The organism is Actinomadura sp. 6K520 (genome assembly GCF_004349245.1).
Classification (GTDB): Bacteria; Actinomycetota; Actinomycetes; order Streptosporangiales; family Streptosporangiaceae; genus Spirillospora.
This window is the reverse complement of sequence record NZ_SMLC01000002.1, coordinates 1-114075: the sequence shown is the minus strand read 5'-3', so window position 1 is coordinate 114075 and position 114075 is coordinate 1. Positions and strand designations below refer to the sequence as shown.

Here is a 114075-nt window from a genome sequence, read left to right as displayed (position 1 = left end):
GATCCCCTTCACGCTGAAGATCCCCGCCGACGCGACGCCCGGCGAGCACATCGGCGGCATCGTCGCGCTGCACACGGCCGTCGAGAGCGTCCAGCGGAGCGGCGGCGCCCGCGTCGGGATCCGGCGGGCCGTCGGCGCCCGCGTGTACCTGCGGGTGACCGGCCCGCTGACGCCCGGCATGCGCGCCGACGGCCTCGGCGTCGCCCGCACCGAACCCCTCGTGCCGTTCGTGCGGAGCGGGCGCGGGACCGTCCGCTACACCATCGTCAACACCGGCAACCAGCGGATCTCCCCGACCGCCCGCGTCCGGGCCACCGGCGTGTTCGGCCGCGAGGTGAAGCGGTGGCCCGACCGGCGCATCCCGGAGATCCTGCCCGGGGAGCGCACCGAGATCACGCTGCCCTGGAACGGCCCTCCCGCCCTGGACAGGGTCACCGTCCGGGTGGAGCTGACCGCCGCCGGCGGCATCGACGTCCGGGCCCAGACCCGGTTCACGGCGGTGCCCTGGCCCGCGCTGCTCGTCCTCGCGGGCACCGTGTTCGTGCTGTGGTCCGTCCTGCCGCGGCTGATCCGCCGCTGGCGGGAGCGGGCGGGCCTGACCTCCGGTGAGACGGGGGTGTTCATGTGAGGGCCCGGTCGATCACCGTCCTGCTGGCCGCCGCCCTGGTCGTCCAGCCGCCCCTGTCCGCCCGGCCGGCGGCGGCCGCCGCCCCGGCCCGCGCGGCGGAGCCCGGGGTGAGCGCCGAGCCCGGCGCCGCCGCCGCGGGCACGACCGCCCGGGTCCGCGGCGGCTCCTGGACGCCGGGCGCGACCGTGCAGGTCCAGATCTGCGGGGCGAACGCGGTGCACGGCTCGGCCGACTGCGACACCGAGCGGGGCGTCACCGCGATGGTCGCCCCCGCCGGGACGTTCGAGGCGGGCCTCACCGTCGGCGCGCCCCCCGCGGCGTGCCCCTGCGTCGTCCGTGTCACCACCCTGCCGGGCGGGACGGGCCCGGCCGCCACCGCGACGGCGCCGTTCACCGTCGAGGGGCATCCCGTCGAGCGGATCGTCCGGGACGTCGTGCCCGTCCGCGCGGACGTGGTCGGCCTGGAGGTCGTCGGCGGCGGGGACCGCGCCGAGCTGTTCGGCGGCAGGCCGCGGCGGACCCTGGTGCTCCGCATCCGCAACTCGGGCGCCGAACCCATCGAGAACACCCCGCTGGTGGTCGGCTGGGGCGCCGAGGACACCCCCGACAGCCCGCTGGACGCGCCGCGCACCGGCACCCTGCAGCCGGGCCGGACCGCGACGTACCGGATTCCGGTGGTGCTGCCGCCGGCGGCCTTCGGCCAGTTCGTGGTCGGCGGGCGGTACGCCGGGTCCGTCCCGTTCGAGACGACGTTCAGCGCCTACCCCTGGGGGCTGATCGGGGCCAACGCGCTCGCCGCGCTGCTGCTGCTGTTCGGCATCCGGCTGGCGCTCGGCCGCTGGGCGGCGGCGCGGCGGCGGAAGCGCCGCGGCGCGTCGGCGTCCCCCGCCCACCACCCGGTGGCCCCGCGCGCCGCCCCGGGCGTGGAGCTCACCGACGTGCTCGGCTACCTGGACTCGGTGGCGCCGTCGCCGAGCGGGGCGTACGTGGTCGACCGCGCCGAGCTGATCGGCTACCTGGAACGGCGCACCGGCGAGGTCCTCGAACCCGTCGACGCCGAGGCGCTGGACCGGTTCCTCGCCCCGCCGAGGGGAGAGGCGGTATGACCGTTCCGCTCCCGCCGGTCCCCCGGCACGCCGCCGCCCGCACCGCGGGGCCGGTGCTCCTTGCCGCGGCCGGGCCGCCGGCGGGCGGGACCGTGCTGCTGCTCACCGACGCGCTCGGCGGCGTGGTGAAGGTCCCCGGCGACGTGGTGACCTACATGGCGCTCACGGGCCTCGTGCTCGCCTGCGCGGGACTCTTCCCGCTGCTCTGGACGGCCGGGCGGCGGCGCCCGCACCGCGCGGCGGCGGCCTGCGGCGCGACGGCCGGGCTCGCCGTCGCGCTGGCGGGGCTCGTCCCGGCCGTCCCGGTCTTCGCCACCGCGCTGCTGGCCGCCGGGGTCCTCGCGGGGCCGCTGCTCGCCGTGCCGAGGGCGTGCGCCGCCCGGTCGTCCGGCGGGCCCGCGCGCGGGCAGGCCGCCGCGCTCGCCGGCCTGGCCGCGGCCGCCTGGCTCACGGTGCTCCGGTCCGCCGATCCCGGGTCGGCGCTGCTGATCGCGGGCGGCTGCGCCGCCGCGCTCGCCGCGGCGGCCGCCCTCCTCGCCCGCGAGGCGCCCGGGGAGTCCGGCCGGTCCGTCGGGCGGGTGCGGGACATGATCGGCGTCCGCGAGGTCAAGGCGTCCCTTCCGGTGTACCTGCTCGTCGGCTGGGTGGCGGGGTCCTCGCTCATGGGCGGGCTGCACCTGCTCACCTTCCGCTGGGATCTGATCGGGGAGGAACCCGTCCGGCACCTGGCGTGGGCGCTGCTCCCGGCGGTCGCGCTCGCCGTGCTCGGGCGCCGGGCGGCCGGTACGGCGCAGACCGTCCCCTGGCTGCTGCTCGCGGGCGCCGCCGCGCCGATCCTGATGGCGAGCGCGCCCGGCCCGGGCACGCTCGCGGCCGGGTTCGCCGTCGCCCTGCCCGCCGCGGGCCTGGCCGTCGCCGCCCTCGACACCACCGTGCTCCGGCCGCTGCCAGAACCGCGCCGTCTGGCGGCGGCCGGCCTCACCGGGATCGCGGCGGCGGGCGGCGGGCTCGCCGGTTTCGGCTGCGCGGCGGCCCTGCGCGCGGTGCTCGCCGAGGGGTCCGCGCTGACGCTGACGGCGCTGCCGCCGATCGTCGGTGCGCTGCTGGCGCTGCGCGTGCGCGGCCCCGGGAGCGCGCAGCCGCCGCCGTTCCTCGACGTCCGGGACCTGGCGGTCCCGCGCGGCCCGGCCCGGCTGCGCCGGATCGGGCTGCGGATGGCGGCGGGCGAGATCGTCGCGCTGTCCGGCCCCGGCGCGGGCACGCTCGCCGCCGCCCTGGCCGGGCGGACGCCGTGCAAGGGCGGGATCGTGCTGGGCGGCGCCGACCTGACCGCGCTCGACGCCTACCAGCGCATGGCGCTGGGGCTGTGCCACCACGCGGGCCCCGAGCCGCGCGCCCCCGGAGAGTCGCCGGTCGCGGTGGGGCTGGCCGCGCACGCCCGCGCGATGGGCCACGCCGACCCCGGCGCCGCCGCGCACTCCGTCCTGGACGTCTTCCCCTCGCTCCGCAAGCTCGCGGGCGAACCCGCGGGAGCGCTCACCGCCGCGCCGAAGGGACTGCTCTCGCTCGCCGAGGCGCTGCTCACCCGGCCCCGGCTCCTGCTGGTGGACGGCATCGCGGGCGGCCCGTGCGCCACCGCCGTGCACGCCGTGCTGCGCCGGCTCGCCGCCACCGGCACCGCCGTGGTCATCGCCGGACCCGCCACGCCGGAGATCCTCGCGCTCGTCCACCGCGCCTACGCCGTCGAGCCCGGCCGCATCGCCGAGATCCCCGTCCCGGCGGCCGGCGAGCCGCGCCCGCCGGCCGTGGCCCGCAGCACCGGAGGTTCCGTCACGTGATCCCCATCGCGCTCGCCGCGCTGGCGCTGTCCCCGCTCGCCTCCGCCGGGACGGTGGCGGCCCCGCCCGAGCTGCACGTCAGCCGCTCCGCCGACCTCACCGCCGGCGAGACGATCATCGTCTCCGGGGCCGGGTTCCGGCCCGGGCTGAAGGCGGTCGCCGTCGGGCTGTGCCGGGAGGGCTACACCAACGGGCTCAAGGACTGCGACCTCGGCGGCGGCGCCACCTTCGTCAACGTCGACGCGCACGGCAAGCTGCCGGAGGTCCGGTTGAAGGCCCGTCCGGAGTTCGGCGGCATCGACTGCATGACCCGGCAGTGCGTCATCGGCGCCGGGCCCCTGCCGGGCACCGTGCCGGACGCCGTCTACGACACCAACACCGCGATCGTCCGCGTGGGCTTCAAGGGGTCGTCGTTCAAGGGCGGTTCCGCCGTGCACACCTCCCCGGTGCCCGCCGCCGGGGCCGGGCCGGGCACCGGAGGCCCCTCGACGCCGCTCTGGGCCGCGACCGTCGCGCTGCTCGTCCTCGCCGGGGGAGTCGTCACCGTCGTCCAACGCCGCAGCAGATAGGCGGCAGCCAACCAGAAGGAGCAAACGCCGTGACCGGAATCAGTATTTTTCGAGGGGGGGCGACCCCCCACGCCCCCCGGACCGGCTTCGCCGGACTTGTGAGACGTGCCGGCGCCGTGGTCGCACTAGCCGGGGCATGCGTCCTGGCGGTCGCGCTGCCCGCGCTGGCCGCACCGAAGATCAATGCCAGCAAGACCACGGGTGTGAAGGCCGGAGACACGATCACCGTCCAGGTGACCGGCATGAGCCCCAACGAGACCTTCGTGACGCTCGGCCAGTGCAAGCCCGGCCCCAAGCTCCCCAACGACTGCGCCGCGCAGGGCACCGGGGGAGCGATCCTCGGCGCCACCGACGCCGATGGCAACTTCGTGACCAAGGACGGCTCCACGGACGCCAAGATCAAGCTCGTCGCCGAGGCGGGCGGCGCCGACTGCGCCGCCAAGGCCGGCGCCTGCGTCATCGCCGTCACCGCGCCGGGCAACCAGGGGCCGAACACCGCCGAGATCCCGCTCACCTTCGGCGGCGGTGGCGGTGGCGGCTGCGGTGGGCGCCAAGGCGGTCGACCCCGATACCGCCTGGTACCGGTCGTTGGCCAAGCCGTCGTGGCAGCCGCCGGCGTGGGCGTTCGGGGTCGTGTGGACGCCGCTCTACGCGTCGATCGCGTGGGCGAGCGGGCGTGCGCTGGTGAGGTCGCAGGGGCGTGAGCACTGTGCCTTGGCCGCCAGCCTGGGGGTCAACCTGGCACTGAACGCCGCGTGGAATGTCTTGTTCTTCCGTCGGCGCAGCACGGCCGCGGGAGTCGTGGGCACGGTTCTGCTGGACGTGAGCAACGCCGAGCTGATCAGGCGCACGGCCCGTGCCGACGCCGTCGCGGGCGCCGTGCTGGTGCCGTACGCGGCGTGGTGCGCGTTCGCCACCGCGCTGAACAGCGATATCGCCTACCGCAACCGCCGCGCCCGCCGGTGATGAGCACGTCGATCATGCTGTTCACCCGTGATCTCCGGGTCCGGGACAATCCCGCTCTGGCCGCCGCCTGCGAGGCCGGCCGTGTCGTTCCGGCGTTCGTCCTCGACAGGGCGATCCTGGACGGTCCGTTCGGCGTGCCCAACCGCGTCCGGTTCCTCCTGGACAGCCTGGCGGACCTGCGGAAATCGCTGCGCGAGCTGGGCGGCGACCTGGTGGTGGTGCGCGGCGACCCGGTCGCGGAGGTCGCGCGGCTGGCCGAGAGGACGCACGCCGCGTCGCTGTTCGTCGCCGACGAGCGGTCGGCGTTCGCCACCCGGCGCCTCGCCGGCCTCCGGCAGATCGGCCTGGACATCTCGCTGCATCCCGGCATCACGGTCGTCCCGCCGGGTGAGCTCACGCCCGCCAGCGGCGACCACTACCGGGTGTTCACCCCGTACTGGCGGGCCTGGGAGGCGGCCCGGTGGCGTCCGGTCGCGGACGTGCCCGAGGCGGTCCGCCTGCCGTCCGGCGTCAACGCGGGCCCGCTGCCGCGGCTCGCCGAACTGACGCCGGGCTCGCCGTCGCCGGACCTCGCGCCCGGCGGCGAGCGGAAGGGGCGGGAACGCCTCGCGGCGTGGCTCCGGCGGGACGCGGCGGCGTACGAGGACGTCCACGACGATCTCGCCGCCGACCGGACGTCCCGGCTCAGCCCGTACCTGAAGTTCGGCTGCGTCTCGCCGCGGGAACTGGCGCAGACCGGGCCGGACGCGTTCCGCCGCCAGCTCGCGTGGCGCGACTTCCACCACCAGGTCGCCGCGGCGTTCCCGGCGCTGCCCAGGGACGACTACCGGCCGCGCGACCGGCGCTGGAACGACGACGAGGACGCCCTCGCCGCGTGGTGCGACGGCATGACCGGCGTCCCGATCGTGGACGCGGGCATGCGCCAGTTGCACCGCGAGGGCTTCATGCACAACCGCGCACGGCTCATCACCGCATCGTTCCTGACCCGCGACCTCGGGATCGACTGGCGGGACGGCCTGCGCCACTTCGGCGACTGGCTCACCGACGGCGACATCGCCGACAACGCGGGGAACTGGCAGTGGGTGGCGGGCACCGGGAACAGCACCCGGCCGGACCAGGTCATGAACCCGCTCCGGCAGGCGTCCCGGTTCGACCCGCGCGGCGATTACGTCCGCAGATACGTGCCCGAACTCGCCGGCATCGAGGGTTCGCGCGTCCACCGCCCGTGGGCCCTGCCCGCGTCCCAGCGACGCACCCTCGACTACCCACAGCCCATCCTCCTCCCCGAATGACCGCCGGGCCTGACGTGGCATCGGTGGCACATGGTTCAGCGCAGGGTGCGGAAGAATTCCCGGATCACGGACGTGACCAGGCCGGGAACCTCCAATGCGGCGAAGTGCCCGCCCTCGTCGTGCTCCGTCCATGCCGTGATCTCGTTGTCGCGTTCGGCGAAGCGCCGCACGGTCGCGTCCCCTGGGAACACCGCCACTCCCGTCGGCACCGCCGACTTCGAGACCGGCTTGCCCCAGATGTCGGCCGACTCCCGGTAGAGGCGTATCGCCGACCCCGCGGTTCCGGTCAGCCAGAAGATGCTCACGTTGGTCAGGACGGCGTCGCGGTCGATCGCGTCCACCTTGCCGCCGTGGTCGTCGTAATGGTCGGCGTACCAGGCCAGCTGCCCCGCAGGAGAGTCGGCCAGGGCATACGCGAGGGTTTGCGGACGGGTGCTCTGCACCACCCCATAGCCCGAGTACTCCTCCCAGCCGGCCATCAGCGCCAGCCGGGCCTGGTCGGCCTGGGACAGCCCTTCCAGCTCCGCCGGATCCCCTGACGGCAATGTCATATGTGCGTTGACGTGCACGCCCACAACGTTGTCCGGCGCCGTGCGTCCGAGTTCGGGTGCCAGCACCGAGCCGATGTCGTTGCCCTGCGCGCCATAACGCTCGTACCCCAGGCGCCGCATCAGCTCTGCCCAGGCGCGGGCGATGCGCGCCAGCCCCCAGCCGGGTTCGCGCGTGGGGCCGGAGAACCCGAAACCCGGAACGGACGGTGCGACCACGTGGAACGCGTCCGCCGGGTCGCCGCCGTGTGCGCGCGGGTCCGTCAGCGGGCCCACCATCGCGCTGAAGTCGGCGAACGTGCTCGGCCAGCCGTGCGTGAGGATCAGCGGCAACGCGTCCGGCTCCGGCGAGCGGACGTGCAGGAAATGCACCCGCTGCCCGTCGATCTCGGTGGTGAACTGCGGAAATCCGTTCAGCCTGGTCTCGTGGCGCCGCCAGTCGTACTCGGTGCGCCAGTGTTCGGCCAGCTCCTGCACCCGATCCAGCGGCACCCCGAACGACCAGCCCACGCCCGGCAGCTGGTCGGGCCAGCGGGTACGGGCCAGCCGGTCACGCAGATCGTCCAGGTCGCGCTGCGGGATCTCGATGCGGAACGGGCGGATCTCGGTGATGTCCATGCCCGGCACGCTAGAGACGGAAGCGGCCAGAAGATGTCCGCAATACGGCCGAGCCACAGGTGATGCCGAGGTCGCGTGGACGGGCGGGTGGTCTCAGTGGCCGGGGGTCGTGCTCGTGGCGGCCGGGGTCGCCAGCTGGTCTCCGGTGAACGAGTAGGGCGGCCACGGGCCGAGGAAGCGCACCTGGACGGCGGGATGGCCTTCCTGCAGTTCGGAGAGGATGAACCCCAGGTTCTCGACATCGTCGTCGTGCACCAGCAGGGCCAGGGAGAGCACCTCGATCTCCTCGGGACGGCGCGTCGCGCGGCGGCGGTCGGCCAGGTCCTCGGCGACGGCGCCCAGCCGGCGGCGGGCGTCGGCGTGCAGCTGGTCGGCGAAGGAGTCGGCCGCGGCCCGGCGCTTGGCGTCCAGCTGCTTGGCCAGCAGGCGCCGCAGGCCGAGCGAGCTGTTCCGCATGCGCTCTTCGATCTCCTGGACGGAGCCGTCGTCGGTCGGCACGGCCGTGGAGTCCAGCGTGATCTCGACGCGGTACTCGGCGCGGCCGCGCAACCTGGCGAGGCGGTCGTGGAGGTCGTCGCGGCTCTCCCGCAGCCAGGCGCGCAGGCGGCTCTCGGCGTCGCCGTCCTCGCCGGGGGCGACCAGCACGTTGAAGGTCATGGGCAGCACGCCGCCCGCCGCGCGGCGCATGCCCTCGACCGCCTCGTCGTGGGTGCGGATCCAGCGGCGGACGTCGTCGTCCGGCCCCTGGTAGGGCCGCGCCGGGGCCGCGTGGACCAGGGCGGCCAGCCCGCAGTCGGCGGCCCGGACCAGCCGCAGCGGCGCGCCGTCGAGTCCCTCGCCCGGGGGTTCGGCGCCGGCCCCGGGGTCGGCGAGGAGCGCGTACACGTACAGGGCTTCGCCGCTCAACGCCGCTCACCCCCGCCCTCGATCTCCTCGGCCCAGCGTTCGGGGTTGGCCAGGCGGTCCACGACCTCGTCGACGACCTCGTCCAGGCCGCGGTGCAGGTCCGCCACGGAGGCGGTGATGCCGTGCTCGGCCTTGATCTCCTCCATGGCCTCGTCCAGCTCCAGCAGGGCGTCGCCCAGGCGGTTCAGCTCCTCGGTGCTGAGGTCGCCGCCCTCCATCCGGCGCACGGCCTGCCGTTCCAGCGCTTCCTGGATCACTTCGACCAGGGTGACCACGAGGGTGAGAACACCGTTCTTGAGGCTGCTCTCGTCAACGGTGATGGCCATGAGGCTCCTTCCCAGCGGCGGTGCGGGCGGACGGCGCCAGAAGCCGCGCCCAGCGCGGCCCCTCCGCGGTGGCCAGCACGAGGTGCTCGCCCGCCGCGTCCACGACCAGGCGGTCCAGGCCGGTCGTGGGCGTGGTCCCGGGTTCGAGCCGCACGTCGCGGATCCGGGCGGTGTCCAGGGTCACGGCCGGGCGAGCGTCGGTCGGCGACTTCCAGGTCAGGCGGCCGTTCTCCAGCCGGGCCCGGCCGCCGCGCCACATGGCGCCGTCCCGGCGCGGTTCGTGGTACCACATGTGGGCCTCGCATTCGGGGCCGCCGTCGTCCGCGATCAGGGGGCGCGGCTCGTGGGACCGGACGTGTGGTGCCAGGCGGCGCAGGGTCTCGTCGAACTTCTCTGGGTTCGCGGCGGAGAGGAGGGCGCCGTCCCCGCCGGTCAGCTCCACGCGCACCCGCAGGCGCTCCTCGCCGCCGACCGTCCGCTCACTCTGCAGGCGGGTGGCGTCGACGTCCTCCAGCCGGGCCTCCCAGAGCACCTCGCGCGGCTCGCGCCGGTGGACCAGGATGCGCCGGTCGGTGAGGAAGAGGGTGCCGGGCCGCCAGACGTGGGACATGCCGCGTTCGTCGTAATGGCCGCCGAACGACCGGATGACCACCCGCTCGTCCTCTTCGAGTTCGGGTGCGGCGGCGGTGGCGCGCTCCGCCCAGGCGCGCGTGTCGGCGTCCCACTGCTCCAGCAGCCCGTACTCCAGCATGGTCTCCATACCGGCGATCGCCGCGCGCAGGTTGACCCCGATGAGCGGGATGTCGGCGACCGCGATGATGAGGTCCAGGTGGAGCACCGCGCCCTTGTTCAGCACGACCTCCAGCAGGTCGTCCAGGGTGACCTGCGGGTCGCGCGTCGGGCGCAGCGGCGCGGACATCGGGGATTCAGCCGGCATCGCCGTCCCGCGGCTTCTTCTTGGCCGAAGAGCCGTTCCGCGCGGCCTCGGTCAGCGCCTTGGCGCTGCGCCAGCCGCACCACGGGCAGTACTCCTCCAGCAACTGCCGTATGGGAGCCCGCTTCCCGCAGTCGGGGCAGGTCTCCTTCGGGTCCTCGGTCTCCTTCCAGGCGGCCGTCTCCACGTTCGTCCCGGAGGGGAACTCCAGGCCGTAGCGCGCGGCGGTCTCGAACGACGCCAGTGCCGCCCGCAACCGGATCCCGAGCAGCTCCACACCCGCCACCGACACCATGATGTCGGCGTTGATCACCAGGCCCTTGTCCAGCAGGACCTCGACCACGTGGGCCAGGCCGCCGTCACCGGAGCGCTGCGGCTCCATCGGGCGCCGAGTGCCGACCGGGCGCCCGGTCATGTCCCGTGCGGTCACGGTCGATCCGGTACTGCGGCGCTCGATCGAAGCGGGACGGACGACATCGCCGCCCTGCCCGGAGGAGCGCGTTTCGGTCGGCTGCCTGTCCTGGGCCATCATGTCCTCGTCCGGTGTACTGGCTCGTCGCACGCAGAGGTTCCACGCCAACGCGAACGTAGGGACACATATCCACTGATCTACCGATCAATCATCCGCTCTTGATAGGGACGTGCCGTAAGCCGGTACCGCCATGTCCCACGCGGGGCCACTCGAACCGAGTATCAACGCCGTCAGCCGCGCGTCCCACTCGTGCATCGAGCCGAACTCGGAACGCCACGCGAGGGCGGGCTTGGTGAACTCGTGCAGCCGATGCTCGAACGTCGTGCCGATCGCGCCGTGCACCTGGTGGGCGTTGCGCACCACGACCGATGCCGCGTGGCCGGTCACGGAACGGGCCGCGGCGACCGCGAACTCCAGCGAGTCGAGATCCGGGCCAGGGGAGGCCGCTTCGAGCACCGCGGCGTCGGTCGCGGCCATGGCGAGGGCGCACTCGCTCGCCGCTTCGGCGATGAGGTGCTGGACGGCTTGGAACCGTGTGATGGGCCGGCCGAACTGCCGCCTCTCGGAGGCGTGCCGGAGGCACAGTTCGACGATGCGGTCCATGGCGCCCGTGATCTGGACGGTCCGGGCCAGCGCACCGCGCAGCGAGTACTCGCGCACCACGTCGTCACCGATCTCCACGCCCGCCAGCGACTCCACGGCGACCCGCACGGTGTCGCGCGGCTGACCGGCCAGGTCATGGGACGGTTCGATCGCCGCCGCCGACGCCGGGACGTCGGCGGCCTTCCAGGCTCCCTGTTCGCCCCAGATCACCACGATCGCGTCCGCCGAGGCCGCCCAGGGGACCCGTTCGGCGCTTCCGTCCTGATCGAGCAGGCAGCCCGTGCGCAGCGCGCCCGAGCCCGGCAGGCCGGCGCGGTCGAGCAGCCATCCGGCGAGCAGGTCGTGCTCGGCCAGCGGTACCGGCGCCGCGGCCCCGGCCGCCGCGCGGAGCAGCGCCGCGGCCTCGACCCACCCGGCCGCGGCTTCCTCGCCGGAGGTGAGCCGGGTGAGCCCCAGCTCCTCAAGGGTCCTCCACAGGTCGCGGTCAACGCTGACCTGAAGCGTTGCCGCGGGCCGCGTGTCGCGCCAGTCGGTGAACACGTCGCGGAACAGCCGCTCCAGGTCGCCGTCGACCCGCATGATCTCGCTCATCACCGCAACCCCAATCCCCTGGCGATGACACCGTGCAGGATCTCGTTGGTCCCCCCGCGGATCGTGAACCCCGGGCGGGCGAGGAGCGCGGCGCCGGCCGCGTCCCGTACGGACGCCGGAACGTCCGCCCCGCCGAGGAACATGGCCGCGTACTCGGCCACGTCCCCCTCGGTCCTGGTTCCGAGCGCCTTGACGACCGCGGCGGCGACATCGGCGCGTTCGCCTCGTTCGAGCGCGCCCGCGACCGCGAGCGACATCCGGTGCAGTCCCGCGATCCTGGCGACGAACCGGCCCAGCCGCGGATCGGCCGGGAGCTGCCCGCGGCGCATCGCCTCCGTCAGGTCCTCAAGGAGCAGGTACGTGGACAGGAAGCGCTCCGGTCCGCTGCGCTCGAATCCGAGCTCGGAGGTCACCTGGTGCCACCCGTCCCCGATGGCGCCGAGGACCCTCCCGTCGGGGACGAAGACATCGCCCAGGAACACCTCGTTGAAATGGTGCCCGCCGTCCATCGAGACGATGGGCCGGATCTCCACGCCGGGCGACCGGAGGTCGACGATGAACTGGCTGAGCCCGGCGTGGCGGTCACCGGCGTCGACCGGTGCGGTGCGGGCCAGGGCGATCATGTGGTCGGCGCGGTGGGCGTTGGTCGTCCAGACCTTGGTGCCGGTGACCGTCCAGCCGCCCTCGGTGCGCACCGCCCTCGTGCCGACACTGGCGAGGTCGGACCCCGACTCCGGCTCACTCATGCCGATCGCGAACAGCACCTCGCCGCGGGCGATGCCGGGCAGGAACTCCCTCTTCTGCTCCTCGGTGCCGAACCTCAGGAGTGAGGGCGCCACCTGCCGGTCGGCGAACCAGTGCGCGGTGACGGGTGCTCCGGCGGCGAGCAGTTCCTCGGTGACGACGAAACGTTCGAGGAACGTACGGCCGTGCCCGCCGTACTCGACGGGAATCGTCATGCCGAGCCAGCCCTGGCCGGCGAGTCTGCGGGTGAACCCGATGTCCCACGCGCTCATCCACGAGTCGACGGCCGGCGTGAACCCGCCGGTCTCCAGCTCGTGCCGGACGAACGAGCGTACGCGGGCGCGCAGTGCCCGCAGCCGCTCGTCCTCCACGGTCGGCGGCAGGACGGGCCGACCGACATCTGTCCTGCCGACATCCGGCCTGCCGGCATCCGTCCCGCCGTCATCGCCGAGGCGATCCTCGCTCTGCATCGGTGCCGACTCCTTGTCCGCGCCTGCGATCCGGACCAGCGGGGGGCGCGCTCCCGTCGTCCGCAGATTCTGCACGAGGGCGGCGTCCGCCATGCCACCGCCCTCGGGGCACGTTCACCTCGAATCCGCGAGCGCGAGGGCGACACGCGGTTCGGGGCCCGGGTGGCGCCGGGGCGTGTGGTGCTGGTGGACGGGCTCGCGCCCATCAGCGGGTGACGCGAGACAGTGGCACGCGGTGCGGCGGCGGTAGTAGTACGCCATCGCCGCGCCGGCCAGGAGGGGGCCCCAGAGGCTGAGGGGCACGAAGGCCACGATGACCAGGAGGTCTATCTCGCCGCCGGCGATGGTGCCCGCGAAGTAGACGGTCAGCAGGGCGAGCATGACCGAGACCGTGAGTGCCGCGAAGGTCGGTACGGCTACCGGGATGGGACGGCCGTGCAGGGCGGGCACCCACCTTGGCCATACCTCGCCCCAGGGGCGGATGAGGCCGCGGGTCAGGATCGCGCCGCCCTCCGACGCGAAGCCGAGCAGGATGCCGGTGAGCCAGATTCCCCAGCCGGCGCCTTCGGGGAACGCGATCGGCCACGGGGTGAACCAGGTGAGGCGGGCCAGGCCGTAGGGCAGCGGCATGAGCGCGGCGATGATCGTGAGCTTGCGTCCCCAGCGGGCGGCGGACTCCGGGTGGGTCCACGCCGCGCCGGGACGGCCGCAGGCGGCGCAGCGGCCGTGGTTCACCCGGTAGGACGTCACCGTCAGGGCGAGCCAGACCAGGCAGCCGGCCACGGACAGCAGCGTCCAGTGGGCTCCCTTCATCACCATGATGGTGCCGGCCAGCAGGAGGCCGGCCGTCAGCGGAGTGCCCACCATCGCCGAGGTGCCCTTGATGCCGAGCCGGAAGGCCCGTGCCAGCAGGGCCGCGATCAGGGCCGGCGGGCCGGCGAACGCGAGGGCGTAGGCCAGGGCGAGCAGCGGCATGTGTCCCGAAACCGCCAGGCAGAGCCCGGCGAAGCCTGCGGCGATGGCCACGAGTGCCCAGCGCAGGGACCTGGAACGTCGCCGGGTGCGCAGGCCGAGCGTGACGGCGATGCCGCCGGTGCCGATCAGCAGCAGCCACTCCGGGGGGAACTCGAAGGCCAGCGGGGGGCTGCCGGCGTCGCCTCCGCCGAGGAGGTACGCCGATGGCCGCAGGGTCCACCACAGGCCGAGCGCGGTGGTCGTCGCCGACCAGCACGTCGCGAGCAGGGTCGTCCATCGGTGCGCGTTCAAGGTGCCTCCCAAACCGTGGATCCCCATCGTCCGGCGAGGGTCGGCGCCCGCACATCACCCATGGGAACCAGGAGCACCGGTCGCGGGAGGGAGGCACGGGGCAGCCGGCGGCGCCGGTCGCGGGGCGGTCTCGTGCTCGACACCGCGTCTTGCCGATTTGGATTTCTGTACGCCCACTCCTGGACGACGGGAAGTCGCTACGATTCCCCAGGGAGTGATCAATCAGTGCGCATTCTGCTCGTTTCAGACAATTACCCGCCAAACCGGGACGGCGTCGCGACTTCCGTGGCATCCCTGGCCGCGGGGCTGCGCGAGTCGGGCCACGACGTGGCGGTAATCGCTCCCCGCACCCGGACGCCGATACCTACCCGCGGGTATCCCACCTACCTGGCCCCGTCCTTTGCTACGGGGCAGGGGGGATTCAGGTTCGGCTGGATTTCCCCGAAGACCCTCGAACGGCTGGTCGAGCTTCACAAACCGGACGTGGTCCACATCCACACGCTGGGTTCGCTGGGCCTGCTCGCGGCGCGGCTGTGCCGGCGGACGGGTTTGAAATCCGTGCTCACCTGGCACACGGATCTGCTGGCCTATCGGGACGCCTATCCGATTCTCAAGCTGGGCATTCCCATCATGTACGCGGGCGGCCTGCTGCCGGACAACGCGGGTGGAGTCGCGAAGGTACTGGGACGGGCGGGCTTGGCGGCGCTGGCCGGAGTCGATGTCGCGCCCCACCACCGGCAGATGCTGTCGAGTGTTGCGACCCTTTTCGACCGGATAATCGTGCCGTCACCGAAAACCGCGTCCGCCCTGCGGGAGATGTCGCCTTCCTGTGTACCTTGCGTCATTCCCAGTGCGCCCGTCCGGCATGGACCGCTGGCCCCCGCGTCGGCACGGCGACTGCGGGAGATGCGGCAGTCCATCCATTCTGGGGATGCAGTTCTCGCGTACGTGGGCCGCCTTTCTTCGGAGAAGAACCTGGATACGCTTCTCCAGGCGATGGCACATCAGGTCCTGCCGGCCGTCCCGGCCGCCAGGCTGAACATCATCGGAGACGGCCAACGGAAGAAGTACGAGCGTATGGCCGAGGCGCTCGGCATCTCGCACGCCGTGGCGTTCGCGGGGCCCGCGCCGCCGGAGCTCGTCAACCACCTGCTCGGCCCGAGCAAGGTACTCGCCCACCCGTCGCTGACCGAAACGCAGGGGATGGTCATCGCCGAAGCGGCGCTGGAGGGCATTCCGGCGGTCGTCCTGGACGGCGCACTCGACGGTTTCGTGGTCAAGAACGACCAGACCGGATATGCCGCCGACTCGGAAAAGTGCTTCGGTGCCGCTCTGGTCCGGCTCCTGGAATGCCCGGACACCCGGCACCGGCTGGGTTCCAACGCGAAACGCCAGGCCACCGAATACACTCCGGCGCAATACGCCGCACGGGTGGCCGGCGTCTACGACGAACTCACATTCCCGCAGTGACGTCCGGCCCGGTCTTGCGCTCCGCAGAGTGGGCCGAGTAATGTTCGACCTCCCCTCGGAGGCACAGGAAGAATGGTATGCGCATCACGCTGAGGCAGCCCGCCGACAACGGGCCGCCCAATCCCGTCAAACCCTTCGCGGTGGACGCCACGGTCGGTGAGTCGGAAGACGGCCAGATACTGCGCATCCTGCTCACCGAGGTGGCGGACCTCACCAAGGCGATGCGCGAAATGCTCATGACGGCCGACCGGTTCATCAACTTCGCGGGCCTCATCGCGGTCGGGGCGCTGACCATCGGGCTCATCAAGCATGACGAGGGAAAGAACTGGCTGGCGCTCGTCTTCGCCCCCTATGGAATCGCCCTCGCCTTCGGATACCTGATTCAGATTTACACCGAGGTGGAGAAGCGCGCCGGTTACAAGCGCTTTCTCGAAGCCCGCGTCAACTCGCTGGTGGGCCGGCCGGTCCTGCTGGAGTCGCAGATCAATTCGCGGGTGGAGCGTAACCGCAAGAGTGTGATCGGCATGCAGGTACTGAACGCGATGGGATTCTTCGGCCTGATCGCGCTGAGCGCCAAGGAGACCGTTCAGCGGTATGGCGACGAGGGGCCGGAGATCCGCGGGCTGCATCTGCTCAATCTCAATACGCTCAATATCGCGCTCCTGGCGTTCTCCGTGTTCGTCCTGGGCCTTGCGCTCCGGGAGAACATGCAGGCGAGCGGCAAGGCGTACCGGCAAGCGGCCGCCCTCCAGGGGAACCACGCACCTCCGCCGCCGTGACGGTCCTGCCCAGGGCGGCCGGATGCTCGCGGTGAACGTCGTCTCGGAGTCCGCCCTCACCGTGGCCGGTCACGGCGTGCATTCCGCGTACCTGGAGCAGGTCACCATGCTCCGCCGGGTGGCCGAGGTGACCGTCAACCTGCCGCGCCGCGCCGACGTCCAGCACGCGCACACCGTCGGCCCCTACGCCGCCGGTCTGCTGATGGCGGGCCGGCGCCGCATCGTCACCGCCCACCTGACCGCCGATTCGGTGGTCGGCAGCCTCCGCGCTCACCGGCACTGGAAATGCGCGTTCACGCGATACCTGCGCGCGTTCTACAACGGGGCGGACACCGTTCTGGCCGTGAGTTCGGCGGTACGCGCCGAACTCAGGGACATGGGGGTCGAGCGGCCGATCCGGGTCGTCCCGAACACGGTCGACGTCGCGGCCATCAGGGCGAACGCGGATTCGTCCGAGGAGTCTCGCAAGAGGCTGGGCGTGCCGCAGGGCCGATTCATGGTCGTCGGGGTCGGCCAAGTTCAGCCCCGAAAAGGCATCGCCGCGTTCGTCGAATGCGCTCGGGCCCTTCCAGACGTCCTGTTCCGCTGGGTGGGGGGCGTCATCTTCGGTCCGCTGGCGGACCACCGAGCCGAGATGCATCGGCTCATGCGCGACGCACCCCCCAATCTCCTCTTCACGGGCCCGCTTCCACGATCGGCCGTCCTGTCCCACGTGGCCGCCGCGGACCTCTTCTTCCTTCCCGCTCTGCAGGAGAACTGCCCGATGGCCGTCCTGGAGGCGGCGGCGCTGCGGAAACCGATACTGCTGCGCGCCCTCCCCCAGTATGAGGACCAGTTCGGAGACGCATGTCTCTATGGCGACGACCTGGACTTCCCCGCCCTGATCGATCGGCTGAGCAGCGACCGCGGCCTGCTCACCCGGCTTTCCCTACGCGCGGGGGAACTCGCGGCGAAGTTCGATTCCAAGGCCAACGTCGAGCGGCTCCTGGACATCTACAACGCCGTATAAGGAGCCTCCCTGGTATGTCCTAACGGCGCAGGGCCTTCGTGCGGGCCGTCTCCAGGAAGACCCGTACCTCTTCGATGCGCAGGGCGTAGGCGGTCAGGCCGAAGATGACGCCGCCGACCGCGCAGCCTGCGAAGAGGGCGAGGAGCGCGGCGGCGGTTCCGCCGGTGAAGCCGCCCAGCAGCCAGGCCACCGCGCCGCCCGCCGCGGCGCCCGGGAGTGCCGCCAGGTGGAGCAGGAGGAGGGAGCGGAAGACGCGGCGGCCGTCCAGTCCGTGGAGGCGCTTCCGCAGGATCTGGCCCGCGATCAGGAAGCCGACCACGTAGTAGAGGCCGTGGCCGATCGGCAGGTAGATGACGATGTGCTCCGGCGGTGCCAGGTACAGGACCAGGAAGCCCGAGATCCCGTGGATGGCGACGGGGGCGAGGGCGATGAGCCCGGGGGTGCGGGTGTCGCCCAGGGAGTAGAAGACCCGCAGCATCATCTGGAACAGCGTGAAGGGGATGAGCGACACCGCGAACATCATGAGCACATAGCCGATGACGTGCGCGTCGTCCACCGAGGCGCTGCCGCGGGCGTACAGGACGACCGACATCGGCACCGCGAAGACCACCATCGCGACGGACGCGGGGACCAGCAGGACGGCCGCCAGCCGGACTCCGCGGGAGAAGTCCAGCCGGACCAGGTCCTTGCGCCCGTCCGCGACGTGCCGGCTCATCTTCGGCAGCAGCGCCGTGATCACCGAGACCGCGATGATGGCGTACGGCAGCTGGAAGATGACGAAGGCGTTCTTGTAGGCGGTGATGCCCGCCCCGGTCTCCAGCCCCGCCTCCGCCACCCGGGCGCCGGCGCGGGTCGCGACGTTCGTGCTGACCAGCAGGCTGATCTGCGCGACGACGGCGTACACCATCATCCAGCCCGCGTTCCGCATCGCCTCACCGAAGCCCGATCCGCGCAGGCCGAGACGGGGACGCCAGCGGAACCCGGCGCGCCACAGCGACCACGCCAGGATGAGGGCCTGGAGCAACTGGCCGGCGGTCGCGCCGAGCCCGAGGAGCGCGACCTGGCCGTCGGTGATGTCGCCGGGGGTGCGGCCGGGTCCGGCGATCCACAGGAACAGCACGGCCGTCGCGATGATCGTGAGGTTGTTGACGACCGGCGCCCACATCGGCGCGCCGAACCGCTCGCGGCTGTTCAGCATCGAGCTGACGACGCCGCTCGCCCCGATGAAGAAGATCTGCAGCAGCAGGAAGCGCGCCAGGGTGACGGCGACGTCGCGCTGGTTGCCCGTCCACCCGCCCGCGTAGACGGTGATGAGGAACTGCGCGCCGAGGACCGCGACGAACGTGATGGCGGCCAGGGCGAGCAGCGTCACCGTCATGAACCGCTGCTCGGTCGCCACCCCGCCGTCCGGGTCCTGCTCCCGCCGCTTCACGAGGAACGGCACGAAGACGCTCGCCAGCAGGCCGCCGATGAGCAGGTCGTACACCACGAACGGCACCATGTTGGCCGTCTGGTAGGCGTCACCGAGGAGCCCGGTGCCGAGCGCGGCGACGATCGCCGCCGTCCGGATGAAGCCCGTCGCGCGGGACGCGACCGTCCCGATCGCCATGATGACGCTGGAGCGGGCCAGGGACGGCGGCGCCGCGTGGGCGGCACCGCCGATCTCCTCGCCCTCCTCGCCGGGGCGGTCGGCGGTCCCGAGGTCGCCGAAGTCGCTCGGGTCGTGCCGCACCTCCAGGCCGCGCTCCGGGCGGGACGGCGGTTCCCGCCGCTCGATGGCGTCCAGGACGTCGCCGGGCATGACGACGCGGCCGGTGTAGCCGCCCGCCATCTCCTCGTCCCGGAGATGTCCGGCCTCGGTGGGATCGGGCTCCGCGGCAGAGTCGCGCCTCACCATGGGCTCCTCGGGGATCGCGGTCACGGCTGCGACGGTGACGATCCCACAAGAAGCGGACAGGTCGGAAATCGAGCCCGACAGTGGTCCAGGTCAGGCGGCCACGGACACGCCGCTACCCCTCCGGCGACGCCGCAGACCATCCGGCGCCCGGGGCTGCCCGCGCGGCACGCGGACCATGGTCATGCCGCGAAGGCGGGCATCTGCAGTTCGCGGCGCCGCCGCGCCCCGCGCAGCTCGACGGCACGACCCCCGGCGCCTACCGCCGGGCGTTCCGCGCCGGACGTCCGTGAGCGGCGCGGTCACCCGGGCGCCCGTCAGGACGCGGCGTCCCTGTCAGGAGGCCGGTGTCCGGGCGAGCGGGCGGCGGTGGCCGCGGCGGGTGCCTTGCTCGCCCTGCTCGGCGGAGAGCTCCGGCGGGGCTAGGCGGACCTCGATGCGCCCGCCCTGGATCCGCGTCTCGTAGTGCGGCTGCGGGCTGCTGGCCGGGCCGCGTTCGATGCCGCCGTCGGCGAAGCGGAAGATGCTGCCGTGCCAGGGGCAGGTGACGCAGTCGTCCTCGACCGAGCCCTCGCCCAGCGGGCCGCCCATGTGGCTGCAGGTGGCGGCCATGGCGTAGATCGTCGCGCCCTTCCGGTACAGCAGGACGTCCACGCCGTCCGCCTCCGCCGTGCGGTGCTCGCCGTCGGCCAGCTCGCCCTCCGCGAGGACGGGCGTCCACTCCTCCGGTTCGTGCTCCCAGGCGGTGCGGTTGACGTTGACGCCGTTGGCGAACGACAGGTGGCCGCCGAGGTAGCCGCCGACCGCCATCAGCCCCAGTCCCGCGAACCCGAGGGCCTTGCCCTTTCCGCGCCTGCCGCGGGCACGCGCGACGGCCGACGCCGCGTACAGGGACAGGGCCGCGCTGTTGGCCGCGGCGTGCACGAGCCCGACCCGCCGGTCCGCGCCGAGGGTGTCGGACCAGTCGTTGAAGCCGCTGAGGGCGGTGGGCAGGGCGGTGACCAGGCCGACCTTCACCAGCAGGTCGGCGGCCGGTTCGGACTCGCGGCCGCCCATGAGGTCCAGCAGCGCGGACATGCTCCAGGCGCCGATCGGCACGTCCGTGAGCGGGGGATGCAGCGGATGACCGACCTTGGCCCCGCTCAGCAGGTTGCGGACGATGCGCGGCCGGACGGCGCGCTGGGCCACCTTGGCCAGCGGCTTGGCGTATCCGTCGAGCGCCTCCGCCTCCTCCACCCGGCGCATCGTCCTGTGCGGCATGTTCATGTGCGGGCCTCCCTGTAGCCACGACTCCACTCGTCCGCTCCCTATCCCCGGAACGCGACGAGAAACCCGGAGACCGGCTCTCACCAGGGCATTCGCACTTGACGAGATGCCATCTCGCATTGTATAAATCGTGGACCCTGGTGCGAGGAGAGCGCAAATGAAACCTGACTCGACGCCCCCGTCACCGACGGCCACCGCGGAACGCGACGGCTCAGGGGCCGCGATGCTCGCGGTGGACGGTCTCGCGAAGTCCTATCCGAACAAGAAGGGCGCCGTCCGGGCGATCGAGCAGGTCTCGTTCACGCTCCATGAGGGGGAGTTCGTCTCGATCGTCGGTCCCTCCGGATGCGGCAAGACGACCCTGCTGAGCTGCATCGCCGGCCTCCTCCCGCCCACCGGCGGCACCGTGACGCTCGGCGGCGATGCCGTCACCGGGCCGCCGCCCGGCCTGTCGGTCGTCTTCCAGGACTACAGCAGGTCGCTGTTCCCCTGGCTGAGCGTGGAGAGCAACGTCGGCCTGCCCATGAAGTCGGAGCGGGCCTCGCGCGCGGAGATCAAGCGCGACGTGGCGCGGCTGCTGACCCAGGTCGGCCTCGACCCGTCCGTCGGAGGCCGCTACCCCTGGCAGCTTTCGGGCGGCATGCAGCAGCGCGTGGCGATCGCCCGCGCGCTGATCTCGCATCCGAAAGTACTGCTCATGGACGAGCCTTTCGCGTCGGTGGACGCGCAGACCCGTACCGGGCTCGAAGACCTTCTCCTGCGGGTCTGGGAGGAGTACAACAAGACGATTCTCTTCGTCACCCACGACATCGACGAAGCGGTCTACCTTTCCGACCGGATCGTCGTGCTGTCCAAGAGCCCGTCCAGTGTCGTCGCCGAACTCGAAGTGCCGCTGCCCCGGCCGCGCGACCAGTTCGCCACCAAGGAGAACCCGATCTACGCCCAGCTTCGGGCGGAGGTCTTCCGCCTGGTCATGAAGGACATGCCGGCCGCCTAGCACCGGCGGAGCATACATTTCCGACCGCGGAGACAACTCCGGCGGATATGTCACCCGTGCATTCATTTCACGGGTTGAGAAAGCAACCCGAAATCGACGCGTGACGCCCGGCCGGGTGTCACAGGAACACCCGGCCCGGCGTCCGCAAGTGTGCCTTCCTCCGGCCGGCGGCCATGCCGTCGGCCGTTGTCGTCGTGCACTTTGCATTCGACCGCCGAAAAAAGTCTTCCGCATTTTCCGGCGCCGGCGACCTTGACTTCAGTGAGACGTGCGCCATACCGTCACCCGCAACGCCATTACGTCCTCCGAGATGGACGTGGCCCTGAAGCAGAGCTGGAGTCGGCGTGCCCCCTTCCCTTCCGGCTGGACGGTAGCGATGTCCTCCACGTCCACGCAGACCCTCGACAAAGCCCCCGGCAGAGCCCGGGCCGCGGTCGGCGCACCCGCCGGGCCGCTGGCTCGGGCCCTGCGGTCACCGCTGGCGCTCGGCGCGCTCGGCGTCGGCATCCTGGTCGCGCTGTGGCAGGCCGCCTGCAGCCTCGACCTCGTGGCGCGCGAATCCCTGCCGACGCCGGGGACGGTGGCGCTGCGGATCAAGGACCTGGCGGTGAGCTCGGACTTCCGGCTCCAGGTCCTCGACACCGTCTACACCTGGTTCCTGTCGATGGCGCTCACCAGCGCCGTCGCCGTCCCGCTCGGGATCGTGCTCGGCACGGTCGCCGCCCTCTACCGCCCGACGGTCACCGTGGTGCACGCGCTGCGATCGGTGCCCGCCACGGTGTTCATCCCGGCGTCGGTGCTGCTCTTCGGGCTCGGGCTGAGCATGAAGCTCGCGCTGACGGTCTTCGCGATCTTCGGCCCGATCCTGCTCAACACGGTGTACGGCGTCCACAACACCGAGCCGCAGCTGCTCACCGTCGCGCGCAGCATGCGCTGGAGCCGGTTCCAGACGCTGCGCCGCGTGGTGCTGCCCTCGGCGCTGCCGTCCATCGTCACCGGCATCCGGGTGGCCAGCGGCATCGCCCTGATCGTGATCGTCAGTGTCGAGCTGCTCGGCGCGAGCTACGGCATCGGCACGGTGATCGTCAAGTACCAGGGCATCCCGCGGCCCGACTTCGTGTACGCCGGGATCATCCTCGCGGGCGTGCTCGGCTGGCTGCTCTACACCACGCTCGCCGCCATCGAGCGGCGCAGCCTGCCGTGGACGCGGCGGGCCACGGACGCGGGGGGACGGTCATGACCGAGACGACGAGCACCGCACGGGCCGAGCGGGGCACCGCGAGCCGCGGCCGGCCCCCGCTGCCGGGCCTGGCCGAAGCGGCGTCCGCGGCGGGGACGGCGCTGGGCCGCGCGATCGCCTACTCCTGGATGGTCGTGCTGCTGCTGATCGCGTGGGAGGTGGGGTCCCGGCTGTACCAGTCGCCGTACTTCCCCACCTTCACCGAGTCCGCCGGCGCGTTCTTCACCAACTGGTTCACCACCGACGCCTCGCGCGGCTTCGTCACCGAGCAGTTCACCACCGACCTGGGCTCCAGCATGGCGCGGGCCGGGCAGGGCTGGCTGATCTCGGTGGTCGCCGGCCTCTGCGCGGGCATCGCGCTCGGCGTCTCGGCGCGGGCCGCGGCGGTGTGCAACCCGCTGATCCGGTTCGGGATGTCGATCCCGGCGACGGCGCTGCTCCCGCTCGCCGTGGTCTTCTTCGGCGTCACCGACGAGATGAACGTCTCGCTGATCGTCATCGGCACGGTGTTCCCGATCCTGATCAACACGATGGACGGGGTCCAGGGCATCGACCGCACCGTCATCATGACGGCGCGCAGCATGCGGATGGGCAGGGTCCGCTACTTCTGCACGGTGCTGCTGCCCGGCGCCAGCCCGCAGATCATCAGCGGGCTGCGGGTGAGCCTCGGCATCGGGCTCATCCTGATGGTCGTCTCGGAGCTCTTCGCGGCGACCAACGGCATCGGCTACTACATCGTGCTCGCCTCCCGCCAGTTCCGTTACGTCGACATGTGGAGCGGTGTGCTGCTGATCGCGGTGATCGGCCTGCTCCTGAACGTCGCGTTCGCGCTCGTCGAGGCCCGCGTCCTCCGGTGGCACCGGGAGTCGCGCAAGCGAGCCGACTCGGCGTGAACCCCCCATCGCCGCGCCGGCGCCACGACGCCGGCCCGGCCCGCTTCGATCCTTGAGGAGTTGGCATGTCAACGAAGGAATCCGCGTCGTCGCCCCGCACCGGGAACCGTCCGCACCGGCGCTCCGGGAAGTCGTTCCTGATCGCCGTGGGGGCGGTCACCGCGCTGCTCACCGCCGCGTGCGGGTCGCCGGGCTCGGCGGGTGACGGCGGCGGCGCCGAGACCGGCGTCAGCAAGCTGAAGGTCACCACGCTGAGCCTGTGCAACGAGATCTCGGTCCTGTGGGCGCAGAAGAAGGGCGTCTTCGAGAAGAACGGGCTGCAGGTCGAGCTGGTGAAGGCCGGCGGCGGCGCGGCGGGACTGGCCGCCGTGCAGGGCAAGTCGGCGGACCTCGCGTTCACCAACCCGTTCTCGACGATGCTCGCGATGAACAGCGGCATCGACCTCCGGTGGGTGGCGACGGCGTACGGCACGCCGAAGAAGGGGGAGACCCCCTCGAACGCGGTGCTCGTGAAGGAGGACTCGCCGATCAAGAACGGCAAGGACCTCCACGGCAAGACCGTCGCGGTCAACGAGCTCGGCGGGATCAACCAGATCATCGTCCAGCAGTTCGTGACGGACGCGGGCGGCGACCCGGCGAAGGTCAAGTTCGTCGCGCTGCCGTTCGGCGAGCTGGCGTCGGCGGTGGCGTCCGGCAAGGTCGACGCCTCGCAGGCGCCCGAGCAGTACTCGAACACCCCGGGGGTCAAGAGCCTCGGCGACCCGTACATGGAGGTCGGCAAGGACCGGTGGCTGGTCTTCGCCGGCTACGTCGGGACCGCCGACTTCGTGGAGAAGAACGAGGAGTCGATGAAGAAGTTCCTGGCGTCCCTGAAGGAGTCCAACACCGCGGTCAACGACCCGGCCAACAAGGACGAGAAGTACCGGATCGAGGCCGAGCACTGCGGGCAGGACGCCAAGAAGCTGGCCACGGACCCGGAGAACCCGTACTTCGCGGACGTCCCGATGGACGCCATGAAGCAGATGGCGCAGATCCTCGTCGACCAGGGCCAGACCGAGAAGCTTCCGGACGTGGAGAAGCTCGTGCCGGAGTACTCCCGGAGCTGATGGGCTCATCGCGATGGGACGGGGCTCCGGCGCCGGAACGGGCGTGACCGGGACGGGCGGGGGGCCGCCGGACGGCGCGTCCCCCGTCATCCAGTCGGTGCAGCGCGCCGCGACGGTCCTTGGCGCGTTCACGGTGGGCCGCCCGCGCCTCACCCTCAACGAGCTCACCGCGCGGCTCGGTGTCAGCAAGCCGACCGCGCACCGCTACACCAAGGCGCTGCGCACCGCCAACCTGCTGCGTTTCGACGCGGCGACGGGCCTGTACTCGCTCGGGCCGCAGATCCTCACGCTGGCGGCGGCGGTGCGGTCCGGCCACCCGATCATCAGCGCCTCCGGTCCGTTCCTGAAGGCGCTGGTGCACGAGGTGAACGAGACGGTGGTGCTGAGCGTGTGGGACGGCGAGGGGCCCATCGTGGTGCGGGTCGACGACAACGCCAACCGGCTGGTGCGGATCAGCATCCGGGCGGGTTCCCGGCTGTCGCTCGAATCCGCGCAGGGCCGGCTGTTCTGCGCGTTCCTGGACCCCGCGGCCGTCCCGGGCCTGGCCGGGCGGCTGCGCAGGTCACGCGAGCTGCGCGCCGAACTGGCGGACATCCGGGCAAGGAACCTCGCGACGAACACGCCGCAGGCTACGGGCGTGCGGACGCTCGCGGCGCCGGTCTTCCAGGACTCGTGCATCACGGCGGCCATCGCGGTCGTCGGCACCACCGTCACGATCCCGCCGGACTGCGACTCGCCCATGGCGAAGGCGCTCGTGCGTGTCGCGGGCGGCCTGACCCGGGAACTCGGCAGCACGGGCGGGTGAGCCGGCCTCCCCCGTCCGCCACCTCTACGAACAGGAGCCTTCCACCATGAGCGCAGACCTCGCGCTGCACAACGCGGAACTCGTGACGCCGAAGGGCCGCGTGCACGCGGGTGTGGCGGTGCGCGACGGCAAGATCATCGCGATCGGCCGGGACGCCGACCTGCCCGCCGCGGACGAGACGATCGACTGCGGCGGCCGCCCGGTGCTGCCGGGCATCGTCGACCCGCACGTCCACCTGGGCGGCGGTGTGCCGTACGAGGAGCTGTGCGAGACCGAGTCGGTCTCGGCGGCGATCGGCGGCATCACCACCCTGCTGCAGTACAAGCGCAGCGCCACCTCGCTGCTCGACACGTTCGAGAAGGAACGGGACATCGCGGAGGCGCACAGCTCGTTCGACACCGCGTTCCACTTCATCCTCAACTCGATGGCCCAGATCGAGGAGATCCCCCAGTACGCCGAGCGGTTCGGCGTGCGGAGCTACAAGTTCTACATGGGCGGTTACCCGGAGGGTAATCCCATCGGCCTGGTGACCGTGTCCGACGCCGACCTCTACGAGGCCATGGCCCGCATCCGCGAACTCGGGCCGTACGCGCGGTGCATGGTGCACTGCGAGGACGACTCCCTCGTGGAGCACCTCACCGAACGGGTCAAGGCGAGCGGCCGCGCCGACCTGGCCGCCTACACCGACTCGCGGCCGGGCTTCGTCGAGGAGCAGGACATCCTGCGCGCGATCTGGCTGGCCGAGCTGCAGAAGTCCCCGCTGTACATCCCGCACACCACGATCGGCGCCGGGATCGACGCCGCCCGCGAGGCCCGCGAGCGCGGCGCGGACGTCGTGCTGGAGACCTGCCCGCACTACCTGGCCCTCACCATCGACGACCGGCGGCTCGCCGAGCAGGGCGCGGGCGTCGGGAAGGTCGCGCCGGCGCTGCGGGGCGAGGAGGACCGGCTGCGGCTGTGGGACGGCCTCCGCGACGGAAGCATCCGGACGATCGGTTCCGACCACGTCCCGCTGGTGAAGACCGGCGCCGCGCTGTGGGAGGAGAAGCCGGGCTTCGCCGGGCTCGCGACGATGCTGCCCGTCGTGCTGACCGAGGGCGTGCTGAAGGGCCGCATCGAGTTGGAGCACGTCGCCGCCGCGATGGCGGAGAACCCGGCCCGCATCTTCGGCCTCTACCCGCGCAAGGGCGCGATCGCCGTCGGCGGCGACGCCGACTTCGTCGTGGTCGACCTCGACACCGAGCGCGTCGTGGGCCCGGACGTCACCCGCAGCAAGTACACCAGCGCGTTCGAGGGGATGGCGCTGAAGGGCTGGCCGGCGCTGACGATCAGGCGCGGCGAGGTCCAGTTGCGCGACGGCGAGGTGTCGGTGCGCCCGGGATCGGGCCGGGTGCTGCGCCCGTGACGAGGAGCCGCGACGAACAGCCCAGACGAGCCGTACGGAGGAAGCCATGCCGCTTGACGTGACACTCGACCCGGCCGACGTCGGCCTGCTGGTCATCGACCTGCAGAACGGGTTCTGCCACCCGGAGGGGTCCCGCGGGCGCGCGTTCGGGGCGGACAGCGTGGCCAAGCCGCGCGAGATGGTCCCGCACGCGCTGAGCCTGGCCGAACGCTGCCGCGCCGCCGGGATCCCGGTCTGGTTCACGCGGCAGGTGCACTTCCCCGGCGACCGCGGCCGGGCGCGGCGCCGCATCCCGTCGCACCTGGACCGGCGCGGCGTGCGGCTCGACCTCTGCCACCAGGGCACCTGGGACGCGGAACTGCTGGACGAGGTGAAGGAGCACGTCCGCAGCGAGGACGAGGTCATCGTCAAGCACCGCGCCAGCGGCTTCTACAACACGAGGCTGGAGAGCGTGCTGCGGATGAGCGGCGTGCAGGTCCTGGTCGTGGCGGGCACGACGACGAGCTTCTGCGTCGACTCCACCATCCGTGACGCGTACGCACGCGACTTCGACGTCGTGGTCCCGGCGGAGTGCGTCGCCGACACCGACGACGCCGCCCACGCGGCGGTCCTCGCGAGCACCGACCGCTTCCACGGCGTGGTCACCACGGCGGACGAACTGATGGCCGCGCTGCGACCGGGCGCCGGACGATGAGTCGATCGCGGCGGACGGAACTCGACGTCAACGGCGCCGTGGTCGAGGTCGACGCGCGGCCCGGCGAGCCGCTGCTCTCGGTGCTGCGCGGCGGGCTGGGGCTGCGCGGCGCCAAGGAGGCGTGCGGGCGCGGCGAGTGCGGGGCGTGCACGGTCCTGCTCGACGGCGTCCCGGTGATGTCGTGCGTGCTCATGGTCGAGGAGGCCGAGCACGCCCGGATCACGACCGTGGAGGGACTCGCGGACGAGCACCGCGAGCTGCGGCGCGCGTTCGCCGAGACGGGCGGGTTCCAGTGCGGGTTCTGCACGCCCGGGCAGATCGTCCGGGCGGGTGCCCTGCTCGACGAGGCCGCGCGGCTCAGCGACGAGGAACTCCGGGTCGCGATGTCGGGGAACATCTGCCGCTGCACCGGCTACACGCAGATCATCGGCGCGATCCGCCGGGCGGCCGCGCATCGGGAGACGGCGCACCGGGAGACAGCGCACCGGGAGACAGCGTGACCTCCCCGCCGGTCCCGCGGGTCGTGGGCACCAGCGTGCCGCCCAAGAACTGGGACGAGCGGACCTCCGGCACCGACGCCTACGCCGGTGACCTCGCCCCGCCCGGCACGCTGACCGCACATGTCCTGCGCTCGCCGCACCCGTACGCGCGGATCGTCTCCCTGGACACCGCGCGGGCGCGCCGGATGCCCGGGGTGCACGCCGTGATCACCGCCGCGGACTTCCCGGTGGACACCCCCTACATCCACGCGGAAGGGGCGCACTCGGACCGCCATCCGCTCGCCCGCGACGTCGTCCGCTTCGTCGGTGAGGAGGTCGCCGCGGTCGCCGCGGAGACCGCGGAGCAGGCCAGGGCCGCCGCCGAAGCGATCGTGGCGCGGTACCGCCGTCCCCTCCGGCGGCCACCGCTGACGTTGGACGCCGCCCTGAAGCGGCGTTCCCTCCGGCTGCACCGCCGCCCGTCCGGCGAGCACAACGTGTCGGTGCACGACACGGGGCAGTGGGGCGACCCCGGGACCGGCCGCGACGCCGCGACGGTGTCGGTGGAGGGAACGTTCCACTACCCGCGGGTCTCGCACGCCTGCATGGAGCCGAACACCACGCTCGCCCACTGGCACGCCGACACCGGAACCCTCGAACTGTGGACCTCGACGCAGGCCCCGTGGTTCGTGACGACCGAGGTCGCCCACGTGCTCGGGCTCGACCCCGCGCGGGTGATCTGCCGGGACGTCGCCGTGGGCGGCGGGTTCGGGTCCAAGTCGAAGGTGTGCGAGCACGAGGCGCTCGCCGCGGCGCTGTCCATCGCCGCGGGCAGGCCCGTCCGGCTGGCGTACACGCGCGAGGAGGAGTTCGCCGCCACCAAGCCGCGGCACGCCTTCCGGGTGCGGCTCCGCTCGGCCGCCGACGACGGCGGCAGGCTCCGCGCCCTCGACGCCCGGCTCGACGTCGACAACGGCGCCTACAACCACTACGGACCGTCGATCATGAAGGTCGGGATCAAGACGCTCGGCTCGATCTACCGGCCGGAGGGTGTCGCCTGGGACGCCCGGCTGATCGACACTGCGCTGCCGCCCGGCGGGCAGTTCCGCGGCTACGGCAGCCCGCAGGTCGCGTTCGCGATGGAGTCGCAGGCCGACGAGCTGGCCGAGCGGCTCGGCATCGACCCGATCGACTTCCGGCTCCGCAACGCCAACGAGCCGGGCACCACGACGCTGTCCGGCGCCCGGCTGGGCTCCGCGCGGCTGGCCGAGTGCCTGGCCGCGGTCCGCGACGCGATCGGCTGGGACGAGAAGCGCCGCGACCGCCGTCCGCTGCGCGGGGTGGGCGTCGCGTGCGGGATGCACGGCAGCGGCTCGTACGCGCACGGCGGCTCCAACCGGTCCGACGCCGCCGTCGACCTGTTCGAGGACGGCCGGGCGCGGGTGCGGTTCGGCGGCGCCGACGCGGGCACCGGCCAGCGCACGATCCTCGCGCAGATCGCCGCGGAGGAACTCGGCGTGGACGTCGACGACGTGGACGTCCTGATGGCCGACGGGGAGCTGACCCCGTTCGACATGGGCGCCTGGTCGTCGCGCGGCACGCACATGGGCGGCCACGCCGTGCGGAAGGCCGCCGCGGAACTCGCCGAGACCGTGCGCGGGCTGGCGGCGGAGAAGCTCGGCTCGGCCGACGTCAGGCTGGCCGGCGGGCGAGCGCACGCCGCGGACGCGGACATCGCGCTCGGCGACCTGGTCGCGCTCAGCCCGGACGCACGCGACGGGATGCTCAGCCACGAGACGTCCTATGTCGACCCGCGGATGGAGACCTTCGGTGGCGGCAACCCCCGCCCGAACGTCTCGGCCAGCTACACCTTCGCGGCCCACGCGGTCGAGGTCGAGGTGGACGAAGTGACCGGCCGGGTCCGCGTCCTGGACTACGTCGCGGCCCACGACATCGGCCGGGCGATCAACCCGGCGATGGCCGAGGGCCAGGTGATCGGCGGGGTCGCGCAGGGGCTCGGCGCCGCGCTCGGCGAGGAGCTCGGCTACGAGTCCGGCCGCACCGTCAACCCGGCCTACATCAACTACGCCCTGCCCAGGGCTGCCGACCTGCCGCCGGTCCGGGTCGTGCTGATCGAGGGGGACGAGGAGGCAGGGCCGTACGACGCCAAGAGCGTCGGCGAGATGCCGATCGTGCCGCCCGCCCCCGCGGTCGCGAACGCGGTATACGACGCGATCGGCGTGCGCATCCGCGACCTGCCGATCACCCCGGACAAGGTGCTGCGCGCCCTGGCCGAGCGCGACGGCCGTCCCGCCCGCAGGTACCGGATCGCCGCGCGGCCGTCGCGGTGGTGGATCGAGCTGCTGCGGCGGGCGTACCCGTTCGGCGTGCACTGGACGCTCCACCGGTTCGGCACCCGGCTTGCCCGCCGCGTCCCGGTACGGGAGATCGAGTCGGTGGAACGGCCCGCCGACACCGCCGAGGCCGTGGCGCTGACCGGCGAGGGCGGCACCGCCGTGGGCGGCAACACCGACCTCGCCCCGCAGCGGCAGCAGCGCCTGATCGCACCGACGACCCTGGTGCGGCTCAGCGCCGTCCCTGCCCTGCGGACGATCACCGACCGCGACGACGGCGCCCTCGACATCGGCGCCGCGGTCACCCTGGACGCCCTCGCGGCCACGACCCGCGGCCGGTTCGACGCGGTCGCCGACGCCGTCGCGTCGATCGCGTCCACCCAGATCCGGGCGGTCGCCACCGTCGGCGGCAACCTCGTGCAGGCCAAGCGCTGCTGGTTCTTCCGCAACGGCTTCGACTGCTACAAGCGCGGCGGCGCCGCGTGCCCGTGCTACGCCGTCCAGGGCGACCACCGCTTCTACCACGCGGCGATCGGCGGGCACCGCTGCCAGGCGGTGACGCCGTCCGACCTCGGCACCGTGTTCACCGCACTGGACGCCCGGGTGCTGCTCTCCGGCCCCGCCGGGGACCGGACGGTCACGATCGGCGACTTCTACACCGGGCCGGGGGAAACGTGCCTGCGGCCCGGCGAAATCGTCACGGCGGTACGCGTCCCGGCCTCCGCGCGGGAACGCCGCTGCGTGTTCGACAAGCTCCAGCTGTGGTCGGGGGACTTCGCCGTCGTGTCGGTCGCGCTGTCGGCCACCGTCACCGCCGGCCGCTGGGACGACACCCGCGTCGTCCTCGGCGCGGTGGCCCCCACACCGTGGCGGGCCCGCGCCACGGAGGCGGGATGCGACGGCGCCCGCTTCGACCCCGCCCGGTTCCGCGCGCTCCTCGACGGCGAGCTGGCAAGGCACGGCCACCCGCTCGCGGGCAACGACTGGAAGCTCGACGCGGCGCTCGGCATGGCGGTACGGGCGGCCGGACGGTTGGAAGGAGACCAGTGAGCAACGAGCGTCCACCGGGCCGGGACCCGGCCGCGACCCTGCGCACCGCGCTCGGCGCGGCGGGCATCCAGGTCGTGGCGAGCCTCCCCGACTCGTGGCTGTCCCCTCTCCTCACGGCCCTCGACGCCGATCCGCGGATCCGGCACGTCAAGGTCACCAGGGAGGACGACGCGCTGGGCATCGCCGCCGGGGCGGCGCTCGCGGGCGGGCTCGGCGCCGTCGTCTGCCAGAACGCGGGCCTGCTCGTCGGCGCGAACGCCCTCGCCGGGTACGTCCACCTGCACGAACTGCCGCTGCTGGTGCTGGCCGCGCAGCGCGGGGACGTCGACGACGGCTTCTACTACCAGGCGTACAAGGGACGCGTCGTGCCGCCCGTGCTGGACGCGATCGGCGTGCCGTACCACCGCGTGCGCGGCGGCGCCGACCCGCGCCTGGTCACCGCCGCGGCCGGCCAGGCCCGGCTGCACCGGCGGCCCGTCGTCCTGCTGCTGGACCGCGAGTCCCTGCTCGGGGAGGACGCCCGATGAGACGGTCGACGCTCGCCCGGATCGTGGCCGGGGTCCTCGCCGAGGACGACATCGTCATCTGCTCGCTGGGGTCGGCCGGGCGGGCCTGGCGGGAGGTGTCCGCGCCCAACCTCACCTACTTCGCGTCCGACCCGATGGGCATGGCGCCGTCGCTCGCGCTCGGCTTCGCCCTGTCCCGCCCCGAGGACCGGGTGGTCCTCATCGAGGGGGACGGCGACCTGGCGATGAACCTCGGCGTCCTCGCCGCGATCGCGGGCGCGGCCCCGCCGAACCTGCGCATGGTCGTCTTCGCGAACGGCCGGTACGAGACCGGCGGCGGGCAGGCGCTCGCCGGCCGCCTCGACCTGGGCGCCGCCGCCCGCGCCTGCGGCTGGGAGCGCGTCGAGTCGCCCCCGCCCCGCGCGGACGAGCCGGACGTCGCCGCCGCCGTCCGGCGGATGTACGACGCCGGAGGACCGGCCATGGTCGTCCAGCCGGTGGAGTCCGAGGCGTCCCCCTACCCCCAGGCGGGCCGCTGGTCGCAGGTGGACGACAAGGCGGTCTTCCAGCGAAGGCTGGCCGCACGCGACGAACCCGGAGGTCGAACTTGAGCACGGCGAACGGCACGAAGAACACGCCAAGCACGGGCAGGACGCTCATCCGCGGCGGTCACGTCTTCGACGTGGCATCCGAGTTCGGGGTGCGCGACATCCTGGTGGAGGACGGCGTCATCGTCCGCGTCGGGCCCGGCATCGACGCGCCCGGCGCGGAGGTCGTGGACGCCTCGGGACGCATCGTGATTCCGGGGCTGGTCAACGCCCACACGCACTCCAACCAGACCATCGAGCGGGGCCTGTGCGACGACCTGCCGCTCGACACCTGGATGGTGCTCGCCAGCTACGGCGGGGCGGGCGCCCGGCTCAGCCCCCGCGAGCTGTACGTGTCGGCCATGCTCGGCGCGATCCAGATGCTGCGCAACGGGACGACGAGCGTCCTCGACTGCGCCCGCGCCGACCACGAGTGGATGGGCGAGGGGCTCGACGCCATCACCCGGGCCTACGCCGATGCCGGCATGCGCGCCAACGTCGCCGCCCAGTACAGCGACCTGGACTTCTTCTCGTCGCTGCCCCTGGACCTCGTGGACGGGACCGAGCACCTCGTCCGGCCGCCCCGCGCCAAGCCCGACGAGGTGCTCGGCGAGGTCCTCGGCTACATCGACCGCTGGCACGGCGAGAACCCGCGCATCACCCCGATGCTCGGGCCGTCCTCGCTGCCGCGCTGCTCGACCGGCCTGTTCACCGCCAGCGCGGACACCGCGCGGGAGCGCGGGCTGCGGCTGCAGACGCACCTGCTGTCCGCCAAGTCGCAGGTCTACGTGGCCGCGGCCCGCTACGGCACCTCGACGGTCGAGTTCCTCGAACGCATCGGCTGCCTGGGCCCGTGGGCGTCGTTCGCCCACGCCATCTGGCTCGACGACGACGAGATCGCCAGGTTCGCCGCGTCCGAGGCGGTCGCCGTCCACAACCCGGTCAGCAACCTCAAGCTGGGCGCCGGGGTGGCCCCGGTCCCGGCGCTGCTGCGCGCCGGCGCGGCGGTGGCGCTGGGCTCGGACGGCGCCAGCAGCAACGACGGCCAGAACATGTGGGAAACGATCAAGATGGCGGCGCTGCTGCCCCGGGCGCACGAGGAGCGGGCGTCCTGGCCGGGCGCGCTGTCCGTCCTCGGCATGTGCTGGGACGGCGGCGCCCGCGCCATGGGGGTCCCGCTGGGACGCGTCGCCCCGGGGCACCGCGCGGACCTCGTCCTGCTGCGCACGAGCGAGGTGTTCGTGGCGCCCAAGGAGCAGGTCGCCTACCAGCTCGCGTACGCCGACATGAACCATGCCGTCGACACCGTCCTGGTCGACGGGGCGCCGGTGGTACGGGACGGCGAGCTCCTCCACATCAACGTCGACGCCATCCTCGCCGAGGCGGCGGAGCTGGCCGCCCGCGTCTGGGAGGGGCTGCCGGACCGCCTCACGAACTACGAGCGGACGGCGCCCCTGCTCCAGCGGCTGGAGGACGAGGTGCGCCGCCGCCCGTGGTCGCGGGCCACCGGCCGGTAGGACGGCCTGACCAACGGCTCGGCCGGGCGGGTCAGCCGGTCAGGAGGTGCTCGCGGCCGAACATGGCCGCGGTCTCCCGGGCGGTGGGGGTGCCCGCGTCGAGGTCGGCGCCGGCGTCGCGGAGAACCGTCACGACGTCGTCGGCGCCCTTGAACAGCGCGCCGGCGATGGCGGACTGGTTCCGCCCGTTGCGCACGTCCGGGTCCGCGCCGCGGGCGAGGAGGGCGCGCACCGTTCCGGCGTGGCCGTGGTAGGACGCGAGCATGAGCAGCGTGTTCCCGTTCGCGTCGGCCGCGTCGACGGGGAGCCCGTGGTCGACGAACTCGGCGAGCTGCCGGGTGTCGCCCTCGCGGGCGAGGTCCATGGCCAGGGCTACGATGCGCTCGGTCTGCTCAGGCGTCAATGCGGTGTCGTTCATGGTGAAACCTCCTGATCGCCTCGTCCCCGGCGTGGAGCACGCCGGGGACGAGGTGTGCGAGGGTGCGCGGCTCAGCGGTCGCCGGCCGCCAGGGCCTCGATCGCCTTGCGGACGCCCTCGCCGTAGGCGGGGTCGGCCTGAGTGCAGTTGGCGATGTGCCGCTCGACGGTCGCCTGCGAGGCGCCGTCGATCGCGCGGGCGGTGTTCTCGAACAGGACCTGCTGCTGCTCGGGGCTCATGTTCCGGAACAGGATGCCGGGCTGCTCGAAGTAGTTGTCGTCGTCCGCGCGGAAGTCGAACCGGTCGGCGACGGCGCCCACGGCCTGGCTCGGCTCGCGGTAGCCGGGCTGCTCCTGCCAGCGTCCGTAGGAGTTCGGCTCGATGCCCGGGGTGGCGCCCTGGTTGCCGTCGACGCGCATGGCGCCGTCGCGGTGGTAGGAGTTCACCGGGCTCCGCGGCTGGTTGACCGGGATCTGGTGGTGGTTCACGCCGAGGCGGTACCGCTGGGCGTCACCGTAGGAGAACAGCCGGCCCTGCAGCATCTTGTCGGGCGAGAAGCCGATACCGGGAACCACGTTGGCCGGGGTGAAGGCGACCTGCTCCACGTCGGCGAAGTAGTTGTCGGGGTTGCGGTTCAGCTCCCACTCGCCGACCTCGATCAGCGGGTAGTCCTTCTTCGACCAGACCTTGGTGAGGTCGAAGGGGTGGAAGCGGTAGCCGTCGGCCTCGGCCTCCGGCATGACCTGGACGTACAGCTTCCACTTGGGGAATTCGCCCCGCTCGATCGCCTCGAAGAGGTCGCGCTGGTGGGACTCGCGGTCCTTGCCGATGAGCGCCTCGGCCTCGGCGTCGGTGAGGTTCTTGATGCCCTGCTGGGTGCGGTGGTGGAACTTCACCCAGAACCGCTCGCCCGCGGCGTTGACGAGGCTGTAGGTGTGCGACCCGAAGCCGTGCATGTGCCGGTAGGACGCGGGGATGCCGCGGTCCGACATCACGATCGTGACCTGGTGCAGCGCCTCGGGCAGGTTGGTCCAGAAGTCCCAGTTGTTCTCCGGGTCTCGCATGTTGGTACGCGGGTCGCGCTTCACCGCGTGGTTGAGGTCCGGGAACTTCAGCGGGTCGCGGAAGAAGAACACCGGGGTGTTGTTGCCGACGAGGTCCCAGTTGCCCTCCTCGGTGTAGAACTTCAGCGCGAAGCCGCGGATGTCGCGCTCGGCGTCGGCCGCGCCGCGCTCACCGGCGACGGTGGAGAAGCGGGCGAACATCTCCGTCCGCTTGCCGACCTCGGAGAAGATCTTCGCGCCGGTGTAGCGCGTGATGTCGTTGGTGACGGTGAAGGTGCCGAACGCGCCCGACCCCTTCGCGTGCATCCGGCGCTCCGGGATGACCTCGCGGTCGAAGTGGGCGAGCTTCTCCAGGAACCAGACGTCCTGCAGGAGCATCGGGCCGCGCGGGCCCGCGGTGACCGAGTTCTGGTTGTCGGGGACCGGTGCACCGGCGACCGTGGTCAGTGGCTTCTGGTTGTGCTCGGGCAAAGCTCGCTCCTGGTAAGTCGTGCGTGGGGTGCTCGCGACGGTGGCCCGACCCTATCCGCTTTTCTTGAATCATTCAATTAAATGAAGTATGCGTCTCATCGGGGACGGGCCTGGAAGGCGGCCACCTCGGACTCGTAGGCGGTGGCGGCCCGCTCTCGCTCGCCCCAGCTGCGGCGGGCGAGGGAGACCAGGCCGGAGGGCTTGGCCAGGAGGGTGTAGGCCGCGTCCTCGGCTGCCCGCGCGAGGTCGTCCGGCGGGCGGAGGACGGCGGTGTCCAGATCCGCGGCGGGAATCCGCTCGGCGGTCAGCAGAACCCGGCTCGCCATCGCGGGCGGGAGCAGGCGGCTGAGGACGGCGTGGCCGACCGTCACGCCCACGTCCAGTTCGGGCAGTTCCAGCCAGGCGTCCGAGGCGATGAGCGGGACGTCGGCGGCGGCCAGCAGGAGGGCTCCGGCGCCGATCGCCGGGCCCTGCGCCGCGACGACCACCGGGGCCGGGCAGCGCAGGACGGCGGTCAGCGCGGCGGCACCGACGGTGAGGCCGCCGGCGGTCGCGTCCGCGCCGCGGTCGTGTCCCGCGCTGAAGACGTGCCCGGCCGCGTCGACCAGGAGGCACTCGTCCGGGCGCATGGCGGCGCAGGTCTCGGTGAGCCACCGGTAGGCGGCCATGTCGAGTGCGTTGACCGGCGGGCGGTCCAGCGTCGCCCGGACGAGCCGTCCCTCGCGTCGTGTCCGCATCAGGCGCGCATCAGTAGGAGCGGGGGAGGGCCAGGCGCTTGTGCGCGACGTGGTTCAGCAGCATCTCGGAGCTGACCGGGGCGATCCGGAAGAGGCGCACCAGGCCGTGCAGGGTGGCCAGGCCGTACTCGCGGGACATGCCGTTGCCGCCGAGGGTCTGCATGGCGGCGTCGAGCGCGGCCGAGGCGGCTTCGGAGGCGGTCAGCTTCGCCATGGCCGCCGCCACCCCGCCGGTCTCGCCGCGGTCGAACGCGCGGGCCGCGGAGGTCGTGAGCAGGCGGGACGCGGTGAGTGCCGTCTCGGCGCGGGCCAGCGGGTGGGAGACGGCCTGGTGCGCGCCGATGGGAACGCTCCAGACGGTCCGCTCGCGGGCGTAGCCGGCGGCGATGTCGATCGCGTACCTGGCGATGCCGTTCAGGAGGGCGGCGCTGATGATGCGCTCGGGGTTGAGGCCCGCGTAGAGGACGGCCATGCCGGCGTCGGGCCCGACGATCGCGGAGTCGCCCACGCGGACATCGTCGTAGAACACGCTGTACTGGCGCTCGGGGGACAGGATCTCGACCTCGATGGGGCTCTTGGCGAGGCCGGGCGCGTCGGTCGGGACGATGAAGACCTTCAGCTCGTCCTCGGCGCGGGCGACGGTGAGGAGCGCGTCGGCGTTGTCGACGTGGGAGACGTAGTACTTCTGGCCTGACAGCACCCAGGCGTCCCCGTCGCGGCGTGCGCGCATGCGCAGGTTGTGGGTGTTCGATCCGGCGTCGGGTTCGGTGATGGCGAAGCCGAGGACGCGGGAGCCGTCCGCCAGGCCCGGCAGCCACTCGGCCTTCTGCGCGGGCGTGCCGAAGCCGTCGAGCATGGTCGCGCATACGGCGGGGGAGAGCGCGACGAGCATGAGCGGCAGCCCCGCCTCGGCGATCGCCTCGGCGACCACGGCCAGGGCCTCGACGCCCGCGCCGGCCCCGCCGTACTCCTCCGGGATCCCGGCGCCGAGGGCGCCGACGCCGCCCAGGGCGCGCCAGAGGTCGCGGGCGTTGTCCCCCGCGTCCGACGAGCGGACGTAGTACTCGTGCCCGAAGTCGCGGCAGGTCCGCAGGACGGTCTCGCGCAGCTCGGACAGCTCCGCCGGGGTCTCGGGTGTCGGCCGCACGCCGGCCTCCTCGTTCGATGGTCTGACTTGCTCGGTTCACCCTGCACAGCGCCGGAATCCGATGTCCGGCATGTTACTTTGGTGTAAAAGACTGATGTATTACAGTCTAGTTCACGCCCGACCACCGGTCGAGCCAGCCGCCACGCACCGGCCCCCGATCCGGGGCACGGAGCCGCGGCCCCGCGGAGGAGCACCTCGGAACAGCCGCCGAGATCCCTTGCGAGCAGGGCCTTCACGACATGCGACCCATGCCGGGGGCCCTGCCGAGCAGGGTGCGGGGCGGGCGTCACCGCAACCCGCCGCACCCCCTCCGCGCCCCGGCCTGAGCAACCCTCTCCCGTCCGGACCAGCGAGAACAGCTTCATCGGGGACTTGTCCTGACACGACCCCATCCTGCAAACTCTGACGTATTCACTCCCTGGTTTGGCTGGGGGTGCCTGCATCGCCCGACCAAGGCGATCATCGAGGAGACACCAATGAGAGCAGCCATGCGTCGCCACGCGGCCATCGCGGTAATGACCGCTCTGGCCGTTTCCGTGACGGCCTGCGGGTCGTCCGGATCGGATACATCAGATGGATCTGGCGACACCTACACCATCGGCGTCGTGAACTCCACGACCGGTGCGCTCGGCGCGGTCGGTCAGCAAGAGGCCAAGGGCATGAAGCTGGCCGTGGAGGAGATCAACGCCGCCGGCGGCGTGAAAGGCCGCAAGCTCAAGCTGGAGGAGGTGGACGACCAGGGCTCGGTGAACCTGACCACCGCCGGGTTCAAGAAGCTCGCCACCGAGACCAAGGTGCCGGTCGTGCTCGGGCCGGGCATCTCCGCGAACGCCAAGGCGGTGGCCCCGCTCGCCGACCAGTACGGCGTCACGCAGATCCTCCTCGTCGCGCAGCCCGAGGTCGCCAACGGCACCAAGCACGTCTTCGAGGTGCCGCTGCCGGGCAAGGCCAACTCCGAGGCCATGGTCAACTACGCCAAGGAGCAGGGCGCCAAGAGCGCCGCGATCATCTGGGCGAACAACCCGTACGGCCAGGCGGGCAACACCGACGTCACCAACGCCGCCAAGGCCGCCGGGATCGACATCGTCAACTCCGAGGGCTTCGACCCGGGCAAGTTCGACTTCACCGCGCAGGCGGGCAAGGCGGCCGCCGCGGACCCCGACGCGATCTTCCTCTACGGCGCCGGCGGGTCCAGCGACGCCCTGGTGCTGAAGAACGTCGCCGCGACGGGCTACGAGGGCCTCGTCGTCGGCGACCTGGCGTACTCCTCCGACTTCATCCCGGAGACCGCGGGAGGCAACGCGGCCGACAAGGTCGTCTCGCTGACGGCGGTCGACTACGGCAACCCCGACGAGAAGACGAAGAAGTTCCTCGACGCCTACAAGGCCAAGTTCGGCGAGGCCCCCTCGGTGCTGAGCACCTACGCCTACGTGGCGGTGCAGCTGACCGCCGCGGCCATCGAGAAGGCCCCCGAGTACACGGGCGAGGAGCTCTCCAAGGCGATCGAGTCGCTGAACTTCGAGAGCATCGTCGGCAAGCTGGCCTACACCGCCGAGTGGCGCGGCGGCCCGAACGCCGACGCCTTCAAGCCGGTCACGTTCAAGGACGGCGAGTACGCGGTCCCGGACCAGGGCTGACCTCGACCAGCAGATGACGGTGGCCGGGCCGGGCAACGGCCCGGCCACCGCCCTCGCCCCTAAGGAATCCGCCCGTGCGCATCATCGACCTCCTCGTCTCCGGTCTCACGCTCGGCGCCATCTACGCGCTCGTCGCCCTCGGCTTCCATCTCGTCTACCGCATGACGGGGGTGCTCGACTTCGCCCAGGGCGACAAGGTGATCATCGGTGGCCTGCTCGGCCTGACCCTGGTCAGGCAGGGCCTGGACACGATCCTGCTCGTCGCCCTGCTCGTGCTGATCGCCGGGCTGCTGCTCGGCATCGCCTACGACGCGCTCGTGATCCTGCCGACGCAGAACAACGGGCATATCGCGACGATCGCCGCGACCGTCGGGATCATGCTCGTGTTCGCCAACGGCGGCCACCTCGTCTGGGGACCGGACGGCAAGCCGTTCCCGCCCGTCCACCGCGGCGTGCTGGAGATCGGCGAGATGCGGATCGGCTACCAGGACCTGCTGATCTGGGCGGTGGTCATCGCCGTCGCGGTCGCTCTCGCGCTGCTGCTCGGCCGGTCCCGGGTCGGCCGCGGCATGGTCGCCGCGGCGACCGACCCGCTCGCCGCCCAGGCCGTCGGCATCAACGTCTCGCGGATGCGCGCCATCGCGTTCGCGCTGGCCTTCGGGCTGGCCGCGCTCGCCGGGGTGCTGGTCGCGCCGATCACCCTCGCCGGCGGGACGCTCGGTACCGCGCTCACCCTGAAGGGCTTCACCGGCGCGGTGCTCGGCGGGCTCGCCAGCACGCGGGGCGTCATCGTGGGCGCCGTGCTGCTCGGCGTGATCGAGAGCGAGCTCGCCGCGGTCATCCCGAACAGCTACGTCGACCCGATCGTGCTGATCGCCCTGATCATCGTCCTGCTAGTGATGCCGAACGGCCTGTTCGGCCTGAGGAGGCAGCGCCTTGCCTGACAAAGCCTTCGCCCTCCGGGCCGGGCGGCACCTGGGCCCCACCGTGGTCGCCGCCGTCATCCTGCTCGGCTACGCGTTCACCAACCCGGGCGCCACCGACCTGGCACTCGGCGTGAACATCGGCGTCGCGGCGATCGCCGCGGTCGGGCTGACCCTGACCATCGGCGGCGCGGGGCAGCTCGCGCTCGGCCAGGCCGGCTTCATGGCCATCGGCGCGTACGGGACGTCCTACCTGATGCTCGACCGGGAGATGGCGTTCCTGCCCGCGCTGGTCCTCGGCGTCGTGCTGGCGCTGGTCATCGGCGTGCTCGTCGGGTACATCGCGCTGCGGCTGCACGGCCACTACCTCGCGATGGCGACGCTGGCCGTCGGTACCGGCATCCACGCGTTCCTGATGCTGCCGGGCCCGCTCGGCGGCGCGAACGGGTACGCGCCGATCCCGTTCCCGGAGATCTTCGGGTACAAGCTCCTGGACCCGCGCGACCAGTACCTGCTGGTCGCGGTCACGCTGATCCTCGTGCTGCTCGGGTCGCGGTGGCTGCTGGCCGCCCGGATGGGCCGGGAACTGGCGGCGCTGCGGGACGACGAGGTCGCCGCGCGGGCGGTCGGGGTGAACATCACCGCGCGCAAGGTGCAGATCTTCGCGGTCTCCGCCGCGATCGGCGCGCTGGCGGGCGGCGTCAACGCCCCGCTGCAGACCGCCATCGACCCGTCGCTGTTCTCCACGGCGATCTCGATCCAGCTGTTCGTCATGGTGATCCTCGGCGGTCTCGGCAACATCTACGGCGCGGTGTTCGGCGCGGCGCTGGTGACCTGGCTGATCGCGGAGGTGCCCGGCAGCGGCTCCTGGGCGCTGACCGTGCTCGGGGTGGTGGTGGTCGTGTTCATGGCCGTGCTGCCGGACGGGCTGTCGGGCGTGGCCCGGATCGGCCGCGCGCTGCTGGCCCGGGTCGCGCGGCGCGGGCCCGGCTCGGGGGCGACGATCACGGAGGTGTCGAAGTGAGGACTCCGGGAACCGCGGAGGCGCGCGGCGTCACCCAGCGCTTCGGCGGGCTGACGGCCGTCTCGGACGTGAGCTTCACCGCCGCCAGGGGCGAGATCCACGGGATCATCGGCCCGAACGGCGCCGGGAAGACGACGCTGCTGAACGTGCTGAGCGGGCTGCAGCGTCCGTCCGGCGGCTCGGTGCTCATCGGCGGCGAGGACGTGACGCGCTGGCCGAGCCACCGGCTGGTGAAGCGGGCGCGGCTGGTGCGGACGTTCCAGACCGTCCGGCTGTTCGGCAGCATGTCGGTCCGGGAGAACCTGATGGTCGCGGCGCGGACGACGGCCGCCCCGGCGCAGGCCAGGGAGCGGGTCGAGGAGGTGCTCGGCCGGCTGTCGCTGGACGGGCTGGCCGGCGAGCCGGGCGCGGCACTGTCGTACGGGCTGCAGCGGCGGGTGGAGCTCGCCCGGGTGATGGTGGCCGACCCGGCGGTGGTCCTGCTGGACGAGCCCGCCGCCGGGCTCAGCCCGCAGGAGCGCGGCGACCTCGCGGACATGCTGCGCGAGATGCGCGACTCGGGGGTCACGGTCATCCTCGTCGAGCACCACATGGACCTCGTGCACGCGGTCTGCCAGAACTGCACGGTGCTCGACTTCGGGAAGGTCATCGCCCGCGGCACGCCGGACGAGGTCACCCAGGACCCCGCCGTCCTGGAGGCGTACCTGGGCGGCCGGCACCACCGGGCGGCGGACGTCGGCGCCCCCGTTCCCACGGGCGAGGAGGACTGATGGCACAGGCGCAGGACGGCCCGCTGCTCGAACTGCGCGGCGTCGTCTACCGGTACGGGGCGATCAGCGCGCTGAAGGGCGTGGACCTGCACGTGCGCCGCGGCGAGGCGGTCTGCGTCATCGGGCCGAACGGCGCGGGCAAGACGACGCTCGCGCGGCTGGCGGGCGGTCTGTACCGCCCGGCCGGGGGCACGGTCCGGGTGAACGGCGAGCCGATGCCGCGCCAGCCGCACGAGGCGGTCGCGCGGGGCATCGGCAGCGTCCTGGAGGGCCGGCACCTGTTCGTGGAGCAGACCGTCCAGACGAACCTGGAGCTCGGCTGCTACCACGGCAAGGTGCCGAAGGCGGTGGTCGAGGAGCGCCTGGAGAAGGTCATGGACCTGTTCCCGGTGCTGCGCAAGCGCGCCGGCCAGGAGACGTCGACGATGTCCGGCGGGGAGCAGCAGATGGTCGCGGTGGGCCGCGCGCTGATGGCCGAGCCGGAGATCCTGATCCTGGACGAGCCGTCCATGGGCCTCTCCCCCAAGATCACCGGCGAGGTGTTCGACGCACTCGCGGCGCTGCGCAAGGGCGGGCTGTCGATCCTGCTCATCGAGCAGAACGCGCCGCTCGCCTTCGAGCTGGCCGACCGCGGGTACCTGCTGCGGCAGGGCGAGGTGGTGGTCGAGGGGAACATCGAGGAGCTGACCAGGGACGAAGTGGTCCGTTCCGCCTACCTGGGGGCGTGATGGGCGCGGGGACCGGGGCTCCCCTCTCGGGCGGCCCCCTCCACGCCGATCTTGAGCGGCTCTACGGCATCGCGCTGGCGGAGGCGAGCCTGCCGGGCGCGCTCTACCAGGGCGACCCGCCGGGCGACACCTCATCGCCCGCCCCCGCCGCGCCGGTCAGGCAGGATTCCGACCCGGCCGACCCGGTCGACCCGGTCAAGGAGGTCGAGCGGGCGCTGGAGCGCATCGCCGCCACCGACGGGGAGATCCGGGCCTGGGCGCTCGTGGACGCCGACGGCGCCCGCGCCGAGGCGGAACGGAACGGCGGCCGCGGGCCGCTGCGGGGGCTTCCGGTCGGGGTGAAGGACCTCATCGACGTGGCCGGGCTGCCGACCGCCGCCGGGTCCCGGCACCTCGGCGGCCCGGGGCGGCGCGTCCCGGCCGCCGACGCCGGCTGCGTCGCGCGGCTCCGCGCGGCCGGGGCGGTGATCGTCGGCAAGACCGCGACGCACGAGTACGCGTTCGGCGGCACCACGCCGCCGACCCGCAACCCGCGCGACACCGCGCGGATCCCGGGCGGTTCGTCCGGCGGTTCGGCGGCGGCCGTCGCCGCCGGGCACGTGCGGCTCGCCCTCGGCAGCGACACCGCCGGATCGGTGCGGATCCCGTCGGCCTACTGCGGGACGGCCGGGTTCGTCCCGTCCCCCGGGCGGCTCCCCGGCGACGGCGTGCTGCCGCTCGCCTGGTCGCTGGACCGGGTGGGGCTGATCGCCGCGACCGCCGGCGACATCGCGCTGGCGGCGGCCGCCCTGGGGATCACCTCCCCGGCGGGCGGCGCGGCCCGTCCCGCCGGGTTCCGGGGGCTGCGGGTCGGCGTGCCGGCGGGCACGCTGGACGAGCCCATCGACCCCGACATCGGCGCGGCGGTCGAGCGGGCCCTGGCCACCGTCCGCGACCTGGGCGGCGAGGTCGTCGACGTGGAGATCCCGCACGGCTGGGCCGCCGTCACCGCGGGCATGACGATCATCCTCGGGGAGTGCCTCGACCACCACCGCGAGCGGCGCGGGCCCGGCGGCGACGAACTGTTCGGCGCCGACGTGCGCGCCATGCTCGACCTCGCGGCGGAGGTCCCCGCCGGTGCCTACGTGCGGGCGCAGCGGGTGCGGCACCTCCTGCGCGGCGAAGCGCTGGCGGCGCTGTCCGGCGTCGACCTCCTCGCGATGCCCACGATGCCCTGCGTCGCGCCCCCGGCGGACGCCGTCACCGACGGGATGGTCCCGGTCGGCGGAACGGAGGTGACCATGGCCGCCGCGCATCTGCGGTACAACGTCCTGGCGAACCTGGCCGCGCTCCCCTGCGGGACGCAGCCGCTCGGCACCGACCGGAACGGCCTCCCGATCGGACTGCAGTGGGTCGCCGCTCCCGGCCGTGACGAAACGCTGGTCAGCGCGATGACGACGTTCGCCCCGAGCACGAGCGCACCGACCACGTCCCAGGCCCATGTCCGCTAGCAACCGCGTCATCGACTCCCTCCGGCTCGATGACACGTTCCTCGACGAAGAGCACCGCGCGCTGCGGGGCGTCCTGCGCCGGTTCGTGCGGGATTACGTCGTCCCGCGCGCACCCGAGTGGGAGGCGGAGCTGCGGGTCCCGGACGAGGTGTTCACCGAGTTGGGCGCGCTGGGCTTCCTCGGCCTGTCGTTCCCGGCCGAGCACGGCGGGGGCGGCGCGGGGACGCGCGGCGCGGTCGTCTTCAACGAGGAGCTGGGGCGCTCCACGTTCGGGGGCGTGGCCACCTCGATCTCGGTGCACACCGACTACTCCGCGCTCCACGTGTCCCGCGCGGGCGACGACGAGCAGCGGCGCCGGTTCCTCCCCGACATCCTGTCCGGCCGGAGGATCTGCGCGCTCGCCGTCACCGAGCCCGACGCGAGCTCCGACCTGACACGGCTCACCGTCCGCGCACGCAGGGACGGGGACGCCTACGTCCTCGACGGCCGCAAGACGTTCATCACGAACGCGAACATCGCCGGCCTGTTCTTCGTCGTCGCCCGGACCGGCGAGCCGGGACGGCACGGCCTCTCGCTGTTCGTCGTGGAACGCGGCACGCCCGGCCTCGGCAACGGCCGGACGTTCGAGAAGACCGGCTGGCGCTCGTCCGACACCGGTGAGCTGGTGTTCGACGGCTGCCGCGTCCCCGCGCGCAACCGCCTGGGCGAGGAGGGGGAGGGCTTCCGCTGGATGATGCGGGGCCTCGACCACGAGCGGATCGGCCTGGCCGCGCAGGCCGTCGGCCTGGGCGAGGCCGCCCTCGCCGAGACGGCCGCCTGGCTGCACACGCGGCCCGCCTACGGCGGGAAGCTCTGGGACCTCCAGGCCCTCCGGCACGAGATGGCCCGGCTGACGGCGCGCCTGGCATCGGCCAAGACCCTGCTCTACCACACCGCCGCGCTGGCGGACTCCGGCCAGGACCCCCGCACGCACGCGGCGGTGCTGAAGTCCTCGGTGCCGGAGATCGTCAACGAGCTGGCGTACAAGTGCGTCCAGTTCAACGGCGGGAACGGGTTCGTCCAGGGATCGGCGGTCGAGCGGATCGCCCGGGACGCCCGCTTCCTCGCCATCGGCGGCGGGTCGACCGAGGTCATGCTCGACGAGATCGCCCGGCTGCTGTGAGGCCGCCGCCCGCCACCGGCCGGTCCTCAGCGCCGCCAGAACTCGAAGGACGCGCCGTAGCGGGAGCGAAGTCCGAGCCGGGCGCCCTCGGCGGTCTCGACGATGCCGGTCGAGACGCCGTGGTCCCCGCCGGCAAGCCGCGCCGCGAGCACGTCGAGATCGTCCATCGCGCAGCCCGCGACGACCCGCGGACAGGCGTGCGGCGGCCGGGGCGTCGCGGGGACGACGTGCTGGAGGAACTCCAGCCGGGCGTTGCGGGACGCCGGTCCGCGGGCGATGACCGCGTCGAAGCCGTCACCGGGCGCCAGCCCGAGCAGCCGCTCCACCGCGGGGCCGTCGAAACGGTCGTCGAAGTAGATGCGCCCGCCGAGGACGTCTTCCACGAACGCCCGCGCTCCCGGCAGGTCGGCGGTGGCGAACACGACGGCGTTGACCTCGCTGACGTCCACCTCGGGCCGCTCCCCGAGCACGCACCGCGTCCGGCCCTCCCGGTACTGGACGAACGCGTGGCGCAGGCCCGAGCGCGTCTGGTCGAGCAGCCGCTCCCTGACCGGGTACTCGGTGCCGGGCAGGAGGTAGTCGACGGGATCGCTGACGAACGTCCAACCCTGCTCGCCGATCGCGGCCTCGGTGGCGTCCGGGTCGCGCAGGTAGAAGTCGAGTGCGTAAGGTCCGGGGCGGTCGGGGACCCCGGCGGCATCGGGACGCGGCAGGCCGGGGACGTCCACGAGCCTGATCCACCCGCCCTTGCTCCCGCGCTTGCCGAGCAGCACCGACTCCGCGGGCGGCGCCGGCAGGTCCCACAGCCGCTGCCACAGCGCGGGCTCCCGGACGGGCCCCCGCTCGATGACCTCGAAGCCCATCGCGGCCACGTAGAGGTCGAGCAGCGGACCGGTGCCGGCCACCGGCAGGACCACGATGTCGATACCGTCGAACACTTCCCCGACCCCCAGCACCGCCGCTTCGCAACCGGAACCGGCACGATAAAGTCTGATGTATCGCCGTTCACGGTATCAAAGCCACCGGATCGGAACGTGGGCGAGGACACCTCGCACCGTAACGGGCTTGCGAGCCGACCTTCGGTAAGGTGTCGGAGGTTTCCTCTGCCGCACCCGCCAGGGCGGATACCGCCGGCCGGACCCGCGCCTCCGGCCTATGCGCCCCCCGCCGACGACCACGGCACCGAATGATGTCTGATGTATGCTCAATCATGCTGTGAGTCCCGGTGGCGCGGAGTTCCCGACTCAAGAACCAGCACCTCGAAGCCAGACCAGGGGGACAGCGACGTGTCCAGCACCAAAGACAACAGCTCCGGCCGATCCGGCACGGGGACGGCGACCGCGCTGCCGGTCAGCCGGCTGCGCCCGGCCTACCAGCAGGTCGCCGACCAGCTGCGCGAGCTGATCCTGGACGGCTCCCTGGCCCCCGGCGACCGCCTCCCCCCGGAGGGCGAGATCGGCGGCAACTTCGGGGTGAGCCGCAGCACGGTCCGCGAGGCGCTGCGCGTGCTGGCCTCGCAGGGCCTGGTGAAGACGGTCCGCGGCACCACCGGCGGCACGTTCGTCTCGCACATCGACCCCGACCAGATCAGCGACTTCCTGGAGGCCGGCATCGGGCTGATGTCGGGCTCGGCGGCGCTGCCGCTGTCGGCGATCCTGGAGGCCCGCGAGCTGCTGGAGGTCCCCGCCACCGCCATCGCGGCCGAGCGGCGCGAGCAGCGCCACCTGGACGCGCTGCACGCCGCGATGGAGCGCGAGAAGCGCTCCCGGGGCCGCAGCATGAAGTTCCAGGAGCACCGGCACTTCCACGGGATCATCATGGAGGCGACCGGGAACGGGCTGCTCACGATGATGACGCAGCCGGTCTTCCACGTCCTGCGGACGCGGTTCCTGAACGCCGACTCCCCCGCCGAGTTCTGGGCCCAGGTCGACGACCAGCACGGCCGGATCACCGACCTGCTCGAAGCCGGCGACGGCCAGGCCGCCTCCGCCGCGATGCGCGACCACCTCCGCTACATCCGCGACGCCTACCACGAGGACTGATCGACGAGTCCCGGTCGGTCGGGCGCGGCCCCCGGAGCCGCACCCGACCGAGTCCCTGTGGCTGTTACGCCCAGGACGGGGGGCGGTTCTCTCGGTAGGCGCGGAAGCCTTCCTGGCCGTCGGAGTCCGGTGGGGTGGTGTAGGAGACGAACTCCTCAATCTCGGGGACCACCGCCTCCGCGAGGGGGAGTGCCTCGACCGCGGCGAACTGGCGCTTCATCGCGGCCATGCAGGCGCGCGACTGCCCGGCCAGACGGCCGGCGAGTTCGGCCACGGCGGTGTCCAGCTCGTCCGCCGGGACGGATTCGAGGGCGATGCCGAGTTCGACGGCCTCGGCGGCGGGAATCCATCGTCCGGTGAGGAAGATCTCCCTGGCCCGCTGCCGGCCGACGATGCGGGGCAGCCGCGCGGTGGAGCCGCCCGCGGGGATGACGCCGAACTCGGCGTGCGCGTCGGCGATGCGCGCGGAGTCCGCGATCAGCACCAGGTCGCACGCCAGCAGCAGCTCGAAGCCGCCGGCGCGGGCGAGGCCGTTGACGGCGGCGATCACCGGCATCGGCAGGCTCTCCAGGCGCAGGGTGAGCGCGGCGAGCCGCTTGGCGACGCGTTCCCACACGGCGGGGTCGGCGAACGCCTCGTCCAGCAGGGCGAGGTCGAGGCCGACGCTGAACGCGCGGCCCGTCCCGCCGATGACGAGGACGCGGACGTCAGGGTCGGCCTCGGCCGCGTCGATGGCGGCCTCCAGGTCGTCGAACACCCGCGCGGTCAGGCTGTTCATCGACTCGGGGCGGGTGAACGTGATGCGCGCCACGCGGTCCGCCACCTCAAGGCTCATGGTCTCCAGCGTCGGCACGGCTCCGCCCTCCAGCCGGGCGAGAACACCGCCCGGTATATATCTGATGTATCAACTGGGATGAGTATCCGCAGGACCATCTAGCCAGTCAACTCCACCGCAACCCCACCCCAGGGGTGACAGGTGGCGGATTCTGGGCTAAAAATCGGACATATACGATGCAGTATCCGATCGCGATCAGGCAGGTGAAGCCGTGACCGAGGCCGGCACGTTCCCAGCGGGCCCGACACCGACCGTCCTCGACGAGATCCAGCGGCGCGTGCTGTGGCTCGCGACGCGCATCGTGGACGCCGCGAACCGTGAGCGCGACACCGGCGACGGGCTCAAGGTCGGCGGCCACCAGGCGTCCAGCGCCTCGCTGGTCACCGCGCTGACCGCGCTGTGGTTCGCGCACCTCGACCCGGCGGACCGCGTGGCGGTCAAGCCGCACGCCTCGCCCGCCTTCCACGCCGTCCAGTACCTGCTCGGCGGGCTCGACCGCGGGTACCTGACGCGGCTGCGGGCGCGCGGCGGCCTCCAGTCGTACCCGAGCCGGACGAAGGACCCCGACGCCGTCGACTTCTCCACGGGCTCGGTCGGCCTCGGCGCCGCCGCGCCGCTGTTCGCGTCGCTCACCCGCCGGTACGTCGACGCCCATTTCGGCGCGCGGCCGGCCTCCCGGTTCATCGCGCTGATCGGGGACGCGGAACTGGACGAGGGCAACGTCTGGGAGGCCGTGGCCGAACCCGCGGCGGCCGGGCTGGGCAACGTCGTCTGGCTGGTGGACTTCAACCGCCAGTCCCTCGACCGGATCGTGCCGGGCGTCCGCATCGGGCAGTGGCGCGGGCACTTCGCCGCGGCCGGCTGGCACGTGGTGGAGATCAAGTACGGCCGCCGCCTCCAGGCCGCCTTCGCGCGCCCCGGCGGCGAGCACCTGCGGTCGTGGATCGACGCGATGCCCAACGAGCAGTACCAGTCGCTGTTCGGGCTGGAGGGGCCCGAACTGCGCGAACGCTTCCTGGACGGCGCGCCGCCGGAGGTCGGCGAGTTCGCCGCGGACGTGCCCGACGCGGAGCTGGGGCCGCTGGTCACCGACCTGGGCGGCCATGACGTGGAGGCCGTGCTGGACGCGCTCGCCCAATGCGACGCCGTCCGCGACAAGCCGAGCGTGATCTTCGCCTACACGGTGAAGGGCTGGGGGCTCCCGCTCGCGGGCGGTGCCCGCAACCACGCGGCGCTGCTCACCGGCGACCAGATCGACGAGCTGCGGACCCGGACGGGCCTCACCCCCGAGACCGAATGGGACCGGCTCGACCCGGACTCCCCGGCGGGCATCTGGGCGGAGAAGCGGCGTGAGCACCTGAAGCGGCCGCCGCGTCCCGAACGCCCGCGGATCGCGGTGCCCGACGCCACGGGAGTGCGGACGGCGAAGCCCACCTCGACGCAGGAGGTCTTCGGCCGGGTGCTCACCGACCTGGCCAGGGACCGTGAGCTCGCCCCGTACCTGGTCACGACGGCCCCGGACGTCGCCACCTCCACCAACCTCGCCGGGTTCATCAACAAGACCGGCGTGTTCTCCCCGGACCGCCGCCGGACCTGGTCGCAGGACGGCCCGCTGCGCTGGACGGAGGACCCGGCCGGCCAGTACATCCCGCTCGGCATCTCGGAGATGAACCTGTTCCTGCTGCTCGGGCAGCTCGGCCTGGCGTGGGACCTGTCGGACCAGCCGCTGCTGCCCGTCGGCACGGTGTACGACCCGTTCGTCCTGCGCGGGCTGGACGCCTTCCTGTACGGGGCGTACTCGGGGTCGCGGTTCGTCGTGGCGGGCACTCCGTCGGGCATCTCCCTCGCCCCGGAGGGCGGCGCGCACCAGTCGTCCATCACGGTGTCGGTCGGGATCGAACTGCCGGACGTCACGTTCGTCGAGCCCGCCTACGGCGCGGCGCTGGACTGGCTGCTGTGCGACGCGCTCGGCCGGATCGCCGCCGACCCCGGCGGGGCGGACGACGACGAGGGCGCGTACTACTTCCGGCTGACGACCCGGCCGATCGACCAGGCGCCGTTCGCGGCGGCGCGGGCACGGCTCGGCGACGCGGAGCTCCGGGCGCAGGCGCTCGCGGGCGCCTACCGCCTCCGGGACGCCCACCACGCCCGGTCGGCGCTGCGGGACGAGGGCGCGCCGGTCGTGCACCTCGCGGCGTCGGGCGCGGTCATGCCGGAGGTCCTGGAGGCGGCCGAGGAGCTCGGCGACGAGGGCGTCGCCGCCCATGTCGTGGACGTCACGTCCGCCGGCCGGCTCTACCGCGCGTGGCAGGGCGGCCTGCGGCAGGGCGTGCGCACGGCGACGGCGCGGCCGGGGCCGGGCGCGCTGCGCGCCGCGTTCGCCGAGCGGGCGCCGGTCGTGACCGTCCAGGACGCGGCCTCGCACGCGCTGTCGTGGCTCGGTTCCGCGCTGGGCGTGCCCGCGGTCCCGCTGGGCGTGGACGAGTTCGGGCAGTCGGGGAGCGTCCGGGACCTGTACGAGCTGCACGACCTGCGCCCCGGCGCGATCGTCAACGCCGCGTTGGCCGCACTTCACCTCGCGGACGCCTGACCGCAAACCTCTGATGTTTCGCGGAACCGCACCCTGACCGCCGATGGCCGCGGCCGGCGCGGCCGGCGCCGCAAAAGTGCAGGTGCAGCCCATAATGGGACTCGATCGCGCGGCCGCCCCGGCTTGGACATCGACCGTGACCTTGCTCTAGAATCAATATGTCTGACTTTAACGACTCCCAGTATGATGCGAGAGGACGGCCATGACGCTCAAGGACGGGTGGAACGGGCGGTTCTACGAGGACTTCGAGGTGGGCGACGTCTACCGGCATCCCCTCGGGCGCACGGTCACCGAGAGCGACAACACCTGGTTCACGCTGCTGACGATGAACACGAACCAGATGCACTTCAACGGCGAGTACGCCGCGAAGTCCGAGTTCGGCAAGCCGCTGGTCGTGTCCACCCTCACCGTCGCGATCGCCGTCGGGCAGAGCGTCATCGACACCACGCAGAACGCGTTCGCCAACCTCGGCTGGGAGGACATCAACCTCCCGCACCCCGTCTTCGCCGGGGACACGCTGTTCAGCGAGTCGATCGTGCTGGACAAGCGCGAGTCGTCGAGCCGCCCGCACGCCGGCATCGTCACCATCCGCACCCGCACCCTGAACCAGCACGGCGACGAGGTCTGCACGTTCCGCCGCACCTTCTACGTCTACAGGCGGGGCGCCGAGCCGCTGAACGACCTGTTCCCGGAGGCGAAGAAGCCGCTCACCCTCGACACCGAGGACGAGCGCGGATGAGAATCACCTTCGCGCCCTGGGGGGAGACGCTCGCGGAGCTGACCGACGCGGCCCGCCGCGCCGAGGCGGGCGGCGCCGAGGTCATCTGGGTGCCCGAGCTGCACCGCAGCGCCACGGTCGCCGCGGCGGCGCTCGCCGCCGCGACCGGGCGGGCGCGGATCGGCACCGGGATCGCGCTGGCGTTCACCCGCAGCCCCATGATCACCGCGCTGGAGGCGCTGGACCTGGACGACCTGTCCGAGGGGCGGTTCATCCTCGGCCTCGGGTCCGGCGTGCAGCGGCTCAACGAGGACTGGCACAACGTGCCGTTCGGCAAGCCCGTCCGGCACATGCGCGAGGTCGTCCGCAACGTCCGCCACTTCTGGGAGACGTGCACCACCGGCGAGCCGATCGACCTGCCGGGCGAGGAGGAGCCGATGCGGATCCGCGGCTACCAGCGCCCGTTCGCCGTCCGCCGCACCGGCATCCCCGTCCACCTCGCCGCGATGGGCCCGGCCATGACCCGGCTCGCCGGGGAGATCGGCGACGGCTGGATCAGCCACGAGCTGTGCTCGCCGCGCTACCTCGCCGAGCGGGTGCTGCCGGAGCTGGAGGCCGGGATCTCCCGGACGGAGGGCAAGCGGCGCGCGGACGTCGACGTCGTCGTCTCCGCGTGCTGCTCGGTGTCGGACGACCGCGCCACCGCGCTGCGCCGCGTCTCCGGGCTCGTCGGCTTCTACGCCAGCGTCCGCAGCTACACCGACTTCTTCGCCTTCCACGGGCTGGCCGAGCAGCAGCAGGCCGTGCTCGGCGCGTTCCGCAACGGCACCGGTGCCGAGCACCTCGCCGAGACGGTCTCCGCCGAGATGATCGACGCGCTCACGATGGCGGGCGGACGCGACGAGGTCGCCGAGCGCATCGCCGGCTACGCGGGCCTCGCCGACTCGGTGAAGCTCAGCCCGCCGACCCACGGCCTCAGCGCCGCCGAGACACGCGCCGCCCAGGACGAGCTCCTGGCGCTGCTGCCCGACCTCACCGGGAGCGCTTCGTGAAGCCTCTGGAAGACGTCCGCATCATCGCCGTCGAGCAGTACGGCGCCGGCCCGTTCGGCAGCGTGCACCTCGCCGACCTCGGCGCCGAGGTGATCAAGATCGAGGAGCCCCGGTCCGGCGGCGACGTCGGCCGCTACGTCCCCCCGTACGGCGAGGGCGAGGACTCCCTGTTCTTCGAGACGTTCAACCGCAACAAGCGCAGCCTGTCCCTCGACCTGTCGACGGACGCGGGCCGCCGGGTCTTCGAGGACCTGGTGAAGGTGTCCGACGCCGTGTACTCCAACCTGCGCGGCGACGTCCCGAAGAAGATCGGCATCACCTACGACGACCTGAAGCACCTGAACCCGGCCATCGTGTGCTGCTCGCTCACGGGGTTCGGCATGACCGGGCCGCGCAGCGAGGAGCCGGGCTACGACTACGTCCTGCAGGGCCTCGCCGGCTGGATGGACCTGACCGGTGAGCCGGACGGCCCGCCCACCAAGTCGGGGCTGTCGCTGGTCGACTACTCCGGCGGGTTCGTCGCCGCGCTCTCGCTGCTGGCCGGGCTGCACGCGGCGCGCCGCGACGGCGTCGGCATGGACTGCGACGTCAGCCTGTACGACACCGCGATCGGGCTGCTGACCTACCCGGCGGTCTGGCACCTGAACGCCGGGTTCACCCCGGAGCGGACGAGCCACTCGGCGCACCCGTCGCTGGTGCCGTTCCAGGCGTTCGAGGCCAGCGACGGCTGGTTCATCGTCGGCTGCGCGAAGGAGAAGTTCTGGACGCGGCTGGCCTCCGTCGTCGGCCATCCCGAATGGGCCGGGGCCGAGTCGGGGTTCGGCTCGTTCGCCGACCGGCGGCGCAACAAGGACACGCTGATCCCGCTGCTTGAGGAGATCTTCCGGCGGCGCACCGTGGCGGAGTGGCTGGCGGACCTGTACGCCGCGGCCATCCCCTGCGGCCCCATCAACGACGTCGAGCAGGCCATGCGGGAGGAGCACACCAGGGCCCGCGGGCTGCGGGTGACGACCGAGCATCCGCGGTTCGGGACGGTGGAGCAGCTCGCCTCGCCGGTCCGGGTGGGCGCCGAGCCGCCCGAGTACCGCAGGGCGCCGCGCCGCAACGAGGACTTCGACCTGGTCGTCCGGGAGATCGCCGGGTATGACGACGCCACGGTGGAGCGGCTGCGGGCGGGGGGAGCGTTCGGCGACGCGCCCGCCGCGGAGACCGCGCCCGCCGCGTCCGCCGACACGGAGCCGGAGGCTGCGTCACGATGATCGCACGGGAGCTGGCCGCCTGGGCGCTCGGCCTGGCCGAGGTGCCCGAAACGGTGAGCGCCGCCGCGACACGGCACCTGCTCGACGGGTTCGGCACCGCGCTCGGCGCCCTCCGGACGGGCGCGGCGGCGCCCGCGATCGAGGTGGCGCGGGGGCTCGGCGGCCCGCCGGAGGCGGCGCTGCTCGGCACCGGCGAGCTGCTGTCCGCGCCCGCCGCCGCGCTCGCGAACGGCACGCTCGTGCACGCCCTCGACTTCGACGACACGCACGCGGGCGGGCTGGTGCACGCGACCGCGGTCGTGCTGCCCGCCGCGTTCGCCGCCGGCCAGCAGACCGGCGCCACCGGGCGGGAGATCCTGCTCGCGGCGGTCGCCGGGTACGAGACGGCCTGCCGCGTCGCGGCCGCCGCGCCGCACGGCTTCCACGCCCGCGGCCTGCACGCGACCATGGTCGCCGGGGTCTTCTCGTCCGCCCTGGTCGCCGCGCGGCTCCTCGCGCTGGACGAGGAACGGGCGGCCAATGCGCTCGGCATCGCGGGCAGCCAGGCGGGCGGCCTGCTCGCCTTCCTCGGCACCGGCGCGTCCACCAAGCAGCTGCACCCGGGGTTCGCGGCGCAGTCCGGGATCATCGCGGCGCGGCTCGCGGCGGCGGGCGCGACCGGCCCGGACACCGTCTTCGACGGGCCGCACGGCGTGTTCGACGCCCTCTCCGGCAAGCCCGCGGCCCCGGCGTCCATCGTGGCCGGGCTCGGGGAACGCTGGGAGACCACCCGGATCGGGATCAAGCCGTACGCGGCGTGCCAGCTCTCGCACGCCACGATCGACGCGGTCCTGGACGCGATGGACCGCGAGCGGCTCGTCCCGGCGGAGATCGCGAGCATCCACGCCGTGGTCCACCCGGACTCGGCGCCGACCGTCTGCGACACCTCGCGCGACCTGACCCGGCCCGCGACCCCGTACGCCGCGAAGTTCTCGCTGCCCTGGACGGTCGCGGCGCTGATCACCGACGGGGGACTGGCGCTGGACACCTTCGAGCCGCGCTCGATCGCCCGGCCCGAGGTGACCCGGCTCGCCGCACGCGTCCGCTGGGACGTCACCGGCCCGCCCGGCGTCGCCGCCGCCGACGCGCCCGGCCACGTCACGATCACCCTCGCCGGCGGCCGCGCGGTGACGGGCTCGGTCCCGCGCAGCGCGGGCGGCGGGGACCGCCCGCTCGGCCGCGCGGCACTGCTCGCCAAGTTCGCGGGCACCGCCGGGGTCCCGGCGGCGGAGGCGGAGGGGTTCGCGCGGACCGTCGAGTCGCTCGGCGCGCAGCCGGACGCCGCCGCCGTCATGCGGGCCGCCGCCGGCCTCGCCCAGCTCAACCGGCAGGAGAACCGTTGACGTCCTCCCCCGCCTGAAGGCGGGGGATTCCAACCCTTCGACCTACGCGAGGAGGATGAGTTGAGGTTCGCGGTGCACCGGCCCGGTAACCCGTGGCCCTTCCCGCGCTGCCACCGCATGCCCTGCGGCGGTTCGGATGTTGATGGCCGCATTGACGTCGGCGTTGGCCTGGTGCCCACAGGCCACGCACCGCAATACCGCTTGACTCTCGCGGTTCTGCGGTGCGCGGTGCCCGCAGGCATGGCAGGTCTGCGACGTGTAACGCGGATCGATCTTGACGACGCGGCCGGGCGCTTTGTGCTCCAGCCGGGCCACCAGCCGCCCCCACCCGCTGCCCAGGATGGCCCGGTTCAGCCCGGCCTTCTGCCGCACATTCACGCCCGGTGCTTCGACGGTGCCTCTGGCCGAGCGGGTCATGCCCCGCACGTTCAGGTCCTCCACGGCGATGACGTCGTAGCCGCGTGCCAGGGTCGTGGTGGTCTTCTCCACCCAGTCGCGGCGCCGGTCCGCCTCCCGTGCCTTCAGCCGGGCGACGGCGGCCTTGATCCGGGCGCGGCGGTTCGAACCCTTCTCCGCGCGGGCAAGCCTGCGGTGCAGCCGCCGCAGCCGCGCGGCCTCGGCCCGCGTGAGGCCGGGGGCGTGCAGGAGTTCCCCGGTGGACAGCGCCGCCGACACCGCCACGCCCCGGTCTACGCCCACCGCCTCCCCGTTGCCGGGTGCGGGGGTCGGGTCGGGGATCGCGGCGAACGCGATGTGCCAGCGTCCGGCGCGGTCGCGGGTGATCCGGAACGACTTCACTCCGGCTGGGACGGGCCGCGACCAGCGCAACCGCACCCACCCCACCTTCGGGACCCGCACCTCACCAACCTTGCGGGACACGCGCCGCACATCCCATTGCCTGCCGCGCCGACCGACGATCCGGAATCCCTCGTGCCGTCCGGCCTTCCGCCATGTCGGCCGCCGGTGCGTCCCTTTGAAGAAGTTCGCCATGGCCTGCGCGAAATCGCGCAGGGCCTGCTGCTGGACCGTCTGCGAACCGGCCGCCAGCCACGGGTTGGCGGCGCGGGCCTCGGTCAACTGGCGGGCCTGCGCGACATACCCCGGTGCGGGTCCCCGGCTCGGCGTCCACCAGGCGTGCTGTTCCACGGCCAGGTTCCACACATACCGGGCGCGTCCGCAGTGCTCCAGCAGCCCCGCCTCCTGGACGGGGGTTGGGCACAGCCGGTACCGGGACACGCCAGCAACATACCGACCGCCACCGACAAACCCCGGAGGGTCACCATGCCGCACCGTTCCGCTTCTCCTCCCCGCCCTGAAGGACGGGGTCTCCACGCTGTAGGCAGCCGATGACACTGCAAGCGATCAGGCCCGCCGACTTCCCGTGGTTCCCCTACGAGGGGTTCACGTTCTGCCTCGGGCTGTCGGAGGACGGGGGCGCGTGGTCGTCCGGGCACACGTCCGCCGCGTTCGATGAGGCGGTCGGGAAGATGACCGTCTCGGGGACGATGGCCGAGCAGGCGCGCACCGCCTACCGGAAGACCATGACGATCATCGAGGCGGCCGGGTACGGCCCCGGTGACGTCGTGCACGTGACGGAGAACGTCACGGTCGCCGGGCTGGCCGACTACGCGGCCGCCGCGGCGGTCCGCGCGGAGGTCTTCGGCGAGCACCGGCCCACCGTGACGACGGTGGTCGTGGAACGGCTCGTCCGGTCCGCGGCGCTGCTGGAGGTCGAACTGCACGCCGTCCGCGGGGGCGGCTCCGAACTGCTCGCGGCGAGCGAGCGGCGCGAGGCCGGGACGTGGGTGCCCTCGCCGGTCCGGGAGGGCCACGACGGCACCGTGCACCTGCCGACCATGGTCCCGCTGGACGAGTCGGGCGACGTCGTCAGCCCCGGCGACCTCGCCGGGCAGTACGCCTACTGCCTCGACCGGGCGGACGCGCTGCTCCGCAAGGCGGGCCTGTCGCTCGACAACGCGGTGACGACCTACGACTACTCGACGCCCGCCACGCGCGACGTGTACCGCAGGACCCACCGCGTCCGGAAGGAGCGGCTCGGCGGCGCGGGCGTGTACCCGGGAGCGGGCGGCATCCTGATGAGCCGGCTGCACCACCCCGAGGCGCTCGTCGCGATCGACGTCACCGCGTCGCGGCACCCTCTCCAACTCGTGAACCCGGGCTGGTCGCGGTACGACACGCTGACCTACGCGCCGGGCGTCCGCGCGGGACGGACCCTGTTCATGTCGGGGTTCGCGGCGCTCGACATGGAGACGCAGGAGGCGCTGCACCCGGACGACATCGGGGCGCAGGCGGAGGTCACGTACGGCTCTGTCCTGCACCTGCTGGAGTATGCGGGCCTCGGCCCGGCGGACCTGCTGTCGACCATCGAGTTCTGTGTCGAGTCGGCGCTGCGGCAGTACCGCGCGGTCGCGCCCGTCCGGGAGCGGCTGCTGTCGCCGCCCTGGCCCGCGTCGACCGGGGCGATCTGCAAGGGGCTGCTGCGGCCGGAGTTCCTCCTTGAGGTGTTCCCGACCGCCCTGTACCCGGAGGGCGCCGCGACGGTGAAGGACGCCTCATGACGCTGCTCACCGACGAGATGCGCGCGCTGGTCGGCCGGAAGAAGGTCTACACCGCACCCGAGCCGTTCGGCGCCGCGGCGGGCCGCTACTTCGGCCTGGCCGTCGGCGACCACAACCCGCTGTACTCCGACCCGGAGTACGCGCGGGCGCAGGGCCTGCCCGACGTGACCGCGCCGCCGACGCTGATCTGCGAGACGAACCAGTACGCGAACCTGCCGATCGACCCGGACGGCCACGCGGGCCACCACTGGGGCATCCACCTCCCCGGCACCCGGCAGGTCCGCGGCGGCAACCGCTACGTGTTCCACCGCCGGATCCTCCCGTCCGACGTCGTCACCGCCACCTGGGAGATCACCGACGTGGCCGGCAAGCGGAACCGGGCCGGCGCGGAAATGCTGATCATCACCTCGCGGGCGAAGTACACGCAGCAGGACGGGGACCTGCTCGCGGAGAACGAGGAGACCATCATCTACGTATCGCTGGAGACGGGGACATGACCGCCGCGACGGCGGCGCACCGGGCCGGGGAGACGGTTCCCCCGCTGGAGCGCACGATCACGTTCCCGGAGATGATCGCCTACGCGGGGGCCACCTGGGACTGGTACCGGCTGCACTACGACCTGGACTTCATCAAGGCGGCCAAGCTGCCCGGCGTGGTCGTGGACGGCCAGGTGTTCGGCGCCCTCCTCGTCGAGCAGATCCAGGACTGGCTCGGCCCGAAGTGCTTCGTCCGCACGCTGGAGTTCGGCTTCAAGGCGCTGGTGTTCGCGGAGGAGACCGTCCGGTGCGAGGGCACCGTCACCGAGGCCGGGGACGGCTACCTCGACCTCGACCTGCGGGTGGTCGTCGTCGGCGACGACGGCGCGGTCGACCGCGTCGCCGTGGCCCCGGCGAGCGCCCGGGTCCTGCTCGGCACGGCCGACGGGCCGGGCGGGAAGGGGGCCCCATGAGCACGGGCGTCGCGATTGTCGGCGCCGCCGAGTGCGACCTCGGCGTGACGAACCGGTCGATCCTCGGGCTCCAGGCGCAGGCGGTGTCCCGGGCGCTGGACGACGCGGGCCTCACCCTCCGCGACGTCGACGGCATCGCCACCACCGGCGTCGCCCGGTTCTCGGCGACCCAGCTCGCCGACTACTTCGGCATCGAGCCGCGCTGGACGGACTCGACGTACGCGGGCGGCTCCGTGTACGAGATGTTCGTCGCCCGCGCCGCCCAGGCGATCCAGGCGGGGCAGGCCGAGACCGTCGTGCTCACGTTCGCGTCCAACCAGCGGTCGGCGCGGTCCCGCTCGCTCGGCGGCGTGGTCGAGGACCACACGCCCGAGGCGCAGTTCGAGACGCCGTACGGGCCGCTGTTCCCGCTGTCGTACTACGCGATGGCCGCGCAGCGGTACATGCACGTCTACGGCAAGACGCGCGAGCAGCTCGCGGAGATCGCGGTGGCCGCGCGGGAATGGGCACTGCTGAACCCGGCCGCGTTCCGCTACGGCAGGGGCCCGCTCACCGCGGCCGACGTGCTCGGCTCGGCGATGATCTCCAGCCCGCTCACCGCGCTGGACTCCTGCCTCGTCACCGACGGCGGCGGCGCGATCGTCCTCACCTCGCTGGAGCGCGCCCGCGACCTGCGCCGCACACCGGTCGAGGTGCTCGGGTACGGCGAGCGGACGACCAACACCTCGATGACCGCGGTGCCCGACCTGACCGTCACGGGCGCGGCCGGTTCCGGCGCGGACGCGTTCGCCCGCGCCGGCGTCACCCCGGCCGACATCGACGTCGTGCAGGTGTACGACTCGTTCACGATCACGGTCGCGCTGACGCTGGAGGGGCTCGGCTTCTGCGGGCGCGGCGAGGCCCTCGACTGGATCGCCGGCGGCCGGATCAGGCCCGGCGGCGACTTCCCGCTCAACACCTCGGGCGGCGGCCTGTCCTACTGCCACCCGGGCCAGTTCGGAATCCTGCTGCTGGTCGAGGCGGTGCGGCAGCTCCGCGGCGAGGCCGGGGACCGGCAGGTCGGCGGCGCGCGGCTCGCCGTCGCGCACGGCACGGGCGGGATCCTCTCGACGCACGCCACGGTGGTGCTGGGGGTGGACAGATGACCGGCCTCGACGGGTTCGAGCCCGACGTCCCGGCGCCCGACGAGATCACGGGTCCCTGGTGGGAGGCGACGCGGGAGCACCGCCTCGTCCTGCAGACCTGCTCGCGCTGCGTCCGGGAGAACCGGTGTGGTGGGCCGGCGGGCGTGCAGCATCCGCCGCGTGCCCTCTGCGTTCACTGCGGGTCGGACGAACTCGACTGGGTCGGCTCCGGCGGCACGGGCGTCGTGGACGCCTGCACGGTGGTGCACCGCGCACCGCGTCCGGACCTCGCCGTCCCGTACGTCATCGCCCGGGTCCGGCTGGACGAGGGGGTCGTCCTCCTCACCCGCCTCCAGGAGCGGGAGCCCGACGAGTGGCGCATCGACGACCCGGTCCGGGTCGCCTGGGTCGACCTCGCCGACGGGCGTGCCCTGCCGGTGTTCGTCCCGGGCGCGGCGCCGTCCCCTGAGACCAAGGAAGGCAACTAAGTGGATTTCCAGCTCAACGAGGACCAGCGCGAGTTCCGCGCCGTCCTGCGCGACTTCGTGGACAACGAGGTCATCCCGGTGGCGCGCGACTGGGAGCAGTCCGGCCGCTACCCCACCGAGATCGTCAAGGGCATGCGGGACATGGGGCTGTTCGGGATCACCGTCCCGGAGGAGTACGGCGGCCTCGACCTCGACCCCGTCTCGTTCGCGCTGGTCTTCGAGGAGATCGCACGCGGCTGGATGGGCATCGCCGGCATCCTCGGCAGCCACTCGCTGGCCTGCCGCATGATCGCGATGCGCGGCACCGAGGAGCAGAAGAGCAGGTACCTGCCGGGCCTCGCGTCCGGTGAGCGCCGCACCGGCATCGGCCTCACCGAGCCGGACGCGGGCACCGACCTGCAGGGCATCCGCACCACGGCCCGGCTGGAGGGCGACCACTACGTCGTCAACGGGTCGAAGATGTGGATCACCAATGCGCGGCACGCGGACCCGCTGCCGGTGCTGGTGAAGACGGACCCGTCCGCGTCCCCCGCGCACAAGGGCATGAGCATCCTGCTCGTGGACGCCGGCACCGAGGGCTACCAGATCACCAAGGACATCCCGAAGCTCGGCTACAAGGGCACGGAGTCCTGCGAGATCGTCCTCGACAACGTGCGGGTGCCCAAGGAGAACCTCCTCGGCGGCGTCGAGGGCAAGGGCATGCAGCACGCGCTGTCCGCGCTGGAGTGGGGCCGGGTCAACATCGCCGCCCGCTCGGTCGGCATCGCCCAGCGCGCCCACGACGAGGCCCTCGCCTACGCGGGGCAGCGCAGGGCGTTCGGGCAGCCCATCGGCGAGTTCCAGGCCGTGCAGCTGCAGCTCGCGAGCGTGGCGACCCAGCTCCAGGCGGCCCGGCTGATGGCCTACTTCGCGGCGGACGCGGTCCGGCGGGGCCGCGCCGACGGGCAGACGGGCATGGCGAAGATCTTCTGCTCGGAGGTCGCGCTGCAGGCGTCGATCGAGGCGATGAAGGTGCACGGCGGCTACGGCTACTCCACCGAGTACGAGGTGGAGCGGCTCTACCGCGACGCGATCCTGATGAGCATCGGGGAGGGCACCAACGACGTCCTGCGGACGGTGGTGGCCAAGTCCCTGCTGCGCGGCGAAACGGTCGTGCGTTGACCTCCCCCTCCCCGGCCCCCGGGCCGCTGCCACGCAGCTACCTGTACGTGCCGGGCAACGCCCGGGACAAGCTCGGCAAGGCGCTCACCCGCGGCGCGGACGCGCTGATCGTCGACCTTGAAGACGCGGTCCCGCCGGCCGGCAAGGACGCGGCGCGCCGCGCGGTCGCCGACTGGCTGGGGTCGCGGGGCGCGGCCGGCGGCGCCGAGCTGTGGGTGCGTATCAACGGCGGCGCGGCGGGGCACGCGGACGCGCGGGCGCTCGCCGGGCTGCCCGCGCTGACCGGGCTCGTGCTCGCCAAGGCCGAGGACGCCGCGCAGGTCGCGGCGGTCGCGGGGCTGCTGGCCGACCTCGGGGACGTGACGACCCTGCTCATGCCGCTGCTGGAGACCGCGGGAGCGATCCTGGACGTCCGGGACATCTCCCGGGCGCCCAGGGTCCACCGGCTCCAGATCGGCGAGGTGGACCTGGCCGCCGACGCGGGACTCGACCCCGGCCCGGACGAGGCGGAGCTGGCCTTCGCCCGGAGCATGACCGTCCTGGCCAGCGCCGCCGCGGGGCTCCCCCCGCCGGTCGGCCCGGTGTCGGCGATCACCGCCGATCCCGCGGCGCTCGCGGAGTCCACCGAGCGGGTCCGGCGGCAGGGCTTCGTGGGGAGGGCGTGCGTCCACCCCGCGCAGATCCCGGTCGTGCACGAGGTGTTCACGCCGTCGGCGGCGGAGATCGCGCGGGCCAAGGACGTCCTGGCGCGGTACGACGCGGCGGCCGCGGCCGGGTCGGGCGTCGTGCTGGACGCCGCGGGCCGGCTGATCGACGCGGCCGTGATCCGGCTCGCCCGCCGCACCCTGGCCACGTCCGGACTCGGCCCGATCATCACACCGAAATAGATCAGACATATAACTGACATAGCCTGCATGAGCCCACACCAGGCAGAATCAAGCCAGTCAACCGTGGTCGAGAGATAGATCAGACGACACTTGTCACGCAAGTAGCAAGGGAAAGAGGCGGGCAGCCATGGCACAGATGAACATCGCCAGCGGGATCCGCGAGTTCGCGCACAGCACGCCCCGTGCCACCGCACTGATCGACGGGGACCGGCGGCTGACGTTCGCCGAGCTGGACGACCGCGCCAACCGTGTCGCCGGCCTGCTCGTCGACGCGGGTCTCACCGCCGGTGACCGCGTGGCCGTGCTGCTCGGCAACCAGCTGGAGTACGTCGAGGTCGCGGCGGGCGCGGCGAAGGCCGGGGTGGCGATGGTCCCGCTGAACCCGCGCGGCACCGCCGCCGAGCACGGCTCGCTGATCGAGCGGTCCGGCGCGACCGGCCTGATCGCCGACGCGGCGTTTCAGGACAACGTGCCCGACCTGGCCGAGGACCTGCCGCTCGCCCTCGCCCTCGGCTCGCAGGACTGGGGCCGTCCCTACGACAAGGCCCTCGCGGAAGCGCGGGCGGTCGACCCGCGCGTCGAGGTGCGCGAGACCGACCCGTTCTGCGTGCAGTACACGTCCGGGACGACGGGCCAGCCCAAGGGCGCCCTGCTCACCCACCGGTCCCGGGTGCTCACCATGTTCGGCTGCGCGGTCGACTTCGGCGTCGGCCCCGGCCGGCGGACCGCGGCCGTCGCGCCGATGGCGCTCGGCGCCGGGTTCTGCTTCGCCTACGCGGGCCCGTTCATGGGCGGGCAGACGTCCATGCTCCGCCGCTGGGACCCCGAGGAACTGCTCCACATGATCGAGCGCGACCGGCTCCAGACGATCTTCCTGGTGCCGACGCACGCGCTGATGCTGCGGCAGGTCATGGAGCAGGCGCCGCGCAAGTGGGACCTGTCCAGCCTGGAGACCCTGTACTTCAACGCCGCCGCGCTGCCGGTGCCGCTGAAGGAATGGGTGATCGAGACGTTCCCGCACGTCGGCGTGCACGAGGTGTACGGCTCCACCGAGGCGGGCATCGTGACGAACCTGCGGCCCCACGACGCGCTCCGCAAGGCCGGGTCGGTCGGGCACCCGTGGTGGATGACCGACGTGAAGCTGCTCGACGAGGACGGCCGGGAGGTCGGGCCGGGCGAGTCGGGCGAGCTGTTCGGGTACTCCCCGTTCAACATGATCGGCTACCTGGACGACCCCGCGGCCACCGCCGAGGCGATCCGGCCGGACGGCTACCTGTCCTCCGGGGACATCGCCGTCCGCGACGAGGAGGGCTTCATCACCATCGTCGACCGCAAGAAGGACATGATCATCTCTGGCGCGGCGAACATCTACCCGCGGGAGATCGAGGGCGTCCTGCACCACTGCGACGGCGTCGCCGAGGTCGCCGTCGTCGGCCTGCCCGACGAGAAGTGGGGCGAGACGGTCGGCGCGTTCGTCGTGCCGCGCGACGGGGCGGAGCTCGACTTCGCCGCCATGGAGGCGGCCGTCCGCGAGCGGCTCGCGGGCTACAAGGCCCCGAAGGTGTGGAAGGCCGTGGACGAGCTGCCGAAGAACGCCAACGGGAAGATCCTCAAGCGGGTCATCCGCGACACCTACGGAGCGTGAGCGCGTTGACCGGCCCGAAGCCCGACCTGAAGCCCGTCCTGCCCGCGGCGTTCGCCGCCGGTGCCACGCTGCGCACCCCGGGCCGCACCCTCACCTCCGGCGACTTCGCCGCGATCATCAACGCGACGTGGGAGAACGGCCCGCTGCACACCGACGACGTGTACATGTCCGGGACCGGGTTCGGCCGCCGCATCCTCGGCGGCCCCTGCCTGCTCGCGATCGCGGCCGGGCTGAGCTCGCCCACGATGTACGCGAGCTGGGCGGCGGCGGGCCTCGACTGCCACGCGGCCCTCGGCATCGACGAGGTGCGCTACGAGGCACCCGTGTTCGAGAACGACACGATCACCGTGGACGTCGAGGTGCACACCCTGGAGCCGACGCCGGGCGGGTCCGCGTTCGTGGGCCGGGTCCGCGACGTCGTCCGCAAGCAGGACGGCACGGCCGTCCTCACCATGCGCCGCGGCTACCTGCTCAAGCCGATCGCGGAGGACACGTGAACACCCTCGACGTCACCCGGGACGGGCACGTCCTGCTCGTCACGATGAACCGGCCCGAGGTGCTCAACGCCTACGACGCCCGGATGGTGCGGGAGCTGCGCGAGGTCTGGCGGACGTTCCGCGACGACGGCGGCCTGCGCGTCGCGGTGCTGACCGGCGCGGGCGACCGGAGCTTCTCCACCGGGCTCGACGTGGACGACACCATCGCCAGCGGCGTGTCCAGCCCGTCCCTGGACGAGGACGGCCGGGTCGCGCTCACGTCCCGCGACCTGCGCGTCTTCAAGCCGATCATCGTCGCGGTCAACGGCCACTGCTGCGCCGGCGGATGGCACTTCGTCAACGACGCCGACGTGATCCTCTGCTCGGACAACGCGACGTTCTTCGACACCCACGTCGACGTGGGCCTGGCCAACCCGGTCGAGGCGGTCGGCCTGCTCAGCCGGCTGCCGCTCACCGAGGTCACCCGCATGGTCGCCAGCGGCCGCGCGTACCGGCTGGGCGCGGAACGGGCCCGCGAACTGGGCCTGGTCACCGAGGTCGTCCCGCTGGAGGACCTCGTCCCGCGCGCCATGGAGATCGCGCACGTGATGGCGCAGCACCCGCCCGAGATCCTGGCCGGCAGCCTGGAGACCATCTGGACGGCCGTCGAGGACCAGCGGTCCCGCGCCGAGGCGCTCGGGCTGGCGCTCCTCATGCGGGCGTCCGGCCGCGACCTGCTCGCGTTCCGGTCCGGGGCCGGCTCGTGAAGATCGGGATCTTCGACCAGGTCGGCGACATCCGCGAGACCGCCGCCGACCTGCGCGCGGCGGCGCGGGACGGCATCGACGGCTACTGGCTGACGCAGGCGTTCGGCACCGACACGCTCACCGTGCTCGGCGCGGTCGCCCGCGACCTGCCGGGGCTGCGGGTCGGCACGGCCGTCGTCCCCGTCTACCCGAGGCACCCGATGGCCCTCGCCCAGCAGGCACTGACCACCAACCTGCTCGTGGACGGACGGCTCGCGCTCGGCATCGGCCCGTCCCACCCGTCCGTGGTCGAGCCGTGCTGGGGCATGTCGTACGACCGTCCGGCCCGCTACATGCGCGAGTACCTGGCGGCGCTGACCGGCGCGCTGACCCAGCGCGTCCGCTTCAGGGGCGAGGTGCTGACCGCCCGCGGCGACCTGGACGTCCCCGGCGCGCCGGTGCCGCCCGTCCTCGTCGCCGCGCTCGGCCCGAAGATGCTGGAGATCACCGGTGCCCTCGCCGACGGCACCATCACGTGGATGGTCGGCCCGCGCACCCTCCGGGAACTCACGATCCCGACGATCCAGGAGGCCGCCGCCAAGGCCGGACGCCCCGCCCCGGAGATCATCGTCCCGCTGCCGGTCTGCGTGACCGGCGACGCCCCCGCCGCCCTGGCCCGCGCCGAGGCGGAACTGGAGTGGTACGGCACGCTGCCGTCCTACCGCGCGATGCTCGACCGCGAGGGCTGCGAGACGCCCGGCCGGCTGGCGCTGATCGGCGACGCCGACACGGTCGCCGCCCGGATCGGGTCGTTCGCCGACCTGGGCGTGACCACGTTCGCCGTCAAGATCTTTGGCACCCCCGACGAGCGGGCCGCCACCCGCGCTCTGGTCGCCGCGCTCGCCCGCTGACGGCCGTGTGGTCGTTCACCCGCGGCACGACGAAAGACCCGCGACGCGCCGCCCCGCTTGGCTGCTGAGAAAAGCGGGGGGCGCGCCGCGGGCAGATCGTGCGGTCAGGCCCAGGCGCGGACGACGTCGTCCACCGTGTTGACCCAGCCGAAGATGAACCCGATCCCGTGCAGCGCGTAGTCGTGCCGGGCCTTGTCGAACTCCGCGGTCGCGTCGCTGATCACGTGGGTGGCGTAGTCGCGCTGGCCCGCGTCCCGCGCGGTCGTCTCGACGCAGATGTTCGTGGTCACGCCGCAGATGACCAGCGAGCGGACGCCGAGGCCGGTGAGGATCGGCTCCAGGCGGGTGCCGTAGAAGGCGCTGGGCCGCGACTTGTCGATGACGATGTCGCCCTCGGCCGGGGCCAGCTCGGCGCAGATCTCCGCGTCCCAGCTGCCCGCCGCGAGCGCGCCGACCTCCTTGATGCCCGGGACGATGCTGTCCGGCACCAGGCCGCCGTCCGCGTAGCCGGGCTGGAAGACGTACCGGGTGTAGAGCACCGGGACGCCGGCCGCGTGCGCGGCGTCGATCAGGGTGCGGCAGCCCGCGATCGCGGGGCGGAGCTCCTCGTGCGGCAGTCCCATCGCCGCCATGGAGCCCTTGGGCTCGGTGAAGCTGTTCTGCATGTCGACGACCAGCAGCGCGGTGTTCTCTTTCGTGATGTCCACCGGAGACCTCCCGACTCAGTAGCTTCTCGGCAGGCCGAGCGACTCGCCGAGGATGTTGCGGATCATGTCGTTGCTCACGGGACTGAACAGCTGGAGCCGGGCGTCCCGGAAGTACATCTGCATCGCCGACTCCTCGGCGAGGCCGTGCGCGGCCATCGCGCGCATCCCGCGGTCGACGATGCGGGCCGTCGACTCGCCCGCGACGAGCTTGGCCATCGCGGTCAGCGCCGTCGCCGGGCGGCCGTCCTCGATGGCGCGGACGGCGGTGTTCACCAGCGCCCGGGACGCCGAGAGGTCGGCGAGCGAGTCTGCGGCGGCGTGCTGCAGCGCCTGGAAGCGGCCGATGGGCCCGCCGAACGCCTCACGTTCTCGCAGGTGAGCGAGGTGCAGGTCCAGGGCGGCGCGGCCGATGCCCAGGCTGATCCCGGCGGCCAGGACGCGTTCCACGTCGAGTGTCTGGGCGAGGAGCGCCATGCCGCGGCCCCGCTCGCCGACGAGGTGGTCGAGCGGCGCGACCGCGTCGTCGAAGTAGATCTCGCAGGTCCCGGCGGCGCGCATCCCGGCGAGGTGGACGCGGTTGACGGTGACGCCCGGCTGGTCGAGCGGCACGGCGAGCACGCTGAGGCCCCGCGACCGCCGCTTCTCCTCGGGCGGGTCGGTGCGGCACAGCACGAACACGATCCCGGCCTTGTGGGCGAGGGAGATCCAGAGCTTCTGGCCCCGCAGCACCCAGCGTCCGTCCTCGACGCGGGCGGACGTGCGGAGGTTCAGCAGGTCGGTGCCGACGTCGGGTTCGCTCATCCCGAACGAGCAGATCATCTCGCCGGACGCGATCCGCGGCAGCCAGCCGCGGGCGGCCGCGGCCGCTCCGCCGTCGTGGCCCAGCATCCGCATGGCCATGCCGCAGGTGACGTAGTCGACGGCCAGGCCGGGGAGGACGCGGGCGATCTCCTCGGTGACCGCCACCGCGTCGCCGGCGGTCCCGCCCGTTCCGCCCGCGGACTCGGCTCCGCCGAGGCCGAGCAGCCCGGCCGCGCCGAGGGCCGCCCAGGCTTCGGCGGCGAACAGGCCCGCGCGGTCGAGGGCGAGCGCGCGGTCCGGGGGGAGTTCCCGGGCGAGCAGCGAGCCGACCATGTCCCGCAGGTCGCCGCGTTCCGGAGGCTCCTCGAACGGTCTCGTCCCGAGCACGCTCCCCCCTCCCCACATGGTCATAAATCTGATGTATCACAAACCGCCTGTCAAGCGCCTGCGACCAGGACTATGTCCATTGACATTACCTCATGACAGCAGGCTATCTTTATGTCTGATGTATTCGCCTGCAGAGGGTCCGCGATGCCGTGGGTGAACGGGCGGGAGGCGTACGACTCGATGGAGCCGGCACGCGGCGCACGGCTCGTCGTCCTGCCCGGCCTGCACGGGCAACCGCACCGGCGCTGCCCGGACCGCTACGCCCCGGCGCTGCTGGTCTTCGTCCGGGACCGCACCGAAACCGAAGGAGCCGCACGCTCATGACCAGGATCGATACGAAGGTGACCGGTTCGGTCATGACCATCACGCTCAACGGCCCCGAGCGGATGAACAGCCTGTCCCCGGAGACGCTCGACGGCCTGAACGCCGCACTGGACGCCGCCGAGCGCGACGACTCGCTGTCCTCCCTGGTGATCACCGGGACGGGCCGGGCGTTCTGCGTCGGGATGGACATCGGCTTCCTCGGCGACTGCTTCGCCGACCCGCCCGGCGTGTTCCTGCCGTTCATCCGCCGCCTGCACGCGTTCCTCGACCGGCTGGAGGCGTGCCCGCTGCCGAGCGTCGCCGCGATCAACGGCCTGACCCGCGCGGGCGGTTTCGAGCTGCTGCTGGCCTGCGACTTCGTCATCGCCGCCGACGACGCCAGGGTCGGCGACACGCACAGCGACTTCGGGGTCGTGCCGGGCGCGGGCGCGTCCCAGCGCGCCCCGCGCAAGCTCGGCGACCAGCGCGCCCGCGCGCTGCTCCTCGCCGGCCGCTGGCTGACCGGCCCAGAGATGGTCGACTGGGGCCTCGCGCTCGCGAGCGTCCCGCCGGCGGAGCTGCCGGACGAGGTCACCCGCCTCACCGACGCGCTCGGCAACCGCTCCCGCGCGGTGACCGCGTTCATCAAGCGGCTCCTGAACGCGGCCCCGGACGTGACGCTGGAGGAGGGCCTGCGCCTCGAACGCGAGCTGTTCACCCGCTTCCACGAGGAGGTCGCGGACGCCGACGAGGGATACCGGGCCTACGTGGAGAAGCGCCGTCCCGTCTGGAACGGCCGATGACGGCCGCGGCGCCCGGCGAGACGTCGAGCACCCCGCCGGTGGAGGTGACCCAGCCCCTCATCGACGGTCTCGTCGGCCTCGGCGGCTACACCCACCCGCTGTTCAACCCCGGCCCCCGCGAGTGGGCCGAGGGCGCCCGCGCGCCGATGCCGGGGCAGGGCATCCTGCTGCTGATGGGCGGGCTGGTGGAGCAGTCGGGGCTGCTCGACCACGCCATCGCCCTGGTCGAGCTGCGCGAGGTGCGCTTCCGGAAGATGGTCAAGGCGGGCACGACACTGCACGTCGAGCTGACCCCGGGCGAGTCCCGCGAGACGAGCGGCGGCAAGGTCATCCAGCACTACCGCTGGGTGGCGGTGGACGGCGCGGGCGACCACGTCGTCGAGGCCACCGCCCTCATGCTCGTGCGCCCGGCCTGACGCGGCGGCATGGCGGCCCGCCGGTGATTTCGCCGATGCGGCCGCCCGGGAGCGCGGGAACCATGGGCTGATTCCGTCACCTGCCCGTGGAGGGGACGCCGTGCAGTTCTCACCGTTCACCCGGCTGCTGGCCGCATCGCTGGTCGCGGCCGGGCTCGTCATCGCACCGGGCACCGCCCACGCGCGAGGCGCGCCCGGCACCGTCGTGGAGGGTCCGATACCGGGCGCGCCGCCCGGGGACCCGTCGTCGCCCGACGTCGATGACACCTATCCGTGGATGGCCACGAACGCCGACCTGGCCTCGCTCGGGTACGTGGAGCAGGAGTTCTTCGTCTCCGGCGAGGCCAGCGCGTACAGCCCCACCGGCGAGCGGCTCGCGACCGGCGTCCCGTACAAGACCCGCGTCGTCGTGCGGAAACCCGCCAGGCCCCACCGGTACAACGGCACGGTCATAGCGGAATGGCAGAACGTCACGGCCGGATACGACCTCGACGCCCTGTGGAGCACCGACCAGATCACCCGCGACGGGTACGCCTGGGCGGGCATCTCCGCACAGCGGGTCGGGGTGGAGCACCTGACCGGGTGGAGCCCCGCCCGATACGGCGACCTGGACGTCACCGGCGGCGGCCGATTCACCGAGGACGAGCTGTCGTACGACATCTACGCGCAGGTCGCCAAGACCCTGCGCACGTCGTCGCCGCTCGGCGGACTCAGGACCGGCACGGTGCTGGCCGCGGGCGCCTCGCAGTCGGCGTTCCGGATGACCACCTACTACGACGCGGTCCTTCCGCAGAGCGAGAAGGTCTTCGACGGCTACGCCTTCATCGTCGGCCCCGCTCCGGCCCGACGCGGCCCCGAGCCGGTGTTCCACGTGCTGTCGGAGACCGACGTCCGCTCGCCCGTCCGTCCACCGGACACCGAGACGTACCGTCGCTGGGAGGTCGCCGGAAGCGCGCATTCCGGCTGGCACGGCCAGGAGTACCGCCGCCCGATCCTGACCCGCGATCTGGGCGAGGCGCCCACCTACCGGTGCGATGCGCCCCCGTTCAGCCGCGTCCCCCTGCACCACGTGATCGCCACGTCCTACGACCACCTCGTCCGCTGGACGAAGGGGCGCACACCGCCGTCCGCGCCACCGCTCCAGTTCAACCCGGACGGCAGCAAGGCCCGCGACGCGCTGGGCCTGGCCAAGGGCGGCATCAGGCTCTCCCAGGTGGAGGCGCCCACGGCACTCAACACGGGCGACAACTCGGGCGAGACCTTCTGCTTCCTCTTCGGCACCCACGCACCGTTCGACAGGGCCCAGCTCGACGCGCTCTACCGGTCCCACGGCCGCTACGTCGCGGCCGTCGTGCGGAGCGACGCCCGCAACCTGAGGCAGGGCTACCTGCTCCCGGCGGACGCCCGCCAGAACCGCACCGACGCGCTCCGCTCGGGCATCGGAAGGGACTGACCTTCTGGGTGGTGCTCCCCGCCCGCCCGGGGAGCACCACCCGGGAGATTCCGTCCGACTCGATTACCCGAACGTAGGATGGGGGGATGACGGAGACGGCCGATGAGGAGCTCCTGACCCTGGACGCGCAGGTCTGTTTCGCCCTGCACGCGGCCTCGCGGGCATTCGACGCGCTCTACCGGACAGAGCTGCGGGACCTCGGGCTCACCTATCCCCAGTATCTGACCATGATGGTCCTCTGGGAGACCGGCGACCTCACCGTCAAGCAGCTCGGCGAACGCCTGCGGCTGGACTCGGGGACGCTCTCCCCGCTCGTCAAGCGCCTGGAGACCGCCGGCCTGGTGGAACGCCGCCGCGGCCGCGCGGACGAACGCTCTGTGTCGGTCCACCTGACCGCCCAGGGCACCGCCCTCCGCGACCGCGCCGCCGACGTCCCCCGCCGCATGCTCGACGCAACGGGCCTGCCCCCCGAAGAACTGACGAGCCTGCACCGAACCCTGCAAGCCCTGACCCAGCACCTGGACGCCGTCACAAACCCCGCCGCCTGACCGATCGAGATCGGTCAGGCCCCTTTTCTGGCACGGCGGAGGAGGAACGGACGGACGCGGCCGAGCCCCTGGAGGGGGCGGGGGCGGAGGGCGGAGACGTCGTACGCGCCTTCGGAGAGGGCCGAGGCGAGGCCGCCGTCGATGAGGACCGTTCCGGGGTGCGCGGAGGCCGTGAGACGGGCGGCGAGGTTGACCGGGGTGCCGAACACGTCGCCCAAGCGCTGGATGACCTCTCCGTAGGCGAGGCCGACGCGGACCTTGGGGAAGTCTGGGTCCGCGTCGAAGCGTTCCGCGATGCGCAGGCCGATGTCGGCGGCGGCGCGGGGCTCGGACGTGACGAACAGGACCTCGTCACCGAGGGTCTTGACGACGCGGCCGCCGAGTTCCGCGATGATCTCGGCGGTGGTGACCTCGAACCGTTCCACGAAGGCGGCGAGGGCGCCGCTGTCGAGGCGGCGGCTCAGCCGGGTGAAGGAGACCACGTCGGCGAAGCCGACCGCGAGGTTCGCGACCCCGGCGGCGGGGTCGGACTGCGCGGCGGCGGTCGTGGCGGCGGCGCGCATGCCGGCGGCGGTGAGCTGGCGGCGCCAGCCGTGCAGGAGGAGCCGTTCGAAGGCGGGGCGCAGGTCCTCGGTGGCGGCGAGGGCGGCGGTGACGAGGTCGGCCGCGGCCGGCTCGTCGGACGGGAGTTCGCCGAGGCGCTGCAGCCAGACGTCGCCGAGCCAGCTCGCGAGGCGGCCCATCGTCTGGCCGACGGCGCGGGCGAGCTGGAGGACCATGTCCTCGTCGACGAGGTCGGTGCCGAGAAGTTCCTTGATCTCCTGGAGAGCGGCGACGTCCCCGTCCGTGAACGCGACCTCTTCGTCGGGCGGGGTGGGGAAGCCGAGGGCCTGCCAGATGCGGCGCGCGTACTCGTCACGGACGCCCGAGCGCGCCTCGACCTCCTTGCGCGTGTAGCGCAGGGGGCCGCCGAGGAGGGTCTCCTCGATGTCGTCCGGGTCCGCCATGGCGCCAGCCCCTATGTGTCATTGACTGATGTAACAATAGTGGCGGAGTAAGATCACGGCGGTCAAGGTGAGACGAGTCGCAGGCGGGGCATGGCGGAGTACCGAATCGACGAGCTGGCGCGGCAGGCCGGGAGCACCGTCCGCAACATCCGCGCCTACCAGGACCGCGGGCTGCTGCCGCCGCCGCGGCTCGAAGGCCGGGTGGGACTCTACGACGACTCGCACCTGGCGCGGCTCCGGCTGCTCGGCCAGCTGCTCGCCCGCGGCTACACGTTCGCGATCATCAGGGACCTGCTGACGGCGTGGGAGACCGGCAAGGACGTCGGGGAGGTCCTGGGGCTGGAGAAGGTCCTCACCGACCCGTGGTCGGACGAGATCCCCGGCACCACCACCTTCGCGGAGCTCGCGGAGATCTTCGGCACCGGGCTCGACGAGCGCGAGTTCGCCCGGATGCGGGACCGGACCGTCCGGCTCGGGCTCATCGAACCGGACGGCGACAAGTACCGGGTGCCCAGCCCGCGGCTGCTGCACGTGGGCGCCGAACTGGTCGCGGCCGGTATCCCGCTCGACTCCGTCCTCGACATCGCCGAGCAGATCCGCGACGACTGCGACGTGATCGCGGGCCGGTTCGTGAACCTCGTCCAGGAGCACGTGTTCGACCGGCTGGAGGGGCAGCCCGTCCCGGACGGCGCGGAGATCACCGAGGTCGCCGCGGTGGTCCGCCGCATGCGGCCGCTGGTGAAGATGGTGGTCGACCCGTTCATCGCGCGGGCGATGGAGACCCGGGTCCAGGCGGCGCTCGGCGAGCACCTCGAAACGGTCCGGGACCATCTCGGCGAGCCGTCACAGGAGTGAGACGCCCCAGACGACCGTCACCTGGTGCGTCGCGCCCTCGGAGTCGGTGAAGGTCAGGGTGCCCTGGCCCGGCAGCCCGACGATGAACGTCCGCAGGCTGATCGTCACCTGGCTCGTGCCGCCCTCGTCGATGCCGCCCTGCATCTCGGACAGGACGAGCTGGCTGGTCGACGTCATCGCCGTCCACGTCACCGGGCCGCTCTCCGCCGCGAGGCTGACGTTCGCGGACTTGGTGCCGTAGAGCTCGACCTTGACGGGGTTGACGACGAGGGCCCCGGGCTGCGTGGGCGGGTCGGCCGAGGGCGGCGGCCGCGTCGGGTCCGCCGACTCTCCCGGGGTCTTCTTCTCCGTCTGCGGGCGCATGGGCGGTTCCGCGGAGCGGCCGGGACCGCCCGCGGCGGGCGCCCGGGACGGGTCCGCGTCGGTGCTCGAACCGTTCGGCGGCGGCTGGCGCGTGATGGACGGCTGCGGCTCCGACCGGAACGGCGGCCACGACAGCGGGTCGCCGCCGATGCCGGGCCCCATGACGAACACGGCAACCAACGCGGCGACCAACGCGCCCGCCATGCCTCCCCCGGTGAACAGCCACCGGCGGGTGAACGGCGACGGCACGTCCGGCTGGCTCGGCAGCCCGGCCGGGGTGAGGGTGCCGCCGCGGGCGGCGATGTCGGCCCGGTAGCCGGCGAGCTCGGGGTCCGTCGCGGTGTGCATGACGCGGTGGCGCAGCGCGGCCGGCAGCACCGGGGCGGGCGCCCGCCCGAACAGCGCGGCGCCGGTCACCCGGCCGCGGCGGCGGCAGTCGGGGCAGCCGGCGGCGTGCCGTGCGGTCTCCGGGTCGGCGGGCGGGGCCGGGGGACGGCGGCGCAGGACCCGCCCGGGCCTCTGCACGGGCACCGGCGGGGCACCGGCCCCGTCCGGCTGCTCCCGGGCACCTCCGGCCGCCGGCTCCGACTCCGCCGCGGAGGCGCAGGCCCGGTCGGCGCGGGCGATCTCCTTCTGGAGCGCCGCCGCGAGTTCGGCCCGTCCCCTGCGGACCCGCAGCGCGGCCCGCCGCCTGGACAGCCCGAGCGTCGCCCCCAGCCGGCCGGGACGCAGCCCGTGCCGGAACGCCAGGAGCATGACCTCCTGATCGACGGGCTCCAGCTGGGCGACGGTGGCGCGGAACAGGTCGTGCAGCTCCTCGGACGGCGGCCAGTCCGGGGCGGGGTCGTCCTGTTCGGCACGGTCCAGAAAGGGGATGTCGGAGAACTCGGAATCCAGGTCCCAGAACAGGACCTTCGCCCGGCCGCGGCGGATGCAGCGGCGGCGGGCCGCCCCGTAGAGCCATGAGCTCAGATGCAGATGGTCGCGCATCCGGGGGGCGCGGCGGCCGGCGTCGATGAACGTGTCGTGGACGATGTCGGCGGCGACTTTCACATCCCCCGTCATCGACAGGGCGTAGTCGTAAAGGCGCTCACCGTACTCGTCGTAGAGCGCGGCGAACGCGGTTTCGTCGCCTTCGTTCAGCCCCCTGACCAGTGTGCGGTCGGGGGCGTGCACGGAGGGGGACAACCTTGGCATTCACGCTCCCGGCAGCGGCATGAGGGGGGAGTCGTCCGGACAATCAGCCCACCTTGCATACACCCGTGAACCCCATCCGCACCACATGGTATGCCGAAATCACCATTAGGGTGACCCCGGGGTGAGATGCCGTTTCTCTCCGTGATCACGCTACCAATGACTCGGCGTCAGAATCGAGTCAGCGTCCCGATCCGGCCGGGCAGGGCCGGATCGGGACCCCGCCGATCACTCGGCGCGCCGCACCTCCAGCTCACCGTCCGCGTAGCGGCGCCGCAGCACCTTCTTGTCGAACTTGCCGACACTCGTCTTGGGAACTTCGGCGATGAACGCCCAGCGCTCGGGAAGCTGCCATTTCGCGATCCGCCCGGACAGGAACTCCCTGAGCCGCTCCGGTGTGACCGACGCCCCCTCACGCACGACGACGGACGCGAGCGGCCGCTCCTGCCAGCGGTCGTCGGGCACACCGACCACGGCCGCCTCGACGATGTCCGGGTGGGCCATCAGGTGGTTCTCCAGCTCCACCGACGAGATCCACTCGCCGCCCGACTTGATGACGTCCTTCGCCCGGTCGGTGAGCACCAGGTAACCGCCCGGCGACAGCGTCCCGACGTCACCGGTGCGCAGCCAGCCGTCATGGAACTTCCCGGGGTCCTCGTCCAGGTGGTACGACGCGGTGATCCACGGCCCGCGGATCTCGACCTCCCCGACGGCCTCGCCGTCGTTGGCCAGCACGACATCGCCGTCGCCCACGATGCGCATCTCCAGGCCCGCCAGGACGCGGCCCTGGCTGATCCGCGCCTGCCACGCCTCGTCCCCGGTGGCCTTGGCCGGCGGATGCGCGACCGTCGCGACCGGCGACGTCTCCGTCATCCCCCACGCCTGGACGATCCGGACGCCGATCTCGTCGAACCCGCGCATCAGCGCCTCGGGCACGGCCGACCCGCCGCACGGGACGAGCCGCAGCGAGCTGAGATCGGACCCGTGCTCCCTCGTGTGCCGCAGGACGTCCGCCCAGATCGTCGGCACCGCCCCGGCGATCGTCGGACGCTCGGTCTCGATGAGCCGGACCAGCGGCTCGGCCTGCAGGAACCGGTCCGGCATGACCAGCGCCGCACCCGCCATGACCGCCGCGTAAGGGAGCCCCCAGGCGTTCGCGTGGAACATCGGCACGACCGGCAGGACGCTGTCGGATGCGCTCAGCCCCATCGCGTTGCCGGTGCACGTCGCCATCGAATGCAGGTACGCCGACCGGTGCGAGTACACGACGCCCTTCGGATTCCCGGTCGTGCCGCTCGTGTAGCACATCGCGGCGGCGGACCGCTCGTCGATCTCCGGCCAGTCGAACGTCGCGGGCGCCGCGGCGAGCAGCTCCTCGTAGCCGTGCAGCTCCTTGCCGGCACCGTCCAGCGGCGCGGTGTCGCCCTCCCCGACCACGATCACATGCCGGACGGTCTTCAGCTGCGCCAGCACCGGCGCGAGCAGCGGGATCAGCGACCCGTCCACGATGACGACCTGGTCCTCGGCATGGTTCGCGATGTAGACGAGCTGGTCGGGGAACAGCCGCAGGTTGAGGGTGTGCAGCACGGCGCCCATGGACGGGATCGCCAGGTACGCCTCAAGGTGCTCGGCGTTGTTCCACATGAAGGTGGCGACGCGCTGGTCCCCGTCCACGCCGAGCCCGCGCAGCGCCCCCGCGAGCCGTTCGGCGCGCTCACCGACCTCGGCATAGGTACGGCGCCGCGCCCCGTCCCCCGTCCAGGTGGCCACCTCGACGTCCCCGAAGACGTCCGCGCCGTAGCGCATGACCGTCCTGATGGTCAGCGGGAAATCCTGCATCGTGCTCCACATGGGCGACCCTCCCGGTAGCAGCGAATACCAGACCAGAATTCTCGCAGCGCCCACCCCACCTTGACGAGAGCGCGCAGCGAGCCCCTGGGCGAGCCGAAGCGATACCCCAAACGCCAAGCCGCACCCACATACACAGCGACCCCAGCCCCCACCGCAACCCCCGCGACAACCTCAACGCCTGCGATCGCGTCCGAAGGCAGGTTCCGAGCCTGCGAGGAACCTGATCGCGCAGCGAGCCGCAAGGCGAGCCGAAGCGATGCAGCGATCGCGCGCATTGCCCGCCGAAGGAGGGCCCCCAAGGCCCGACGCCAAGGGCAATGCAATTAATACAGCGCGTCGTCGTCGCGGAGTTTGGCCATTGCTCGGGAGACCGTGGATTTGACCGTTCCTACGCTGACGCCGAGGAAATCGGCGATCTCCTGTTCGGACATGTCCTCGTAGTAGCGGAGCATGACGGTGAGGCGTTGGCGTTCGGGGAGGCGGCGGAGCGCCCGGCCCAGGGCGTCGCGCATCTCGGAGCGGTGCGCGTGGTCGTCGGCGACGGGGCGGTCGGGGAGCCGGTCGGTCGGGTAGACGTCCAGTTTCCGGCGCCGCCACCAGGAGATATGTGTGTTGACCATGGCGCGGCGGACGTAGCCGTCGACGGCGGCGCGGTCCTGGATGCGGTCCCAGGCCAGGTAGGTCTTGGCCAGGGCCGCCTGCAGGAGATCTTCGGCCTCGGCGCGGTCGCTCGTCAGGTGCGTCGCGGCGCGCAGCAGCACGGGTCCGCGCTCCGCCACGTACGAGCGGAACTCCTCGTGCCGCGTCCCGTTCAATTCACCACCGGCCAGGGGTTGCGGAGCCGCGTCCGGCCGGGCTTTCCCGGGCCCCGGCCGAGCGCGCTCCCGGTATGGCTGACGATCGCAGGTAGATCGTAATTACGGTCCCACACTAAGGATATATCCGGGTCAACCGGAGCATAATCTTCACCCCAGGTAGATCAAAGGTTTTCCGCTCGCTGACTTATCGCGACAAATCCGTCGACAAGCTCGGTCACCGCACGTGACCCTTGACGCACCGTCTCACTCGCGGTGACCCACAGTGATGATCAAACGCCGGAGCCTCGCGATGCCGCCACCGCACCCCCGAGGAGCGAGCCGCCGCCGACGCCGCGCGGCCGTCCTCCCGGTGCCCGCGCGCGACCCGGAGCGCGCGGCCCCTCCGCTGACCGTGCTCACGGGCACCGTCCTGGACGCGAGCCCGCACCTGCTGATCGTGGCCGCGTCGACACTTCACCGGGCGGTTCCGGGGGCGGGGGTGAGCGACCTCGGCTCGGGGGAGGTCGAGATCCGGCTGGCGATGAGCGATGGCACGACCGTCTGGCACGGCGGGCGCGGGGGCCTCGCCGCGCTGCGGCCTGGGCGGTCCGTGGTCGTCCGGCTGGGGGAGGGCGAGCTCGGTGCCGGTCGAATCTGGGTCGACATCAACCGGGTCGCCGGCACGATCGTGGCGTGCAAGGGGGACACCGTGGAGGTGGACATGGGCCCGCACCGGGGGCGGACGCATGTGGTGATCCCCCCGCACGCCTTCGAGCGGGTGCTCGTCCGGCATCCGCGGCTGGAGCCCGGCTACCTGATCGACGTGATCTGTGTGCGGTCTCCGGACGGTCCGTGGGCGGTGCGTCCGGGCACGTCGCAGCCCGGGTACCGGCCCGACGATCTCGCCGCGCCGGATGTCGCCGCGCCCGTGCCGGACGTGCTGCGCGGGACGGCGACCTGGTTCGGGGGCGCGGGCGGTGGGACGCCGGACGGGGCGGCCTACCCGGCGGTCGACTGCGAGGGAGACGCCGGGGGGTGCGCGGACGCCCCGTCCGGCTGCGTCCCGTTTCCGTACCTGTCGCTCGGCAGCGAGATCGGCGTCCGCAACGAGTGCGGCGGACGCGCGGCCTCCGTGCCGGTGGTGGAGTGCGGTTGCCTGGCGGCCCGCTACTGCGACCGCTGCGTGGAGTGCGACACGTCCCCGCGCGGAAGGATCGTCGAGCTGACGCCCGCCGCGTTCGCGGGGCTCGGCGGTGAGCTGGACGCGGGCTGCTTCAACGTCGCGGTCCGGACGGGTGCGCCGTCCGCGGCGCCGGGGGGCGCGGCGCCATGGTGACGGCGTTCCAGAACACGCAGGTGCTGCTGCTCGCGGCGGTGCTGCTGGCCGCGGGCCTGGCGAAGCTGACGGTCCGGGAGCAGCCGGCGGAGGCGCCCGACCATGTCCACGGAGTCCCGGTGCCGGCGGCGCTCGCGCGGCTGTCGGCGCTGCGCGAGAGCCGCGGGATGACGGTCGGGCTCGGGATCGGCGAGGGGCTCCTCGGGCTGGCGCTGCTGGTGACGTCGCACCTGTCGGTGCGCCTGGCGACCACCGTGGCGTTCGCCGCCGCGACCTGGGTGGTCAGTGAGCTGCGGGTCGGCCGGCCGGACGCCGGGTGCGGGTGCTTCGGCGGGCTGAGCGGCAGAAGGGTCGGGCGGCGGAGCGTTTTGCGGGCGGTGCTGTTCACCTGCGCCGCCATCGCCTCGCTGGAGGCACCGCACGCCGGCCTGGACGTGCTGCGGAACGTCGAGGCGCTCGTCGGGCTCGTGCTCGCGGCGGAGCTCGCGTTGTTCGCGGCGCTGTCGCCGGAGCTGTCGGCGCTGCTCGGACGCCGCGGGCTGCCGCCCGGCCACGGACGTCCGGTCATGCCGTGCGAGCGGCGGCGGAGCCCGATCGAGGAGACGTACGCGACGCTGTACCGCAGCCCGGCCTGGGTGGAGCACGAGAACATCGTCACGAGCGCCCTGCCCTTGGACGTATGGCGGGAGGGCTGCTGGCGCTTCGTTTCCTTCCCGGGCAGGGTCGGCGACCGGGACATGGAGGTCGTGTTCGCCGTGTCGACCGCCGAACGCGGCAGAACCGTCCGGGCGGCGCTGGTGGCACCGGAGAAGAGCCTCCCCGCCGCTCTCTAGCCACCTATCTCTAGCCACTTATTGGACACGTCCAATAGGTGCGTATGAAGTCCTTGCGGGTCAGGCCGCCGCGCGGGCCGCGGCCTCGGAGGGCGCGGTGGCGGACGGGCGCTGCCCGCGAGAGGAATATATGGCTCTCTATGACCACCGCTAGAAAAGCAAATATTTCGCGGACGACAGCGGCTCGATGCGGCTTTCTACCGCTCTCTAGCGATTGCGCTAGAGAGCTTGATAGCGCGGTAGCGGTCAGGCGGGCTGGGAGCGGAGGAACTTGCCGAAGTGCGGGACGGTGAAGGCGACCATGCCGCGTTCGGCGCTGTAGATGAGGCCCTTCTTGATGAGGCCGTCGCGGGCGGGTGACAGGCTCGACGGCTTGCGGCCGAGTTCGTCCGCGACCGACGCGGTGGGCACCGGGTCGTCGCCGAGCATGGCCATCGCGCGCATGTAGTCGCGCTCGGCCGGGGTGGCGCGCTCGTAGCGGCTGCCGAAGAAGCCGACGGCGAGTTCGGTCTCCGCCTCCGGTGCGGCGACCTTGATGTCGTCGGCGGTGATCGGGGTGTCGGGTGCCACGTCCCAGACGACCTTGGCGTACGCCTGGACGAAGTAGGGGTAGCCGTCGGCCGCGCCGTACAGCGCGTCGAGGGCCTCCTCGGTGAAGGTGACCTCCTCCCGTTCGGCGGGGGCGAGCAGGGCGTGGTCGGCCGACTCGCGGTCGAGCCGGTCGATGCGGGCGTAGCGGAAGAGCCGCTCGGAGTAGGACTTGCTGGCCGACAGGACGGCCGGCAGGTGCGGAAGCCCGGCGCCCACCACGATCAGCGGGCCGCCGACCTGCGACAGCTCGTGGCACGCGGCGCACAGCGCGGACACGTCGTCGGCGGGGATGTCCTGCATCTCGTCCACGAAGAGGGCGATCCCGACGCCGACGTCCGTGGCGACGGACGCCGCGTCCACGAACAGCTCGGTCAGGTCGATCTCCAGGTCGCCGGAGTCGGCGCGGCCACGCGAGGCGGGCACGTCGATGCCGGGCTGCCAGCGGTGCGCCCGGGCCTTCCCCTTGCCGGACGGCTCCGGGCCCGCCTGCGCGAACGCCTTGAGCACGCCGAGGAACTCCTCGATGCGGTCGGGCGCGCGATGCCGGGGCGCCAGTTCCCGCACCGCCCGGTGCAGCGCCGAGGCGACGGGACGGCGGATCGACTGGTCCGGCCGGGCCTCGATCTTCCCGGTCCCCCACAGCCGCTGGATCGCCATCGACCGGAACGCGTTGAGCAGCACGGTCTTGCCCACCCCGCGCAGCCCGGTGACGATCATGCTGCGCTCGGGACGGTCGCGGGCCACCCGCTCGATCACCACCTCGAACTGCTTCAGCTCGCGGTCGCGGCCGGCCAGTTCCGGGGGCCGCTGCCCGGCACCGGGGGCGTAGGGGTTGCGCACGGGGTCCACGCTCTCGGACTCTATGAGGCGATATAGCTGGGGCCGTAGATTTGCGTAGAAACCGCTACGGCGTGTCGCGCGCCCCCGCGGCGCCTTGCAGCGTGCGGCACCGTCCGGCCCCCTCGTGACGACCGTCGCCACCCTGTCACCTCCCCGGCCGAGCGCGTTCAGATCGGTCGAACCTCTGTTCGACTATTCGAACACAGTAGCGCATGGGAGACCGCCGTCACACAGGAACACCCGAATCCGCAAGACCGGTCTGGATCACCCTTCGAGCGGCGGCAGAAGCCGCGTTCGCGGCGGTCGGTCGATGGCGCGGGCACCGACCGCCGCGGACGCCTCCTCTTAGTCGAGGGCTTCGTCCTCCTGGGACCGGTGCGGAACCCTCTCGGCGGGGACGGTTCCCATGCGGCCCGCCTGGAAGTCCTCGAACGCCTGGACGATCTCCTCGCGGGTGTTCATCACGAACGGGCCGTACCGCGCGATCGGCTCGCGGATCGGGAGGCCGCCCAGGACGAGGATCTCCCAGCCTTTCGCGCCGGCGACCGGCTGGCCGTCCGCGGCGCGGACGACGATGCCGTCCCCGGCCCCCTTGTTGTGCGAGCCCCCGAAGACCGCGAGCTGCCCCTCGTCCAGCGCGACCTCTTCGACGCCGGCCGTGCCGCGTCCGGAGAGGACGTAGACCAGAGCGTTGAACTCGCGCGGCCAGGGCAGGGCGAGGCGCGCACCGGGAGCCACCGTCGCGTGCAGGTAGTTGATGGGCGTGTAGGTGACGCCCGGCCCGTCATACCCGGCGAGCGACCCGGCGATGACGCGGACGAGGGACGACCCGTCGTCGGTGGCCAGGAGCTTGACGTCGCGGGCCTCGATGTCCTGGTAGCGCGGCGGGACCCACTTCTGTGCGCGGGGCAGGTTCACCCAGAGCTGGATGCCGTGGAACAGACCACCCTTGGCCACCAGCTCTGGCGGCGGCTGCTCGATGTGCTGGATACCGGACGCCGCCGTCATCCACTGCGTGGCGCCGTCCGCGATGAGGCCGCCGCCACCGGTGGTGTCCCGGTGCTGGAACGCACCGTCGATGATGTACGTGACGGTCTCGAACCCGCGGTGCGGGTGCCACGGCGTACCCATCGCCTCGCCCGGCGCGTATTCGACGGCGCCCATGTGGTCGAGGAGGAGGAACGGGTCGGCCAGGGCGAGGTCCGTTCCCGGGAAGGGGCGCCTGACCTGGAAGCCCTCTCCCTCAAGGTGGCGCTGCGCGGTCACGACCTTCGCGACGCGGCGCCAGCCGGTCTCGGCCTCGGGCAGCAGCGGCAGGCGGGGCAGGGTCAGCGGATCGGCCATCACGGCGGGCATGGGGTTCTCCCTCGTTCGGGTGCCCGTCCACCACGGGCGGCGCACTGACCGGGCAACATAGTTGATGATTCAACTATTCCGACGGGCGGATGCCGCGGATCCTGCTACCGTTAAAGTAGCCAGCATTAGTTGAATGTTCAACCTGTGTCGTATACTTACGGTATGAGCGAACCTCGCTGGCTCGATGCCACCCAGCAGCGCGACTGGCGGGCGTACGTGGACGGCAGCGTCCGGCTCACCGAGGTGATGGACCGGGACCTGAAGGCCAAGCACGGGCTGTCGGTCTCGGAGTACGAGATCCTCGTCCGGCTGTCGGAGGCGCCCGAACGGCGGCTGCGCATGGCGGAACTGGCCGAGAACGCCAGCCAGTCGCGCAGCCGGCTGTCGCACACCTGCTCCCGCCTGGAGTCCAAGGGCCTGGTGCAGCGCGACAACTGCCCCAACGACAAGCGCGGCGTCTTCGCGGTGCTGACCGACGAGGGCTACGCCGCGCTCGAACGCGCCGCCCGCGACCACGTCGAGACGGTCCGGACGTTCTTCATCGACGTCATCCAGCCCGAAGACCTCGAAGCCATCGGACGCGCCTTCTCCCTCGTCCTCAAGCGCGTCGGCCCCGCCACCTGAGCCCCTCCCCTACAGCGGGGCGGTGACCCCGGTGAGGAAGCCGACGGACACCAGGGTCAGGAACACCCAGGCGAGCATCATGCCTATGCCGAACGTCCGCCACCGCCCGCCCACCTTCCAGACGAGCAGCCCGCCCAGGCCGAACGCCAGGACGAGCAGGGTGATGAACTGCGGCATCAGGCTCGGCCGCCGGCTCATCATCAGCGGCGCCCACATCATCACCACGTCGACGAACAGGAAGATGCCGAAACCGGCCGCGAGCGACCTGATGTCCCGGCCGAGGAAGGCGCGGGCACGTTCCGCGAGCACCTGCGCCCTGTCCGCGGGCAGCCGCGGATGCGCCTGCGCCGCCTGTTCCACCTCCACATTGTGCGCCACGGCGAAGATCTCGTCTTCGAGGCTTGGGAGGTCCCTCTCCTGAGGTTCCGCCATCCCGCTCCCTTGGGCCGGAGACCGCCGGACGACATGCCCGGCGGACCGATGCGGCTCACGGCCCGTCCGTCCCGGCCTCTTTCCGGCGGGCGCGCCTTCAAACGCAACGTAGCGGATCGGGGGGCGGCGCACACCGGCCACCGGACGTGTCATCCTGGAAAGATGCCAGGTAGAAGGCCGATTCGCAGCGCCGCGGCGGTCGCCGCGCTGATCGCCGCGACGTCCGCCGCGGCCGCGTGCGGCGGCGGCGACACCGACGAGCCGACATCCGCTGCGACACCGCCCACCGCGACCGCACCGACGGCGACGCCACCGGCCACGCCGTCGCCGACCGACCAGGGCTTCCAGGCCGAGGTCAAGAAGGTGACCAGGGCAGACCTGCCCCACTCCTGGCGCCCGGGCTGCCCGGTACCGCCGTCCGGCCTGCGGATGATCGAGATGACCTACTGGGGCATGGACGACAGGCCGCACACCGACGGGCGGCTCGTCGTCAACGCCAAGGCGGCCAAGGACCTCGTCGGCGTGTTCCGGAAGCTGTACGACAGCAAGTTCCCCATCGAACGCATGGAACCGGTCGACAAGTACAAGGGCAGCGACTTCGACTCGATCGAGGCCAACAACACCTCGGCCTTCAACTGCCGCCGCGCCACCGGATCGAGCTCCTACTCCCAGCACGCCTACGGCCTGGCCATCGACATCAACCCGTGCCAGAACCCCTACGTGTACGCGGACGGACGCATCGCCCACCCGGACTGCACGAAGTACAAGAACCGCGACCGGAAGGCCCCCGGCATGATCCACGCCGGTGACAGGGTCGTCGACGCGTTCGACTCCATCGGCTGGGGCTGGGGCGGCGAATGGACCGGCGCGAAGGACTACCAGCACTTCAGCAGCACCGGAAGGTAGGAGGGCGCACCCCCCGCGGTGGTCACATCATCATGAGGGCGACCGCGAGGATCGCGACGACGGCGACCACGGCCACGATGCCGACGATCAGGCCGATGTTCGGCCCGGCCTTCTGGGGCTGCGCCTGGTTGGCGAAGTTCTGGAACTGGTGGGTCGTGCCTGCCGGATCATTGGGTGTCTGCGACATGCCGAAGAGGGTAACGGATACCCAACAGGGCGGTCTGTCCGTTTCTGCACGAACAGCCGGCGTCCGGGTCGAGCGGAGAGTGTGGGATTCGAACCCACGAGGACTGTCCCCAGCCCTGGGCGCTTTCAAGGCGCCTGCACTAGTCCACTATGCGAACTCTCCCGGTGACCGCCTTCGCCAGCGGTCCACGCCCACGATAGCGGCCCCGCGCCCCTGCGTTCGACCGCTTATCGCAGGCCGTCACGCTCGCCGTCACGGCCCCGCCGGGACGGCGTAGCCGGGGATCGACGGCCAGCGCACCGTCATGACGATCGACTCCTCCTCGGCCTGCCACGAGTGGTCGACGCCGCGTCCCCAGACCACGTAGTCGCCCTGCTCCGACAGGACCACGTCCCCCTCGGGGAACTCCAGCCGGAACCGGCCACTGATCAGGACGAGCAGCGCGGTGCGCCGCTCCCCGTCCGTCCACTCGCCGCGGCGCTCGCCCTTCTGGTGGACGCCCCACTTGATCTCGACCTCGTCGCTGTGCCGGAGGTCTCCGGCCGGCTTGAAGTAGCCGAGCAGCCAGCCCCGGTCGGTGGCGGCGTCCGGGCCCGCCTTCCCCACGTACACACCGTTCACAGGACGTGACCGTACCCCGATGATCAGGAGTCGGTGGGACGTTGGAAGGCGAAGCCGTCGCCGACGACGGCGGCGAGGTGCAGGTACGCCTCACGCGTCGCGGGAGCGAGCTGCTCCAGCTCGACCTCGGCGCCTTCCTCCAGGTGGTCGTCGTACGGGATGCGGACGACGGCGCGGCAGCGGCTCTCGAAGTGCGCCTGCAGCTTGTCGAGGTCGACCTGGCTGCGGGTGCGGTTGCGGACCATCGACAGCACGACCACGCCGTTGCGGACGAGGTGCCCGTGGTCGTGCGCCTCCAGCCAGTCCAGGGTCGCGCTCGCGGAACGGGCGCCGTCCACCGACGGGGAGCTGACCAGGACCAGCTGGTCGGCGAGGCTCAGCACGCCCGCCATCGCCGAATGCAGCAGCCCGGTGCCGCAGTCGGTGATGCAGACCGAGTAGTACTGCTCCAGGACGACCGCGACGGCCGCGTAGTCGTCGGCGCTGAACGCCTCGCTGACCGCCGGGTCCCGGTCGGACGCGAGGATCTCCAGCCGCGCCTCGTTCTGCGAGGTGAAGGCGCGCACGTCGGCGTACCGGTGGATCTGGTCCCGGTTGTTGAGCAGGTCCCGGACGGTCGCGGCCGTCTCGAGGCGCACCTTGTCCGACAGCGTCCCGCGGTCGGGGTTGGCGTCCACCGCGATGACACGGTCACCGCGCAGCGACCCGAGCATCGAGCCGAGCCCGGTCGTGGTGGTCGTCTTGCCCACGCCGCCCTTCAGGGACATCACGGCGACCCGGTGATGCCCGCCCGCCACGACGGTGCGCGCCCTGGCGATCAGGTCCTTGCGGCGCAGTTCGCTCTGCGACTCGCCGGGGTGGATGCCGCCCGCGGTCGCCTTGTAGACGGCGCGCCGCCATCCCGAGGACGGGGCGATGCGCCGCTCACCGAGCAGGTTCTCGGAGCTGAGGTTGTCGGCGTTCTGCGGCTGCTGCGGCGGCGGCTGCTGGCCCGGGTAGCCGGGCGCGGGCTGCATCATCTGGTTGAGCGCCGGCGGATACCCGTACCCCTGCACAGGCTGCCCCGTAGCGGGGTCGACGGGCGGGTAAGGGGCACCGGCGGCGTTCGGGTCCGGCGCGTACGGCTGACCGGTGTTCGGATCCACCGGCTGATACTGCCCCGCCGCATTCTGCTCCTGCGCATACGGCTGACCGGTGTTCGGGTCGACCGGCTGGTACGGCTGGGCCGCCGCGTTCGGGTCCGGCGCGTACGGCTGACCGGTGCTCGGATCCACCGGCTGATACTGGCCCGCCGCATTCTGCTCCTGCGCATACGGCTGACCGGTGTTCGGGTCGACCGGCTGATACGGCTGGGCCGCCGCATTCGGATCCGGCGGGAACGGCTGACCCGTGTTCGGATCCACCGGCTGGTACGGCTGGGCCGCCGCATTCGGGTCCTGCGCGTACGGCTGGCCGGTGTTCGGGTCCACCGGCTGGTAGGGCTGGGCCGCCGCGTTCGGGTCCTGGGGGAAGGGCTGGGCCGTGGTGGGGTCTGCGGGGGTGTACTGCGTGGTGGCGTTCGGGTCCGGCGGGAACGGCCGGCCGGTGCCGGGGTCGATCGGGACGTAGGGCTGGCCGGACGCGTCGGTGTCCTGGGGGAAGGGCCGGCCCGTCGCCGGGTCGATCGGCTGGTACGGCTGGCCCGCGGCGCCGGGGTCCTGCTGGTCCGCCGGGTACGGCGGGAGTTGGTCGAGGGGCGGGGCGGTGTTGCCGTTGGCGTCGTACGGCGACTGCTGCGGCGCGTACGGCGGCTGGGGGGCCTGCGACGGGTCGTGGCCCGGGTAGCCGGCGGCGTAGGGCGGGGGGAGCATCCCGCCGTCGAACGGCTGCGGCATGGGGCCGCCCTCGTAGGGCGGGGGCTGCGGCGGCCCGAAGGTCTGCGGCGGGTACCCGGTCTCGGGCGGCTGCTGGAAGGAGGGGGGAGCGGCGAGCCAGGGGTTGGCATTCGGATCCGTCTGCTCGACCTGGGGCTGGGCGTCCTCTTCCGGGGGCGCGTTCTCCTGCTCGGCGGGGGCCTGCCCCGCGCCCTGCTCCCCTTCGGCGGCCGGGGCGGGGGACTGCGCGGCCGGCTCGCCGCTCATCGCGTCCAGAGAGGCCAGCCGCTCCTCCAGGGAACGCCCCTCGTGCTCGTTCCTTGCCACCGTTCTTCCCCCTCGGGCACGCCTCTGATGATCAACACGGAGCAGGTCGGCAAAAAGGTCCCCGTGCAGGATACCCGTGCACCAATACCACGCATCCCGCGTGGAGATCGACGTTGGCGCGGTAGCGGCGGGTTTCGAAACGCCCGGTAGCGTGACAGGTATGCGTGCGATCGTTGTCCGTGAGCCGGGAGACCCCGACGTCCTGGAGTGGACGGAGGTTCCGGATCCGGCGCCGAAGCCGGGCGAGGTGCTGATCGACGTCGTGGCCGGCGCGGTGAACCGTGCGGACGTCATGCAGCGGATGGGGTTCTACCCGCCGCCACCGGGCGCTCCCCCGTACCCGGGGCTTGAGGTGTCCGGGCGGATCGCGGAACTGGGCCCGGACGTCTCGGGAGTGCAGGTCGGCGACGAGGTGTGCGCGCTGCTCGCCGGGGGAGGGTACGCCGAACGGGTCGCGGTGCCCGCCGCGCAACTGCTCCCGGTGCCACGCGGGGTGGACGTCGTCGAGGCCGCCGGCCTGCCGGAGGTCTCGTGCACGGTGTGGTCGAACGTGTTCATGCTCGCCGGGCTGCGCGAAGGGGAGACGCTCCTCGTCCACGGCGGCGGCAGCGGCATCGGGACGCACGCGATCCAGCTCGCGAAGGCGCGCGGCGCCCGGGTGGTGACGACGGTCGGCAGCGCGGCGAAGGCGGCCCGCTGCCGGGACCTCGGCGCGGACGTGACGGTGAACTACCGCGAGGACGACTTCGTCGAGCACGGCCCGTACGACGTGATCCTGGACGTGATCGGCGCGAAGTACCTGGCCCGGAACGTGGACGCGCTGGCCGTCGGCGGCCGCCTGATGGTGATCGGGCTGCAGGGCGGCGCGAAGGCCGAGCTGGACCTCGGCAAGCTGCTCCGCAAGCGGGCGCTGGTCCACGCGACGACGCTGCGGGCCCGCCCCCCGGGGGAGAAGGCGGAGATCGTGGCGGGCGTCCGCGAGAATGTTTGGCCGCTGCTGGAGTCGGGCGCCGTCCGGCCGGTCGTCGACCGGCGGTTCCCGATGCCGGACGCGGCGAGTGCGCATCGGCTGCTCGAAGACAGCGGCCACGTCGGCAAGATCCTGCTGACCGTGTGATAGGAGGACAATGAGCGACCCTTCGAAGAAGCAGTCCGGACAGGACCCCCACGTGCTCGTGGTCGGCCCGGGGGGCATCGCCGCGGGGGGCGGTGACGAGGGCGAGAACGAGCACAAGTCGGTGACCGGGATGGTCGAGCAGCCGGCGAAGGTGATGCGGATCGGCGGGATGATCCGGCAGCTCCTGGACGAGGTCAAGGCCGCCCCGCTGGACGAGGCGAGCCGGGCCCGGCTGCGGGAGATCCACAAGTCGTCCATCAAGGAGCTGGAGGACGGTCTCGCGCCGGAGCTGGTCGAGGAGCTGGACCGGCTGTCGCTGCCGTTCACCGAGGGGACCGTGCCGAGCGAGGCGGAGCTCCGGATCGCGCAGGCGCAGCTCGTCGGCTGGCTGGAGGGCCTGTTCCACGGCATCCAGACGACGCTGTTCGCCCAGCAGATGGCGGCACGCGCGCAGCTTGAGCAGATGCGCCGTGCCCTGCCCGCCGGGATGATGCCCCCGGGCGCCGGCGCGGAGGAGGACGCCCCCGGAACGCGTTCGTCCGGCCCCTACCTGTAGGGCACGGCGCGCGGCGTCACGGGAAGAGGCGCTCCAGCACTTCGGCCACGCCGTCGTCGTCGTTACGGGACGTCTTGTGGGTGACGGCGGAGAGGACGAGCGGGTGCGCGTTCGCGACCCCGTACGAGGTGCCCGCCCAGGTGAGCATCGGCAGGTCGTTCGGCATGTCGCCGAAGGCGACCACGGCGTCGGACGTGAGACCGCGCTCGGTGCACAGGGCGGCGAGGGCGCTGGCCTTCGTGACGCCGTGCGCGCTCATCTCCAGCAGGCCCCGCCCCGACGAGTGGGTGACGGTGACGAGGTCGCCGACGGCGTCCATCGCCTTCGCCGAGAGCGCGTCGGGGTCGGCCTCGGGGTGGAACGCGAGCAGCTTCGTCCCGCTGCGGCCGACGAGGTCCTCGGGGTCCACGGGGCGGCCGCCGAGGGCCTTCGCGTCCCAGCGGCCGAGCAGGTAGCTCTTCTCGAAGACGAAGCCGTCCGGGTGCTCCACGGCGAACCGCAGCTCCGGCGCGACCGTGCGGAGCCGCCCCACCGCCTCCGCGATCACCGGGGGCGGGATCTCCCTGGTCTGCAGGACGGTCTCGGTGTGCAGGTCGTACAGCACGGCGCCGTTGGCGCAGATCGCGACGCCGTGGTGGTCGACGGCCGTGGCGATCTCCTTCATCCAGCGCGGCGGCCGCCCGGTCACCATGACGAGCGTCGCCCCGGCCCGCTCGACCCGGGCCAGGGCGGCGACGGTGCGGGCGGAGACGGTCCCGTCGGAGCGCACGATCGTCCCGTCGAGGTCAGTGGCGATCACGCGCGGCGAGGACTGGCTCATGTCACCTTCCAGGGCAGATGGGACACACCATAAGCCACGCCCCGGACATGCCCCGCCGGGTGTCAGCGCTTCACCGGCTCCAGGACGTCCTGCCCGAGGAACTTCCGCAGCGCCTGCGGCACGCGGACCGTGCCGTCCGCCCGCTGGTGGTTCTCCAGGATCGAGACCATCCACCGCGTGGTCGCCAGCGTCCCGTTGAGGGTCGCGACCGGCTGGTTCCTGCCGTCGGGGTCCTTGAACCGCACCGCGAGGCGCCGCGCCTGGAACTCGGTGCAGTTCGACGTCGAGGTGACCTCGCGGTAGGTGTTCTGCGTCGGCACCCACGCCTCGCAGTCGTACTTGCGGGCCGCGCTGGAGCCGAGGTCGCCCGCCGCGACGTCGATCACCCGGTACGGGATCTCGACCTTGGCGAGCATCTCCTTCTCCCATTCCAGCAGCCGCAGATGCTCGTCATGCGCGTCGGCGGGGTCGCAGTAGGAGAACATCTCCACCTTGTCGAACTGGTGGACGCGGATGATGCCGCGGGTGTCCTTGCCGTACGAGCCGGCCTCGCGGCGGAAGCACGACGACCACGCCGCGTACCGCCGCGGGAGCCCGTCGATGATCTCGTTCATGTGGTACGCGGCGAGCGGCACCTCCGACGTCCCGACCAGGTACAGCTCGTCCTGCGGGAGGTGGTACACCTCGGCGGCGTGCGCGCCGAGGAACCCGGTACCCTCCATCGCCTCCGGCTTCACCAGGACCGGCGGGTACATCGGGACGAACCCGGCCGCGACGGCCTGCTCCATCGCGAGGTTGAGCAGCGCGTACTGGAGCCGCGCCCCCACCCCGGTCAGGTAGTAGAACCGCGCGCCCGACACCTTCGCGCCGCGCTCCATGTCGATCGCGCCGAGGCTCTCCCCCAGTTCGAGGTGGTCCTTGGGCTCGAAGTCGAACGCGGGCGGCTCACCGACGTGCTCCAGGACGACGAAGTCCTGCTCGCCGCCGGGCGGGGCGCCGTCCTCGATGAGGTTCGGGACGCTCTTCAGCAGCGCGTCGAGCTCCTCGCCGAGCCGGTCGGCCTCCGCCTCGCGCTCCTTGACCTCCTGCGCCAGCTCCTTCGCGCGGGCCAGCAGCGCCTGCCGCTCGTCGCCCTGCGCCTTGGACACCGACTTGCCGAAACTCTTCTGCTCGGCCCTCAGCTGCTCGAACGACGTCAGCGCCGAGCGGCGCCTCCCGTCCACGTCCAGCAGCCGGTCGACGACGGTCTCGTCCTCGCCGCGGGCGCGCTGCGAAGCGCGCAGCCGCTCGGGATCCTCTCGAAGAGCTCGCAGGTCGATCACAGACCCGAGGCTACCGGCCCGGCCGGTCCCGTGCGCGGGAGTATCGCCGGTGTCAGCGGACTCCGCTCGCGAGGAGCGCGTGCGCCGGCAGCGCGACCACGCCGTCCAGCGAGCCGTCCCGCACCGCGTGCCGGGACACGATGCGGTCGTAGGCGTCCTTGATCCGCGCGACGGTCTCCGCGTCCTGCCGGCCGACGATGACGCCGTTGGTGCCGACCCTGGCCAGCGCGCCGGTCCGCCACCACTCCTCGGGGTCGACGACGTGCTCCCACGTCACCTCTTCGACGGCCACCTCGCCGAACCCGGCCTCCGCGACCAGCCGCCGGAACGCCACCGGCTCGCCGTACGCCAGGAACGGCGGCTCCGGAATGTCGTCGGGCCACGGCACGCCCGCCTCCTCGATCGCCTCCCGGACGATCGCGAGGGCCCCGCTGCCCGGCATCACCCAGCAGCTCAGCGCCAGCCGCCCGCCCGGCCGCAGCACGCGCCGCAGCTCCGCGAGCGCCCTGACCGGGTCCCCGACGTGATTGATGACGAAGTTGCCCGCGACCGCGCCGAACTCGCCGTCCCCGAACGGCACCTCGGGCAGCACCGCGACCCGCACGTCCAGGCCGGGAACGTTGCGGCGGGCCGCCTCGGCCATGCCCGGTTCGGCGTCCATCGCCGACACGTCGGCACCGCGCCGGGCCGCCTCCCGCGACACGAAGCCGGGCCCCGTCCCCACGTCGAGGAACCGCATCCCCTCCGCGACACCGGCGGCGTCCAGCAGCGGATCGATCATGTAACGGGTGAGCCGGGCGAACCCCTTCTCATACGCGTCGGCGCGCCCGTCCCACAGTTCCCGCTCATAGGCGTCGAAGTCCAAGACCACCCACGCACCCTACGTCACCGCACGTCCACGTAGTCGGCCGGCTGGTTGGAGCCGACGTAGGTGCTGCTGCCCCAGTACCTGGCAAGCCAGGTACCGTCCTGCGACGCCTTGAATTTCTTGTTGAACCAGCCGTTCGTCGCGGTCTTCGTGATGGCCATCTTCGTCCAGGTCGATGAACCCTTTGGCCTGAAGTAGATGTGGATATTCGCGCCCGGCCCCGGCTTGCCGGCGGGCATGTAGCGGTACAGCAGGCCCTTGACCGTGATGTACGCGCCCTTCTTCACCGGCTCCGGCGAGGCGTTGTAGGAGTGAATGTGCGTCCGGTACCCGACATCGACGTAGTCGGTCGAAAGATTGGAGCCGGCGTAGGTGGCATTGCCCCAGTACCTCGCCAGCCACGTCCCATCCTTGGACGCCTTGAACTTCTTACTGAACTTCCCGTTGCTCGCCGTCTTCGTCACACCCATCCGCGTCCACGTGGACGACCCGCTCGGCTGGAAGTAGACGTGGACGTTCACCCCCGGCGCCGACATCCCGCCTTGGGCCATGTAGCGGAACAGGGTCCCCGCGACCGTGACGTACGCCCCCTTCATCACCGGCTCCGGCGAGACGTTGTAGTACTGGATAGCTGTCCGGTACTTGACATCGACATAGTCGGAACCGCTCACGGCCGGCGTGTACTCGTTGTTGCCCGGGTATTGGGCGCGCCAGTAGCCGTCCTCTGTCCCGACCGTTGTCATGTCGAACGTCCCGTCGGCAGAGGTCGTCTGAGACGTCACACGCGTCCAGTCCGTGCCGTTCGTGGAGAACTCCACGAACACGCGCACATCGGCCAGTCCGTAGGTGACCCCATCGAGATCGCCTACCAGGCGCCCGCTGAGTCGCCTCCAGCCGTCGTACCAACTCGGCTCTGGGCCTGCGTCGAAGCTGGCGAACCGCGCGACCTTCCGGACCTCCGCGGCGCCTGCCGTCGCATGGCCGCCGGTCGGCAACGCCGTGTCCGCGTGGGCGGTTGCGGGGACGTACAGGGCCGACGCCACGGCGGCGGCGGAGACCAAGAGAGCTGACAAGGGTCGCAACGGAGGGCCTCTCCACTTGGGGGTGGTGTGGAGTTGACGCCCTAGATCGACTATCGGTTCACTGCCGAACCCGACCAGATGGTCACATCTCGGTCACCGGAGATTTCGCCGGCCTCCCGAGGCTGGTCAGGGGTTGTTGTGGGGGACGGCGCATCCGTCGTCCGTGCAGGTGTCGGTGTCGTCGCCGATCGTGGTGAGCTTGGGACGCGCGTCCGCCCAGGCGCGGTCAAGGACCTGCGTGAACGTTTCGGTCGGCTGGGCGCCGGAGACACCGTAGCGGCGGTCGATGACGAAGAACGGGACGCCGTTGGCGCCCAGGTCGCGGGCCTCGCGCTGGTCGGTGTCGACCTCGGCCGCGAACTTCCCGGTCGTGAGGGTCTCGCGGGCGGCGCCGGCGTCCAGGCCCGCCTCTTCGGCGATCTGCGCCAGGGAGTCGTGGTCGAAGACCGAGCGGCGGTCTGTGAAGTGCGCCTTGTAGAGGGCCTCGACGAACGCGTCCTGCACACCGTGCTCGGCAGCGAGATGGACGAGCCGGTGCGCGTCCGCGGTGTTGCCCACCCGGCCGCCTTCCAGGTGGTACTCCAGTCCGGCGCCGGCGGCGCGCTGCTCCATCTGCCGGTTCATCTCGACGGCCTGCTCGCGCGGCATGCCGAACTTGCCGGAGAGCATGTCGGCGACGTCCATGGTCTCGCCCTTGGGGAACGAGGGGTCGAGCTGGAACGCGCGGTACACCACCTCGACCTGGTCCCTGTGCTCGAACTCCTCCAGGGCGTGCTCGAACTGCCGCTTCCCGATGTAGCACCAAGGGCAGATGACATCGGACCAGATCTCAACACGCATGGAGGGCACCTCTCTAGGGACGGTCGACCATGCCAACACGTCCGGGTGCGAAACGATTTCTTCAGGCGCGGCCGGTGCGGATGGCCTCGACCCAGGCGGCGGCCTCGGCGAAGTCGTCGTCGTGGGTGCCCCGGCGGATCTCCGGCTGGATCTGGTCGGCGCGGTGGTAGGAGCCGACGAAGCGCACGTCGGAGCAGACTCGGCGCAGGCCCATCAGGGCCTCTCCCACGCGGGCGTCGGCGACGTGGCCCTCGAAGTCCATCCAGAACAGGTAGGAGCCGAGGCCGGCGCCGGTCGGGCGCGACTGGATCAGGGTGAGGTTGATGCCGCGCACGGAGAACTCGGTGAGGATCTCCAGCAGGGCGCCCGGGTGGTCCTCGCCGATGAACGCGACGACGGTCGTCTTGTCAGTGCCGGACGGCGCGGGCGGGGTGCAGGGGCGCCGCAGGACGACGAAGCGGGTGACCGCGTCGGCGACGTCGTGGATGTCCTCGGCGAGCACGGTCAGGCCGTAGCGGGCCGCGGCGAACGAGCCGGCGAGGGCCGCGTCGTAGTGGCCGTCGGCGACGTGCTGGGCGGCCTCGGCGTTGGACGTGGCGGCGCGCCACTCGGCGTCCGGGACGTTGTCGAGCAGCCAGCGGCGGCACTGCGGCTGCGCGATCGGGTGGGACGCGACGGTCTTGATGCCGTCCATCGCGGTGCCCGGACGGACGAGGAGCGCGAACGAGACCGGAAGGTGGATCTCGCCGACGATCTGCAGGGGTTCGCCGGTGGCCAGTTCGTCCAGCGTGGTGGGGACGGACCCCTCGACGGAGTTCTCCAGCGCCACGACGGCGGTGTCGGCATCGCCGCGGCGGAGCGCCTCCAGGACGGCGGGGACGGTCGCGTACGGGACGTGCTCGGCCACGGCCGCGTCCGGAAGCGTCAGCAGCGCGGCCTCGGTGAAGGTGCCCCGCGGACCCAGGTAGGCGTAGCGCACTGGCCTGTCGTCTGCGGTCACGGGTCCCCCGGATGCGTGTTACTGGTGAGTGGGAATCGCCTCGGTGAGCTGCGAGGTGAGGACGCCGAGTTTACCGCCCGCCCGGCGAAGACCGCCCGGGAGCCGCCGCGGGCCGCCGCGGGCCGCCGCGCGCCCGTCAGGCGCGGGCGGTCGGGGTGCGGTCGCCGCTGCCGAAGTCGGCGAGCGGGTCGTCCATCGACACGACGGGGCCCTTGCCGAGCCGCGCCGCCCGCAGGACCTGGTTCTCCTCGGGGGAGAGCATCTCGACGGCGTGCCCGCCCTGGATCGCCTTCGCGTAGGTACGCGTCTCCGTCCGCCCGTTGATGGAGCTGACCACGACCCCGTCCCCCACCGCGTTGATCAACGCGAGCGAGAAGGACCGGTGTCCGGACATCTCCTTGAGGGCGTCGTAGTGGACGATGGCGAGGTCGCGCAGCGCGCGCTCGTCCATCGATCCGCTGGCGACCTGAAGCTGGCGCCTCAGCATTTCCCCGCACTCGTCGACGACCTGGTTCACCCGGTTGTGGGCGACCACCGCGATGGACAGGCCCGCAACACCCGCGACCAGGCCGGCGACGGCCACCGCGACAAGCATCACGGGCTGAGCGTACCCACCCTGACCTCCCGTTGCGAAGAATCCTCGTGATCAACTCGCGGATCGAGACGTTTCACGAGCCAGTGGCCGAGCAGCACGATCGACGCGAGGGCGGCGGCGCCGAACGTGTCGCGGAGCACCTCGCCCGTGAAAACCGAGACCGGGGAGTGGTCCGGGCCGATCATGGCCCGCGCCCACCACGGGATCGGGAACAGGAAGAGCAGCCAGAGCGCGAACGCGAGCAGACATCTTCGCGTGTCCCGGCCATCACCGGCCAAAGCCGCGATCACCGCGATCATCCAGACGAGGTGGTGGATCCACCCCACCGGGGACAGCGCGACCGACAGCAGCCCGACGATCGCGACGGAGCCGAGGAGCAGGCTCGTGGCGTCGGGCCCGGTCAGCAGACCGGCGACCTGGGACGAGCGGCGGGCCCAGCGGAACCCGTAGTACGCGACGACCGCGGCGAGGACGAGCCACACGAGCGTGCGGACCGGGCCCTCGTCGAAGATCCGCGCGACGATCCCGTGGACGGCCTGGTTGGTGGTGCCGTCCACCGCGCCCGTCCGGTCGCCGCCCTGGAGCAGCGCGCCGAACCAGAAGTCGGCCGAGTCGGACGGCAGCAGCGCGAACCCGGCGAGGGTCGCGGCCGCCGCGGTCAGTATCGCGTTGCCGAGGGCCTCCCGCCGCCCGGTGATCAGGAACCAGATGAGGAAGACGCCCGGCACCAGCTTGATCGCGACGGCGAGGCCGACGAGCATCCCGCGCGGCCACCGGGCGGTGCGGGCGCAGCAGTCGGCAAGGCACATGGCCAAGAGGAACAGCCCGACCTGGCCGAAGCGGAACTGGTCGCGGACGGGTTCGAGCCACGTCATCGCCGCGAGGAGCACACCCGCGGCGAGCGGCGCCCAGCGGCCGAACCGGCGGATGAGGTCGCGGAAGGCGTAGCAGACCGTGACGACCAGCGCGGCGTAGATGAGGGCCGTCCACACCACCTGGGCGACGGGCCAGGAGAGCAGGGTGAACGGCACGGCCAGCACCGCGGCGAACGGCGGGTAGGTGAACGGCAGCAGCTGCGGCGGCTGCGTCAGCACGTCGTAGAGCGGGGCACCGCGCAGGATGGCGCGGCCGCCGTCCCGGTACACCTCCAGGTCGACGAGCCGCTGGTCGGGCGGGTTGCCGAGCCAGCGGACGACCACGGGCGTCACCGCGGCCACCGCGACGACGACGCCCGCCAGGAGGATCAGCAGATCGGCCCGCCGCCACCGCCGTCCGGCGCCGGACGCGGGCTCGTCCCCGGCAGGGGCCTCGTCGCCGGCCTCGTCGCGGGCCTCGTCGCGGGGTTCGCTCACAACCTGCGCCTCGGGACCGTCCACAGCCGCAGGATAGGCCCCCACGGCGTTGGTATGGCTCTTGTAACCTGTGCGCCATGACTTCGCGGGGAGCAAAGATCGCCATGTTCCTCGCGACCCTCGTCGCGGCGCTGACGGGTCTTTCCGCTCTGTTCCCGGTGCACGCCGGGGCGGCGTCCCCGGAGAGCGCTTCCCAGCGGAGCTCGTCCGCGATCGACGGACGCGTCGTGATCATCGGTGTCCCCGGGCTGCTGTGGAGCGACATCGGCAAGAAGGAGACGCCCGCGCTGTGGGGGCTGACCGCGCAGGGCTCCGCGGCGAGCCTCAGCGTCCGCACGACGCGGGTCAGCACGTGCCCGACGGACGGGTGGCTGACCGTGTCGGCGGGACAGCGGTCCCGGCTGCCGCACGGCGACTGCGCGCTCCCGGCCGCGCCGCTCCTGGCCGGGCAGGACTCCCCCGCGGGCCCGGTGCCGGCGGGCGGCGCCGTTGCCCCCGGCTGGCCCGCGATCAAGAGCGACAACGCCGACACCAACTACCACGCGCAGATCGGGCTGCTCGGCGACGCGGTCCAGCGGGCGGGCGGCTGCACGCTGGCGGTCGGGCCCGGCGCGGTGTTCGGGCTCGGCAACGGCGGCGGGCGGGTCGACCGCTACGTCCCGTCCCCCGACCGGGTGACCGCCGCCGACTGGGCGGCCTGCCCGCTCGCGGCGGTCGAGGTCGACGACCTGTTCCGCGCCTACCTCAACGCCGGCGTCGACCCCCAGGGCGCGCAGGTCCCGCTGTCGAAGCCGGCCCGTGCGGCGGCCGTGGCCGCCGCGGACCGCCGGGTCGGGCAGGTCATGACCGGCCTCCCGGACGGGACGACCGTCCTGCTCGCGGGGCTGTCCGACATCGGCGTCGACCCGCATCTGCGCGTCGCCATCGCCAAGGGCGGGGCCGGCGGTGACACGACCTACGAGCCAGGCTTCATGACGTCCGGCGCCACCCGGCAGGACGGCCTGGTCACGCTCACCGACGTCACCGCGACGACACTGAAGCTGCTCGGCCTGCCGCAGCCGAAGCAGGCCGTCGGGTCGGTCTGGCGGCCGGAGCCGTCGGCCGACACCACCGCCGAACGCGTCGAGGCCCTTGAGGACCAGGACGTCGCCGCCCAGGGCATCCGGACCGTCCAGACGTCGTTCTACTGGGTGCTCTTCGCGACGCAGCTCGTCCTGTACGGCATCGCGGCGCTCGCGCTGCGGCGCCTCGGCGGCGACCGCAGCTCGCGGGCCCGGATACTCGGCGGCACCCGCGTGATAGCGCTGCTCGGGGGAGCGGCGCCGGGCGCGTCGTTCCTCGCCGGGCTGCTGCCGTGGTGGCGGGCCGAGCATCCGACCCCGGTCCTGATCTGCACCGTGCTCGGCTTCGCCGGGCTGCTGACCGGGCTGGCGCTGGTCGGCCCGTGGCGCCGGTCCCTGTTCGCGCCCGGCCTGGTGATCACCGGCATCACCGCCGCCGTCCTCGCGCTGGACGTCATGACCGGGTCGAACCTCCAGCTCAACACGCTCATGGGGTACACGGCGCTCATCGCCGGACGCTTCTACGGGTTCGGCAACCAGGCGTTCTCGCTGTTCGCCGTCGCGTCGATCCTGACGGCGGCGTGGCTGTCGGAGTACCCGCTGCGCGCCGGGCGCAGGTGGCTCGCGCTGGGGATCGTCGTGCTGATCGGGGCGTTCGCCGTCGCGGTGGACGGGCTGCCCGCGTGGGGCAGCGACTTCGGCGGCGTGCTGGCGATGGTCCCCGCGTTCGCCGTGCTGGGCCTGATGGTCATGGGACGGCGCGTCTCCCCGCTCACGCTCGTCCCGTTCGCCCTGGCCGGCGCGGCGCTGGTGCTGCTCATCTCCTACCTGAACTCCAGGAGCGCGAACCCGACGCACCTCGGCCGGTTCTGGCGCGACCTCATGGACGGCGAGGCGTGGGGCGTCGTCACCCGCAAGTTCGACGCCATGGTGAACAGCCTCGGGTACTGGCCGTACACGCTGGCCATCGCCGCGGCGGTCGTGTTCCTGTTCTTCGTGCTGGCGCGGCCGACGCGGTGGCGGGTGTCGCTGCTGCAGCGCGCCTACGAGCACAGCGTGACGATGCGTCCCGCGCTGATCTCCGCGCTGACGGTCGGCGTCGTCGGCATGCTGGTGAACGACTCGGGCGTGGTGATCCTGTCGGTCTCGCTCAGCCTGGCGACCCCGCTGATGCTCGCGGCCGGTGTGCGGTCGCTGGAGATCGACCTGAGAAACGAAGACTCTGCACCACCAGAACCGCCAGGATCGCGACCAGCGTCCACGGGATCACCGTCGGCCGAACGAAGGTGAACAGCCACGACAGGTCGTCCGGCAGGCTGATCCGGGCGGGCGCGCGGGCCGGGAGGTAGGCGAGGCTGAGCGCGGCGGTGTGCGCGAGCAGCAGCCAGTCGACCCGCGTCCAGGGCAGCAGGGCGAGCAGCGCCCAGCCGAACCCGTCGTACCAGGGCAGCGCGTACGGGGCGGCGAACAGCCAGGCGAGGACGAACGCCGCGGCGATGCGGCGGTGCTCCCCGTCCCGCGCGTCGTCCGGCGCGGCGGCTCCCCCGGGCGGGACGTCCGCTCTCGGGAGCGTGCGGGCGAGCAGCACGAACAGCACGAGCCCGAGCAGCAGCGCGCCCGCCTTGATGACGTCGCGCCGCGCGCCGCGGCCGAACCACTCGTCCAGCAGATGCCAGGGGGTGGCGAACGAGACCATGCCGCTCGCCTCGCGGACCTGGTCGAGCGCGTGCGGTCCGGCGAGCAGGTACGACAGCGCCGCCATGGCCCCGGCGCCGGCGGCGAGCGCGGCGAGGCCGGCGACGGAGCGCCGCACCCGGCCCGGGCCCGTCCCGCGGAGCAGCGCCCAGGCGGGGCCGCCGGCGACGAGCGCGGCGGGCAGCTTGACCGCCGCGCCGATCCCGGTGAGGGCGCCCGCGGCGAGCGCCCGCATCCACCCGGCGCGCGGCCGGCGGGCGCCGAAGAGGGCGAGCGCCGCCACCATCGGCGCGATCGCGAGGACGTCGTTGTGCGCGCCGCCGATCAGGTGGAACAGCACGAGCGGGTTGCACGTCCACAGCAGCGCCGTGCGGAGCCGCCGTTCGGCGCTCCCGGCCGTCCGGTAGAGGATCAGCGCCGTCACCGCGAACGCGAGCGTGTTGGCGACCGACAGGACGAACACGGTGAGCCGCACCGATCCGCCGCCGATCCAGGCGGCGAGCGCCTGCTCGCCCGTGGCGATCGGCCCGTACACCGACGGGGTCGTGCGCCACTCCTCGGGGGCCCCGGCGACGGGGTCGTGCGGCAGTTCGGCCGCGCTGGTGTCGTAGGGGTCGTGGCCCGTCGCCGCCATCCGCCCGTAGGAGGCGTAGTTCAGGTGGTCGGTGGACCCGACCGGCGGCATCATCATGAACGCGACGGCCGCCAGCAGCCCGGCCATGGCCAGCGGGAACGCGCGGACGCGCCACCCTTTCCGGACGGCGAGGAAGCACAGCCCCAGCCCCGCCGCCCCGGCCAGCACGCCCGCGACGACAAGGCCGATCACCAGGTACGGCGACGGGTGGACGGCCAGCGAGTACGGCGGCTCGGCGGCGGCGCCCTCCAGCTCGGGCTGGAAGACGGACGGGCCCAGCAGCGCGGTGGCGAGGAAGCATCCGAGGCTGAGGCCGATGCCGCACAGCCCGCCCGTCCCGAGACGGGTCACCGGCGGTTGCCGCGCAGGCGGTCCATGCGGCGGGTCACCGCGGGTTCGCGCACGGCGAGCGCCCGCGCCACGTCGCGGAACTGCCGGGCGCGGTGCAGTTGGGCACGCAGGTCGGTCCCGGTGGCGCGGTGCGCGAGCGGGACCTCGACCTCCCGCACCCGGAAGCCGTCGCGCAGCAGGTCGATGGTGAGCGCGGTCTCCACCCCGAACCCGGCGGCGAGCGGCAGCGCGGCGTCGAACGCGGCGCGGGTCAGGCAGCGCTGCCCGTTGAGGGGGGCGGTGGCCTCCCAGCCGGTGGCGCGGCGGATCCCGTCGCGGGACAGCCGGACGACGAACCCGTGCCCGCCGAGCTTCACCGTCGTGGTGAACACCGCGATCGTCATGTCGGCTTCGCCGGACCGCACCGGCTCGGTGAGCGGCGCGGCGTCCCGGGCGGTCTCGGCGAGGTCGGCGTCGAGGAACAGCAGGTGGCGCGGCTGCTCGCGGCCGTCGTCGAGGAGCCGGACGGCCTCGGCGCCGCTCTCCATCGCGGCTCCCTTGCCGCGGTTGCGGCTGTGCCGGACGACCTTCGCCCCGGCCTCGCGGGCCACCCGCCCGGTGCCGTCGGACGAGCCGTCGTCGACGACCACGACCAGGTCGGCGCCGGGAAGTTCCTGCGCGGCCTTGACGGTGGCCGCGATGCGGTCGGCTTCGTCCTTGGCCGGGATGATCACCGCTACGTCCTGCATATCCGCGATCGTAGCCGGGGACGGGCGGGCCGCGGGGGCTGCCGCCGCGAACGCCCCGGCCCGTTTCCGGCGCGGTCACCCGCGGGACGAACCCGCTTCACCCAAGCCGGGCCGGGGGACATACGGAAGGGGCCGCCCCCGGCTCTCGCCGGTGGGCAGCCTGACGAACGATTCGGGACGGACCGGGTCAGCCCGCGTCCATGGCGGGCGCCGCGTCGCTCACGGTGAACACGGTGTCGAGCCCGGTGACCTGGAGGATGCGCTTCACGGCGGGGCGCGGTGCCGCGAGTTCCAGCGAGCCGCCCTGCTCCTTGAGCCGCTTCATGGCCGCGAGCAGGACGTTCATGCCGGTCGAGTCGCAGAACTCGACACCGCTCAGGTCGACCACGATGCGGTCGACCTGGTCGCGCAGGAGGCCCGCGAGGGCCGCCTGCAGCCGTGGCGCGGTATAGAGGTCCAGCTCACCGACCGCCGTAACGACGGCGTGATCCTCCTGAGACGTGGTCGAGACGTTTAGCTCCACGTCCGGCACACTATCTCGCGAACGGCCCGTGGGCCAGACAGTTGACCAAGTCCCCTGCGGCATGGGCGTGTCGCCACGCGGGCAGGTCCGCACGCTTTGAGAACTACGCACCGTGATGTCATGATCTCGCCATTGGCGATGTCCGCGGGCGGTCCGGTGTTCTCCCGGTTCCCGCCTCGCGGGGGCCCCGAGTAGGAGAGGCTGAGCAGGTGCAACAGCGGCATGAGCGGAAGGCCGATCCGAGAGAGGCCCGGGTTCGCGAACGCCTGGAAGCGATCCGCACGCGCTCCGCGAAATCAACTTCGTGGCGGACGTCCACCCAGTACCTCTCCCGCCTGATGAACAAGGGCGGCTTCGTCCCGGTCAAGGCGCGCCTGTCCCGGGAGGACCTCTCCTTCCTCGCGGGCGCCCGCGAGGAGGTCATCATGTTCGCCGAACTCGGTGTCCGGCTCCTCGACCTGCACCGGCCCCAGGAGTCCGGCGGCATCACCAGCGACCCGGGCGCCCCCATCCACCGCTGCCGCGCCTGCATGGCCCGCTGGCCCTGCCCGACCTTCCGCGCCATAGACGAAACCCTGAGCACCTGACCGGCACGCGAAACCCCGCCCCCGCCATCAGCACGGCCGCGGCGATCTTGTCGCCTCCCGTTCAGGGTGCCCCCTGGCCCGGGTCAGGGTTGGGCTCCGCCTCACGGTGGGGGATGACGGCGCAGAGTCGTCCCCAAGGGTGATGACCTCAGCGGACTGAGCGCATACGGTGAAGACATGGGTAAGACAGTTCTGACCGTTCTCGGTGTCGTTCTCGCGGTGTGGCTGGTGATGACCGTCATCGGCTCGATCCTGTCGATGCTGAAGTTCTTCTTCTTCATCGGACTGGTCGCCGTCGTGGTGGTACTTGCCGTGACCGCGGTTTCCAAGATGTCAAAAAGTAACTAGCGAAGTGGCCTGGCCCCCTTGCCGGGGCACCGCCGATGGCCGCATGATGCCGGGATAACCAGGATAAACAGGCGGTTATCGGCGAAGGGGCCTATCGTGGCGGTTCTGACCGAGGTACTGCGCGAACGCGCGAGTTCGCATCCCGATCGCACCGCGTACATCGCGGGCGACACCGAAATAAGCTTCGGGGACTTCGACCGGCGCGTCGACCGGGTCGCGTCCGCCCTCGTGGGCGCGGGCGTCGGGCAGGGCGACCGCGTCGCGATCCTCGACAAGAACTCCCTGGAGTACGCCGAGCAGTTGTTCGGCGCGGCGCGGGTCGGCGCCGTCCAGGTCCCGGTGAACTACCGGCTGGCGCCCGACGAGGTCGCCTACATCGTCAACAACGCGAAGGCCAAGGTCTTCGTCGTCGGCCCCGAGTTCGTCCCCGTCCTGGACGCGATCGCCGACAAGCTGGAGCACACCGGCCTCAACGTCGTCATCAACGGCGGGGACACCGCCTACCAGGACTACGCCGCCTGGATCGACGCCGCGCCCGACACCAAGCCCGAGTACGAACCCGCCTCCTCGGACGTGTTCGTCCAGCTCTACTCGTCGGGCACCACGGGCCGCCCCAAGGGCGTCATGCTGACGCACGACAACTTCCTCGCGGCCCTGACCGTCACCAACGACGTCTGGGAGATCGACGAGTCGTCGGTCCTGATGATCGCCATGCCGATGTACCACGTGGCGGGCAACGTCCTCACGGTCTCGTCCATGTACAACGGCCTCGCGGGCGTGATCGCGCGCGAACCCGACCCGACGCTGATCGCGAAGGGCATCGAGCGGCACAGGGTCACGCACATCTTCCTCGTCCCGGTCCTGCTGCAGTTCATGCAGCTGATCCCGGAGGTCGCCGAGGCGGACATGTCCAGCCTCAAGCTCCTCCTCTACGGCGCGTCCCCGATCAGCGAGGACGTGCTGCGCGGCGCGATGCGGATGCTGCCGGGCACCGAGTTCATGCAGGTGTACGGGCTCACGGAGGTCACCGGCGCGATCACCATGCTGCCGGCCGAGGACCACGACCCGGACGGCCCGAACCCCCACCGGCTGCGCAGTGCCGGGCTGCCCAACGCCAACACGAAGATCAAGATCGTGGACCCGGCGACGCAGCAGGAGGTCCCCGCCGGCCAGGTCGGGGAGATCGTCTGCCAGACCCCGCAGAACATGAAGGGCTACTGGGGCCTGCCCGACGCGACCGCGTCCGCCCTCTCCGACGAGAACTGGTTCCGCACCGGCGACATCGGCTACCTGGACGAGGACGGCTACGTCTACATGCACGACCGGGTCAAGGACATGATCATCTCCGGCGGGGAGAACATCTACCCGGCCGAGATCGAGAACGTCCTGATGAGCCACCCGGCCGTCACCGACTGCGCGGTCATCGGCGTCCCGTCCGAGAAGTGGGGCGAGACCCCGAAGGCCCTCGTCGTGCTGTCCGAGGACGTCCCCGAGCAGGACATCATCGACTTCTCCCGCGAGCGCCTGGCCCACTTCAAGTGCCCCAGCACCGTCGAGCGCCGCGCCGAGATCCCCCGCAACCCCACGGGCAAGATCCTCAAGCGCGAACTCCGCGAGCCCTACTGGGAAGGCCGGGACCGAGCCGTCCACTGACCGCAACCCCCGAAGGGCGCCCCGACGTTCGGGGCGCCCTTCGCCTTTGATCAAGTCGCCTTGTCAGGCTTAATACCTGACGGCGGCTGAGAGGGGGCGGTGGTCGGAGGACTTGGTGCGGGTGTTCGGGACGCTGCAGGAGACCGCGGCCGAGCGGGTGGTGAACAGGTAGTCGGTCTTGTCCACCGCGGTGCCCTGCCAGTCCTGGCGGGTGTTGGCGCCGGTGCGGGACGAGCCCGTCTGGTCGCATTCGGCGTAGGCGTCGTAGAGGGGGTCGAGGGACGGGCTGCCCGGGACGTCGGCGAGGTCGCCGCCGACGAGGACGCGGCCGGGGCCGGCGAGGTCGACGAGGGCGCCCGCCTGCCTGCGCCGCCAGTCGTCGTCTTCGGCCGGGTCGAGCTGCGTGACGCAGACCCGGGTCGACCAGGACGGGACGTCACCGCACAGGGCGAGCGGGGCCCGGCCGGCGGGCGCGGGCAGTTCGGTCTCCTCGGCGTGGGTGAGCGGGGCGTCGGTGCCGATGGCGACGCCGAGGCGGCCCTGACCGCGCGCACAGGACGGGGCCTTGGGCAGCGGCGTGAACGCCCAGCTCCACTTGCCCAGGGTCTTCTTGAAGCCGCGGACGTGCCCCTCGCAGACCTCCTGGAGGAGGACGGCGTTCGTGCTGACCGTGCGCCCGCCCACCTCGGTGGCCTTCATCCGCTGGACGATCTTCTTGCCGAGGCCGGCGGGGTCCGTGCCGAGCGGGCAGCCGGGCGCGGCGTCGCCACAGACGTTCCAGGTCATCGCGTTGATCGTCACTGCCTCGGCGCCCAGGTCGGCACCGTCGGCGTGGGCCACGGCACCGTCGGCGTGGGCGGAGTCTCCGCCGCCCGGTATGTCCTCGATGCCGGCGCCGGTGGCGGCGGCGGTGACGACCGCGGCGGCCGCACAGACCGAGAACAGGGGGATCAGGGCGCGGGGGGATCGCACACATTCTCCAGTGGGGGGTGTCAGCGGGGATGACAGCGGCATTCCACCACAACAAGATCGCTTCCCGCAGCGATTCGCGACCAGTCGGTCATTCAACACCGGGCGCCCCGGACGTGGCGGATCACCCCAAAGGGTAGGGGGCCCGGCGAGTGATCTCGCCGGGCCCCGTCCCGCTAGCCGAGCACCTCGGTGACCGTGCCGGCGCCGACCGTCCGGCCGCCCTCGCGGATCGCGAAGCCGAGGCCCTCGGTCATGGCGACCGGCTTGCCCAGCTCGACCGCCATCTCGACCGAGTCGCCCGGCATCGCCATGCCGCCCTCGCCGCCGAGGTCGATGTCACCGACCACGTCCGTGGTGCGGAAGTGGAACTGCGGCCGGTACCCGTGGAAGAACGGCCTGCTCCGCCCGCCCTCGTCGGCGGTCAGCACCCGGACGCGCGCCCGGAACCGCAGGTGCGGCCGGATCGCGCCCGGCGCGCTGATCACCTGGCCGCGGCGGACCTGGTCCCGCTTGACGCCCCGCAGGAGCATCGCGGTGTTGTCGCCCGCCTCGGCGTGGTCCATCGACTGGCCGAAGGTCTCCAGCCCGGTCGCGACCGTGCCGAACGACTCGCCGAGCCCGACGACCTCCACGGCGTCCCCGACGCGGATCCGGCCCTGCGCCACGACCCCGGTCACGACGGTGCCGCGCCCGGTGATCGTGAGGACGTTCTCGACCGGCATGAGGAACGGCTTGTCGAGCACCCGCCGCGGCACCGGCACGTACGCGTCGATCGCGTCGAGCAGGTCGCCGATGCGGGCCGTCCAGTACGGGTCGCCCTCCAGCGCCCGCAGGCCGGACACCCGGACGACCGGGATCTCCTCGCCGGGGAACCCGTACTCCGACAGCAGCTCCCGCACCTCCAGCTCGACGAGGTCGAGCAGCTCGGCGTCCTCGACCGTGTCGGCCTTGTTGAGCGCCACCACGATGTGCCGGACGCCGACCTGGCGGGCCAGGACGATGTGCTCGCGGGTCTGCGGCATCGCCCCGTCCTGCGCGGACACGACGAGCACCGCCCCGTCCACCTGCGCCGCGCCGGTGATCATGTTCTTGACGTAGTCGGCGTGGCCGGGCATGTCGATGTGGGCGTAGTGCCTGGTCGCGGTCGAGTACTGGACGTGCGCGACGTTGATGGTGATGCCGCGGTCGCGCTCCTCGGGCGCGCGGTCGATGCGCTCGAACGGCACGGCGGACGCCGTCCCGCGCGCGGCGAGCACCTTGGTGATCGCCGCGGTGAGGGTCGTCTTGCCGTGGTCGACGTGCCCCATCGTGCCGATGTTGAGGTGGGGCTTGCCGCGCTCGTAAAGCTGCTTCGCCATTGTCTCGTCCTCACTGGTGGGACCGGTGAGAACCCATGCGCGTGCATGCGCATTCCCTGGCACCCCCCTCCGCTGGTTCTCCGAAGGGTGGGACGGAGAGGGGTCAGCTTCGCGCGCCGTCGTCGACGACTGCTGCGGTGGCTGCTGCGACCGCCGAGAAGGCAGCCGGCACCGCGCTCAGCAGGGCGGTGCCTGCGAGCGTCGTGGTGCCGGCCGCGAAGAACATGCTCGAAGACTACGAATCGCCCTGCACCGCGTCGACAGGTTTTTCACCTGCGGGGACGCGCAGCAGCACCAGACCGACGGCGGCGCCCGCGAACTGGAAGGCCGCGATCGCCAGGACCAGGCCGACCGGGCCGATCGCGGCGGCGGACGCGGCGGTCAGCGCGGCGCCGACCGCGGACGCGCCGATCTTGAGGCTGCCCGCCGTGGTGTTGACCTGGCCGAGCCGCTCCGGCGGCGACTCGCGCTGCCGGAGCATCAGGGTCGCGGCGAACACCGGCCCCTCGCTGACGCCCGCGACGACGAACGCCGCCGTCGCCCACGCCAGCGACGGCGCCACCGCGAGGGCGGCGAGCGACGCGCCGAACGCGACCAGCCCGGCGATCATGACCGGTTCACCGTGCTTCGGCGTCAGCCAGCGGCTGGACGCGAGCGAGCCGATCAGCGAGCCGATCGCGAGCGCCACGAGCAGCTGCCCGCCGGCGCTCGGCGCCGCGCCGATGTGCTCGGCGAGGAGCACCGCGGTCACCGCGACGCCGCCGAACCCCATCCAGGCGAGCGTCGTCGCCGCGGTCAGCGCCCGCAGCACCCGCACCTCGGCCAGCACCAGCAGCCCGCCCGCGATCATCGGGAACCAGCCGGTGCCGGGGCGCGCGCCGGCGTCCTTGTCGGCGCCCGGGTCGGCGCCCGGGTCGGCGTCCTTGCCGGGAGGCGGGCCGGGGAACGGGAGGAGGGGGAGCGTCAGGAGGCCGAGGACGCCGACGGCGATGATGGCGACCCCCGCGTACTGGCCGCCCGCCAGGGAGGCGAGACCGGCGGCGAGGCCGGGGCCCGCGATCCCCGCGAGGTTGTAGCTGGACGCCTCCAGCCCGTACGCGCGGGACAGCCGCCCCGCGGGCACGAACCGGGGAAGCAGGCTGGTCAGGGCCACGACGATGGGCTCGGTGACACCGATCACGGCCGCGACGAGCAGCGCGAGGACGATCGGCGACCGGCCCGCCACCGCCAGCAGCACCGCGGTCGCGACGGTGTACCCGGCGGCCAGGACGACCGCCGCGCGGCGGGGGCGTCCCACCCGGTCCAGCGCGTGCCCGATCAGGGGGCCGCTCAGGACGTACGGCAGCGTCATCGCGGTCTGCAGGTATCCGGCGGTGGCGGCGTTGCCGGTGCGCGCCTGGACGGTCAGGACCAGTGCCGTCGCGACGCCCTCGGCCGACACGCGCAGCAGCGTCGCCGAGGTGAGGTGGAGCGGGAGCGCCGCCGTCCTGCCGGTCACGGACGCATCCTGGCATAGGGACCATCCCGTCGATCACGCCGCTCGGCGCGCACCTAGACTGCGGAGTGTGACGGCATCGAGGACGGCACACGAGTACCGGGTCACCAGCGAGGTCGGGCGGCTGCGGACCGTCCTGCTGCACCGTCCCGGTGCCGAGCTGAAGCGGCTCACGCCGCGCAACAGCGACAAGCTGCTGTTCGACGCGATCCCGTGGGTGGGCCGGGCGCAGGAGGAGCACGACGCCTTCGCCGAGGCGCTGCGGTCGCACGGCGTCGACGTGCTGTACCTGACGGAACTGCTGCAGGACGCGCTGGAGTACGGGGAGGCGCGGGAGCAGGCCATCGCGGACGCCACCGCCGACCTCCGGCTCGGCGGCCAGCTCCGCCGTGTCGTGGCCGCCCACCTGCGGGAACTCGCCCCGGAGAACCTGGCGCACACACTGATCGCCGGGCTGGCGCACGAGGAGCTCAAGGCCGGGCACGGCCTCGTCTACCGGCTGATGGACCGGCTCGACTTCATCATCGATCCGCTGCCCGGCCTGCTGTTCACCCGCGACAACAGCGCGTGGATCGGGCCCCGGGTGGCGGTGACGAGCCTGGCCATGGAGGCCCGGCGGCGCGAGGCGGCGCTGACCGGACTCGTCTACGCGCATCACCCGCGGTTCGCGGGGGTGGAGCCGGTGTACTCGCCGTCGCTGGAGCATCTGGAGGGCGGAGACGTCCTGCTGCTGTGCCCGGGGGTGATCGCGGTCGGCACGGGCGAGCGGACGACCCCGGCCGGCGTGGAGCGGCTGGCCCGCCAGGTGTTCGCGGCGGGGCTGGCGCACACCGTCCTGGCCGTCCCGATCGCGCAGGAACGGGCGACCATGCATCTCGACACCGTCTGCACGATGGTCGACGTCGACACCGTCGTCATGTACCCGCCGATGGCGCACTCGCTCGTCGCCTACACGGTCACGCCCGGCGACGGCGACCTGCGGGTCACCGGGCCGCGGCCGTTCCTCGACGCGGCCGCGGAGGCGATGGGCGTCGGGCGGATCAAGGTGATCGACACCGGCCTCGACCCGGTCACCGCGGAGCGGGAGCAGTGGGACGACGGCAACAACACGCTCGCCGTGTCACCGCGGCTCTGCGTCGCCTACGAGCGCAACGTCGAGACGAACGCGCAACTGGAGGCGGCCGGTATCGAGGTCATCCGGATCAGCGGCAGTGAGCTGGGCACCGGGCGGGGCGGGCCGCGGTGCATGTCCTGCCCGCTGCTCCGCGACGAGGTCTGAGCGCCGGCACGGCCGGTCAGGCGGGGTACTCAGGCGGGGTATGCCTTGCTCGTGGCCGTCCGGCTCCGGTCGTGGAAGTCGCCGTCCGGCTCGTCCAGGAGGTCCGGCCAGTCGGAGAGGTCGGGGACGGCCTGCCCCCCGTTCAGCGCCCGCGTTCCCTCGTCGCCGGACGTGCCGGGGGCCCGCAGGATGGCCCACACCGTGGTGGAGCCCTCCTCGTGGCGCACGCCCCAGCCGTCGGACAGGGTTTCGACGATGCCGAGCCCGCGCCCGCCGAGCGAGGACAGGGTGCCGGGGCCGCGGCGCGGCTCGGTCATGGCGCCGCCGTCGCTGACCTCGAGTTCGAGGACGTCCTCGCGGCGCCGCCAGCGGACCCGGACCTGGCCGGACGGCAGCGGCCGCGCGTGCCGCAGCGCGTTGCTGATGAGTTCGCTGATGATGACGGTGGCGTCGTCGACGATGGAGTCGTAGACGCCCGAGTCGACCAGTTCCGAGCTGAGGCGCCTGCGGGCGACCGCAACGCTGGACGGTGCGTGGGGCAGCAGTACTACGCTCGACGCCCTCACCTCCCCGAGGTTCCGCTTACTCGGACGCTTCCCGTCATCGCGCTTCCAGTACGACCGAAATGCCCTTTCAGTCCCGACCGGAAACGCGAACGACTCAGTCTGCCACCTGCACAACGAGTCACCGCACTTCCGGTCACGGTGATCACCCCTGGATCGGAATCCCGTCACCAACGGCAACCATCAAAGGATCTATCCAGCCAACGGCGGACTTACTCCTCACGCACGCGTTTCGTCCATCACACCCCCGGGACACCGCACTTTCCCGCAGCGGCCAAGCCTGCCACCCATCGAGGCCGCCGATTGCCCTGGTCACACCGGCCGCACCCCGGCGCCGGCGGCGGTGTGGCCGCGCGATGCGCGCCCGGCGGCGGGCCCGGCCGGCGGCGGGCCGTCAGTCGGCGGCGCGGAGCACGAGCCGCATGCAGGTGCCGTCGCCGCGACGCGCGCCACCTGCGGGTCCTCGCCCGTCCGCGGCGCGGAGCAGGGTGTTCTGCCGCCGGGCGGGCGGCGGCACCGGGGCGGTTGGTCCGGTGCGTCCCCATCCAAACGGCTCTGTGTGAGATCCATCACGATTGCCATTTCCGGCCGGATGTGCAGAGATCGTTCCGCCCTGCGCCTCGGTAAGCCGTCTGACGATGTACAGCCCGAGTCCGATACCGCCGAAACGCCGCCGGTCCCCCGCCTCCCCCTGGACGAACCGCTCGAAGATCCGCTCGTGGTCGCCGGCCTTGATGCCGATTCCCTCGTCCACGACCGTCACGACGATGTCGGACCCGTCGCGGACCGCCCGGACGCTGACCGTCCCGCCGTCCGGGGAGTACTTGAACGCGTTCTCCAGCAACTGCCCGAGGACGATGTCGGTCGCCATCGCGTCCCCCCGGCAGTACGGCAGGTCCGGGGCGACCTCCAGCTCGACCCGGTGCAGCGGCGACAGCGACCGGAACCCGGCGACGACGCCCGTCAGCACCCGTTCCAGGTCGAACGACTCGATCGTCACCGTCAGCTCGTCGGCGCCCGCGCGGGAGCCGAGCAGCAGGTGCTCGACGAGGCGGCCGAGCGACTGGGCGCGCTCGGCGATGGTGGCGACGGCCGCGCGGCGGTCGGTGTCGGCCAGCTCGTCCCACCGGTTGACCAGCGTGGACGCGAACCCCTGCACGACCGTGATCGGGGTGCGCAGCTCGTGGCTCGTGGTGGCGAGGAAGAGGTCCTTGGCCTCCTCCAGGGCCTTGGCCTCGGACACGTCGCGGAAGTCGAGGACCAGCTCGCCGGTCTCCTCGATCTCGGCGGCCAGCACGTTCAGCCACGTCCCGGACTCCAGCCGGAACGTCAGCATCTCCCCGAGCGCCGGCATGTCGAACGGCAGCGGCCGCCCGATCGCGTCCTCCGGCGGGATGCCGGTGAGGGTGTGCGCGGCCGGGTTCCACTGCCGGACGACGAGATCGTGGTCGAGCACGGCGATGCCGTCGGCGCTGGAGTCGATGACGGCGCGCTCGTGCGCCCGCTGCCGGACGACCTCCGCGTAGGCGACGGCGTTGCCGACCGCGACGCCCGCGTGACCGGCGAGCAGTTCCAGCAGCTCCAGCTCGGTGTGCCCGACCTTGCCGCCCGAGAACAGGGCGTAGAGCGCACCGTACGGGCGGTTCTGCAGGTACGACAGGCCGAGCGCGATGGTGTGCAGCCCGGACAGCTCCGACCAGATCAGGTCGCCGAGGCGCCGCTCGCCCGTCGCGAGCTTGACGGTCTTGCCCGAGCGCAGCAGCTCTCCCACCAGGCTCGGCCGCAGCTCGGCGGACCTGCCGCGCATGTGCTCCGGCAGCCCCGACATGCTGACCAGCCGCAGCCGCTCGCCCTCGATCCGCACGAACCCGCCCGCGTCGGCGCCGGTCAGCTCGATCAGCGCGCCGGTGATCCGGTCGAGGACGACGGCGAGGTCCAGCTCGGCGTTCAGGTCGGCGACGATGTCGTTCAGCCGGCGGACGAGCCGGGCCCGCTCGGTCATGTAGTGCTGGACGACCTCGTCCTCGTCCACCGGGTGGTACACCCCCACCCAGCCGAGCAGCGTGCCGGACGGGTCCTGCAGCAGGCTCGTGTCGATCCGCACGTCGATCAGGCGGCCGTCGCGGTGGAACCTGCGGGTGGCGATCGAGATCTGCCCGCTCTCGCCCTCGCCGGCGGGCCGGGTGAGCAGCCGCTCCTGCACGGCGTTGTGCTCGGCCTTCAGCTCGTCCGGGACGATCGGCGGCACCCGCCCGACCATCTCGTCGGCCGTCCAGCCGAACATTCGCTCGGCGGCGGGGTTCCACACGGTGACACGGTGCCGCTGGTCCACGGCCACGATCGCATCGGCGGCGCTCTCGATGACGGCGCGCGCGATCGGGTCGTGGACGTGGTTCACGCCTGTCATCGTGCCACCGCGCCCCACGCGACGCGGGGTAACTTGCACCGAAAGTTCCCACGTCACACTTACCTTTTGGTAAGACTACCGTCCGGTAACCCGCGCGCCCGCCCCGGGTACGCGCCGCTGCGCATCACGCCACGTACGGGGGGCCGTCACCGCCGCCCTCCATCGGACGGCCCGCCTCGGCCCAGTCCTTCATTCCCCCGTCGACGTTCTTCGCCAGCCAGCCCGCCTGGTTGAGCGCGACGGTCACCTGCGCGGAACGGGCCCCGGACCGGCAGATCACGAAGACCTCCTGGTCACGCGGAACCTCCCCGGCGCGGTCACCGAGCTGGCCCATGGGGATGTGGACCGCCGCGGGCGCGTGACCCGCGTCCCACTCGTACTGCTCACGCACGTCCAGCAGGTAGGCGCCCTGCGGAACGTCAGCGGCTCCCACGGCCGGCACGTCGTCCCCGAAATTCATCACACCTCCATGGAACCGCGCCAAGCCCCCCTGCGTCGAATCACTCATGCGGTATCGGACGCTCCTCTTCGTAGCGCCCGGGCTGGCCGTGCTCCTCTTCTCGGCCGCCTGCGGCGACGAACAGGCCAACGGAAATCCCGCCGCCGAGCCCTCGGGCACGACGTCCGTGCAACCGTCCAGCTCGCCGGCGGAGACCCTCACCATCAATGTCCGGGCCTCCGAGCAGGCCCCCGCCAAGTCCTGGACCCTCACCTGCGAGCCGCCGGGCGGCGACCATCCCAAGGCCGCCGAAGCCTGCGCGGCCCTCACCAAGGCCAAGGACCCGTTCGAGCCCGTCCCCAAGGACCAGATGTGCACCGACATCTACGGCGGCCCGGAGGTCGCCACGGTCAAGGGCACCTGGGACGGCAAGAAGATCGACACCCGGTTCAGCCGTAAGGACGGCTGCCAGCTGCACCGCTGGACGGAGGTGGCGCCGCTGTTCGGCGACGTGCCCAAGGTCCGCTGAACGAGCCATCCCCGTTCCGGCTCCGTTCCCGACCCATCCGATCGAGTAGGAGGGCCGGGTCGCCCGGCCCTCCTCTCACACCACCGGACATGCGGGCCCGCATCCGGCGGTTCGTCAAGCCGCTGGTCTGAGTCTGCGCCAGGTGGCTTGAAGCCCTAGCAGGCCAA

109 protein-coding genes, 1 tRNA gene and 2 pseudogenes (1 of these 112 only partly in view) are annotated in these 114075 nt (G+C 72.4%); 64 read left to right on the top strand and 48 right to left on the bottom strand.

Annotated features, from left to right (window positions below):
* From E1289_RS01255 to E1289_RS01230, 7 genes are all read left to right on the top strand, one after another.
* Positions 1–628, top strand: the 3' portion of a protein-coding gene (locus E1289_RS01255) for a DUF916 domain-containing protein (RefSeq protein WP_131974312.1). 407 nt of this gene lie to the left of the window's left edge; the window shows 628 of its 1035 coding nt (coding positions 408–1035); its start codon lies beyond the left edge, outside the window; the stop codon is at positions 626–628.
* Entirely contained in the window at positions 625–1734 is a 1110-nt protein-coding gene (locus tag E1289_RS01250; RefSeq protein WP_131974310.1) for a hypothetical protein, read from the top strand. The genes E1289_RS01255 and E1289_RS01250 overlap by 4 nt, the downstream gene beginning before the upstream one ends.
* A complete protein-coding gene (locus tag E1289_RS37920; protein ID WP_165970288.1) occupies positions 1731–3572 on the top strand; it encodes a hypothetical protein in 1842 nt (613 codons plus the stop codon). The genes E1289_RS01250 and E1289_RS37920 overlap by 4 nt, the downstream gene beginning before the upstream one ends.
* On the top strand, positions 3569–4141 hold the full coding sequence (locus tag E1289_RS37915; RefSeq protein ID WP_165970287.1) for a GPS-CTERM domain-containing protein: 573 nt from the start codon (positions 3569–3571) through the stop codon (positions 4139–4141). The genes E1289_RS37920 and E1289_RS37915 overlap by 4 nt, the downstream gene beginning before the upstream one ends.
* A 116-nt stretch (positions 4142–4257) precedes the next feature.
* Positions 4258–4845 carry a neocarzinostatin apoprotein domain-containing protein gene (locus E1289_RS40025; RefSeq protein ID WP_347813557.1) on the top strand — a complete coding sequence of 196 codons (588 nt, stop codon included), beginning with the start codon at positions 4258–4260 and terminating at the stop codon, positions 4843–4845.
* Positions 4730–5107 carry a TspO/MBR family protein gene (locus E1289_RS01235; protein ID WP_347813556.1) on the top strand — a complete coding sequence of 126 codons (378 nt, stop codon included), beginning with the start codon at positions 4730–4732 and terminating at the stop codon, positions 5105–5107. The genes E1289_RS40025 and E1289_RS01235 overlap by 116 nt, the downstream gene beginning before the upstream one ends.
* A complete protein-coding gene (locus E1289_RS01230; RefSeq protein ID WP_243712535.1) occupies positions 5107–6399 on the top strand; it encodes a deoxyribodipyrimidine photo-lyase in 1293 nt (430 codons plus the stop codon). The genes E1289_RS01235 and E1289_RS01230 overlap by 1 nt, the downstream gene beginning before the upstream one ends.
* A gap of 35 nt (positions 6400–6434) precedes the next feature.
* Here the strand turns inward: E1289_RS01230 and E1289_RS01225 are convergent, their stop codons facing one another.
* The 8 genes and pseudogenes from E1289_RS01225 to E1289_RS01190 form a co-directional block, all read right to left on the bottom strand.
* A complete protein-coding gene (locus tag E1289_RS01225; protein ID WP_131974302.1) occupies positions 6435–7565 on the bottom strand; it encodes an epoxide hydrolase family protein in 1131 nt (376 codons plus the stop codon).
* Between the two features lie 93 nt (positions 7566–7658).
* Positions 7659–8471, bottom strand: a complete 813-nt coding sequence (locus E1289_RS01220; RefSeq protein ID WP_131974300.1) for a GvpL/GvpF family gas vesicle protein — start codon at positions 8469–8471, stop codon at positions 7659–7661.
* Complete coding sequence (locus E1289_RS01215) at positions 8468–8797, bottom strand: gas vesicle protein K (protein WP_131974298.1); 330 nt, start codon at positions 8795–8797, stop codon at positions 8468–8470. The genes E1289_RS01220 and E1289_RS01215 overlap by 4 nt, the downstream gene beginning before the upstream one ends.
* Positions 8781–9734 (bottom strand): gas vesicle protein, encoded by a 954-nt coding sequence (locus E1289_RS01210; protein ID WP_207928708.1) that lies wholly within the window; start codon positions 9732–9734, stop codon positions 8781–8783. The genes E1289_RS01215 and E1289_RS01210 overlap by 17 nt, the downstream gene beginning before the upstream one ends.
* Positions 9735–9945: 211 nt before the next feature.
* A pseudogene (locus E1289_RS40300) lies at positions 9946–10113 on the bottom strand (gas vesicle protein); the annotation flags it as partial.
* A 234-nt stretch (positions 10114–10347) separates the two neighbouring features.
* Positions 10348–11397: an acyl-CoA dehydrogenase family protein gene (locus E1289_RS01200; RefSeq protein WP_131974296.1), complete on the bottom strand. Its 1050-nt coding sequence runs from the start codon at positions 11395–11397 to the stop codon at positions 10348–10350.
* Positions 11397–12611, bottom strand: coding sequence for an acyl-CoA dehydrogenase family protein (locus tag E1289_RS01195; protein ID WP_131974294.1), 1215 nt, complete (start codon positions 12609–12611; stop codon positions 11397–11399). The genes E1289_RS01200 and E1289_RS01195 overlap by 1 nt, the downstream gene beginning before the upstream one ends.
* 114 nt (positions 12612–12725) lie before the next feature.
* On the bottom strand, positions 12726–13877 hold the full coding sequence (locus E1289_RS01190; RefSeq protein ID WP_131974292.1) for a hypothetical protein: 1152 nt from the start codon (positions 13875–13877) through the stop codon (positions 12726–12728).
* A 225-nt stretch (positions 13878–14102) separates the two neighbouring features.
* On the opposite strand from E1289_RS01190, the gene E1289_RS01185 reads away from it, so the two are divergent.
* The 3 genes from E1289_RS01185 to E1289_RS01180 all read left to right on the top strand — a co-directional run bounded on the left by E1289_RS01185 (position 14103) and on the right by E1289_RS01180 (position 17135).
* Positions 14103–15347, top strand: coding sequence for a glycosyltransferase (locus E1289_RS01185; RefSeq protein ID WP_165970286.1), 1245 nt, complete (start codon positions 14103–14105; stop codon positions 15345–15347).
* Positions 15348–15424: 77 nt separating this feature from the next.
* On the top strand, positions 15425–16126 hold the full coding sequence (locus E1289_RS37910; protein WP_165970285.1) for a hypothetical protein: 702 nt from the start codon (positions 15425–15427) through the stop codon (positions 16124–16126).
* A 22-nt stretch (positions 16127–16148) separates the two neighbouring features.
* Positions 16149–17135 (top strand): glycosyltransferase family 4 protein, encoded by a 987-nt coding sequence (locus E1289_RS01180; RefSeq protein ID WP_165970284.1) that lies wholly within the window; start codon positions 16149–16151, stop codon positions 17133–17135.
* Between the two features lie 19 nt (positions 17136–17154).
* Here E1289_RS01180 and murJ read toward each other — a convergent pair whose 3' ends face one another.
* A complete protein-coding gene (gene murJ / locus E1289_RS01175) occupies positions 17155–18966 on the bottom strand; it encodes a murein biosynthesis integral membrane protein MurJ (protein ID WP_243712539.1) in 1812 nt (603 codons plus the stop codon).
* 399 nt (positions 18967–19365) lie between these two features.
* A complete protein-coding gene (locus tag E1289_RS01170) occupies positions 19366–20295 on the bottom strand; it encodes a Rieske (2Fe-2S) protein (RefSeq protein ID WP_131974286.1) in 930 nt (309 codons plus the stop codon).
* A 157-nt stretch (positions 20296–20452) separates the two neighbouring features.
* Here E1289_RS01170 and E1289_RS01165 point away from each other — a divergent pair, with 157 nt between their 5' ends.
* The 12 genes from E1289_RS01165 to E1289_RS01110 all read left to right on the top strand — a co-directional run bounded on the left by E1289_RS01165 (position 20453) and on the right by E1289_RS01110 (position 33928).
* On the top strand, positions 20453–21292 hold the full coding sequence (locus E1289_RS01165; RefSeq protein WP_243712534.1) for an ABC transporter ATP-binding protein: 840 nt from the start codon (positions 20453–20455) through the stop codon (positions 21290–21292).
* Between the two features lie 376 nt (positions 21293–21668).
* On the top strand, positions 21669–22532 hold the full coding sequence (locus E1289_RS01160; protein WP_165970283.1) for an ABC transporter permease: 864 nt from the start codon (positions 21669–21671) through the stop codon (positions 22530–22532).
* Positions 22529–23425 (top strand): ABC transporter permease, encoded by an 897-nt coding sequence (locus E1289_RS01155; protein ID WP_131974282.1) that lies wholly within the window; start codon positions 22529–22531, stop codon positions 23423–23425. Before E1289_RS01160 ends, E1289_RS01155 begins: the two co-directional genes overlap by 4 nt.
* 65 nt (positions 23426–23490) lie before the next feature.
* Positions 23491–24531, top strand: coding sequence for an ABC transporter substrate-binding protein (locus E1289_RS01150; protein ID WP_131974280.1), 1041 nt, complete (start codon positions 23491–23493; stop codon positions 24529–24531).
* 13 nt (positions 24532–24544) lie between these two features.
* Complete coding sequence (locus E1289_RS01145; protein ID WP_131974278.1) at positions 24545–25336, top strand: IclR family transcriptional regulator; 792 nt, start codon at positions 24545–24547, stop codon at positions 25334–25336.
* Positions 25337–25382: 46 nt separating this feature from the next.
* Positions 25383–26741: an amidohydrolase family protein gene (locus E1289_RS01140; RefSeq protein WP_131974276.1), complete on the top strand. Its 1359-nt coding sequence runs from the start codon at positions 25383–25385 to the stop codon at positions 26739–26741.
* Positions 26742–26787: 46 nt separating this feature from the next.
* Complete coding sequence (locus E1289_RS01135; protein WP_131974274.1) at positions 26788–27435, top strand: isochorismatase family cysteine hydrolase; 648 nt, start codon at positions 26788–26790, stop codon at positions 27433–27435.
* Positions 27432–27935 carry a (2Fe-2S)-binding protein gene (locus E1289_RS01130; RefSeq protein WP_131974272.1) on the top strand — a complete coding sequence of 168 codons (504 nt, stop codon included), beginning with the start codon at positions 27432–27434 and terminating at the stop codon, positions 27933–27935. Before E1289_RS01135 ends, E1289_RS01130 begins: the two co-directional genes overlap by 4 nt.
* A complete protein-coding gene (locus E1289_RS01125; protein ID WP_165970282.1) occupies positions 27932–31318 on the top strand; it encodes a molybdopterin cofactor-binding domain-containing protein in 3387 nt (1128 codons plus the stop codon). The genes E1289_RS01130 and E1289_RS01125 overlap by 4 nt, the downstream gene beginning before the upstream one ends.
* Positions 31315–31845 (top strand): thiamine pyrophosphate-binding protein, encoded by a 531-nt coding sequence (locus E1289_RS01120; protein ID WP_165970281.1) that lies wholly within the window; start codon positions 31315–31317, stop codon positions 31843–31845. Before E1289_RS01125 ends, E1289_RS01120 begins: the two co-directional genes overlap by 4 nt.
* Positions 31842–32435, top strand: a complete 594-nt coding sequence (locus E1289_RS01115; RefSeq protein WP_131974266.1) for a thiamine pyrophosphate-dependent enzyme — start codon at positions 31842–31844, stop codon at positions 32433–32435. The genes E1289_RS01120 and E1289_RS01115 overlap by 4 nt, the downstream gene beginning before the upstream one ends.
* Positions 32432–33928: an amidohydrolase gene (locus tag E1289_RS01110; RefSeq protein WP_165970280.1), complete on the top strand. Its 1497-nt coding sequence runs from the start codon at positions 32432–32434 to the stop codon at positions 33926–33928. The genes E1289_RS01115 and E1289_RS01110 overlap by 4 nt, the downstream gene beginning before the upstream one ends.
* A gap of 31 nt (positions 33929–33959) precedes the next feature.
* Here E1289_RS01110 and E1289_RS01105 read toward each other — a convergent pair whose 3' ends face one another.
* The 4 genes from E1289_RS01105 to E1289_RS01090 form a co-directional block, all read right to left on the bottom strand.
* Entirely contained in the window at positions 33960–34346 is a 387-nt protein-coding gene (locus E1289_RS01105) for an ankyrin repeat domain-containing protein (protein ID WP_131974262.1), read from the bottom strand.
* 71 nt (positions 34347–34417) lie between these two features.
* Positions 34418–35881, bottom strand: coding sequence for a catalase (locus tag E1289_RS01100; RefSeq protein ID WP_131974260.1), 1464 nt, complete (start codon positions 35879–35881; stop codon positions 34418–34420).
* Positions 35882–35976: 95 nt separating this feature from the next.
* On the bottom strand, positions 35977–36618 hold the full coding sequence (locus tag E1289_RS01095; protein WP_131974258.1) for an enoyl-CoA hydratase-related protein: 642 nt from the start codon (positions 36616–36618) through the stop codon (positions 35977–35979).
* A 10-nt stretch (positions 36619–36628) separates the two neighbouring features.
* The gene (locus E1289_RS01090; RefSeq protein WP_243712533.1) at positions 36629–37765 is read right to left on the bottom strand and encodes an acyl-CoA dehydrogenase family protein; all 1137 of its coding nucleotides are present in this window, start codon (positions 37763–37765) and stop codon (positions 36629–36631) included.
* Positions 37766–38241: 476 nt separating this feature from the next.
* Between E1289_RS01090 and E1289_RS01085 the strand changes: the two genes are divergently transcribed.
* The 7 genes from E1289_RS01085 (at position 38242) to E1289_RS01055 (ending at position 45499) form a co-directional block, all read left to right on the top strand.
* Positions 38242–39402 (top strand): ABC transporter substrate-binding protein, encoded by a 1161-nt coding sequence (locus tag E1289_RS01085; RefSeq protein ID WP_131974256.1) that lies wholly within the window; start codon positions 38242–38244, stop codon positions 39400–39402.
* A 74-nt stretch (positions 39403–39476) separates the two neighbouring features.
* Complete coding sequence (locus E1289_RS01080) at positions 39477–40346, top strand: branched-chain amino acid ABC transporter permease (RefSeq protein ID WP_131974254.1); 870 nt, start codon at positions 39477–39479, stop codon at positions 40344–40346.
* Entirely contained in the window at positions 40339–41349 is a 1011-nt protein-coding gene (locus E1289_RS01075) for a branched-chain amino acid ABC transporter permease (protein ID WP_131974252.1), read from the top strand. The genes E1289_RS01080 and E1289_RS01075 overlap by 8 nt, the downstream gene beginning before the upstream one ends.
* Positions 41346–42119, top strand: coding sequence for an ABC transporter ATP-binding protein (locus tag E1289_RS01070; RefSeq protein ID WP_131974250.1), 774 nt, complete (start codon positions 41346–41348; stop codon positions 42117–42119). The genes E1289_RS01075 and E1289_RS01070 overlap by 4 nt, the downstream gene beginning before the upstream one ends.
* The gene (locus E1289_RS01065) at positions 42119–42847 is read left to right on the top strand and encodes an ABC transporter ATP-binding protein (RefSeq protein ID WP_131974248.1); all 729 of its coding nucleotides are present in this window, start codon (positions 42119–42121) and stop codon (positions 42845–42847) included. The genes E1289_RS01070 and E1289_RS01065 overlap by 1 nt, the downstream gene beginning before the upstream one ends.
* Entirely contained in the window at positions 42847–44337 is a 1491-nt protein-coding gene (locus tag E1289_RS01060; protein WP_131974246.1) for an amidase, read from the top strand. The genes E1289_RS01065 and E1289_RS01060 overlap by 1 nt, the downstream gene beginning before the upstream one ends.
* Positions 44327–45499, top strand: coding sequence for an acyl-CoA dehydrogenase family protein (locus tag E1289_RS01055; protein WP_131974244.1), 1173 nt, complete (start codon positions 44327–44329; stop codon positions 45497–45499). The genes E1289_RS01060 and E1289_RS01055 overlap by 11 nt, the downstream gene beginning before the upstream one ends.
* A gap of 26 nt (positions 45500–45525) precedes the next feature.
* On the opposite strand, the gene E1289_RS01050 is transcribed toward E1289_RS01055, so the two are convergent.
* A complete protein-coding gene (locus E1289_RS01050) occupies positions 45526–46437 on the bottom strand; it encodes a hypothetical protein (RefSeq protein ID WP_131974242.1) in 912 nt (303 codons plus the stop codon).
* Between the two features lie 348 nt (positions 46438–46785).
* On the opposite strand from E1289_RS01050, the gene E1289_RS01045 reads away from it, so the two are divergent.
* Positions 46786–47541, top strand: coding sequence for a FadR/GntR family transcriptional regulator (locus tag E1289_RS01045; RefSeq protein ID WP_207928707.1), 756 nt, complete (start codon positions 46786–46788; stop codon positions 47539–47541).
* Positions 47542–47605: 64 nt separating this feature from the next.
* Here the strand turns inward: E1289_RS01045 and E1289_RS01040 are convergent, their stop codons facing one another.
* Positions 47606–48376 carry an enoyl-CoA hydratase/isomerase family protein gene (locus E1289_RS01040; protein ID WP_131974238.1) on the bottom strand — a complete coding sequence of 257 codons (771 nt, stop codon included), beginning with the start codon at positions 48374–48376 and terminating at the stop codon, positions 47606–47608.
* 211 nt (positions 48377–48587) lie between these two features.
* Between E1289_RS01040 and E1289_RS01035 the strand changes: the two genes are divergently transcribed.
* The 5 genes from E1289_RS01035 (at position 48588) to E1289_RS01015 (ending at position 55377) form a co-directional block, all read left to right on the top strand.
* On the top strand, positions 48588–50966 hold the full coding sequence (locus tag E1289_RS01035) for a pyruvate dehydrogenase (protein ID WP_131974236.1): 2379 nt from the start codon (positions 48588–48590) through the stop codon (positions 50964–50966).
* Between the two features lie 202 nt (positions 50967–51168).
* Positions 51169–51705 (top strand): MaoC family dehydratase, encoded by a 537-nt coding sequence (locus tag E1289_RS01030; protein WP_131974234.1) that lies wholly within the window; start codon positions 51169–51171, stop codon positions 51703–51705.
* Positions 51702–52736: an LLM class flavin-dependent oxidoreductase gene (locus tag E1289_RS01025; RefSeq protein ID WP_131974232.1), complete on the top strand. Its 1035-nt coding sequence runs from the start codon at positions 51702–51704 to the stop codon at positions 52734–52736. Before E1289_RS01030 ends, E1289_RS01025 begins: the two co-directional genes overlap by 4 nt.
* The gene (locus E1289_RS01020; RefSeq protein ID WP_131974230.1) at positions 52733–53995 is read left to right on the top strand and encodes a CoA transferase; all 1263 of its coding nucleotides are present in this window, start codon (positions 52733–52735) and stop codon (positions 53993–53995) included. Before E1289_RS01025 ends, E1289_RS01020 begins: the two co-directional genes overlap by 4 nt.
* On the top strand, positions 53992–55377 hold the full coding sequence (locus E1289_RS01015) for an MmgE/PrpD family protein (protein WP_131974228.1): 1386 nt from the start codon (positions 53992–53994) through the stop codon (positions 55375–55377). Before E1289_RS01020 ends, E1289_RS01015 begins: the two co-directional genes overlap by 4 nt.
* A gap of 42 nt (positions 55378–55419) precedes the next feature.
* Here E1289_RS01015 and E1289_RS01010 read toward each other — a convergent pair whose 3' ends face one another.
* A complete protein-coding gene (locus E1289_RS01010) occupies positions 55420–56613 on the bottom strand; it encodes an RNA-guided endonuclease TnpB family protein (protein ID WP_131974226.1) in 1194 nt (397 codons plus the stop codon).
* A gap of 110 nt (positions 56614–56723) precedes the next feature.
* On the opposite strand from E1289_RS01010, the gene E1289_RS01005 reads away from it, so the two are divergent.
* The 11 genes from E1289_RS01005 (at position 56724) to E1289_RS00955 (ending at position 66343) form a co-directional block, all read left to right on the top strand.
* Positions 56724–57956, top strand: a complete 1233-nt coding sequence (locus E1289_RS01005; RefSeq protein WP_131974224.1) for a RidA family protein — start codon at positions 56724–56726, stop codon at positions 57954–57956.
* The gene (locus E1289_RS01000) at positions 57953–58453 is read left to right on the top strand and encodes a MaoC family dehydratase N-terminal domain-containing protein (protein WP_131974222.1); all 501 of its coding nucleotides are present in this window, start codon (positions 57953–57955) and stop codon (positions 58451–58453) included. Before E1289_RS01005 ends, E1289_RS01000 begins: the two co-directional genes overlap by 4 nt.
* Positions 58450–58905 carry a MaoC/PaaZ C-terminal domain-containing protein gene (locus E1289_RS00995; RefSeq protein WP_131974220.1) on the top strand — a complete coding sequence of 152 codons (456 nt, stop codon included), beginning with the start codon at positions 58450–58452 and terminating at the stop codon, positions 58903–58905. Before E1289_RS01000 ends, E1289_RS00995 begins: the two co-directional genes overlap by 4 nt.
* Entirely contained in the window at positions 58902–60050 is a 1149-nt protein-coding gene (locus E1289_RS00990; RefSeq protein WP_131974218.1) for an acetyl-CoA acetyltransferase, read from the top strand. Before E1289_RS00995 ends, E1289_RS00990 begins: the two co-directional genes overlap by 4 nt.
* On the top strand, positions 60047–60517 hold the full coding sequence (locus tag E1289_RS00985) for an OB-fold domain-containing protein (protein ID WP_131974216.1): 471 nt from the start codon (positions 60047–60049) through the stop codon (positions 60515–60517). The genes E1289_RS00990 and E1289_RS00985 overlap by 4 nt, the downstream gene beginning before the upstream one ends.
* Positions 60518–61678: an acyl-CoA dehydrogenase family protein gene (locus E1289_RS00980; RefSeq protein WP_131974214.1), complete on the top strand. Its 1161-nt coding sequence runs from the start codon at positions 60518–60520 to the stop codon at positions 61676–61678.
* A complete protein-coding gene (locus E1289_RS00975; protein ID WP_243712532.1) occupies positions 61675–62565 on the top strand; it encodes a CoA ester lyase in 891 nt (296 codons plus the stop codon). The genes E1289_RS00980 and E1289_RS00975 overlap by 4 nt, the downstream gene beginning before the upstream one ends.
* A 127-nt stretch (positions 62566–62692) precedes the next feature.
* Positions 62693–64210: an AMP-binding protein gene (locus E1289_RS00970; RefSeq protein WP_243712531.1), complete on the top strand. Its 1518-nt coding sequence runs from the start codon at positions 62693–62695 to the stop codon at positions 64208–64210.
* Positions 64207–64707 carry a MaoC/PaaZ C-terminal domain-containing protein gene (locus E1289_RS00965; protein ID WP_165970278.1) on the top strand — a complete coding sequence of 167 codons (501 nt, stop codon included), beginning with the start codon at positions 64207–64209 and terminating at the stop codon, positions 64705–64707. Before E1289_RS00970 ends, E1289_RS00965 begins: the two co-directional genes overlap by 4 nt.
* Positions 64704–65453: an enoyl-CoA hydratase/isomerase family protein gene (locus tag E1289_RS00960; RefSeq protein ID WP_131974210.1), complete on the top strand. Its 750-nt coding sequence runs from the start codon at positions 64704–64706 to the stop codon at positions 65451–65453. The genes E1289_RS00965 and E1289_RS00960 overlap by 4 nt, the downstream gene beginning before the upstream one ends.
* Positions 65450–66343: a TIGR03564 family F420-dependent LLM class oxidoreductase gene (locus tag E1289_RS00955; protein WP_131974208.1), complete on the top strand. Its 894-nt coding sequence runs from the start codon at positions 65450–65452 to the stop codon at positions 66341–66343. The genes E1289_RS00960 and E1289_RS00955 overlap by 4 nt, the downstream gene beginning before the upstream one ends.
* 104 nt (positions 66344–66447) lie before the next feature.
* On the opposite strand, the gene E1289_RS00950 is transcribed toward E1289_RS00955, so the two are convergent.
* Complete coding sequence (locus tag E1289_RS00950; protein WP_131974206.1) at positions 66448–67050, bottom strand: isochorismatase family cysteine hydrolase; 603 nt, start codon at positions 67048–67050, stop codon at positions 66448–66450.
* A 15-nt stretch (positions 67051–67065) separates the two neighbouring features.
* Positions 67066–68238, bottom strand: a complete 1173-nt coding sequence (locus E1289_RS00945) for an acyl-CoA dehydrogenase (protein ID WP_165970277.1) — start codon at positions 68236–68238, stop codon at positions 67066–67068.
* 144 nt (positions 68239–68382) lie between these two features.
* Between E1289_RS00945 and E1289_RS00940 the strand changes: the two genes are divergently transcribed.
* The 5 genes from E1289_RS00940 to E1289_RS00920 all read left to right on the top strand — a co-directional run bounded on the left by E1289_RS00940 (position 68383) and on the right by E1289_RS00920 (position 71761).
* Entirely contained in the window at positions 68383–68562 is a 180-nt protein-coding gene (locus tag E1289_RS00940; protein ID WP_131974202.1) for a hypothetical protein, read from the top strand.
* Positions 68559–69344: an enoyl-CoA hydratase/isomerase family protein gene (locus E1289_RS00935; protein ID WP_131974200.1), complete on the top strand. Its 786-nt coding sequence runs from the start codon at positions 68559–68561 to the stop codon at positions 69342–69344. Before E1289_RS00940 ends, E1289_RS00935 begins: the two co-directional genes overlap by 4 nt.
* Positions 69341–69760, top strand: coding sequence for a MaoC family dehydratase (locus E1289_RS00930; protein WP_131974198.1), 420 nt, complete (start codon positions 69341–69343; stop codon positions 69758–69760). Before E1289_RS00935 ends, E1289_RS00930 begins: the two co-directional genes overlap by 4 nt.
* A gap of 100 nt (positions 69761–69860) precedes the next feature.
* Positions 69861–71213, top strand: coding sequence for an alpha/beta hydrolase domain-containing protein (locus tag E1289_RS00925; RefSeq protein ID WP_243712530.1), 1353 nt, complete (start codon positions 69861–69863; stop codon positions 71211–71213).
* Positions 71214–71299: 86 nt separating this feature from the next.
* Positions 71300–71761: a MarR family transcriptional regulator gene (locus tag E1289_RS00920; RefSeq protein WP_131974196.1), complete on the top strand. Its 462-nt coding sequence runs from the start codon at positions 71300–71302 to the stop codon at positions 71759–71761.
* 14 nt (positions 71762–71775) lie between these two features.
* Here the strand turns inward: E1289_RS00920 and E1289_RS00915 are convergent, their stop codons facing one another.
* On the bottom strand, positions 71776–72768 hold the full coding sequence (locus E1289_RS00915; RefSeq protein ID WP_131974194.1) for an adenylate/guanylate cyclase domain-containing protein: 993 nt from the start codon (positions 72766–72768) through the stop codon (positions 71776–71778).
* 90 nt (positions 72769–72858) lie between these two features.
* Here E1289_RS00915 and E1289_RS00910 point away from each other — a divergent pair, with 90 nt between their 5' ends.
* A complete protein-coding gene (locus E1289_RS00910; protein WP_131974192.1) occupies positions 72859–73623 on the top strand; it encodes a MerR family transcriptional regulator in 765 nt (254 codons plus the stop codon).
* On the opposite strand, the gene E1289_RS00905 is transcribed toward E1289_RS00910, so the two are convergent.
* The 3 genes from E1289_RS00905 to E1289_RS00895 form a co-directional block, all read right to left on the bottom strand.
* A complete protein-coding gene (locus tag E1289_RS00905) occupies positions 73612–75183 on the bottom strand; it encodes a sigma-70 family RNA polymerase sigma factor (protein WP_131974190.1) in 1572 nt (523 codons plus the stop codon). The genes E1289_RS00910 and E1289_RS00905 overlap by 12 nt on opposite strands.
* 225 nt (positions 75184–75408) lie before the next feature.
* Complete coding sequence (locus tag E1289_RS00900) at positions 75409–77019, bottom strand: long-chain fatty acid--CoA ligase (protein ID WP_243712528.1); 1611 nt, start codon at positions 77017–77019, stop codon at positions 75409–75411.
* Positions 77020–77354: 335 nt separating this feature from the next.
* Positions 77355–77846, bottom strand: a complete 492-nt coding sequence (locus E1289_RS00895; RefSeq protein ID WP_131974186.1) for a SigE family RNA polymerase sigma factor — start codon at positions 77844–77846, stop codon at positions 77355–77357.
* Positions 77847–78114: 268 nt separating this feature from the next.
* On the opposite strand from E1289_RS00895, the gene E1289_RS00890 reads away from it, so the two are divergent.
* On the top strand, positions 78115–79164 hold the full coding sequence (locus tag E1289_RS00890; RefSeq protein ID WP_243712527.1) for a hypothetical protein: 1050 nt from the start codon (positions 78115–78117) through the stop codon (positions 79162–79164).
* Positions 79158–79997: a MauE/DoxX family redox-associated membrane protein gene (locus E1289_RS00885; protein ID WP_131974184.1), complete on the top strand. Its 840-nt coding sequence runs from the start codon at positions 79158–79160 to the stop codon at positions 79995–79997. The genes E1289_RS00890 and E1289_RS00885 overlap by 7 nt, the downstream gene beginning before the upstream one ends.
* A 246-nt stretch (positions 79998–80243) precedes the next feature.
* Here the strand turns inward: E1289_RS00885 and E1289_RS00880 are convergent, their stop codons facing one another.
* Together E1289_RS00880 and E1289_RS00875 are read right to left on the bottom strand one after the other, a co-directional pair.
* On the bottom strand, positions 80244–81437 hold the full coding sequence (locus tag E1289_RS00880; protein WP_131974182.1) for an ATP-binding protein: 1194 nt from the start codon (positions 81435–81437) through the stop codon (positions 80244–80246).
* 336 nt (positions 81438–81773) lie between these two features.
* Positions 81774–82784, bottom strand: a complete 1011-nt coding sequence (locus E1289_RS00875) for a pirin family protein (protein ID WP_131974180.1) — start codon at positions 82782–82784, stop codon at positions 81774–81776.
* A 162-nt stretch (positions 82785–82946) separates the two neighbouring features.
* Here E1289_RS00875 and E1289_RS00870 point away from each other — a divergent pair, with 162 nt between their 5' ends.
* Complete coding sequence (locus E1289_RS00870) at positions 82947–83408, top strand: MarR family transcriptional regulator (RefSeq protein WP_131974178.1); 462 nt, start codon at positions 82947–82949, stop codon at positions 83406–83408.
* 9 nt (positions 83409–83417) lie between these two features.
* Here the strand turns inward: E1289_RS00870 and E1289_RS00865 are convergent, their stop codons facing one another.
* Positions 83418–83840: a hypothetical protein gene (locus E1289_RS00865; RefSeq protein ID WP_131974176.1), complete on the bottom strand. Its 423-nt coding sequence runs from the start codon at positions 83838–83840 to the stop codon at positions 83418–83420.
* A 162-nt stretch (positions 83841–84002) separates the two neighbouring features.
* Here E1289_RS00865 and E1289_RS00860 point away from each other — a divergent pair, with 162 nt between their 5' ends.
* The gene (locus tag E1289_RS00860; protein WP_131974174.1) at positions 84003–84746 is read left to right on the top strand and encodes a M15 family metallopeptidase; all 744 of its coding nucleotides are present in this window, start codon (positions 84003–84005) and stop codon (positions 84744–84746) included.
* 22 nt (positions 84747–84768) lie between these two features.
* Here E1289_RS00860 and E1289_RS37905 read toward each other — a convergent pair whose 3' ends face one another.
* From E1289_RS37905 to E1289_RS39340, 4 genes are all read right to left on the bottom strand, one after another.
* Positions 84769–84933: a hypothetical protein gene (locus E1289_RS37905; protein WP_165970276.1), complete on the bottom strand. Its 165-nt coding sequence runs from the start codon at positions 84931–84933 to the stop codon at positions 84769–84771.
* A 73-nt stretch (positions 84934–85006) separates the two neighbouring features.
* A tRNA-Ser gene (locus tag E1289_RS00855) sits at positions 85007–85095 on the bottom strand.
* 90 nt (positions 85096–85185) lie between these two features.
* Positions 85186–85554 (bottom strand): signal peptidase I, encoded by a 369-nt coding sequence (locus E1289_RS00850; protein WP_131974172.1) that lies wholly within the window; start codon positions 85552–85554, stop codon positions 85186–85188.
* A gap of 23 nt (positions 85555–85577) precedes the next feature.
* Positions 85578–87734, bottom strand: a complete 2157-nt coding sequence (locus tag E1289_RS39340; RefSeq protein ID WP_243712526.1) for a MinD/ParA family protein — start codon at positions 87732–87734, stop codon at positions 85578–85580.
* 160 nt (positions 87735–87894) lie between these two features.
* On the opposite strand from E1289_RS39340, the gene E1289_RS00840 reads away from it, so the two are divergent.
* On the top strand, positions 87895–88851 hold the full coding sequence (locus tag E1289_RS00840; RefSeq protein WP_131974170.1) for an NAD(P)H-quinone oxidoreductase: 957 nt from the start codon (positions 87895–87897) through the stop codon (positions 88849–88851).
* Positions 88852–88861: 10 nt separating this feature from the next.
* Complete coding sequence (locus E1289_RS00835; RefSeq protein WP_131974168.1) at positions 88862–89407, top strand: bacterial proteasome activator family protein; 546 nt, start codon at positions 88862–88864, stop codon at positions 89405–89407.
* Positions 89408–89423: 16 nt separating this feature from the next.
* On the opposite strand, the gene E1289_RS00830 is transcribed toward E1289_RS00835, so the two are convergent.
* The 8 genes from E1289_RS00830 to E1289_RS00795 form a co-directional block, all read right to left on the bottom strand.
* Positions 89424–90227, bottom strand: coding sequence for a Cof-type HAD-IIB family hydrolase (locus E1289_RS00830; protein WP_131974166.1), 804 nt, complete (start codon positions 90225–90227; stop codon positions 89424–89426).
* 62 nt (positions 90228–90289) lie between these two features.
* Complete coding sequence (serS, locus tag E1289_RS00825; protein ID WP_131974164.1) at positions 90290–91549, bottom strand: serine--tRNA ligase; 1260 nt, start codon at positions 91547–91549, stop codon at positions 90290–90292.
* Positions 91550–91601: 52 nt separating this feature from the next.
* Positions 91602–92420, bottom strand: coding sequence for a class I SAM-dependent methyltransferase (locus E1289_RS00820; RefSeq protein WP_131974162.1), 819 nt, complete (start codon positions 92418–92420; stop codon positions 91602–91604).
* A gap of 14 nt (positions 92421–92434) precedes the next feature.
* A complete protein-coding gene (locus E1289_RS00815; protein ID WP_131974160.1) occupies positions 92435–93490 on the bottom strand; it encodes a hypothetical protein in 1056 nt (351 codons plus the stop codon).
* Between the two features lie 135 nt (positions 93491–93625).
* The gene (locus tag E1289_RS00810; protein ID WP_131974158.1) at positions 93626–94339 is read right to left on the bottom strand and encodes a DsbA family oxidoreductase; all 714 of its coding nucleotides are present in this window, start codon (positions 94337–94339) and stop codon (positions 93626–93628) included.
* 61 nt (positions 94340–94400) lie between these two features.
* Entirely contained in the window at positions 94401–95339 is a 939-nt protein-coding gene (gene pheA / locus E1289_RS00805) for a prephenate dehydratase (RefSeq protein WP_243712525.1), read from the bottom strand.
* Between the two features lie 136 nt (positions 95340–95475).
* Positions 95476–95934, bottom strand: a complete 459-nt coding sequence (locus E1289_RS00800) for a DUF4446 family protein (protein ID WP_131974372.1) — start codon at positions 95932–95934, stop codon at positions 95476–95478.
* Positions 95934–97310, bottom strand: coding sequence for a glycosyltransferase 87 family protein (locus tag E1289_RS00795; protein ID WP_243712524.1), 1377 nt, complete (start codon positions 97308–97310; stop codon positions 95934–95936). Before E1289_RS00795 ends, E1289_RS00800 begins: the two co-directional genes overlap by 1 nt.
* A gap of 53 nt (positions 97311–97363) precedes the next feature.
* On the opposite strand from E1289_RS00795, the gene E1289_RS39335 reads away from it, so the two are divergent.
* Positions 97364–99637 (top strand): hypothetical protein, encoded by a 2274-nt coding sequence (locus tag E1289_RS39335; protein ID WP_243712522.1) that lies wholly within the window; start codon positions 97364–97366, stop codon positions 99635–99637.
* 679 nt (positions 99638–100316) lie between these two features.
* Here the strand turns inward: E1289_RS39335 and mptB are convergent.
* The 3 genes and pseudogenes from mptB to E1289_RS00775 form a co-directional block, all read right to left on the bottom strand.
* Positions 100317–100730 (bottom strand): annotated as a pseudogene (gene mptB / locus E1289_RS39330) (polyprenol phosphomannose-dependent alpha 1,6 mannosyltransferase MptB); the annotation flags it as partial.
* A gap of 293 nt (positions 100731–101023) precedes the next feature.
* On the bottom strand, positions 101024–101755 hold the full coding sequence (locus E1289_RS00780) for a glycosyltransferase family 2 protein (RefSeq protein ID WP_131974154.1): 732 nt from the start codon (positions 101753–101755) through the stop codon (positions 101024–101026).
* A gap of 187 nt (positions 101756–101942) precedes the next feature.
* Complete coding sequence (locus E1289_RS00775) at positions 101943–102278, bottom strand: STAS domain-containing protein (RefSeq protein ID WP_184878281.1); 336 nt, start codon at positions 102276–102278, stop codon at positions 101943–101945.
* A gap of 209 nt (positions 102279–102487) precedes the next feature.
* Here E1289_RS00775 and E1289_RS00770 point away from each other — a divergent pair, with 209 nt between their 5' ends.
* The 3 genes from E1289_RS00770 to E1289_RS00765 all read left to right on the top strand — a co-directional run bounded on the left by E1289_RS00770 (position 102488) and on the right by E1289_RS00765 (position 104866).
* A complete protein-coding gene (locus tag E1289_RS00770) occupies positions 102488–102865 on the top strand; it encodes a hypothetical protein (protein ID WP_131974150.1) in 378 nt (125 codons plus the stop codon).
* Between the two features lie 177 nt (positions 102866–103042).
* Positions 103043–103213 carry a hypothetical protein gene (locus tag E1289_RS37900; protein WP_165970275.1) on the top strand — a complete coding sequence of 57 codons (171 nt, stop codon included), beginning with the start codon at positions 103043–103045 and terminating at the stop codon, positions 103211–103213.
* 96 nt (positions 103214–103309) lie between these two features.
* On the top strand, positions 103310–104866 hold the full coding sequence (locus tag E1289_RS00765; RefSeq protein ID WP_131974148.1) for a long-chain-fatty-acid--CoA ligase: 1557 nt from the start codon (positions 103310–103312) through the stop codon (positions 104864–104866).
* Positions 104867–104935: 69 nt separating this feature from the next.
* On the opposite strand, the gene E1289_RS00760 is transcribed toward E1289_RS00765, so the two are convergent.
* The 4 genes from E1289_RS00760 to E1289_RS00750 all read right to left on the bottom strand — a co-directional run bounded on the left by E1289_RS00760 (position 104936) and on the right by E1289_RS00750 (position 108694).
* Positions 104936–105838 (bottom strand): endonuclease/exonuclease/phosphatase family protein, encoded by a 903-nt coding sequence (locus tag E1289_RS00760; RefSeq protein WP_131974146.1) that lies wholly within the window; start codon positions 105836–105838, stop codon positions 104936–104938.
* A 173-nt stretch (positions 105839–106011) separates the two neighbouring features.
* Positions 106012–107196 carry an elongation factor Tu gene (gene tuf, locus E1289_RS00755; RefSeq protein ID WP_131974144.1) on the bottom strand — a complete coding sequence of 395 codons (1185 nt, stop codon included), beginning with the start codon at positions 107194–107196 and terminating at the stop codon, positions 106012–106014.
* Positions 107197–107299: 103 nt separating this feature from the next.
* Entirely contained in the window at positions 107300–107422 is a 123-nt protein-coding gene (locus E1289_RS40015) for a hypothetical protein (protein ID WP_279486442.1), read from the bottom strand.
* Between the two features lie 9 nt (positions 107423–107431).
* A complete protein-coding gene (locus E1289_RS00750) occupies positions 107432–108694 on the bottom strand; it encodes an MFS transporter (RefSeq protein WP_131974142.1) in 1263 nt (420 codons plus the stop codon).
* 67 nt (positions 108695–108761) lie between these two features.
* Here E1289_RS00750 and E1289_RS00745 point away from each other — a divergent pair, with 67 nt between their 5' ends.
* Positions 108762–109970 carry an arginine deiminase gene (locus tag E1289_RS00745; RefSeq protein WP_131974140.1) on the top strand — a complete coding sequence of 403 codons (1209 nt, stop codon included), beginning with the start codon at positions 108762–108764 and terminating at the stop codon, positions 109968–109970.
* Between the two features lie 29 nt (positions 109971–109999).
* Here E1289_RS00745 and E1289_RS00740 read toward each other — a convergent pair whose 3' ends face one another.
* The 3 genes from E1289_RS00740 to E1289_RS00730 form a co-directional block, all read right to left on the bottom strand.
* Positions 110000–110536, bottom strand: coding sequence for an ATP-binding protein (locus E1289_RS00740; protein ID WP_243712521.1), 537 nt, complete (start codon positions 110534–110536; stop codon positions 110000–110002).
* Between the two features lie 391 nt (positions 110537–110927).
* A complete protein-coding gene (locus E1289_RS00735; RefSeq protein ID WP_243712520.1) occupies positions 110928–112940 on the bottom strand; it encodes a PAS domain-containing protein in 2013 nt (670 codons plus the stop codon).
* Between the two features lie 124 nt (positions 112941–113064).
* A complete protein-coding gene (locus E1289_RS00730; RefSeq protein ID WP_131974138.1) occupies positions 113065–113400 on the bottom strand; it encodes a rhodanese-like domain-containing protein in 336 nt (111 codons plus the stop codon).
* A gap of 46 nt (positions 113401–113446) precedes the next feature.
* On the opposite strand from E1289_RS00730, the gene E1289_RS00725 reads away from it, so the two are divergent.
* Positions 113447–113908 (top strand): SSI family serine proteinase inhibitor, encoded by a 462-nt coding sequence (locus tag E1289_RS00725; RefSeq protein WP_131974136.1) that lies wholly within the window; start codon positions 113447–113449, stop codon positions 113906–113908.
* The last annotated feature ends 167 nt before the right edge of the window (positions 113909–114075 follow it).

Coding starts and splice junctions, on each gene's coding strand:
- tuf (WP_131974144.1), bottom strand. CDS start 107,196: ATGGCGAAGCAGCTTTACGAGCGCGGCAAGCCCCACCTCAACATCGGC.
- E1289_RS01115 (WP_131974266.1), top strand. CDS start 31,842: ATGAGACGGTCGACGCTCGCCCGGATCGTGGCCGGGGTCCTCGCCGAG.
- E1289_RS37905 (WP_165970276.1), bottom strand. CDS start 84,933: ATGTCGCAGACACCCAATGATCCGGCAGGCACGACCCACCAGTTCCAG.
- E1289_RS00840 (WP_131974170.1), top strand. CDS start 87,895: ATGCGTGCGATCGTTGTCCGTGAGCCGGGAGACCCCGACGTCCTGGAG.
- E1289_RS00935 (WP_131974200.1), top strand. CDS start 68,559: ATGACCAGGATCGATACGAAGGTGACCGGTTCGGTCATGACCATCACG.
- E1289_RS00915 (WP_131974194.1), bottom strand. CDS start 72,768: ATGGCGGACCCGGACGACATCGAGGAGACCCTCCTCGGCGGCCCCCTG.
- E1289_RS37920 (WP_165970288.1), top strand. CDS start 1,731: ATGACCGTTCCGCTCCCGCCGGTCCCCCGGCACGCCGCCGCCCGCACC.
- E1289_RS00830 (WP_131974166.1), bottom strand. CDS start 90,227: ATGAGCCAGTCCTCGCCGCGCGTGATCGCCACTGACCTCGACGGGACG.
- E1289_RS01140 (WP_131974276.1), top strand. CDS start 25,383: ATGAGCGCAGACCTCGCGCTGCACAACGCGGAACTCGTGACGCCGAAG.
- E1289_RS01015 (WP_131974228.1), top strand. CDS start 53,992: ATGATCGCACGGGAGCTGGCCGCCTGGGCGCTCGGCCTGGCCGAGGTG.
- E1289_RS00730 (WP_131974138.1), bottom strand. CDS start 113,400: ATGAATTTCGGGGACGACGTGCCGGCCGTGGGAGCCGCTGACGTTCCG.
- E1289_RS01105 (WP_131974262.1), bottom strand. CDS start 34,346: ATGAACGACACCGCATTGACGCCTGAGCAGACCGAGCGCATCGTAGCC.
- E1289_RS00930 (WP_131974198.1), top strand. CDS start 69,341: ATGACGGCCGCGGCGCCCGGCGAGACGTCGAGCACCCCGCCGGTGGAG.
- E1289_RS00940 (WP_131974202.1), top strand. CDS start 68,383: ATGCCGTGGGTGAACGGGCGGGAGGCGTACGACTCGATGGAGCCGGCA.
- E1289_RS01225 (WP_131974302.1), bottom strand. CDS start 7,565: ATGGACATCACCGAGATCCGCCCGTTCCGCATCGAGATCCCGCAGCGC.
- E1289_RS01145 (WP_131974278.1), top strand. CDS start 24,545: ATGGGACGGGGCTCCGGCGCCGGAACGGGCGTGACCGGGACGGGCGGG.
- E1289_RS00910 (WP_131974192.1), top strand. CDS start 72,859: ATGGCGGAGTACCGAATCGACGAGCTGGCGCGGCAGGCCGGGAGCACC.
- E1289_RS00865 (WP_131974176.1), bottom strand. CDS start 83,840: ATGGCGGAACCTCAGGAGAGGGACCTCCCAAGCCTCGAAGACGAGATC.
- E1289_RS01065 (WP_131974248.1), top strand. CDS start 42,119: ATGGCACAGGCGCAGGACGGCCCGCTGCTCGAACTGCGCGGCGTCGTC.
- E1289_RS00725 (WP_131974136.1), top strand. CDS start 113,447: ATGCGGTATCGGACGCTCCTCTTCGTAGCGCCCGGGCTGGCCGTGCTC.
- E1289_RS37900 (WP_165970275.1), top strand. CDS start 103,043: ATGGGTAAGACAGTTCTGACCGTTCTCGGTGTCGTTCTCGCGGTGTGG.
- E1289_RS01005 (WP_131974224.1), top strand. CDS start 56,724: ATGACACTGCAAGCGATCAGGCCCGCCGACTTCCCGTGGTTCCCCTAC.
- E1289_RS00870 (WP_131974178.1), top strand. CDS start 82,947: ATGAGCGAACCTCGCTGGCTCGATGCCACCCAGCAGCGCGACTGGCGG.
- E1289_RS00905 (WP_131974190.1), bottom strand. CDS start 75,183: ATGCCAAGGTTGTCCCCCTCCGTGCACGCCCCCGACCGCACACTGGTC.
- E1289_RS01040 (WP_131974238.1), bottom strand. CDS start 48,376: ATGAGCCTTGAGGTGGCGGACCGCGTGGCGCGCATCACGTTCACCCGC.
- E1289_RS00875 (WP_131974180.1), bottom strand. CDS start 82,784: ATGCCCGCCGTGATGGCCGATCCGCTGACCCTGCCCCGCCTGCCGCTG.
- E1289_RS00990 (WP_131974218.1), top strand. CDS start 58,902: ATGAGCACGGGCGTCGCGATTGTCGGCGCCGCCGAGTGCGACCTCGGC.
- E1289_RS00970 (WP_243712531.1), top strand. CDS start 62,693: ATGGCACAGATGAACATCGCCAGCGGGATCCGCGAGTTCGCGCACAGC.
- E1289_RS01180 (WP_165970284.1), top strand. CDS start 16,149: ATGCTCGCGGTGAACGTCGTCTCGGAGTCCGCCCTCACCGTGGCCGGT.
- E1289_RS01060 (WP_131974246.1), top strand. CDS start 42,847: ATGGGCGCGGGGACCGGGGCTCCCCTCTCGGGCGGCCCCCTCCACGCC.
- E1289_RS01085 (WP_131974256.1), top strand. CDS start 38,242: ATGAGAGCAGCCATGCGTCGCCACGCGGCCATCGCGGTAATGACCGCT.
- E1289_RS01095 (WP_131974258.1), bottom strand. CDS start 36,618: ATGCGGACACGACGCGAGGGACGGCTCGTCCGGGCGACGCTGGACCGC.
- E1289_RS01135 (WP_131974274.1), top strand. CDS start 26,788: ATGCCGCTTGACGTGACACTCGACCCGGCCGACGTCGGCCTGCTGGTC.
- E1289_RS00780 (WP_131974154.1), bottom strand. CDS start 101,755: ATGCAGGACGTAGCGGTGATCATCCCGGCCAAGGACGAAGCCGACCGC.
- murJ (WP_243712539.1), bottom strand. CDS start 18,966: ATGGCGGGCGGCTACACCGGCCGCGTCGTCATGCCCGGCGACGTCCTG.
- E1289_RS37910 (WP_165970285.1), top strand. CDS start 15,425: ATGCGCATCACGCTGAGGCAGCCCGCCGACAACGGGCCGCCCAATCCC.
- E1289_RS01130 (WP_131974272.1), top strand. CDS start 27,432: ATGAGTCGATCGCGGCGGACGGAACTCGACGTCAACGGCGCCGTGGTC.
- E1289_RS00735 (WP_243712520.1), bottom strand. CDS start 112,940: ATGACAGGCGTGAACCACGTCCACGACCCGATCGCGCGCGCCGTCATC.
- E1289_RS40015 (WP_279486442.1), bottom strand. CDS start 107,422: ATGTTCTTCGCGGCCGGCACCACGACGCTCGCAGGCACCGCCCTGCTG.
- E1289_RS00800 (WP_131974372.1), bottom strand. CDS start 95,934: ATGCTTGTCGCGGTGGCCGTCGCCGGCCTGGTCGCGGGTGTTGCGGGC.
- E1289_RS01155 (WP_131974282.1), top strand. CDS start 22,529: ATGACCGAGACGACGAGCACCGCACGGGCCGAGCGGGGCACCGCGAGC.
- E1289_RS01230 (WP_243712535.1), top strand. CDS start 5,107: ATGAGCACGTCGATCATGCTGTTCACCCGTGATCTCCGGGTCCGGGAC.
- E1289_RS01150 (WP_131974280.1), top strand. CDS start 23,491: ATGTCAACGAAGGAATCCGCGTCGTCGCCCCGCACCGGGAACCGTCCG.
- E1289_RS01055 (WP_131974244.1), top strand. CDS start 44,327: ATGTCCGCTAGCAACCGCGTCATCGACTCCCTCCGGCTCGATGACACG.
- E1289_RS00810 (WP_131974158.1), bottom strand. CDS start 94,339: ATGCGTGTTGAGATCTGGTCCGATGTCATCTGCCCTTGGTGCTACATC.
- E1289_RS00890 (WP_243712527.1), top strand. CDS start 78,115: ATGATCAAACGCCGGAGCCTCGCGATGCCGCCACCGCACCCCCGAGGA.
- E1289_RS01030 (WP_131974234.1), top strand. CDS start 51,169: ATGACGCTCAAGGACGGGTGGAACGGGCGGTTCTACGAGGACTTCGAG.
- E1289_RS01195 (WP_131974294.1), bottom strand. CDS start 12,611: ATGCAGAGCGAGGATCGCCTCGGCGATGACGGCGGGACGGATGCCGGC.
- E1289_RS01200 (WP_131974296.1), bottom strand. CDS start 11,397: ATGAGCGAGATCATGCGGGTCGACGGCGACCTGGAGCGGCTGTTCCGC.
- E1289_RS01025 (WP_131974232.1), top strand. CDS start 51,702: ATGAGAATCACCTTCGCGCCCTGGGGGGAGACGCTCGCGGAGCTGACC.
- E1289_RS00860 (WP_131974174.1), top strand. CDS start 84,003: ATGCCAGGTAGAAGGCCGATTCGCAGCGCCGCGGCGGTCGCCGCGCTG.
- E1289_RS01210 (WP_207928708.1), bottom strand. CDS start 9,734: ATGCCGGCTGAATCCCCGATGTCCGCGCCGCTGCGCCCGACGCGCGAC.
- E1289_RS00920 (WP_131974196.1), top strand. CDS start 71,300: ATGACGGAGACGGCCGATGAGGAGCTCCTGACCCTGGACGCGCAGGTC.
- E1289_RS01160 (WP_165970283.1), top strand. CDS start 21,669: ATGTCCTCCACGTCCACGCAGACCCTCGACAAAGCCCCCGGCAGAGCC.
- E1289_RS00885 (WP_131974184.1), top strand. CDS start 79,158: ATGGTGACGGCGTTCCAGAACACGCAGGTGCTGCTGCTCGCGGCGGTG.
- E1289_RS01000 (WP_131974222.1), top strand. CDS start 57,953: ATGACGCTGCTCACCGACGAGATGCGCGCGCTGGTCGGCCGGAAGAAG.
- E1289_RS39335 (WP_243712522.1), top strand. CDS start 97,364: ATGACTTCGCGGGGAGCAAAGATCGCCATGTTCCTCGCGACCCTCGTC.
- E1289_RS00985 (WP_131974216.1), top strand. CDS start 60,047: ATGACCGGCCTCGACGGGTTCGAGCCCGACGTCCCGGCGCCCGACGAG.
- E1289_RS00995 (WP_131974220.1), top strand. CDS start 58,450: ATGACCGCCGCGACGGCGGCGCACCGGGCCGGGGAGACGGTTCCCCCG.
- E1289_RS01170 (WP_131974286.1), bottom strand. CDS start 20,295: ATGAACATGCCGCACAGGACGATGCGCCGGGTGGAGGAGGCGGAGGCG.
- E1289_RS01215 (WP_131974298.1), bottom strand. CDS start 8,797: ATGGCCATCACCGTTGACGAGAGCAGCCTCAAGAACGGTGTTCTCACC.
- E1289_RS01165 (WP_243712534.1), top strand. CDS start 20,453: ATGAAACCTGACTCGACGCCCCCGTCACCGACGGCCACCGCGGAACGC.
- E1289_RS00900 (WP_243712528.1), bottom strand. CDS start 77,019: ATGCAGGATTTCCCGCTGACCATCAGGACGGTCATGCGCTACGGCGCG.
- E1289_RS00835 (WP_131974168.1), top strand. CDS start 88,862: ATGAGCGACCCTTCGAAGAAGCAGTCCGGACAGGACCCCCACGTGCTC.